The organism is Mesorhizobium opportunistum WSM2075 (assembly GCF_000176035.2).
Lineage (GTDB): Bacteria > Pseudomonadota > Alphaproteobacteria > Rhizobiales > Rhizobiaceae > Mesorhizobium > Mesorhizobium opportunistum.
In genome coordinates this window covers 1,635,404-1,727,500 of record NC_015675.1, presented here as the reverse complement: position 1 = coordinate 1,727,500, position 92,097 = coordinate 1,635,404, and the positions used below count along the sequence as shown (strand labels likewise).

At 64.2% G+C, this 92,097-nt stretch carries 88 protein-coding genes, 1 tRNA gene and 1 riboswitch (1 of these 90 running past the window's edge); of the genes, 42 read left to right on the top strand and 47 right to left on the bottom strand.

Going from position 1 to position 92,097, the window contains the following annotated elements; genetic code table 11:
- The first annotated feature begins 120 nt into the window (after nt 1-120).
- The gene (locus tag MESOP_RS08245) at nt 121-2,091 is read left to right on the top strand and encodes a M23 family metallopeptidase (protein ID WP_041164571.1); all 1,971 of its coding nucleotides are present in this window, start codon (nt 121-123) and stop codon (nt 2,089-2,091) included.
- An 11-nt stretch (nt 2,092-2,102) separates the two neighbouring features.
- Here the strand turns inward: MESOP_RS08245 and MESOP_RS08240 are convergent, their stop codons facing one another.
- Nucleotides 2,103-3,680 (bottom strand): MFS transporter, encoded by a 1,578-nt coding sequence (locus tag MESOP_RS08240; RefSeq protein WP_013892878.1) that lies wholly within the window; start codon nt 3,678-3,680, stop codon nt 2,103-2,105.
- Nucleotides 3,681-3,834: 154 nt separating this feature from the next.
- Here MESOP_RS08240 and MESOP_RS08235 point away from each other — a divergent pair, with 154 nt between their 5' ends.
- Nucleotides 3,835-4,467 (top strand): TMEM175 family protein, encoded by a 633-nt coding sequence (locus MESOP_RS08235; RefSeq protein WP_013892877.1) that lies wholly within the window; start codon nt 3,835-3,837, stop codon nt 4,465-4,467.
- On the opposite strand, the gene MESOP_RS08230 is transcribed toward MESOP_RS08235, so the two are convergent.
- The 8 genes from MESOP_RS08230 to MESOP_RS08195 form a co-directional block, all read right to left on the bottom strand.
- Nucleotides 4,441-5,958, bottom strand: a complete 1,518-nt coding sequence (locus MESOP_RS08230) for a L,D-transpeptidase family protein (RefSeq protein WP_013892876.1) — start codon at nt 5,956-5,958, stop codon at nt 4,441-4,443. The two genes, MESOP_RS08235 and MESOP_RS08230, sit on opposite strands and share 27 nt — an antisense overlap.
- A gap of 207 nt (nt 5,959-6,165) precedes the next feature.
- Nucleotides 6,166-6,531 (bottom strand): MmcQ/YjbR family DNA-binding protein, encoded by a 366-nt coding sequence (locus MESOP_RS08225; protein WP_013892875.1) that lies wholly within the window; start codon nt 6,529-6,531, stop codon nt 6,166-6,168.
- A 69-nt stretch (nt 6,532-6,600) separates the two neighbouring features.
- Nucleotides 6,601-9,207, bottom strand: a complete 2,607-nt coding sequence (clpB, locus tag MESOP_RS08220; RefSeq protein WP_013892874.1) for an ATP-dependent chaperone ClpB — start codon at nt 9,205-9,207, stop codon at nt 6,601-6,603.
- 220 nt (nt 9,208-9,427) lie between these two features.
- Entirely contained in the window at nt 9,428-10,381 is a 954-nt protein-coding gene (locus MESOP_RS08215) for a DUF4167 domain-containing protein (RefSeq protein WP_013892873.1), read from the bottom strand.
- A 302-nt stretch (nt 10,382-10,683) separates the two neighbouring features.
- A complete protein-coding gene (gene prmC / locus MESOP_RS08210) occupies nt 10,684-11,562 on the bottom strand; it encodes a peptide chain release factor N(5)-glutamine methyltransferase (RefSeq protein ID WP_013892872.1) in 879 nt (292 codons plus the stop codon).
- A complete protein-coding gene (gene prfA / locus MESOP_RS08205; RefSeq protein ID WP_013892871.1) occupies nt 11,555-12,634 on the bottom strand; it encodes a peptide chain release factor 1 in 1,080 nt (359 codons plus the stop codon). Before prfA ends, prmC begins: the two co-directional genes overlap by 8 nt.
- Before the next feature lie 10 nt (nt 12,635-12,644).
- Nucleotides 12,645-14,915 (bottom strand): phosphoenolpyruvate--protein phosphotransferase, encoded by a 2,271-nt coding sequence (gene ptsP, locus MESOP_RS08200; protein WP_013892870.1) that lies wholly within the window; start codon nt 14,913-14,915, stop codon nt 12,645-12,647.
- 81 nt (nt 14,916-14,996) lie between these two features.
- Nucleotides 14,997-16,250: an aspartate kinase gene (locus tag MESOP_RS08195; RefSeq protein ID WP_013892869.1), complete on the bottom strand. Its 1,254-nt coding sequence runs from the start codon at nt 16,248-16,250 to the stop codon at nt 14,997-14,999.
- A 259-nt stretch (nt 16,251-16,509) separates the two neighbouring features.
- Here MESOP_RS08195 and MESOP_RS08190 point away from each other — a divergent pair, with 259 nt between their 5' ends.
- Nucleotides 16,510-18,348 (top strand): CHASE3 domain-containing protein, encoded by a 1,839-nt coding sequence (locus MESOP_RS08190; protein ID WP_013892868.1) that lies wholly within the window; start codon nt 16,510-16,512, stop codon nt 18,346-18,348.
- Nucleotides 18,349-18,374: 26 nt separating this feature from the next.
- Here MESOP_RS08190 and MESOP_RS08185 read toward each other — a convergent pair whose 3' ends face one another.
- Nucleotides 18,375-18,944, bottom strand: a complete 570-nt coding sequence (locus MESOP_RS08185) for a putative glycolipid-binding domain-containing protein (protein WP_013892867.1) — start codon at nt 18,942-18,944, stop codon at nt 18,375-18,377.
- 289 nt (nt 18,945-19,233) lie between these two features.
- On the opposite strand from MESOP_RS08185, the gene ubiG reads away from it, so the two are divergent.
- Complete coding sequence (gene ubiG / locus MESOP_RS08180) at nt 19,234-19,983, top strand: bifunctional 2-polyprenyl-6-hydroxyphenol methylase/3-demethylubiquinol 3-O-methyltransferase UbiG (RefSeq protein ID WP_013892866.1); 750 nt, start codon at nt 19,234-19,236, stop codon at nt 19,981-19,983.
- Nucleotides 19,984-20,062: 79 nt separating this feature from the next.
- Here the strand turns inward: ubiG and MESOP_RS08175 are convergent, their stop codons facing one another.
- Complete coding sequence (locus MESOP_RS08175; protein ID WP_013892865.1) at nt 20,063-20,953, bottom strand: DMT family transporter; 891 nt, start codon at nt 20,951-20,953, stop codon at nt 20,063-20,065.
- A gap of 96 nt (nt 20,954-21,049) precedes the next feature.
- Here MESOP_RS08175 and MESOP_RS08170 point away from each other — a divergent pair, with 96 nt between their 5' ends.
- Complete coding sequence (locus MESOP_RS08170) at nt 21,050-21,535, top strand: MarR family winged helix-turn-helix transcriptional regulator (protein ID WP_013892864.1); 486 nt, start codon at nt 21,050-21,052, stop codon at nt 21,533-21,535.
- 4 nt (nt 21,536-21,539) lie between these two features.
- On the opposite strand, the gene MESOP_RS08165 is transcribed toward MESOP_RS08170, so the two are convergent.
- Genes MESOP_RS08165 through MESOP_RS08150 form a run of 4 tightly spaced genes read right to left on the bottom strand, consistent with a single transcriptional unit; the run spans nt 21,540 to nt 23,954 of the window.
- Nucleotides 21,540-21,965, bottom strand: a complete 426-nt coding sequence (locus tag MESOP_RS08165; RefSeq protein ID WP_013892863.1) for a DUF1178 family protein — start codon at nt 21,963-21,965, stop codon at nt 21,540-21,542.
- The gene (locus MESOP_RS08160; RefSeq protein ID WP_013892862.1) at nt 21,962-22,828 is read right to left on the bottom strand and encodes a carbon-nitrogen hydrolase family protein; all 867 of its coding nucleotides are present in this window, start codon (nt 22,826-22,828) and stop codon (nt 21,962-21,964) included. The genes MESOP_RS08165 and MESOP_RS08160 overlap by 4 nt, the downstream gene beginning before the upstream one ends.
- A 10-nt stretch (nt 22,829-22,838) precedes the next feature.
- Nucleotides 22,839-23,108, bottom strand: coding sequence for a glutaredoxin 3 (gene grxC, locus MESOP_RS08155; protein WP_013892861.1), 270 nt, complete (start codon nt 23,106-23,108; stop codon nt 22,839-22,841).
- 45 nt (nt 23,109-23,153) lie between these two features.
- Nucleotides 23,154-23,954, bottom strand: coding sequence for a ComF family protein (locus MESOP_RS08150; RefSeq protein ID WP_013892860.1), 801 nt, complete (start codon nt 23,952-23,954; stop codon nt 23,154-23,156).
- A gap of 65 nt (nt 23,955-24,019) precedes the next feature.
- Here MESOP_RS08150 and MESOP_RS08145 point away from each other — a divergent pair, with 65 nt between their 5' ends.
- Nucleotides 24,020-24,892: a methyltransferase domain-containing protein gene (locus MESOP_RS08145; protein ID WP_013892859.1), complete on the top strand. Its 873-nt coding sequence runs from the start codon at nt 24,020-24,022 to the stop codon at nt 24,890-24,892.
- A gap of 44 nt (nt 24,893-24,936) precedes the next feature.
- Here MESOP_RS08145 and MESOP_RS08140 read toward each other — a convergent pair whose 3' ends face one another.
- The 5 genes from MESOP_RS08140 to argJ form a co-directional block, all read right to left on the bottom strand.
- Nucleotides 24,937-25,116, bottom strand: coding sequence for a Flp family type IVb pilin (locus MESOP_RS08140; RefSeq protein ID WP_013892858.1), 180 nt, complete (start codon nt 25,114-25,116; stop codon nt 24,937-24,939).
- Nucleotides 25,117-25,226: 110 nt separating this feature from the next.
- Nucleotides 25,227-25,544, bottom strand: coding sequence for a hypothetical protein (locus MESOP_RS08135; protein WP_013892857.1), 318 nt, complete (start codon nt 25,542-25,544; stop codon nt 25,227-25,229).
- A gap of 144 nt (nt 25,545-25,688) precedes the next feature.
- Complete coding sequence (locus MESOP_RS08130; protein ID WP_013892856.1) at nt 25,689-26,111, bottom strand: (deoxy)nucleoside triphosphate pyrophosphohydrolase; 423 nt, start codon at nt 26,109-26,111, stop codon at nt 25,689-25,691.
- A 28-nt stretch (nt 26,112-26,139) separates the two neighbouring features.
- Complete coding sequence (locus MESOP_RS08125; protein ID WP_031250572.1) at nt 26,140-26,892, bottom strand: GNAT family N-acetyltransferase; 753 nt, start codon at nt 26,890-26,892, stop codon at nt 26,140-26,142.
- A gap of 29 nt (nt 26,893-26,921) precedes the next feature.
- A complete protein-coding gene (gene argJ, locus MESOP_RS08120) occupies nt 26,922-28,163 on the bottom strand; it encodes a bifunctional glutamate N-acetyltransferase/amino-acid acetyltransferase ArgJ (RefSeq protein WP_013892854.1) in 1,242 nt (413 codons plus the stop codon).
- A 168-nt stretch (nt 28,164-28,331) separates the two neighbouring features.
- On the opposite strand from argJ, the gene MESOP_RS08115 reads away from it, so the two are divergent.
- Nucleotides 28,332-29,561 carry a caspase family protein gene (locus tag MESOP_RS08115; protein WP_013892853.1) on the top strand — a complete coding sequence of 410 codons (1,230 nt, stop codon included), beginning with the start codon at nt 28,332-28,334 and terminating at the stop codon, nt 29,559-29,561.
- 112 nt (nt 29,562-29,673) lie between these two features.
- Nucleotides 29,674-30,273: a TetR/AcrR family transcriptional regulator gene (locus tag MESOP_RS08110; protein WP_013892852.1), complete on the top strand. Its 600-nt coding sequence runs from the start codon at nt 29,674-29,676 to the stop codon at nt 30,271-30,273.
- Nucleotides 30,274-30,338: 65 nt separating this feature from the next.
- Here MESOP_RS08110 and MESOP_RS08105 read toward each other — a convergent pair whose 3' ends face one another.
- The gene (locus MESOP_RS08105; RefSeq protein ID WP_013892851.1) at nt 30,339-31,268 is read right to left on the bottom strand and encodes a peptidylprolyl isomerase; all 930 of its coding nucleotides are present in this window, start codon (nt 31,266-31,268) and stop codon (nt 30,339-30,341) included.
- 262 nt (nt 31,269-31,530) lie between these two features.
- On the opposite strand from MESOP_RS08105, the gene secA reads away from it, so the two are divergent.
- From secA to MESOP_RS08090, 3 genes are all read left to right on the top strand, one after another.
- Nucleotides 31,531-34,263: a preprotein translocase subunit SecA gene (gene secA, locus MESOP_RS08100; RefSeq protein ID WP_013892850.1), complete on the top strand. Its 2,733-nt coding sequence runs from the start codon at nt 31,531-31,533 to the stop codon at nt 34,261-34,263.
- A 278-nt stretch (nt 34,264-34,541) separates the two neighbouring features.
- Nucleotides 34,542-35,942: a lipopolysaccharide biosynthesis protein gene (locus tag MESOP_RS08095; protein WP_013892849.1), complete on the top strand. Its 1,401-nt coding sequence runs from the start codon at nt 34,542-34,544 to the stop codon at nt 35,940-35,942.
- Entirely contained in the window at nt 35,942-37,222 is a 1,281-nt protein-coding gene (locus MESOP_RS08090; protein ID WP_013892848.1) for a GNAT family N-acetyltransferase, read from the top strand. The genes MESOP_RS08095 and MESOP_RS08090 overlap by 1 nt, the downstream gene beginning before the upstream one ends.
- A gap of 97 nt (nt 37,223-37,319) precedes the next feature.
- Here the strand turns inward: MESOP_RS08090 and MESOP_RS08085 are convergent.
- Nucleotides 37,320-37,404 (bottom strand) — tRNA-Leu (locus MESOP_RS08085).
- 268 nt (nt 37,405-37,672) lie between these two features.
- On the opposite strand from MESOP_RS08085, the gene MESOP_RS08080 reads away from it, so the two are divergent.
- From MESOP_RS08080 to MESOP_RS08070, 3 genes are all read left to right on the top strand, one after another.
- A complete protein-coding gene (locus tag MESOP_RS08080) occupies nt 37,673-38,257 on the top strand; it encodes a YqaA family protein (RefSeq protein WP_013892847.1) in 585 nt (194 codons plus the stop codon).
- 87 nt (nt 38,258-38,344) lie between these two features.
- Complete coding sequence (locus tag MESOP_RS08075) at nt 38,345-38,863, top strand: disulfide bond formation protein B (RefSeq protein ID WP_013892846.1); 519 nt, start codon at nt 38,345-38,347, stop codon at nt 38,861-38,863.
- Nucleotides 38,864-39,181: 318 nt separating this feature from the next.
- Complete coding sequence (locus tag MESOP_RS08070; RefSeq protein WP_013892107.1) at nt 39,182-40,120, top strand: IS110 family RNA-guided transposase; 939 nt, start codon at nt 39,182-39,184, stop codon at nt 40,118-40,120.
- A 190-nt stretch (nt 40,121-40,310) separates the two neighbouring features.
- Here the strand turns inward: MESOP_RS08070 and MESOP_RS08065 are convergent, their stop codons facing one another.
- Nucleotides 40,311-40,868, bottom strand: coding sequence for an HNH endonuclease (locus tag MESOP_RS08065; protein ID WP_013892845.1), 558 nt, complete (start codon nt 40,866-40,868; stop codon nt 40,311-40,313).
- A 128-nt stretch (nt 40,869-40,996) separates the two neighbouring features.
- Nucleotides 40,997-41,638 (bottom strand): DNA-3-methyladenine glycosylase family protein, encoded by a 642-nt coding sequence (locus MESOP_RS08060; RefSeq protein ID WP_013892844.1) that lies wholly within the window; start codon nt 41,636-41,638, stop codon nt 40,997-40,999.
- A gap of 75 nt (nt 41,639-41,713) precedes the next feature.
- On the opposite strand from MESOP_RS08060, the gene gluQRS reads away from it, so the two are divergent.
- Together gluQRS and MESOP_RS08050 are read left to right on the top strand one after the other, a co-directional pair.
- Nucleotides 41,714-42,589: a tRNA glutamyl-Q(34) synthetase GluQRS gene (gene gluQRS, locus MESOP_RS08055; protein ID WP_013892843.1), complete on the top strand. Its 876-nt coding sequence runs from the start codon at nt 41,714-41,716 to the stop codon at nt 42,587-42,589.
- Nucleotides 42,590-42,728: 139 nt separating this feature from the next.
- Nucleotides 42,729-43,625 (top strand): DMT family transporter, encoded by an 897-nt coding sequence (locus MESOP_RS08050; RefSeq protein ID WP_041164033.1) that lies wholly within the window; start codon nt 42,729-42,731, stop codon nt 43,623-43,625.
- 132 nt (nt 43,626-43,757) lie between these two features.
- Here the strand turns inward: MESOP_RS08050 and MESOP_RS08045 are convergent, their stop codons facing one another.
- Complete coding sequence (locus MESOP_RS08045) at nt 43,758-44,609, bottom strand: YihY/virulence factor BrkB family protein (RefSeq protein WP_013892841.1); 852 nt, start codon at nt 44,607-44,609, stop codon at nt 43,758-43,760.
- A gap of 58 nt (nt 44,610-44,667) precedes the next feature.
- Between MESOP_RS08045 and MESOP_RS08040 the strand changes: the two genes are divergently transcribed.
- From MESOP_RS08040 to MESOP_RS08010, 7 genes are all read left to right on the top strand, one after another.
- Nucleotides 44,668-45,534 carry an SDR family oxidoreductase gene (locus MESOP_RS08040; protein ID WP_083833224.1) on the top strand — a complete coding sequence of 289 codons (867 nt, stop codon included), beginning with the start codon at nt 44,668-44,670 and terminating at the stop codon, nt 45,532-45,534.
- Nucleotides 45,535-45,556: 22 nt separating this feature from the next.
- Nucleotides 45,557-45,748 (top strand): twin transmembrane helix small protein, encoded by a 192-nt coding sequence (locus MESOP_RS08035; RefSeq protein WP_013892839.1) that lies wholly within the window; start codon nt 45,557-45,559, stop codon nt 45,746-45,748.
- Between the two features lie 18 nt (nt 45,749-45,766).
- Nucleotides 45,767-46,348 carry a cob(I)yrinic acid a,c-diamide adenosyltransferase gene (locus MESOP_RS08030; protein ID WP_013892838.1) on the top strand — a complete coding sequence of 194 codons (582 nt, stop codon included), beginning with the start codon at nt 45,767-45,769 and terminating at the stop codon, nt 46,346-46,348.
- A gap of 33 nt (nt 46,349-46,381) precedes the next feature.
- Complete coding sequence (locus MESOP_RS08025) at nt 46,382-47,182, top strand: rhomboid family intramembrane serine protease (RefSeq protein ID WP_013892837.1); 801 nt, start codon at nt 46,382-46,384, stop codon at nt 47,180-47,182.
- A gap of 234 nt (nt 47,183-47,416) precedes the next feature.
- Nucleotides 47,417-48,166, top strand: coding sequence for an electron transfer flavoprotein subunit beta/FixA family protein (locus MESOP_RS08020; RefSeq protein WP_013892836.1), 750 nt, complete (start codon nt 47,417-47,419; stop codon nt 48,164-48,166).
- A gap of 20 nt (nt 48,167-48,186) precedes the next feature.
- Complete coding sequence (locus tag MESOP_RS08015; RefSeq protein ID WP_013892835.1) at nt 48,187-49,116, top strand: electron transfer flavoprotein subunit alpha/FixB family protein; 930 nt, start codon at nt 48,187-48,189, stop codon at nt 49,114-49,116.
- A 116-nt stretch (nt 49,117-49,232) separates the two neighbouring features.
- Nucleotides 49,233-50,111 (top strand): 3-hydroxybutyryl-CoA dehydrogenase, encoded by an 879-nt coding sequence (locus MESOP_RS08010; protein WP_013892834.1) that lies wholly within the window; start codon nt 49,233-49,235, stop codon nt 50,109-50,111.
- Nucleotides 50,112-50,146: 35 nt separating this feature from the next.
- On the opposite strand, the gene MESOP_RS08005 is transcribed toward MESOP_RS08010, so the two are convergent.
- The 3 genes from MESOP_RS08005 to MESOP_RS07995 form a co-directional block, all read right to left on the bottom strand.
- Nucleotides 50,147-52,126, bottom strand: a complete 1,980-nt coding sequence (locus tag MESOP_RS08005) for a PAS domain S-box protein (RefSeq protein WP_041164031.1) — start codon at nt 52,124-52,126, stop codon at nt 50,147-50,149.
- Between the two features lie 162 nt (nt 52,127-52,288).
- Nucleotides 52,289-52,927 (bottom strand): NrsF family protein, encoded by a 639-nt coding sequence (locus MESOP_RS08000; protein WP_013892832.1) that lies wholly within the window; start codon nt 52,925-52,927, stop codon nt 52,289-52,291.
- A gap of 1 nt (nt 52,928) precedes the next feature.
- Nucleotides 52,929-53,480, bottom strand: a complete 552-nt coding sequence (locus MESOP_RS07995; protein ID WP_013892831.1) for a sigma-70 family RNA polymerase sigma factor — start codon at nt 53,478-53,480, stop codon at nt 52,929-52,931.
- Nucleotides 53,481-53,798: 318 nt separating this feature from the next.
- On the opposite strand from MESOP_RS07995, the gene MESOP_RS07990 reads away from it, so the two are divergent.
- The 3 genes from MESOP_RS07990 to MESOP_RS07980 all read left to right on the top strand — a co-directional run bounded on the left by MESOP_RS07990 (nt 53,799) and on the right by MESOP_RS07980 (nt 57,638).
- Nucleotides 53,799-54,806 carry an iron ABC transporter substrate-binding protein gene (locus MESOP_RS07990; RefSeq protein WP_041164568.1) on the top strand — a complete coding sequence of 336 codons (1,008 nt, stop codon included), beginning with the start codon at nt 53,799-53,801 and terminating at the stop codon, nt 54,804-54,806.
- 172 nt (nt 54,807-54,978) lie between these two features.
- Nucleotides 54,979-56,559 (top strand): ABC transporter permease, encoded by a 1,581-nt coding sequence (locus MESOP_RS07985; RefSeq protein WP_013892829.1) that lies wholly within the window; start codon nt 54,979-54,981, stop codon nt 56,557-56,559.
- A complete protein-coding gene (locus tag MESOP_RS07980) occupies nt 56,556-57,638 on the top strand; it encodes an ABC transporter ATP-binding protein (RefSeq protein ID WP_013892828.1) in 1,083 nt (360 codons plus the stop codon). Before MESOP_RS07985 ends, MESOP_RS07980 begins: the two co-directional genes overlap by 4 nt.
- A 29-nt stretch (nt 57,639-57,667) precedes the next feature.
- Here the strand turns inward: MESOP_RS07980 and MESOP_RS07975 are convergent, their stop codons facing one another.
- From MESOP_RS07975 to MESOP_RS07955, 5 genes are all read right to left on the bottom strand, one after another.
- Nucleotides 57,668-58,498: a phosphodiesterase gene (locus MESOP_RS07975; protein WP_013892827.1), complete on the bottom strand. Its 831-nt coding sequence runs from the start codon at nt 58,496-58,498 to the stop codon at nt 57,668-57,670.
- 62 nt (nt 58,499-58,560) lie between these two features.
- Nucleotides 58,561-59,661 (bottom strand): sn-glycerol-3-phosphate ABC transporter ATP-binding protein UgpC, encoded by a 1,101-nt coding sequence (gene ugpC / locus MESOP_RS07970; RefSeq protein ID WP_013892826.1) that lies wholly within the window; start codon nt 59,659-59,661, stop codon nt 58,561-58,563.
- 32 nt (nt 59,662-59,693) lie between these two features.
- On the bottom strand, nt 59,694-60,608 hold the full coding sequence (locus MESOP_RS07965; RefSeq protein ID WP_013892825.1) for an ABC transporter permease subunit: 915 nt from the start codon (nt 60,606-60,608) through the stop codon (nt 59,694-59,696).
- Nucleotides 60,609-60,615: 7 nt separating this feature from the next.
- On the bottom strand, nt 60,616-61,500 hold the full coding sequence (locus tag MESOP_RS07960) for a carbohydrate ABC transporter permease (RefSeq protein WP_013892824.1): 885 nt from the start codon (nt 61,498-61,500) through the stop codon (nt 60,616-60,618).
- 141 nt (nt 61,501-61,641) lie between these two features.
- Nucleotides 61,642-62,994: an extracellular solute-binding protein gene (locus MESOP_RS07955; RefSeq protein ID WP_013892823.1), complete on the bottom strand. Its 1,353-nt coding sequence runs from the start codon at nt 62,992-62,994 to the stop codon at nt 61,642-61,644.
- Between the two features lie 246 nt (nt 62,995-63,240).
- Here MESOP_RS07955 and MESOP_RS07950 point away from each other — a divergent pair, with 246 nt between their 5' ends.
- Both MESOP_RS07950 and MESOP_RS07945 read left to right on the top strand, forming a co-directional pair.
- The gene (locus tag MESOP_RS07950) at nt 63,241-64,275 is read left to right on the top strand and encodes an endonuclease/exonuclease/phosphatase family protein (protein WP_013892822.1); all 1,035 of its coding nucleotides are present in this window, start codon (nt 63,241-63,243) and stop codon (nt 64,273-64,275) included.
- Nucleotides 64,276-64,423: 148 nt separating this feature from the next.
- Nucleotides 64,424-66,874, top strand: coding sequence for a bifunctional diguanylate cyclase/phosphodiesterase (locus MESOP_RS07945; RefSeq protein WP_013892821.1), 2,451 nt, complete (start codon nt 64,424-64,426; stop codon nt 66,872-66,874).
- Between the two features lie 31 nt (nt 66,875-66,905).
- Here MESOP_RS07945 and tlpA read toward each other — a convergent pair whose 3' ends face one another.
- A complete protein-coding gene (gene tlpA / locus MESOP_RS07940; RefSeq protein ID WP_013892820.1) occupies nt 66,906-67,586 on the bottom strand; it encodes a thiol:disulfide interchange protein TlpA in 681 nt (226 codons plus the stop codon).
- 37 nt (nt 67,587-67,623) lie between these two features.
- On the opposite strand from tlpA, the gene argH reads away from it, so the two are divergent.
- The 3 genes from argH to lysA all read left to right on the top strand — a co-directional run bounded on the left by argH (nt 67,624) and on the right by lysA (nt 70,707).
- Nucleotides 67,624-69,024 carry an argininosuccinate lyase gene (gene argH, locus MESOP_RS07935; protein ID WP_013892819.1) on the top strand — a complete coding sequence of 467 codons (1,401 nt, stop codon included), beginning with the start codon at nt 67,624-67,626 and terminating at the stop codon, nt 69,022-69,024.
- 140 nt (nt 69,025-69,164) lie between these two features.
- The gene (locus MESOP_RS07930; protein WP_013892818.1) at nt 69,165-69,371 is read left to right on the top strand and encodes a hypothetical protein; all 207 of its coding nucleotides are present in this window, start codon (nt 69,165-69,167) and stop codon (nt 69,369-69,371) included.
- Nucleotides 69,372-69,438: 67 nt separating this feature from the next.
- A complete protein-coding gene (gene lysA / locus MESOP_RS07925) occupies nt 69,439-70,707 on the top strand; it encodes a diaminopimelate decarboxylase (RefSeq protein WP_013892817.1) in 1,269 nt (422 codons plus the stop codon).
- A gap of 20 nt (nt 70,708-70,727) precedes the next feature.
- On the opposite strand, the gene MESOP_RS07920 is transcribed toward lysA, so the two are convergent.
- A complete protein-coding gene (locus MESOP_RS07920; RefSeq protein ID WP_013892816.1) occupies nt 70,728-71,030 on the bottom strand; it encodes an ArsR/SmtB family transcription factor in 303 nt (100 codons plus the stop codon).
- 50 nt (nt 71,031-71,080) lie between these two features.
- Between MESOP_RS07920 and MESOP_RS07915 the strand changes: the two genes are divergently transcribed.
- Together MESOP_RS07915 and MESOP_RS07910 are read left to right on the top strand one after the other, a co-directional pair.
- On the top strand, nt 71,081-72,022 hold the full coding sequence (locus tag MESOP_RS07915) for a threonine/serine dehydratase (protein ID WP_013892815.1): 942 nt from the start codon (nt 71,081-71,083) through the stop codon (nt 72,020-72,022).
- A 116-nt stretch (nt 72,023-72,138) separates the two neighbouring features.
- On the top strand, nt 72,139-74,742 hold the full coding sequence (locus tag MESOP_RS07910) for a TIGR02302 family protein (RefSeq protein WP_041164567.1): 2,604 nt from the start codon (nt 72,139-72,141) through the stop codon (nt 74,740-74,742).
- A gap of 24 nt (nt 74,743-74,766) precedes the next feature.
- On the opposite strand, the gene MESOP_RS07905 is transcribed toward MESOP_RS07910, so the two are convergent.
- Nucleotides 74,767-75,645 carry a LysR family transcriptional regulator gene (locus tag MESOP_RS07905; protein ID WP_013892813.1) on the bottom strand — a complete coding sequence of 293 codons (879 nt, stop codon included), beginning with the start codon at nt 75,643-75,645 and terminating at the stop codon, nt 74,767-74,769.
- A gap of 222 nt (nt 75,646-75,867) precedes the next feature.
- On the opposite strand from MESOP_RS07905, the gene MESOP_RS07900 reads away from it, so the two are divergent.
- A complete protein-coding gene (locus MESOP_RS07900) occupies nt 75,868-76,815 on the top strand; it encodes a DMT family transporter (protein ID WP_013892812.1) in 948 nt (315 codons plus the stop codon).
- On the opposite strand, the gene MESOP_RS07895 is transcribed toward MESOP_RS07900, so the two are convergent.
- From MESOP_RS07895 to MESOP_RS07885, 3 genes are all read right to left on the bottom strand, one after another.
- Nucleotides 76,816-77,187 (bottom strand): response regulator, encoded by a 372-nt coding sequence (locus MESOP_RS07895; RefSeq protein ID WP_023763880.1) that lies wholly within the window; start codon nt 77,185-77,187, stop codon nt 76,816-76,818.
- Between the two features lie 119 nt (nt 77,188-77,306).
- Nucleotides 77,307-77,849, bottom strand: coding sequence for a hypoxanthine phosphoribosyltransferase (gene hpt / locus MESOP_RS07890; RefSeq protein WP_013892810.1), 543 nt, complete (start codon nt 77,847-77,849; stop codon nt 77,307-77,309).
- A gap of 23 nt (nt 77,850-77,872) precedes the next feature.
- Nucleotides 77,873-78,511, bottom strand: coding sequence for a hypothetical protein (locus tag MESOP_RS07885; protein WP_013892809.1), 639 nt, complete (start codon nt 78,509-78,511; stop codon nt 77,873-77,875).
- A gap of 192 nt (nt 78,512-78,703) precedes the next feature.
- On the opposite strand from MESOP_RS07885, the gene ftsE reads away from it, so the two are divergent.
- From ftsE to MESOP_RS07870, 3 genes are all read left to right on the top strand, one after another.
- On the top strand, nt 78,704-79,363 hold the full coding sequence (gene ftsE / locus MESOP_RS07880) for a cell division ATP-binding protein FtsE (RefSeq protein WP_010911739.1): 660 nt from the start codon (nt 78,704-78,706) through the stop codon (nt 79,361-79,363).
- Nucleotides 79,356-80,348, top strand: a complete 993-nt coding sequence (locus MESOP_RS07875) for a cell division protein FtsX (RefSeq protein ID WP_013892808.1) — start codon at nt 79,356-79,358, stop codon at nt 80,346-80,348. Before ftsE ends, MESOP_RS07875 begins: the two co-directional genes overlap by 8 nt.
- Before the next feature lie 121 nt (nt 80,349-80,469).
- Complete coding sequence (locus tag MESOP_RS07870) at nt 80,470-81,195, top strand: YdcF family protein (protein ID WP_013892807.1); 726 nt, start codon at nt 80,470-80,472, stop codon at nt 81,193-81,195.
- Nucleotides 81,196-81,202: 7 nt separating this feature from the next.
- Here MESOP_RS07870 and MESOP_RS07865 read toward each other — a convergent pair whose 3' ends face one another.
- The 3 genes from MESOP_RS07865 to MESOP_RS07855 are packed head-to-tail and all read right to left on the bottom strand — an operon-like array spanning nt 81,203 to nt 82,962.
- Complete coding sequence (locus MESOP_RS07865) at nt 81,203-81,835, bottom strand: pyridoxamine 5'-phosphate oxidase family protein (protein ID WP_013892806.1); 633 nt, start codon at nt 81,833-81,835, stop codon at nt 81,203-81,205.
- 45 nt (nt 81,836-81,880) lie between these two features.
- Nucleotides 81,881-82,351 (bottom strand): nuclear transport factor 2 family protein, encoded by a 471-nt coding sequence (locus MESOP_RS07860; RefSeq protein ID WP_013892805.1) that lies wholly within the window; start codon nt 82,349-82,351, stop codon nt 81,881-81,883.
- Between the two features lie 59 nt (nt 82,352-82,410).
- Nucleotides 82,411-82,962: a carboxymuconolactone decarboxylase family protein gene (locus MESOP_RS07855; protein WP_013892804.1), complete on the bottom strand. Its 552-nt coding sequence runs from the start codon at nt 82,960-82,962 to the stop codon at nt 82,411-82,413.
- A gap of 98 nt (nt 82,963-83,060) precedes the next feature.
- Here MESOP_RS07855 and MESOP_RS07850 point away from each other — a divergent pair, with 98 nt between their 5' ends.
- Both MESOP_RS07850 and MESOP_RS07845 read left to right on the top strand, forming a co-directional pair.
- Complete coding sequence (locus MESOP_RS07850; protein WP_013892803.1) at nt 83,061-83,966, top strand: LysR family transcriptional regulator; 906 nt, start codon at nt 83,061-83,063, stop codon at nt 83,964-83,966.
- Nucleotides 83,967-84,043: 77 nt separating this feature from the next.
- Entirely contained in the window at nt 84,044-84,832 is a 789-nt protein-coding gene (locus MESOP_RS07845) for a lysophospholipid acyltransferase family protein (RefSeq protein ID WP_013892802.1), read from the top strand.
- A 17-nt stretch (nt 84,833-84,849) separates the two neighbouring features.
- Here the strand turns inward: MESOP_RS07845 and MESOP_RS07840 are convergent, their stop codons facing one another.
- The 3 genes from MESOP_RS07840 to MESOP_RS07830 form a co-directional block, all read right to left on the bottom strand.
- Nucleotides 84,850-85,476: a LysE family translocator gene (locus MESOP_RS07840; RefSeq protein ID WP_013892801.1), complete on the bottom strand. Its 627-nt coding sequence runs from the start codon at nt 85,474-85,476 to the stop codon at nt 84,850-84,852.
- 90 nt (nt 85,477-85,566) lie between these two features.
- Complete coding sequence (locus tag MESOP_RS07835) at nt 85,567-86,514, bottom strand: aldo/keto reductase (RefSeq protein ID WP_013892800.1); 948 nt, start codon at nt 86,512-86,514, stop codon at nt 85,567-85,569.
- Nucleotides 86,515-86,631: 117 nt separating this feature from the next.
- Complete coding sequence (locus tag MESOP_RS07830) at nt 86,632-87,153, bottom strand: gamma-glutamylcyclotransferase (protein WP_013892799.1); 522 nt, start codon at nt 87,151-87,153, stop codon at nt 86,632-86,634.
- A gap of 155 nt (nt 87,154-87,308) precedes the next feature.
- Here MESOP_RS07830 and MESOP_RS07825 point away from each other — a divergent pair, with 155 nt between their 5' ends.
- On the top strand, nt 87,309-88,307 hold the full coding sequence (locus tag MESOP_RS07825) for a DUF2125 domain-containing protein (protein WP_013892798.1): 999 nt from the start codon (nt 87,309-87,311) through the stop codon (nt 88,305-88,307).
- 10 nt (nt 88,308-88,317) lie between these two features.
- Nucleotides 88,318-89,247, top strand: coding sequence for a sugar kinase (locus MESOP_RS07820; RefSeq protein ID WP_013892797.1), 930 nt, complete (start codon nt 88,318-88,320; stop codon nt 89,245-89,247).
- Here the strand turns inward: MESOP_RS07820 and MESOP_RS07815 are convergent.
- A complete protein-coding gene (locus tag MESOP_RS07815; protein ID WP_013892796.1) occupies nt 89,244-90,179 on the bottom strand; it encodes a prephenate/arogenate dehydrogenase family protein in 936 nt (311 codons plus the stop codon). The two genes, MESOP_RS07820 and MESOP_RS07815, sit on opposite strands and share 4 nt — an antisense overlap.
- 55 nt (nt 90,180-90,234) lie before the next feature.
- On the bottom strand, nt 90,235-91,344 hold the full coding sequence (gene hisC / locus MESOP_RS07810; protein ID WP_013892795.1) for a histidinol-phosphate transaminase: 1,110 nt from the start codon (nt 91,342-91,344) through the stop codon (nt 90,235-90,237).
- A gap of 139 nt (nt 91,345-91,483) precedes the next feature.
- Nucleotides 91,484-91,561: riboswitch (SAM riboswitch) on the top strand.
- A 120-nt stretch (nt 91,562-91,681) separates the two neighbouring features.
- On the opposite strand from hisC, the gene metX reads away from it, so the two are divergent.
- Nucleotides 91,682-92,097, top strand: the start of a protein-coding gene (gene metX, locus MESOP_RS07805; protein ID WP_013892794.1) for a homoserine O-acetyltransferase MetX. The gene runs 754 nt beyond the window's last position; only the first 416 of its 1,170 coding nucleotides appear in the window; the start codon lies at nt 91,682-91,684; the stop codon falls past the right edge of the window.

Genomic DNA, 92,097 nt, shown 5'->3' with positions numbered 1-92,097 from the left:
GCGTGGGGAATTCGACCGGGGCCTGAGGCTTCGTTGACTTAACCTGCCATGACAGGCAAATGTCATGGCCACAACAAAAGCGACAAGCCGTTCCGCCCGGGGAAGAAGCAGCCTTTCTGGATGCCAGACACGGAAGATGTCATAGCCGAACTCGGCAATGAGCCGCCGCTTATCGCGGACGGCCGCAGCGGCCCGCCCGATCGGCGCGAGGTTTCTGCGCGCTGGCTGTCGGGAACATTCCTGACCGGCGTGACCTCGAGCGTGTTGATGGGCGTGGCGCTGTTCGCCGCGCTTGACGGACGCCAGCAACTGGCGACGCCACCCGAGATCGCCGAGCTGATCGGCCTGGCCAGCAATGGCGATTCCGGCGAGGTGGCCAAGACGACCAGGCTGGTGGCGCCGCGCCAGATCGCCAAGGCCAAGGACCGCCGCCGCATGGAAGTGTCGATGGTCACCAAGGTCGGCGACCGCGATGTCATCCACACCATGCCGTTCGTGCAGATCAAGATGGCGCTCGCCGCCGGTCACACCACCAGCCGGGCCTACCCGCCCTTCGACCCGATGCAGGTGTTCGGCGACGACGGCGACGACGCATCGGCGCAGCCGGCGACGGCGTCAGCCGCAGCCGGCCAGATCTATGGCGCCAAGGTCGAAAGCGAGATGAGCCTGAAAACCGTCGATTTCCCCATCGCGACGGCCTCCTTCGACGAAAAGAGCGACCTGTCCGCCGATGAGGTGGAAAAGGTGGTGCGCGAAGCCGGCACCGACCTCAGCGACGGCGCCGTGCAAGTCGCTTCACTTCACTATGTCGACCCGCAGCGATTCGGCGAAGCCTTTGCCGAAAGCATGGCCGGTTCCTATGACGTGAAGATCGTGCCGGAAAACGTCTCGGTGGCGCCGCGCGCCAATGTCGACGACCAGTCGCCGGCTTTCGCCGAGGAAATCATCCCCTTCACCAAGGATACCGATCTTACCGAGGCCTTCGCCGATTCGGGCTATACCGGCGAAGACGCCACCGGCATGGCCGAAGCAATCGCCAAGCTCTTGAACGCCCCGGCACTCAAGGCGGGAACGGTGCTGCGTGTCGGTCTCGAGGTTCGTGGCGATGCCGCCAAGGTCGTACGCACCAGCGTCTACGACAAGACCACGCATATCGTCACCATCGCGCTCGACGACCGCGGCCAGTATGTGCCTGCGCAGGAGCCGGATCCGAATCCCGAATTGTTGACTGCGTTCGACGATTCGTCGGCGCCAGTGGTGGTGCGTGGCAATCTGCCCAATGTCTATGACGGCATCTACCGCACCGCTTATTCCTACGGCATGTCGAAGAAGATGACCCAGCGGCTGATCAAGCTGCTGGCGTCTGGCGTCGACTTCCAGTCGCGACTCAATCCGTCGGATCGCCTCGAAGTGCTGTTCTCGCAGCCAGACGGGGACGACCAGACTTCCGACGATTCGGAGCTCCTCTATGTCTCGGCGACATTTGGCGGCACGACGCGCAACTTCTATCGCTTCCAGATGCAGGACGGCAGCACCGATTATTTCGACCAGGATGGATCGAGCGCCGAGCAGTTTCTGCTGCGCAACCCACTGCCCAACGGCAGGTTCACCTCCGGCTTTGGTGCACGCAAGCATCCTATTCTGGGCTATGTCCGCATGCACACAGGCACCGATTGGGCAGCTCCCATCGGATCGCCGATCATTGCCGCCGGCAACGGCGTGGTCGAGAAAGCGGGCTGGGCCGGTGGCTATGGCAAGCAGATCATCCTGCGCCATGCTAACGGGTACGAGACCTCTTATAATCACCAGAGCGCCTTCGCCAAAGGCATCGCGCCTGGCGTTCGTGTCCGGCAAGGCCAGGTCATCGGCTACCTCGGTCAGACCGGCCTCTCCACCGGTCCACACCTCCACTACGAACTGATCGTCAATGGCACCAAGGTTGATTCGATGCGCGTCCGACTGCCGGTCGGCAAGGTGCTGAAAGGCGACGATCTCGTCGCCTTCAAGCGCGAGCGCGAGCGCATCGACGATCTCCTGAAGCAGGAAGACGGCAATTCGCTGAAGGTCGCCAGCGCCAAGATCGAAGGCTGAGCCTTCGCGTTTCAGTCCTGCTGGGTTTTGGCTTGCGGCGACGTTTTGGCTTGCCGCGACCAGGGCAATGGCTCACCGGAAATGGTCATCCAGGCAATCACTGCCGAAAGCAGGCATAGCAGCGCCGTCACCAAGGAGATGGCGGCAAACGCCGCATCGCTGGCCGCGAGCCTTGCCGCATCGAGTGCCGGCGCAAGTCCTGGCGGCGCCGGTTCGCCGAAGCCAGGCACGCCGGGCGCTGCACTCCCGTCCAGCGCGTTGGCGTAGATCCAGGCGGCCAGCGACCCCATCGCCGCCACGGCGATCAGGCCGCCGATGCGCGAGACGGCATTGTTGATGCCGGAGGCGGCGCCCGTATCCTTGTCTTCCACCGCTGTCATGATCGCGGTCGACAAAGGTGAGACGACCAGCGCCATGCCAAGTCCCATCAGCGCCATCAGCGGAAATATCCCCGCCCAGAATTGATGGAAGCCGGCATGGGCGAGCAAGGCAAGCCCGGCGAAGGCGACCGCCACGATCAGGCTGCCGCAGGCGATCGGGAAACGCGGTCCGATCCGGTCCGACAATTGGCCGACCGGTCCCGACAGAAGCGCGATCGATGCCGACAGCGGCAGGAAGATGAAGCCGACTTCGGCCGTGCTCAACCGCCAGCCGGCGATCAGCAACATGGGTAGGTAGAAAAGATTGGCCGACAACGCGAAATAGAGGAAGAAGGTCGCCACATTGGCGCCGGCGAAAGCGCCGATGCGAAACAGGCTGAGGTCGATCATCGGCTCACGCTGCCGCTGCTCGAACAGGATGAAGACGACCAGCAGCACGGCACCGGCGGCAATGCTGGGCCCAGCCATATGGCCCTCGCCGCTGGAGCTCATCGATGTCAGTCCATAAGCGAGCGCGCCGAAGGCCAATGTCGCGAGCGCGCCGCCACCAAGATCGAGGCTGCGCTTCTCCGTCGGTGCATCGGCCGGGATCTTGACGAGCAGCAGATAGATCGAGATCAGGCCGAGCGGTAGGTTGACGGCGAAGATCGCCCGCCAGATGCCGTCGCCGAAAGCAGAAAGCACCAGGCCGCCGAGCACGGGACCAAGCGCGGTGGTCAAGGCCGAGGCCGCCGCCCAGATGCCGATCGCTCGGCCGCGCTCCTTTTTCGGGTAGGCCTTGGCGATGATGGCGAGGCTGCCGGGCACCATGATCGCGGCACCGATGCCCTGGAGGGCGCGAAACGCGATTAGCACGACAGCGTTCGGCGCCAGCGCACAGGCGAGCGATGTGGCGACGAAAAGCGCAATGCCGGCCACGAAGGCGCGGCGCAGCCCGAACCGATCGCCGGCGGCACCCCCGGCAAGGATCAGCGCCGACAGCGTCAGCGCATAGGCATTGGAAATCCACTGCGCCTCGGCGAGGCTGGCGCCGAGATCGACGCGGATCGCCGGCATGGCGATGGCCAGGATCGAGCCATCGATGAATCCGAGCGCCGAAGCAAGGATCGCTGCGATCAACACGTACCGCCGCTGCGATTGCGGACAGAAGGTTCCGTTGGTGACCGGGCTGGTCAGCGGGACGGCGGCTGCTTTGCTTGGTGAATGCATGGAACCCTGCTTAGACCGCCATTGTGTTTGCAACAACCGGCCAGCACCTTGCTGTCCTTGAAACCAGCCAGTTGGCCAGGATGACGCCCTATCCGGATGCAAACGGCCGCAGTCATGCTAGGTTCCGGCGCGAGCAACAGGCCGGGAGAAATCGATGAAGCGCCCACTTGAGGCATCGGCGGAGGGACGTGGCCGCATCGTCGGGATCACCGACGGCGTGTTCGCCATCGCGCTGACCCTGATCGTGCTCGAGATCAGGGTGCCGGCGCATGAGGCTGTTCATTCCGAGCATGATCTGCTTGCCGCCATCGCGGCACTGGCGCCACGCTTCCTGACCTACGCCTTGAGTTTCCTGACGCTGACCATCTTCTGGTTCGGCCAGCAGGCGCAACATGGGCTGATCGCCAAATCCGACCGGCGGCTCGCCACGCTGAACCTCTGCTTTCTCGCCTTCATCGCCCTGCTGCCGTTCTCGACCGACCTTCTGGCCGACTTCCTCGAATTCAGGACCGCGGTTCTTGTCTATTGGCTCAATCTGCTGATGCTCGGCGTCACGCTGTTCGCCAGCTGGCGCTACGCCGAGAAGAACGGTTTTGTGGCCGAAGATGTCGACGCGCAAACGAAACGCACGGTCTATCTGCGCATCGTCAGGGCACAGATTCTATGGGCGATCGGCGCCGCACTTTGCCTGGTCACCCCACTGCTCAGCGTCGGCTTCATTCTGGTGGTGCAGCTGATCTATGCCGCCGCGCTGCGTGGCTCATTGCTGCGCAAAGTCATCGGCTGAAGGTCCGCCGACGAACTCCACGGTGACGCCTGGCGACACCAGCTTGGCAAGCTCGCGCGCGTCCCAATTGGTCAGGCGCACGCAGCCATGGCTTTCGGTCTTGCCGATCTTCGACGGCTCCGGCGTGCCATGGATGCCGTAGGTCGGCTTGTCCAGCGCGATCCACACCGAACCAACCGGACCGTTGGGCCCAGGTGGGATGGTCAGGATCTTGTCGTTCTGGCCCTGCTTGAAATTGATGTTGGGGTTGTAGGTGTAGTTCGGGTCTAGCGCGATGCGCGACACCGTGTGGATACCGGTGGGCGACGGCGTGTCGGCCGAGCCGATGGTCGCGGGATAGGCTGCGACCAGCTTGCCGCCCGCATCGTAGGCATAGACTTCCTTCTTGCCCTTGTCGGCGACGATGCGCGCGACCGGCGTCGAGACCAGCTTGCCGAAATTGGCAACTTTGATGATCGTCCCGGGGCGATTGAAGTCGAGACCCTTGTTGATCGACTTCAGATAGTTCTCGTCCATGTGGAAACGCTCCGCCAGCGCTTCGGGCACCGACGTGTAGCCCATGCGGTCGAGCTGCGCCTTCTGGCTGTAGTCTTCCGGGATCGAGGCGACGTAGGGGCCGGCCGCATCCTCTGGCGTGATCGTGTAGTTGGCAAAGGCGTCGCCGCCCGATTGCGCAAGAGCGGCCTGGATGCCGACCGCATCGGTCGACTTCAAATTGCTGCCGCTGATCTCGTTGTATGCGGCGAGCGCCTTGTCGACGTTCGAGCCGAAGCGCCCGTCGATGACGCCAGGCGAAGCACCGCCGCGGTCGAGCAGCACCTGCAGGGCGGCGACATCCTGGCGCGCTCCCAGCGACAGCGATGGGTCGACCGCTGTGTTGCCGTCAGCCTTCGGCGGCAGCGCCGCCTGATCGGCGGGCGCGTCCTGATCCTCGGGCGCTGCCGGCTGGAGAGGATCTATCGAGGCTTCATCGAGCGGCTGGCGCTTGATGGTATGCGGCTTTGCCGGCTGCGGCGCGTCGGGGTAATTGTTGTCGTAGCTGCCGTCGTCCTGTGGCGCCGGCGGATAGGTTTCCACCGAATTGCCGCCGTCATATTCGTCCGCCGGCGGCGGGATGACCCGGCCTTCCTCTTCCAACTGCCTGCGGCGAAAGCGTGCCATGTCTTCCGGATCGTCGAGATAGTAGCGGTCATCGTCCGCCGGGCCGCGGCCCAGCTCGCGCAGCCGCATCTCGCGGCGCAGCGCGCGCCGGTCGAGCCGTGTCTGCGGTGGCTGGATGGCGATGACCTTGCCGGTATCGGCATCGACGATGACGCGATTGCCCCTGGCGTCGTAGTAGATATCGAGATTGCCGTCCTGCGCGACAAGGATGCCGCCTGGATCGGCGGCACGGGCAACCCTTGGTGCATCGTCCTGCGTCGGCGCGGCAAACGCGCCGGAAGACACAAGCCCGGCGGCGAGCGCCGAAAGGGCAAAGATCGTGCGGAACATGGTGGCCAAACTCTCCGGTCCGTAAATTGCCGCCGCCCGGCATTATTCTTTTAGAATGCCACATCGTGCCTTCCGAAAATCGAAACGATTTTCGGGGCCGATGCGGTAAGCGAACCCCTTCGCCAGCAAACCAGTTAACCCACCGTATGATTCCAACATGAACCGGGCATGAAGATGGCGGTTTTTCGGCCTCTCGCTGGATATTAGCTAGCTTGCGCCAAGCCCCAGTTGCTTGCGCGCCTGCTTCGTCAGCTTCAGGGCGACCAGACGATGGCTCTCGCGCAGATAGTCCTTCAGCGCTGCATCATCCACGCTCTGGCTTGTCTGACGCTGGATCCATTTCATGCCGCGCGATGCGAGATAGGGCGCGGGCCGACAGCCAGGCTGTTCCTTGAGCACGTCATAGGCAATGTCGGAGCATTTGAAGGTGACGAAGAGTTGCTTTCCTTCGTCCCAGCCGCCGATTGCGAAGACCTTGGTCCCGACCTTCCAGACATGGGCGCCGCCCCACTGGACGACATGGTTTGTCGCCGGCAGCGAGGCGCAGAAGCTGTTGTAGTCGTCCAGCGTCATCCGGGCCTCGCTGTTTGTAGGATGCCTATAAGAAAATGCCGCGCATCCGACCGGATGCGCGGCATTGGATCAGGCCGCCGCCTCGGCCGCGACAATCGTCGGTTTCGAGCGGAAATTCAACCGGTCGGATCCCGCCGTCACCTTGACGGTCGAACCGTCGAGAATCTCGCCGAGCAGGATCTTCTCCGCCAACGGATCCTGCAGGTCCTTCTGCATCACCCGCTTCAACGGCCGCGCACCATAGGCCGGATCGTAACCCTTGGCCGCCAGCCATTCGATTGCCTCGTGATCCAGCGCCAGCGTGATCTTGCGATCGACAAGCAGGCTCTCCAGCCGCTTGAGCTGGATTTCGACGATGCGATCCATGTCTTTGCGGCGCAACCGGTGGAACAGGATCACCTCGTCGACGCGATTGAGGAACTCCGGCCGGAACGATGCCCTGACGACGCCCATCACCTCGTCGCGTACCGCGTCGACATCCTGGTCCTCGCCGAGATTGACGAGATATTCGGCGCCGAGGTTCGACGTCATGATGATCAGCGTGTTGCGGAAATCGACGGTACGACCCTGGCCATCGGTCAGGCGGCCGTCATCGAGAACCTGCAGCAAGACGTTGAAGACATCCGGATGCGCCTTCTCGATCTCGTCGAACAGCACGACCTGATAGGGCCGGCGCCGCACGGCTTCGGTCAGCGCACCGCCCTCCTCATAGCCGACATAGCCGGGAGGCGCGCCGATCAGCCGGGCGACCGAGTGCTTTTCCATGAACTCCGACATGTCGATGCGCACCATGGCGCTGTCGTCGTCGAACAGGAAGCTGGCGAGCGCCTTGGTCAGTTCGGTCTTGCCGACACCCGTCGGCCCGAGGAAGATGAATGAGCCGATCGGCCGGTTCGGATCCTGCAGGCCGGCACGGGCCCGACGCACGGCTTTCGAAACAGCCTGCACCGCCTCGCCCTGGCCGACAACACGCTTGCCGATCTCGTCTTCCATGCGCAACAGCTTGTCGCGCTCGCCCTGCAGCATCTTGTCGACCGGAATGCCGGTCCAGCGCGAGACGATGTGAGCAACGTGATCGGGGTTGACCACCTCTTCGACCATCCCCGCCTTGCCGTCCTGGGCTTCGGCCTCCTTCAGCTTCTTTTCCAGCTCCGGGATCTTGCCATAGGCAAGCTCGCCGGCGCGCTGGAATTCACCCTTGCGCTGGGCAATGGCCAGATCGTTGCGCGCCTCGTCGAGCTGCTTCTTCAGGTCGGCGGCGAGGCCAAGCTTCTGCTTCTCGGCCTGCCACTTGGCGGTGATCTCGGTCGATTCCTCCTCGAGGCCGACCAGCTCCTTTTCCAGGCGGGCGAGCCGGTCTTTCGAGGCATCGTCCGTCTCGACCTTCAGTGCCTCGCGCTCGATCTTGAGCTGCATGATGCGGCGATCGATTTCGTCCAGCGCCTCGGGCTTCGAATCGACCTGCATCCTGAGCCGCGACGCGGCTTCATCGACAAGGTCGATCGCCTTGTCGGGCAGGAAACGGTCGGCGATATAGCGGTTGGACAGCGTCGCCGCCGCCACCAGCGCCGAGTCCGAGATGCGCACCTTGTGGTGCTGCTCGTACTTCTCCTTCAGGCCGCGCAGGATCGAGACGGTGTCCTCCACCGTCGGCTCGTCGACGAAGACCGGCTGGAAGCGGCGGGCAAGGGCCGGATCCTTCTCGACATGCTTGCGGTATTCATCGAGCGTGGTCGCGCCGACGCAGTGCAGTTCGCCGCGCGCCAGCGCCGGCTTCAGAAGGTTCGACGCATCCATGGCGCCGTCCGCCTTGCCGGCGCCGACCAGCGTGTGCATCTCGTCGATGAACAGGATGATGCTGCCGTTGGCCGAGGTGACTTCTGAAAGCACGGCCTTCAGCCGCTCCTCGAACTCGCCGCGATACTTGGCGCCGGCAATCAGCGCGCCCATGTCGAGCGCCATCAGCTGCTTGTCCTTCAGCGATTCCGGCACGTCGCCATTGACGATGCGCAGCGCCAGGCCTTCGGCGATCGCGGTCTTGCCGACGCCCGGCTCGCCGATCAGCACCGGGTTGTTCTTGGTGCGGCGCGACAGCACCTGGATGGTGCGGCGGATCTCGTCGTCACGACCAATCACGGGGTCCAGCTTGCCGGCGCGGGCATCCGCCGTCAGGTCGCGCGCGTATTTCTTCAGCGCGTCATAGCCCTGTTCGGCACTCGCCGAATCGGCGGTGCGGCCCTTGCGGACATCGTTGATGACCTGGTTCAGCGCCTGCGCGGTGACGCCGGCCTTGGCCAGGATGTCGGCGGTCTTGGCCGATTTCTCCATGGTGAGCGCCTGCAGCAGCCGCTCGACGGTGACGAAGCTGTCACCGGCCTTCTTGGCCAGTTCCTCGGCGGTCGAGAACACCTTGGCCAGAGGCTGCGCCAGATAGAGCTGGCCGTTGCCGCCTTCCACCTTGGGCATCGCCTCGAGCGCCGTCTCGACGCCGAGCTTGACGTCGCGGACATTGCCGCCGGCGCGCTCGATCAGCGACGCGGCCAGGCCTTCGTCGTCGTCGACGAGGACTTTCAGGATATGTTCGGGGGTGAATTGCTGGTGATTGCGTGAGAGCGCCATGGTCTGCGCGGACTGGATGAAGCCGCGCACGCGCTCGGAATATTTCTCAAGGTTCATATCTGTCTCCTTCCGTCACCGGCCCGCTTTGCGGCACCGGATCAGATTACGGTGACGGACCCGCCCATTCGAGCCGGATCCAGTTCAGCCGAGATATGGTGCATAGGCTATGCCGTCTCAAGACGCCTTGATATCGGTCAATGCATAATATTCCACGTCAGCCCAAACGAAAACGGCGGAGATTTCTCTCCGCCGTTCAACGTCTTGAAATACTGTCCGATCAGTTGTCGATGTCGGTGGTGGCCGGCTCGGCATTGCCGCTGTCGGCGGGGGCCGTGGTCATCTCACCCGTATCGGCGTTGCCGCCACCGGCGTCGACCTGGTCGGCATTGGCGCGAGGACGGCGCGGACGCCGCGGGCGGCGGGCGGCACCGCTCTCGGCGGCTGCCTCGTTGAGTTCGGCCTGGGCCGCCAGACCGGCGGGCGAAAAATTCTCGAATGACGGAGCCGGCTCGGCTGCGGCAACGCTCTCGGCCGGCGACGTGGCTTCTTCCGCCTGGACCGGGGCCTCGTTGCGCTGCTGCTGGCCGCCTTGCTCTGCGGAAGCATAATCGCGCTGGCCGTTCTGGCCATAGCCGCCAGTGGGGCGGCGATCACGGTGGCGTCCGCCATTGTCGCGGCCGCCATTGTTGCGCCCGCTATTATCACGGCCGCCATCACGATTATCGCGGCCGCTTTCCCGGTTCAGCGCCACCTCGGCTGGCATGCCTTCGATCACCGGCTGCGGCCCGGCGCCATGGTTGATCACCGGAACCTGCGGTTCGGAACCAACGTTGCCGCCGTTTCCTGCCCCATTGCCGGACCCGGCATTGTCGAACTCGTCGCGATCCTCGTCGCCGTCATCATCGAAATCGTCGCGATTCTGCTGGACGTTCTGGATCGGCATCTGCGCCTGGGCGGCGGCAATGATGCGATTGTAATGTTCTGCGTGCTGGAGATAGTTCTCCGCCATGACTCGGTCGCCGGAGCTTTGCGCGTCACGTGCCAGGGTGGCGTATTTTTCGGCGATCTGCTGAGCCGATCCACGAATCTTTACGTCCGGACCGTTGCTCTCGTAATTGCGCGTCAGGGGATTCGGCCCCTTGCGGTTGTTGTTGTTGTTATTGTTATTGCCGCCGCCGCCGCCATTGTTGTTGCGACCGCGCATGCGCCTGTTCTGCTGTTGTGGCCTCATTCGACTCTCTTCATTTTGAAATTTTTGAAAACTCGTAACGAACGGTGGCGCTCATGCAGCCAGCCGTTCGGTTTCTTCACCGGCGTTCGCCCGCATCAATTGCGTTGGCGCCACGTGCCATCCTGTTCCGGTTACATCACTTGCCGGACGATTCCCGCACGAAGCTTGGGCGTCGTTTGCGCAAGAAGGCAGCTATTTCCAAGGAAACCGAATCGCTAAGAGCACTGCCTGCTTCGTCTCATCCGGTTAAGGCGACCCTAGCCGCATTCCCCGGCATTGCCAAGCGCTTTTTTCGCACTGCGTCAAGGCTTTCCCCGTTGAAAGACAAGAACCCTGTCGTTTCCACCAAGGTCGCGGAAAGCACCGACCAGTCCATAACCCGCAGACCTGAATATATCCGTAACTTCGTCCTGCTGCGTGCGGCCGATCTCGACCGCAACCCTGCCTTCGGCTTCCAGAAACCTTGCCGCCTCGGCGGCGATGATCCTGTAGGGGTTCAGCCCATCCACGCCGCCATCGAGGGCTAGGCGCGGGTCGAAATCGCGGACTTCGTCCTGCAGATTTCCAATGTCTTGGGAAGGTATATAGGGAGGGTTTGCGGCAATTACATGGTATCGGCCTGAAACTTTTTCGAACCAGTCCGACTGCAGCGCCGTGAACCGGCCGCCGAGCCCGAGTTGCCCGGCATTGCCGGTCGCCGTCGCCAGCGCACCGGGGGCGATATCGACGCCGGTGGCGGTCGCGGCCGGCTCGGCGCTGAGCAACGCCAGGGCGATGGCGCCCGTCCCTGTGCCGAGATCGAGGATGCGGCATGCGCCCTCGCGCGCCGCGATTGCCTTGACGAAGGGCAAGATCGCCTCGACCAGCGTTTCGGTGTCCGGCCGCGGCTCCAGCGTTTCCGGCGACAGCGACAGCCGCAAACCGTAGAATTCCCGATAGCCGAGGATGCGATGCACCGGTTCGCCGCCGGCCCGTCGTCTCAAGGCGGCGTCGATCGTCTCGATGGCGCGCCCGTGAACCTTGAACTCCGGATCGGCAATCGCTTGGGTGCGCGTGGTACCGGAAAAGTGTTCGACGATCAGCCTGGCATCGAGCGTCGGATCATCGACAGCTGCGGCCACGAGCCGAGCCCGCGCTTCCCGCAACAGCGGCCCCAGCGCCTCTGGCAGGCTGTCAGCCATCAAGGCCGATATCGGCGAGCAGCTTCGACTGGTGATCGGCGATCAGCGCGTCGATGACTTCGTCGAGCTCGCCCATCATCACCCGGTCGAGCTTGTAGAGCGTCAGGTTGATGCGATGGTCGGTGACGCGGCCCTGCGGGAAATTGTAGGTGCGGATGCGCTCCGAACGGTCGCCGGAGCCGACCTGCGACTTGCGTGCCTCCGAGCGTTCCTCGTCCGCCTTGCTGCGCTCCATGTCGTAGAGCCGGGCGCGCAGGATCTGCATGGCCTTCGCCCGATTCTGATGCTGCGACTTTTCCGCCTGCACCACCATGATGCCGGTCGGCAAATGGGTGATGCGGACCGCCGAATCGGTGGTGTTGACGTGCTGGCCGCCGGAGCCCGAGGCCCGCATCGTGTCGATGCGGATATCTTCGGCGCGGATGTCGATATCGACCTCTTCGGCTTCCGGCAGCACGGCGACGGTGGCGGCGGACGTGTGGATGCGGCCGCTGGCCTCGGTCGCCGGCACGCGCTGCACGCGATGCACGCCGGATTCGAATTTCAAATGGGCAAAGACGCCCCTGCCGGAAATGGTGGCGATGATTTCCTTGAAGCCGCCGGCATCGCCGTCGCTGGCCGACACCGTCTCGAAACGCCAGCCATGTTCGGCGGCATAGCGCTCGTACATGCGAAACAGGTCGCCGGCGAAAAGGGCGGCCTCATCGCCGCCGGTGCCGGCACGGATTTCGAGGATGGCGTTCTTGTCGTCGGCGGCGTCCCTGGGCAGCAGCAGGAGCTGGATATCCTTCTGCAGCGCCTCGATGCGCTCCTCGACACCGGGCAGATCCGCCTCGGCCAGCGCCCGCATCTCGGCATCGGTGCCCTTGTCGGCGAGCATCGCCTCAAGATCGGCCTGCTCATGCTCGGCCGAGCGCAGCGCCCGAACCTTGGCCACCATCTCCTGCAGCTCTGCATATTCCGATGCCATCTTCACATAGGCATCCGGCGCCGGCCCAGCCGACATCTGCGCTTCGAGCATCTCGAAACGCTTGACGACTTGATCCATACGATCGCGTGGCAGGTTGACCATGATGAGGCTGCTACAATGGGATCGAGCGGTCGTCGGCAAAGGCCTGCAGCAGCGCCCGCATGGGCAACCCCTGCGCCGGCGCCATCAGATTGTCGTCGAAGAACGCCTTCAATTCCTCCAGCGGCAGCTCCGTCAGCATCGCCTTGACCGGGCCGATCGAGGCCGGCGACATCGAGATCGAACGGAAACCGAGGCCGATCAGCGCCATTGCTGAAATGGGTTTTCCGGCGAGTTCGCCGCACAGCGTCACTGGCGTGTGATTGCGTATACCGGCATCGGCGATCTGCTTGAGCACGCGCAGGAACGGCGCCGACAGCGTGTCGAAGCGGTTGGCCAGCTGCGTGTTGCCGCGGTCGACCGCCATGACGAACTGGAACAGGTCATTCGACCCGACCGATACGAAGTCGACGGCCTTCATCAATTCGTCGAGCTGGAACAGCAGCGAGGGCACTTCCAGCATGGCGCCAAGCTTGAGGCTGGTCGGCAGATGATGAGCGAAGCGCGACAGATGCCGCACCTCGCGGTCGATGATCTCGCGCGCCTGGGCGATCTCGCCGAGCTCGGTCACCATCGGCAGCATCAGCTTGAGCTCGCGCCCGCCGCTGGCCTTCAGCAGGGCGCGGATCTGGGTGCGCAACAGTCCGGGACGGTCGAGCGTCAGGCGGATCGCTCGCCAGCCGAGCGCTGGGTTCTCTTCCTGGATGGCGCCCTTGAAGTAGGGCAGCACCTTGTCGCCGCCGATATCGATGGTGCGGAAGGTGACCGGCTTGCCGCGTGCCGCCTCGAGCACGTCGCGGTAAAGTTTCTCCTGGGCCTCGGCACGGGGAAAGGTCGAGGCGACCATGAACTGCAATTCGGTGCGGAACAGGCCGATGCCGGCCGCGCCGGCCTCGGCCAGTTGCGGCAGGTCGACCGCCAGCCCGGCATTCATCAAGAGATCGACCTGGACGCCGTCCTTGGTCGTCGACGGCTTCTTGCGCAGCTCGCGATAGACCTCTTGCCGGCGCGCCCTGAAACGCACCTTTTCGGCATAGGCGGCTTCGAGATCGGACTGCGGCCGCAGATGGATCGCGCCTTCCTCGCCGTCGACGATGATGGCATCGCCGTTTTCCGCCATGGAGACGGCGCCCTTCATCTGGCCGGCGACCGGAATGCCCATGGCGCGCGCGACGATGACGACATGACTGGTGGCCGCGCCATCCTCGAGCACCAGCCCGCGCAATTTGTCGCGGGGATAGTCGAGCAGCTCGGCCGCGCCCATCGAACGGGCGACGATGATGGCATCCTTCGGCAGCGAGGCGGCGACATCCTCCGGCCCACGCCCCATAAGCTGGCGCAGCAGCCGGTTGGCGAGATCGTCGAAATCGCTCATCCGCTCGCGCAGATAGGGATCGGTCATGTGCAGCATGCGCGCACGCATGTCGCTCTGCACCTTTTCGACCGCCGCCTCGGCCGTCAGGCCGTTGCGGATCGCCTCTTCCAGCCGGCGCACCCAGCCGCGGTCATTGGCGAACATGCGGTAGGCTTCCAGCACCTGGCGATGCTCGCCCTCGAAGGCGACGTCGCGGCGTTCCAGCATGTCGTCGATCGACAGCCGCAGCGACCCGAGCGAGGCTTCGAGCCGCCGGACCTCCTCCTCGCTGTCTTCGTTGAACAGATTGGTGACGACGATCCGCGGCTCGTGCAGCACGACGTGGCCAAGTCCGACGCCATCGTTGAACGACAGGCCGGTGAAGCTGACCGGGCGGCGCAAATCGAGTTCGAGGCCAGGCCGGGTCAGCCGCGCCAGATCGCCGGTGGCGATCATCTCGGCGATGACCATCGCGGTGGTTTCCAGCGCCTCGACCTCGTCGTCGCGGTAGTGGCGCATGGTCTTGTTCTGGACGACCAGGACACCCAGCGTGCGCCCTGCCCGCAGCACCGGCACGCCGAGGAAGGAATTGTAGATCTCCTCGCCGGTCTCCGGCAGGTAGGCGAAGGCCGGGTGTTCCTGTGCGTTGGACAGGTTGAGCGGCCGCGCGCTCGCCGCGATCGTGCCGACCAGGCCTTGTCCCAGCCTGAGCTGCGCCAGGTGGACGGCGTTCGGGTTCAGGCCTTCGGTGGCGTAGAGTTCGAGCACCGAATCGGCGCGCAGCACATAAAGCGAGCACACTTCGGCGACCATGTTGGAGGCGATGTCGCGCACGATCCGGTCAAGCCGCTCCTGCGGCTCCAGCGGCTCCTGCATGAGCTCGCGGAGCCGTTTGAGCAAAACGCGCGGGCCACTGGCCTGATCACGCATCGCGGCTTGTTCTCCAATGGGCTTCTTGCCGGCGCAGTTTCCGCCGCGGCCGGCACTCACGCAACAACTGATTCAGTCTTGCTACTGCTTATCGAGACCGTAGACGGAATGCAAAGTACGAACCGCGAGTTCAGTGTATGGACCGTCGATCAGTATCGAAATCTTGATCTCGGAGGTCGTGATCGCGCGGATATTGATCGAACGGTCGGCCAGCGCCTTGAACGCGGTGGCGGCGACGCCGGCATGGCTTCTCATGCCGATGCCGATGACCGAAACTTTCGACATGCCGGCTTCAGACTGCACGACGTCGTAGCCGACCTCGGCTTTCAGCCGGTCGAGCACGGCAAGCGCCTTGTCGAGGTCGCCCGACGGCACGGTAAAGGTCATGTCGGTGAACTTGCCGTCCTCGGAGATGTTCTGGACGATCATGTCGACATTGATGTTGGCCTCGGCCAGCGGCCCGAAGATGCCGGCGGCGACGCCTGGCCGGTCGCCGACGCGGCGCAGCGAAATCTGGGCCTCGTCCTTGGCGTAGGCAATTCCGGTGACGACCTGCTGTTCCACGATCTCTTCCTCGTCGCAAATGAGCGTTCCCGGAGGATTGAGCAAATCCCCCATTCCGGGCGCATCGGGATCGTCGAAGGACGACCGCACGAAGGTACGCACCCTGTGCACCATGGCAAGCTCGACCGAACGCACCTGCAGAACCTTGGCGCCGAGCGAAGCCATTTCAAGCATTTCCTCGAACGAAATCTTGGCCAGCCGCCGCGCCTTCGGCTCGATGCGCGGATCGGTGGTGTAAACCCCGTCGACGTCGGTGTAGATGTCGCAGCGGTCGGCCTTGACCGCTGCAGCGATGGCCACCGCACTGGTGTCGGAGCCGCCACGGCCGAGCGTGGCGATGCGATTGTCGGGCCCAATGCCCTGGAATCCGGCGATCACCGCCACCTGGCCTTCGCCGAAGCGCTTGACCAGGAAGGCCCCGTCGATGTCGAGGATACGCGCCGCGCCATGCGCATTGTCGGTCTTGATCGGGATCTGCCAGCCCTGCCAGGAGCGCGCATGCACGCCCATGTTCTGCAAGGTGATCGCCAGCAGGCCCGCAGTGACCTGCTCACCCGAGGCGACGACCGCGTCATATTCGCGTGCGTCATGCATCGGCGAGGCTTCGCGCGTCCACTGCACCAATTCATTGGTCTTGCCGGCCATCGCCGAGACCACGACAGCCACCTCATGGCCGGCATCGACCTCGCGTTTGACGTGACGCGCCACATTGCGGATACGGGCGATGTCGGCGACGGAGGTTCCGCCGAATTTCATCACGATACGCGCCATGGAAGCGAAATGCCTTTGACTGAAGCCGGCCTGGGAGCCGAAAGCGGGAGAAAGCGCCCGGCTGACGCTGGCCGCTGAATGCGCGGCCTCCTTAACCAAATGATGACGGTTTCGCAAGACTGGCGACAGGCTGGCGGCCGATCGCAGCGTTCAAGAAGGCGGCATATTGCCTTCCAAGCTTGCGCCGCTTACCAAATATTGCCCACGAGAAATTCCTTTTGGTTCGGCAAAATAGATGATTGCCCGTCTTCGGCGTGCCATGCGATGGCAGTCGGTACCACTCGTCACCGGCTTCGCTGTATTGGCGATGATCGTCGGCACCCGTGCCGTGCTCGTCGAAAACCAACGAGCCAATCGCGCCGCCGCTCGCGAGACAATCGAGTATCAGGAATTGCTGTCGGGGTTGCTTTCGATGGCGCAGGACGCCGAGAGCGGCCAGCGCGGCTATCTCTTGACCGGTGAGAAATCCTATCTCGAACCTTACCGGAAGGCCGTCGATGCCATTCCGGGACAGCTCTCCCGCATCGACGCCATGACGGCTTCGGACGACCAAATCGTCCAGCAGATCAATCATATCAAGGACGCGCTTTCGCAAAAGCAGGCTGAACAGGCCCGGACGATTGCCCTCTATGACAAGGGCGATGCCGCCGCAGCGCTGCAACTGGTCCGCAGCGGCCAGGGCAAGGCCGCCATGGACGAAATCCGCGCCAGCATGGATACGATCCGCCGCATCAGCGCCGCCGATATCGCCGCACGCGACGAACACACGGACCGGGTTGAAGCCTGGCTGCGCATCGGCTCGCTGGCGGCCCTGCTGGCGATCTTCGTGCTCGGCGTCTACACCATCCGTGAATCCCGCCGCCGCTTCCGCGACGTTGTGGTCGGCCAGGAAGAGCTGATGCGCAAGAACATCGAACTCGGCAACGAAATCCAGACACGTGAAAAAGCCGAGTCCCAGATACGCCAGATGCAGAAGATGGAGGCGGTCGGCCAACTGACAGGCGGTATCGCTCACGATTTCAACAACATGCTTGCGGTGATCATCAGCGCCATGAACCTTGCCCAGCGCAAGCTGAAGCGCGGCGAGCACGACTTGGAAAAGCTCATCGAGGCCGCGACCGACGCGGCCAGCCGCGCCGCCAAGCTGACCTCGCGGCTGCTTGCCTTCTCGCGCCAGCAGCCGCTGGCGCCTCAAATTGTCGACGCCAACAGGCTGGTGACCGGCATGTCGGACCTTCTGCGTCGTGCTCTGGGTGAAGGCATCGTCATCGAAACGGTGCTGGCGGGCGGCCTGTGGAAAACCCATGCGGATCCAAGCCAGATCGAGAACGCGATCCTCAACCTGGCCGTCAATGCCCGTGACGCGATGAGCGAAGACGGCAAGCTGACCATCGAGACCGCCAACAGCCATCTCGACGACGGCTACGCCGCCACCCATGCCGACGTGATCCCCGGCCAGTATGTGATGATCGCCGTCAGCGATACCGGCGAGGGCATGTCGGCGGATGTGATGGCGAGGGCATTCGAGCCTTTTTTCACGACCAAGCCGGTCAACAAGGGCACGGGACTTGGGCTGAGCCAGGTGTTCGGCTTCGTCAAGCAATCGGGGGGCCACGTCAAGATCTACTCCGAACGGGACCAGGGCACGACGGTCAGGATCTACCTGCCGCGCTTTTTCGGACCGGAGGAGCCGGCAATACCGGCCGAGCGCGGCGACAGCACCGCCAAGGTCACCGAGACGATCCTCGTGGTCGAGGATGATGCCCAAGTGCGGGCGGCCACGACGGACGCCATGCGCGAACTCGGCTATGAGGTCATCGACGTTGGAAGCGGTCAGGAGGCGCTTGAGAAGCTGGCCGCCACACCTGGCATTGCCCTTCTCTTCACCGACATCGTCATGCCGGTGATGAACGGCCGCAAGCTCGCTGAGGAGGCGGTGGCGCGCCAACCCGGCCTGAAAGTCATCTTCACCACTGGTTTCACCAGGAATGCCGTCGTCCACAACGGCGTGCTCGACCATGACGTGAACTTCTTGGCCAAGCCGTTCACCATCGAGCAACTGGCCGCGAAGCTGCGCGAGGTGCTGGACACGAAATAATGCAGGTTGGCCGCCAGAACTCCGCCTCAGTCCGAGACAGCCACGCCTGTCCATAAGCCGGGATAGTCGACGACGAAGCCAAGCGGCGAAACATCGAGGACCTCCTCGTAACCGAACATCGGCGCCGCGTAGGCATAGCGGGTCTCGTCAAGGCGACGGTAGCTCTGTTCGAGGCGTACCAGTTCCAGCGCAGGGAAGGTCAGGTAGGCAGCCGGAGCGGGCGTCGCCTCGCCGATGCCGAGAGCGAACCGGCGGATCGCCACCAGGTTCGACGCCGGCGTGAAACCGAGATCGATATCGACGAGGCCGGTAGCAGCGTGCTGCGGTTCGCCGTTCAGCATCCACCGACCGTCGGAATCGCGTTCGATCTCATAGTGCAGGCTCCGCACGCCGAGAACGCCCTCGACCCGTGCTGAACGCGTGCGCCAGCTGGCATCGCAAATCGCCTCATAGGCAAGGCAGCATGGCGTGCCGTCCTGGACGAAAATGGCCTGTCCCTTGAGACGGAACCCGTCGTCGGTGCGCGAAAGCAGGCAAGCGTCGTGTCCTTCCACATCCAGCCGGCGCCAAAGGATCGAAGCCATCTTCCGTGTCATCGTCGTCTCCTCTATTCAAAGCCTATCCTCTCTTCGCCCGCCAGGCCGATTGCGTTTCGCCCCAATGCCCGGCAGGTGACATGTCCTGACAAGGCGGGTCCCGACAGGGCGGGTTGCTCTGCCAGTGGAGGAAAAATGCTGCCTTGACATTCGCGGCCTCACGCCCGACTTCCTAACGCATGACCCCGAAATCGAGATCGATTTCGGGGTCATGCGCAGATTCAAAGTGCTACAGCGTCCTTTGCGCGTCCAGGGACGTGCGGCGCTGCAGTGCCGAGGAGACCAACCGATGCCCGAGCCCCGACGATCGACGATCGATGCCGGAGAGGTGGAACGTTTTTCCGCCCTTGCCGCGGAGTGGTGGAACCCGAACGGCAAGTTTCGTCCGTTGCACAAATTCAATCCGGTCCGGCTTTCCTACATCCGCGACCAGATAGCGGTGCGCTTCGGCCGTGACCCGCGCGCGGCGCGGCCTTTCGAAGGCCTGCGCATCCTCGATATCGGCTGCGGCGGCGGCCTCCTGTGCGAGCCGATGGCCCGGCTTGGCGCCGAGGTGGTGGGCGCCGACGCTTCGGCGACCAACATCGAAGTGGCGAAGCTGCACGCGGCCGAGGCCAATGTGAGCGTCGACTATCGCGCCACGACCGCCGAGGACCTTGCCGACGCCGGCGAGACATTCGACGTCATCCTCAACATGGAAGTGGTCGAGCATGTCGCCGACATCGACCTGTTCGTCGCCAAATGCGGGCAGATGGTCCGCCCCGGCGGCATCATGTTCGTGGCCACCATCAACCGCACGCTGAAGGCGCTGGGTCTCGCCATCATCGGCGCCGAATATGTTCTGCGCTGGCTGCCGCGCGGCACCCACCAGTTCGGCAAGCTGGTGCGCCCGGAAGAGCTGGAAAAGGCACTCGGCGGCGCCGGCCTGACCGTCATCGATCGCACCGGCGTCACCTACAATCCGCTTGCCGATCGCTGGTCACGGTCGAAGGACATGGACGTCAACTACATGGTGCTGGCCGAAAAAGGATCGGTCTGACCAACCACACTCCCTGGAGAAATGACCGACATCCAAGGCCGGAGCCCGGCGGCGGAGGCGCCGACTAGATCCAGAATCGCTACGCCTTCTGGCTCTGCGCCCTGGTGGTGATGACGACGCCAATGGTGATGATGACCGCACCGGCCCAGGTCAGCAGCCGATAGTGCTCGCCAAGAAAAATCGTGCCCGCAAACAGCCCGACGGCGGCCGCCACATAGCCGATCTGGCTGAGATAGACCGGGCCGCCGACCGCCTGCAGCCGGAAGAAGAAGGCGAACATCGCCGACGCCGACGCAACCTGCCCGACGACGACCAGCGGCACGCCGCCAAGCGGCGCGAAAGCCCCGACGCCGAACAACGCAAGTATGCCGGCGAGCAGCAGCGTCGCCGCTGCCAGATGGCTGCCGACGGCCAGTTCGATCGGTCCGGTATCCTGCGGCCAGTCGACGGTGCGGTAGATGTTGCCGGCGGCAAGGCTGACCGGGATCAGCAGGCCCATCACCACCCAGAACAGATCGGCAGGCTGGCCGGCCTCGCCGCGTGTCACCGCCACCATGACGGCACCGACGAAGCCGACGGCGATGCCGATGATGCCGAGAAGGTTGGGGCGCCGGACGCGCAGCAGGATCGAAAACACCAGCGTGATGACGGGCGACAGCGTGAACATGATGCCGGTGTAGCCGGCCCCCAGATGCGGTATGGCCGAGAACATCAAGAGATTGGGGACGGCGTAGGATACCGCCGCGGTGACGAAGAAATAGCGCAGTTTGTGGGGGGTGAGCCGAATGCGCTGGCCGCGTGCCAAGAGCGCGCACAGCAGCAGGATGCCGGCGCCGAACGAGATGACGAAGGCCCAGACCATGGCCAGCACCCCGGCTGTTGTGGCAAGCTTGCCGAAAGGCAGCGTCAGGCCGAGCAAGCCACCGGTGACGATGAGCAGGCCGAGCGCCGAATCCCAGAGAAATTTCATTTGATCGAGCCCTGTCGTGCGGCCCTTGGCCGGCATTGAATCTTGAGGTAAGATAATGCAAAGATTCTTAACGTCAAGATATATAGTGGTGAGACAGTGGACAGGGCAGCGCGAGCGATCGAGCAGTGGAAGCGGGAGCGGCCGGACCTGGATGTCTCGCCGATGGGCGTGCTCGGACGGCTGAACGAGGCATCGTCCCTGATTGCCCGCGATCGCCTCGCGCCGCTGTTTGCCCGTTACGGTTTACAGTCCGGGGAGTTCGATGTGCTGGCGACGCTGCGCCGCTCCGGATCACCCTACGCGCTGACGCCGACCGCGCTCTACGAAGCGACGATGGTGACGTCGGGCGCCATGACCAACCGGCTCGACCGTCTGGAAACATCCGGATTGATCTCGCGCGGACCGCACCCCAACGACCGGCGCGGCATTGTGGTGCGGTTGACCGAAAAGGGCCTTGCGCTCATCGACGAGGCTGTTACCGCGCACGTCGGCAACGAACACGAGATCCTCGCGGGCCTGACGCAGGCCGAACGGGAAACGCTCTCGCGCCTGCTTGGGAAATTGATCGGTAGTATAGGCTAACCGCTCAGTTGCGGTCGTCCGGGAACACCGGGATCGGCATGAAGTCGACGCCGTCCTCGGCGAGGCTCTTGGCCTCGTCCAGCGTCGCCTCGCCATAGATGCCCCGCGCATCGGTTTCGCCGAAGTGGATTTTTCGGGCTTCCTCGGCGAACTTGTCGCCGACATAGTCGGCATTCTCGCGCACCTTCTCGGCCATCGCCTTCAACTGCGCCAGAGCCTGCTTCTGCGCCTCGCCCATGGCGAGCGCTATGGTTTCCTGCTTGCGGGCCGTGGAAACGGCGGGCGCCATCAAGGCCTTCTGCACCTTGTGCGAGCCGCAGCTCGGGCAATCGACAAAGCCGCGCTTCTTCTGGGTGTCGAAATCGTCATTGCTGCGAAACCAGCCCTCGAACTCGTGCTCGTTCTCGCAGATCAGGGAAAAGCGGATCAAGAGGCAGCACCCCTGAGAAGCGGCGCCTCCGCTGAACCGGCATTGACGGCGAAATCCCGCGCATTTTTCAGGTTGGGGATCTTCTTGCGCGCGGCGAGCGACTGCGCCGGGTCGATCTCGGCGACGATCACACCGGGCTCGTCATGCGCAGCCTCGGCGATGATGCGGCCCCACGGATCGACGATCAGCGAATGCCCAAAAGTCTCGCGGCCATCCTCATGCAAGCCGCCTTGCGCGGCGGCAACGACATAGGCGCCATTTTCGATGGCGCGGGCTCTCAGCAGCACATGCCAGTGCGCCTCGCCCGTCTGGCGGGTGAAGGCGGCGGGTACGGTCAAAACATCCGCGCCGGCCATCGCCTCGGCGCGGAACAGTTGCGGGAAACGCAGATCATAGCAGACCGCGAAGCCAAGCCTGGCGCCCGCGATCTCGGTCACGACGGCCTCGGTGCCCGGTTCGTAGGCGGCGGATTCGCGCCAGCTCTCGCCATTGTCGAGATCGACGTCGAACATGTGGATCTTGTCGTAGGTGGCGAGCGTGGCGCCGTCGGGTCCGAACAGCAGCGCCCGGTTGGCGAGCTTGCCGTCGGCACGCAGGATCGCGGTCGAGCCTATATGCAGGAAAACGCCGAGTTCGCGCGCCAGTCTGCAAGCGGTCGCGACAACGATGTCCTTGTCTTCGGAGGTGAAGGAAGCGGCACGCGCTTCCTTGTCCCGGATCAGCGCTCCGGTCATTTCCGGTGTCTGGATGTAGGTCGCGCCTTGCGCCGCGGCCTCGCGCACCAGCCGTTCGACATCGACCGCATTGCGCTCGGGGCTCTCGCCTGAACGCATCTGGATCGCAGCAGCCTTGAAAACACCCATCGTCACACCCTCAAATCGTCGCGCCGTTGGCGAGCAGCCTGTCCAGCCGGCCTTCGGCCTCCAGTTCATGGAGGTCGTCGCAGCCGCCGACATGTGTGTCGCCGATGAAAATCTGCGGAAAGGTCGTGCGACCATGAGCACGCGAAATCATCTCCTGCCGCAGTTCCGGCGAAAACGAGGCGTCATGCTCGGTATAGGCGACACCCTTGCGCTCCAGCAGCCGCTTGGCTGCCGTGCAGTAGCCGCACATCATGCGCGTATAGATCGTAACATCGGCCATGACGAATTCCGTAGTCTCTTCCAAGCTCATACGTCCATTGCCGACTTATATAGTCGCGGACTCGTCCGCCCGAAAGTCCCCCGGCAATACACGGGCAAACGTCAACACGTCGACTGCGGCAGCACCTCCCTTTTTCAGCGCCTTGGTGGCGGAACGCACGGTGGCGCCGGTGGTGTAGACATCGTCGACCAGAAGCACCCTGCGGCCGGCAATCTCGATCTCGGCTTCCGCCGGCACCCGGAAAGCGGCGCGCACATTGTCCTCGCGTTCCTGCCGCTCCAGCCCGACCTGCTGCCGGGTGAGCTTGACACGCCGCATCGCCGAAGGTGCGAAAGACAGGCCGCTGAGCTCGCAAACCCCGCGCGCCAGTTCCGCCGACTGGTTGAACCGCCGCCTGAAGAAACGCCGCCAATGCAGCGGCACCGGCACCACCACATCGGCCTCGGCGATGAGATCGGCGCCGGCGCGCACCATCCAGCGCGCCATCCATGGCGCGAGGTCCGTACGATCCTGATATTTCAGCCCCTGCACCATCTGGCGGGCAACGCCGGAATAGGCAACGGCCGCCCGCGCCCGGTCGAAGGGCGGCGGATCGGCGATCGCCTCGGCCGACAGAAAGCCCTCGCCCATTTGGTGCGTGAACGGCGTGCCCATCACCGGACACCAGGGCCGTTCCAGAAGCCGCAGCTTCGGCCAGCAGGCGCCGCACAGCACGCCGGGCTGCGAGACATGCCGGCGGCAGCCGGCGCAAACCGGCGGAAACAGGATGCGCGCCGGCCAGCCGAGGGCCGATCGGGCCAGGCTTCCGATCTCGATGGACTTGATCTTGGACCTCGGATCGGCCACGTGGTTGGTTCTCCGTACCGGCTATACCAGGTATATCAGGGAGCGGACAAACAAGGATCCGCCCGTTGCAGCCGATAATGGATACCTCTCTGTGGCTGGCGCACAAGCGGCGCGCGCTTCACGCTCCGGTTGACGGTGCCGATTTCCTCATGAACCGCACCGCCGAGGATCTTGCCGACCGGCTGGGTGCCGTCGAACGCAGGTTCGGCAAGGCCGCGGTGCTGTTTTGCCAGACGCCAGCCGCGGCCAACGTCCTGGCCGCGAGCGGCAAGGTGACGGAGATCGTCCGCGTCGAGACGGACGCGGCTTTCCTGGACGGTGCCGCAGGCATGATCGCACCGCTGGAAACCGTGCCGTTCGAGCCGGAAAGCCTGGATCTGGCGGTGTCGCTTCTGTCGCTGCAGGCGATGAACGACATTCCAGGCATGCTGATCCAGATCCGCCGCGCGCTGCGGCCGGACGGGCTTTTCCTCGGCGCCTTCGCGGGCGCCGGCACGCTCGGCGAATTGCGCGAAAGCCTGCTTGCGGCCGAGACCGAGCTTTACGGCGGCGCCAGCCCGCGCGTCATCCCGTTCACCGACGTGCGCGATGCCGGCGCGCTTTTGCAGCGGGCCGGTCTCGCCCTGCCGGTCGCCGATGTCGAAACCGTGACGGTGCGCTATGCCAACCTGTTTGCCCTGATGGCCGATTTGCGCGCCATGGGCGAAACCAGCGCGCTTGCCGACCGCACCCGGCGGCCGGGTTCACGCAAGCTGTTCGCGCGTGCCGCCGAAATCTACGCCGAGCGGTTTTCCGACCCTGATGGCCGGGTAAGGGCAAGCTTCTCGATCGTCTGGATGTCCGGCTGGGCGCCCGATGCGTCGCAGCAAAAACCGCTGAAGCCAGGTTCGGCAAAGGTATCGCTGAAGACTGTTCTGGAGGGGCCTGAAAAGCATTGAGCTGTACGCGGACGCGGACAAGCCAGGATCAATGCGCGCCAAGGTCAATGCGCGAAAGCGTTGGCAAGCCTGCTGCCGTTGTCGCTGAACAGCCAGGTGATCGAGTTGAAGACCTGGCTGATGCCGCCAATGATGGTCAGCGACAGCACGCAGACAATCAAGGCGTATTCGACGGCAGTGGCGCCGGTCTCATCCGTCAGAAAACGCAGCAGCACTGTTTTCATCGCCTCGATCCCCGTTGCCGGAACCCTACCGCCGATCTGTTAAGAAAGGTTAACGGCAAAGGCTTAACGGGCGGTGAAATCACCGCCCTCTGGAAAATCTCTTAACCATATCAGCAGTCGCCGCTGCTCCTGCCGTCGGACTGGATGATGCAGACTGAACTTGGCTGAGCCTGCAGCACGCTGCGACGCACCGTATAGATGCTGCGATGACTGACCGAACCCGTGGCCGCCATGTCGAGGCCACCGGAAAAATCGTCACGAACCGATTGCGAGCGCGTCCGGCTGTCGAGGAAAGGTGTCGCGATCAGCGCCAGTGCCACCGCGGCCGAGCCGAACAGCAGGGTGATGCGCAGCACCCCCATGCCGGCGTCGGCGACACGAAAGCTGCGGTCGGGCCGGATCGAGTCCCAATCCCTGTCTAGGCTCATGCTGTCGCTCCCCAGCGAATCGGCGGCACGGCCGCGACAACACGGCCATGCATCAATTTTTCATGATGAGATAAATCTTCCATTAACGCTGGCTGATACGACCCGATACCGTGGATCCGGCTCGGCCACCGGCGGCAGCCCCGCTCACAGGAGATCGATGAGGAACGGGATCAGCGGAGCATCGGCCGGAGGCATCGGGTAGTCGCGCATCTGCTTGGGCCGCACCCATTTCAGCGCCTGCCCTTCCCTGGGCTGGGCAATGCCGCGGAAACGGCGGCAGATGAACAGCGGCATCAGAAGATGGAAGTCGTCATAGGAATGGCTGGCGAAGGTGAGTGGCGCCAGACATGGGATCTCGGTCTCGATGCCGATCTCCTCCTGCAGTTCGCGGATGAGGCATTGTTCCGGCGTCTCGCCGGGCTCGACCTTGCCGCCGGGGAATTCCCACAGGCCGGCAAGCTGCTTGCCTGGCGGTCGCTGCGCCAGCAGCACGCGGCCGTCGGCATCGACCAGCGCGCAGGCCGCGACCAGCAGCAGGCGCTTGCCCGTACTTGCTAGATCATTCATGTATTCACCAGCTCATTCATGCCCGACGTCACTCATGACCGGGCGGCCGGCGGTAGTGGTAGCGATAGACTTCCTCGAAGCCGAGCGAATGGTAGAGCGCCAGCGCCGGCACGTTGCCGGCCTCGACCTGCAGCCATGCCTCCCGCGCGCCGCGCAGCCGTGCCCATTTCAGCGCCGACAAGATCAGGTTGCGGCCATGGCCCTTGTTGCGCGCCGACCTGTCGGTCGCCACCTCGAACAGCCCGGCAAGATCGCCGTCATGCACGCAGATCAGCGTCGCCAGCGGTTCTGCCCCGTCTTCGAGCGCGAACAGCCCGGCTTCGGGCTGGATGGCGCCGATGATCTCCGACAGGCCGGGCCGCAACGAAACATCCGAACCGCTGACCTTGAGCGAGGCGCCTATGAAGCGGCTGATGTCCTTGAGCGGTATCTGGTCCATGGCGGTGTCGAGCTGCGCGGCCGCCAGCGGCAGCCGCATGACCAGGGATTCGTCGAACCGGTTCCAGCCCTCCTTGTCGAGATGACTGGCCAGATCAGGCCCCGACAACGGCGACATGCGGAAGGTCAGCGGCCGGCCATAGGCGTCGAAACGGCGGCTGGCGCGGCCGATGCGGTCGGCCATGTGCTGCGTGTCGCCGGGATCGAGCGGATTGACCGAATTCAGGCGCTTGGCCGGATGGCCGGCGGTCAGCCGCACCACCCAGGTGCCGTCATAATGGACCGCGGCCGCCGGCCAGGCGCGAAAGCCGGCCGCCTCGTAGCGGCGCACGGTTGCGAGCATGCTTGCCGGATGGCGCGAAACCAAGGCGATCAGCTCCTGTAATCGCCGTTGATGGCGACATATTCCTTGGTGAGATCGCAGGTCCACACCGTCGCCTTGCCGCGGCCGATGCCGATATCGGCGCGGATGCGGATGTCGTCGCGCTTCATGTAGGCCGAAGTCTTCTCTTCCGAATAGGCCGCATCGCGTTCGCCCTCATATGCCAGCCGGTTGTCGCCGAACCAGATCGACAGCCTGTCGCGATCGGCTGGCTCGCCGGCCTTGCCGACGGCCATGACGACGCGGCCCCAATTGGCGTCCTCGCCGGCAACCGCCGTCTTGACCAGCGGCGAATTGGCGATCGACAGTGCGATGCGCTTGGCCGAGCGGGCCGATTTCGCGCCGGTGACGGTGACCTCGACCTGCTTGCGGGCGCCCTCGCCGTCACGCACCACCTGCAGCGCCAGCGACTTCAGCACCTTGCCGAGCGCCCGGCGGAACGCGCCGAGACGGGCATCCCTGGGATCGGTGATTTCGGGCGCACCGCGTTGGGCAGCCTTGCCGGTGGCAAAGATCAGCAGCGTGTCGCTGGTCGAGGTGTCGCTGTCGACGGTGACGGCGTTGAAGGTCTTGGCGGTGCCGCGCGACAAAAGATCCTGCAGCACCGGAGCCGCGATCGGCGCATCGGTGGCGACGAAGGACAGCATCGTCGCCATGTCCGGCGCGATCATGCCGGCGCCCTTGGAAATGCCGTTGATGGTGACATCGATGTCGCCGAGCTTGACGGTCTGCGTCGCCACTTTCGGATAGGTGTCCGTGGTCATGATGGCCTTGGCCGCCTCGGTCCACAGATCCGGCTTGCCGTTGCTGACCAGGCCGGCCAGCAGATGGCTGAATTTCGTGGTGTCGAGCGGTTCGCCGATGACACCGGTCGACGCCAGGAAGACCTCTCCCGCCGTGCAGCCGGCCGCCTTGGCCGCCGCCTCCCCCGTCAGCGTGGTGGACTCGCGGCCCTTCTTGCCGGTGAAGGCATTGGCGTTGCCGGAATTGACGACCAGCACCCGGGCCTTGCCGGCGCCAAGGTTCTGCCGGCAGAAATCGACCGGCGCCGAGGGGCACTTCGACTTCGTGAACACGCCCGCGACCGTGGTGCCCGCGTCGAAGACCATGGCCAGGAGGTCGGTGCGGTTCTTGTACTTTATCCCCGCTTCGGCGGTGGCGATGCGCACGCCTTCGATAACAGGCATCTTGGGGTATTTCTTCGGCGCGAGCGGCGAAATCGTCGTGGACATGGGGACCTCGGGCGGGAAAATCGCAAGGGGAAGGCCGGTTTGCCCGATACGGAGCCCCTGCGCAAGGGCGTTTTCGCCGCGTCTGCCGGGCGCGAAACCACCGTGGATCAAGCTTGCGTTTCAAATCTGTTGGCATCGCCGGGGACTGTGGCGCTATCATCGCTTCCCATGGGCAGGCTTGCGATCCTCGCTTGGGCGTTTCTGGGACTTTTGCTGCTGAGCGCCGACGCTGAGCCGCAACGGCGCGTCGCGCTCGTCATCGGCAACGGCACCTATGCCGAAGCCGGCACGCTCGCCAATCCGGTGAACGACGCACTCGATATCGCCGATAAGCTGCGCTCGATCGGCTTCGAGGTCATCGAAGGCAACGATCTCGGCAAGCGCGAGCTCGAACGCAAGATCGGCGAGTTCTCGGATGCCCTGCAGGGCGCCGGCGCCGGGCTTTTCTACTATGCCGGCCATGGCCTGCAGGTCGACGGCCGCAATTACGTGGTGCCGGTCGACGCCAGGCTCGACATGCCGGTGAAGCTCCAGCTCGAAGCGGTGCCGATCGACGAAGTCCTCGACATCATGGAACAGCAGACCAAGGTCAGCCTGGTGTTTCTCGATGCCTGCCGCAACAATCCGTTTGCCCGCAGCCTGAGCCGCAGCGCCACAACCCGCTCGGCGACCGCGCTGGCAGGGCTGGCGCAATTCGATTCGACGCGCGGCTCCTTCATCGCCTTCTCGACGGCGCCGGGTGCGGTCGCCATGGACGGTACCGGGCGCAACTCGCCCTTCGCCGCCGCCTTGCTGCGGCACATCGCCGAGCCCGGCCAGAGCATCAACGACATGATGATCGCGGTGCGCCGCGACGTGGTCTCGCAAACGCGCGAGGCCCAGCGACCATGGGAACAGGGTTCGCTGCTCGAACGCTTCGAGTTCGTGCCGGGCGGCGGGCCGGTGCTGTCGCCCAAGGTGGCGGCGGCGCCCGCGCCAGCCCCGCAGGTCGCTGCACTCGAGCGCTCCGTGGGCGACGACAAAGCCTCGATCGAAAAATTCCTGCGCCAGGATTATCTGGCGCCGGACACCAGGGCGATGGCCGACACCGTCCGGCGGCTCTACGGTTCGTCCGCCTCCATTTTCGGCACACGCTACGACGCCGCCGCCATCCTCAAGATGAAGGCCGACTGGTTTGCGCAATGGGCTTCGTGGTCGCTTGGCCTGGAATCCGGCAGCCTGGAGATCACGCCGCATGGGGAGGATCGCGCCGATGCCGCTTTCGCCATGCGCTACGACTATGTGCCGAAGGACAAGTCGGCGGCACGGCTGACCGGCAAGGCGCGCATCACGCTCGGGCTGGTCAAGGCCGAGGACGGGTGGCGCATCGAGTCGGAAACCTCTCAAGCGGTGCAATGAACGGCGGGACGATCGCCCTGCGGCTTCGCCTGATTCGTTGAAAAACGGCCCGTTTCGTTTCATCGCGTGCTCACCTATGATTGCCGCGAAAGTGTTGGCGAGGACGACGGGAATGGCCGAGGACGCGGATCCGGCACGCAAATCGATTGGCGCCAGGCGCAATCCCGACAGCGCCGAAGCCATTCTGGAAGCCGCCGAAGCCGTGCTGGTCGAGGCCGGCTATGCCGGTTTCTCGATCGAAGCCGTGGCGCGCCGCGCCCGTGCCGGCAAGCCGACCATCTACCGCTGGTGGCCGAGCAAGGCGGCATTGCTGCTCGAAGTCTACCAGCGCCAGAAACGCGTCGATGTGCCCGATACCGGAAAACTGGAGGAGGATCTTGTCGGCTTCCTGGAGAACCTCTTCGCCCATTGGCGCGAGACATCGTCGGGCAGCGTGTTCAGGTCGCTGATCGCCGAGGCGCAGACGGACGAAACCGCGGCGACAGCCCTTGCCAGCTATGCCAGCGGACGCCGCGCCCATACCGCGCAGATCATCGAGCGCGCCAAGGCCAGGGCGGAGGTCGCGGCCGATATCGATCCGGGCGTGGTCGCCGACCTCGTCGCTTCCTATGCCTGGCGGCATCTCCTGACCAACCAGCTCGATGAGCCCGAGGCGACGATACGCAAGGTGGTCCACTATCTCCTGCAAGGCATAGCGGCATCAGGCAGATAGCGGCGGCTAGAAAAAGGGCGCGGCAACCCTTGGCTGCCGCGCCCCTTTGAAAACCTCGTTCAGGCTTACTTGCCGGCTTCCATCGTATCGACGGCCTGCTTCAGCTTGACATCGGGGATCTCGACCTTGGCTCCGGCGCGCAGCGACTTGACCAGGGCGAAATACTTGTCGCGGATGACCGCCTGCTTGGCCTGGTCCTTGACGTCGTCGAAGGCCGGCGGCTGCTTGGTGCGCTTGTCTTCGAGCTTGATGACGTGCCAGCCGAACTGCGACTGCACCGGCTGTTCGGTGTATTTGCCGACCTCGAGCGCGAAGGCAGCCTTGTCGAATTCCGGCACCATCTGGCCAGGTCCGAACCAGCCGAGGTCGCCGCCGCTGGTCTTGCCCGAGGGATCGCTGGTGTGCTCGTTGGCGAGCTTCTGGAAGTCGGCGCCGCCATCGAGCTGCTTGATGATCGCCTCTGCCTCTTCCTTCGTCTTCACGAGGATGTGACGGGCATGCACCTCGTTGACCGGCGGCGTGTTGGCGATCTCCTGGTCGTAGCGGGCGCGGACTTCGGCATCGGTGACCTTGGCAACGACGCCCTTCTCGACCATCTCGCCATGCAGCGCGCGCTGCTGCAGGAAGGCCATGCGGCGCTGGAAGTCGGGATCCTTGTCGAGACCGGTGGTGACGGCCTGGGCGGCCATGACGCGGATCTCGATGGCCGCCGAAAGTGCCGCGGCGCGGCGCTGTTCGGGCGGCAGCTGCGCGAACTGCTGCGACAGCTCGCCTTCGGCAAGCATGAGGTCGGCTTCGGTCAAAGGCTGGCCGTTGACGGTGGCGACCACGGCATTCGGGTCGACCGGCGCCGCCGCGGGTGTTGGAGCTGCCGCATCGGCCGGCGCGGGAGCCGGAGCGGTCTCCTGCGCCATCAGCGGCGACAGGCTAAGAGCCGACAGCCCGAAAGCCAGACCAAGGCTGGCAAGCGACGCACGGCGGAACAACAAGGACATAAGGATGACTCCGGTGGAGGATTGTAAGGAGGGACGGCTTCCAGATCAGCCAGATTGTGGCGGAATTTGGCGCGACCGGCAGGGCCAGCGCGGCGTTGACATCAGTTGAGCCCCCTCTTATCTGTCCAACGACTTGGCGTCCAGAACCGTTTTCCGGGCGCTTTTTGTGTTTGCCCGCATTCAAGCGGTGCGTTCACGCGGATTTGATGGGGCCGACCGGCGCCTGTCTCAAGATTGAGAATTCTATCGAAAGGACCATTGGATGGTCAGTCTCGGCGGTCTCGCCCGTAAGGTTTTCGGTTCCTCCAACGACCGTCGGGTCAAATCGACCCGGCCCCGCGTCGAGGCGATCAACGCCATGGAAAACGAGATGCGGGCTCTTTCCGACGCCGAGCTTGCCGGCCGCACGGCAAAGTTCCGCCAGGATATCGCCAATGGCGCCAGCCTTGACGACCTTCTGGTCCCGGCCTTCGCCACCGCCCGCGAAGCGGCGCGCCGCGTGCTCGGCATGCGCCCTTTCGACGTCCAGCTGATCGGCGGCATGGTGCTGCACAATGGCGGCATCGCCGAGATGCGCACCGGCGAGGGCAAGACGCTGGTCGCGACGCTGCCGGTCTACCTCAACGCACTCGCCGGCAATGGCGTCCATGTCGTTACCGTCAACGACTATCTCGCCACCCGTGACTCCGAATGGATGGGCCGGGTCTACAAATTCCTCGGCCTCTCGGTCGGCGTCATCGTCCACGGCCTGTCGGACGAAGAGCGCCGCGTCGCCTACGCGTCCGACGTCACCTATGCCACCAACAACGAACTCGGCTTCGACTATCTGCGCGACAACATGAAATACGAGCGCGCCCAGATGGTGCAGCGCGGTCACAATTACGCGATCGTCGACGAAGTCGATTCGATCCTGGTCGACGAGGCGCGCACGCCGCTGATCATTTCCGGTCCGCTCGAGGACCGTTCGGAAATGTACAACACCATCGACACCTTCATCATCCAGCTGCAGCCGCAGGATTATGAGATCGACGAGAAGCAGAAGACCTCGATCTTCACCGAGGAAGGCACCGAGAAGCTGGAGAACCTGCTGCGCGACGCCGACCTTTTGAAGGGCGAGTCGCTCTACGACGTCGAGAACGTCGCCATCGTCCACCACGTCAACAACGCGCTGAAGGCGCACCGCCTGTTCCAGCGTGACAAGGACTACATCGTGCGCAACGGCGAGATCGTCATCATCGACGAGTTCACCGGCCGCATGATGCCCGGCCGCCGCTATTCGGAAGGCCTGCACCAGGCGCTGGAAGCCAAGGAGCATGTGGCGATCCAGCCGGAGAACCAGACGCTGGCCTCAGTCACCTTCCAGAACTACTTCCGCCTCTACAAGAAGCTTTCCGGCATGACCGGCACGGCGCTGACCGAGGCCGAGGAATTCGGCAACATCTACGGCCTCGAAGTCACCGAGATCCCGACCAACCTGCCGGTCATCCGCATAGACGAGGACGACGAGGTCTACCGGACGGTCGAGGAGAAGTACAAGGCGATCGTCAAGGAGATCCGCGAGGCCAGTGCCAAGGGCCAGCCGACGCTGGTCGGCACGACCTCGATCGAGAAGTCCGAGCAGCTGGCCGAGCGCCTGCGCAAGGAAGGCTTCAAGGACTTCGAGGTGCTGAACGCCCGCCACCATGAGCGCGAGGCGGCCATCGTTGCCCAGGCCGGCAAGCCCGGCGCCATCACCATCGCCACCAACATGGCCGGCCGCGGCACCGACATCAAGCTCGGTGGCAATGCCGAGATGCGCATCGCCGAGGAACTGGGCGACATGCCTGAAGGCCCCGAGCGCGAGGCGCGGGAAAAAGAGATCAACGCCGATGTCGAGCGGCTGAAGGAGAAGGCGCTGGCCGCCGGCGGCCTTTACGTGCTGGCCACCGAACGCCATGAATCGCGCCGCATCGACAACCAGCTTCGTGGCCGCTCAGGCCGCCAGGGCGACCCCGGCCGCTCGAAATTCTTCCTGTCGCTGCAGGACGACCTGATGCGCATCTTCGGCTCCGAGCGCATGGATGGCATGCTGCAGAAGCTCGGCCTCAAGGAAGACGAGGCGATCATCCATCCCTGGATCAACAAGGCGCTGGAAAAGGCGCAGAAGAAGGTCGAGGCGCGCAACTTCGACATCCGCAAGAACTTGTTGAAGTATGACGACGTCTCCAACGACCAGCGCAAGGTCGTGTTCGAGCAGCGCATCGAATTGATGGACGGCGAAGGCCTCTCCGAAACCATCGCCGAGATGCGCGAAGGCGTCATCGACGAAATCGTCGCCAAGGCCATCCCCGAAAACGCCTATGCCGAGCAGTGGGATGTCGCCGGCCTGAAGGCAGAGGTCGCCGAATTCCTCAATCTCGACCTGCCGATCGAGGACTGGGCCAAGGAAGAAGGCATCGCCGAGGACGACATCCGCGAGCGCATCACCCAGGCCGCCGAGGCCGCCGCCAAGGAACGCGCCGAACGCTTCGGCCCGGAGGTGATGAACTATGTCGAGCGTTCGGTCGTGCTGCAGACGCTCGACCATCTGTGGCGCGAGCACATCGTCAACCTCGACCACCTTCGCTCCGTCGTCGGCTTCCGAGGCTACGCCCAGCGCGATCCGCTGCAGGAGTACAAGAGCGAGGCCTTCGAGCTGTTCCAGGCGATGCTGGGCAATCTGCGCCAGGCCGTCACCGCGCAGCTGATGCGCGTCGAACTGGTCCGCCAGGCCGCCGAAGCACCGCCTCCGGAAGCCCCCGACATGTTCGGCAGCCATATCGACGGCACCACCGGCGAGAATGATTTCGGCGACGGCGAGACCGCCCTCCTGGTGCGCCAGGAGCAAAACGCCATCGTCGCCCCCGAGGACCGTGACCCGAACAACCAGGCCACCTGGGGCAAGGTCGGCCGCAACGAAGCCTGCCCCTGCGGCTCGGGGAAGAAGTACAAGCATTGTCATGGAGCGTTTGTCTAAGGCTGCGCTTTCCTTCTCCCCGTTCCACGGGGAGAAGGTGCCCGAAGGGCGGATGAGGGGCAGCGCCACACGCAGTCCCCGTGAAGCCATTTCGTCCGGGGATAATTTCCCTCACCCTGCCCACATCAGCCCGATTCTGCGAAAGCTGGCGCTGCCCATCCGCCTGCCGGCACCTTCTCCTCACGAACGAGCGAAGGAAGCTCCCCGCCCACGTTTTCTTAATGTGTCTCCGCTACACCCAACCCTGAAAAAGAGGCGGAAAACGGAGAAAATTCGGGGTGCGCTTTTCCGCGGCCACGACTGCCGGGCGGTTCTTGCCGCAGCGCTTGGCGCTGCGCATGGGGCCGTTGCTCGACCGCATCGATGCCGTGCTGTTCACCGCCGACGAGCGCGGCGAAGCCGGCCGCATGTCGGTTATCGCCTTCTCCATTCGCATCGTCAGCGCCGTCATCGCCTTCGTCAGCCAGGTGCTGATGGCGCGCTGGATGGGCTCGTTCGAATACGGCATCTTCGTCCTCGTCTGGGTGACGATGGTCATCGTCGGCAACCTCGCCTGCCTCGGCTTCCACACCTCGGTCATCCGCTTCATCCCCGAATACCGCGAGCGCGGCCTGATGGATGAGCTGCGCGGCATCGTCGTCGCCAGCCGCCTGTTCGTGCTGATCGCCTCGACGATCATCGCCGGGCTCGGCGCGCTGGGCGTCTGGCTGGCCGCACCATGGATCGAGAACTACTACGTGATACCGTTCGTCCTGGGCGTCATCTGCCTGCCGATGATCGCGCTGTCGGACCTGCTGCAAGGGCTGGCGCGGGCCAATTCATGGGCGCTGTTCGCCCTGTCGCCGACCTACCTGATACGCCCCGTGCTGATCCTGCTGTTCATGGCGCTGATGCTTTTCGCCGGCTACGCGCCCGACGCCAAGACAGCGATCTTCGCCTCGATCGCCGCCACCTATGTCACCACGCTCGCCCAACTCATCGGCGTCACCCAGCGCATGGAGCGGAAGATCCCCGCTGGGCCGATGAAGGTGCATTTCGCGCAATGGTTCGTCGTCTCGCTGCCGATCTTCCTGGTCGAGAGCTTCTTCTTCCTGCTCACCAACGCCGATGTGCTGATGGTCGGCGCCTATATGGATCCCAATGACGTCGCCGTCTATTTCGCCACGGTCAAGACGCTGGCGCTGGTGCATTTCGTCTATTTCGCGGTCAAGGCCGGCGTCGCCCAGCGCTACGCGCAGTTCACCCATGGCGAGCCCGAAAAGCTTGCAGCCTTCGCCCGCGAGACGGTGTCGTGGACCTTCTGGCCCTCGCTGCTGATGGCGCTGCTGGTGCTGGCGCTGGGCGAACCGATGCTGGTGCTGTTCGGTCCCGAATTCACATCGGGCTATCCGCTCTTGTTCCTGCTCGTCTTCGGCGTCGTGGCGCGCGCCGCCGTCGGGCCTTGCGAGAGCCTGCTCACCATGAGCGGCAACCAGAACATCTGTGCCGCCGTCTATGCCATGACATTGGCCTTCAACATCGGCCTCAACGTCGTGCTCATCCCGCTCTTCGGCCTGTGGGGCGCGGCGATGGCCACCGCCTTCGCCATGATCTTCGAGGCCGGCGCGCTGTCTTTCACGGTCTGGCGCAAGCTCGGCATCGTCATGGCGATCTTCGTGCCAGTCAAAGGAGCCGCGTGATGGCCGCAGTCCCCCTGCTCGAGGAAACCAGTGGCGGTACGGCCGGCGCCATGGTGTCCGGCCTTGCCGGGCTGGCGCGCGACGCCGACCCTGCCCATATCGAAATCCTCGCCAACAACCGGCCCGAGCGCAAGCTCGCCATCTATCCGGCATCGGCCGGCTTCGACCTGGTCGAGGAACTGGATTATCTCTGCGCCCGCACGATCGAGCCGAACGTTTTCTTCAACCCGCGTTTCCTGGCTCCGGCCATGCCCCGGCTGGAGGATCGCGAGGTGCGGCTGGCGGTGATCCGCGACGGCGACGAATACCGCAACCGGCTGCGCCTCCTGGTGCCGTTCTCGGTGGAACGCCCGGTGGTGCCGCTTGGCGTTCCGGTCATGCGCACCTGGTCGAGCCCGTTCGGTCCGCTCGGCACGCCGCTGATCGACCGCGACGATCCGGTCGGCGTGGTCGAGGATTTCTTCGCGATGCTGTCGCGCCCGCACCTGAAGCTGCCGAAGGTCTTCGTCCTGCCCGACATCAGGCTCGACGGTCCGGTGGCGAGCCTGCTTGGCACCGTGGCCGAGACACGCGGCCTGATGCTGGTCACCACCGGCCAGACGCAGCGCCCCGCGCTGGAGAGCGAACTCGACGGCGACGACTATCTGAAGGCCTCGCTGCGCGCGCACCATTACCGCGAATTCCGCCGCCTGAAGCGGCGCCTCGGCGACCTCGGCAAGCTGGAGCATGTGGTGGCGCGCGGCCCCGAAGAGATCCGCCACGCCATCGAAAGCTTCCTGACGCTGGAAGCGTCCGGCTGGAAGGGCCGCGAGCGCACCGCCATGGCGATCGACCGTTTCCGCGCCGCCTTCGCGCGCGAGGCCGTGCATCGGCTCGCCGAGCAGGACATGTGCCGCATCCATTCGCTGACGCTCGACGGCCGCACCATCGCCTGCCTGATCGTCTTCGTCGAAGCCGGCGTCGCCTATACCTGGAAGACGGCCTATGACGAGACGTTGGCCGCCTATTCGCCGGGCACGCTGTTGATGATCGAAGTGACGAAGCAGCACCTCGACGATCCCAACATCATGATGACCGATTCCTGCGCCGTGCCGGACCATCCGGTGATGAGCCGGCTGTGGACCGAGCGCAAGCCGATCGGCACGCTGGTGATCGGACTGACGCCGGACGCCGACCGCCTGGCGCGCCAGGCCGCCTCGCAGCTGCATCTCTACCGTGAAACCCGCAACATGGCCCGCCTGCTGCGCAACCGCATGAAGAGCCTGCTGCGGCGTCGGTGATCCTCCTTCGCCAAGGCTACGGAGGACATCCCCGCGTCCATCGAGCTTCGAAGCTCCAAGAGGGTGGCTTGCCACCCGAAGCTCAAAGAGCGAAGGGTGGTGCCCCTAGCCGGGATCGAACCAGCACTCCTTGCGGAACTCGATTTTGAGTCGAGCGCGTCTACCAATTCCGCCATAGGGGCTCAGGCCGGACGGCCTGGATGGGCGCGGACTATACGGTCGGAGGCCTGTTCGTCAACTGGCCAAATCTCGGGATCGCCTGGATGCGACCAAACTGCGCCTTCCGATTTCGTGGGTGTGCTGCCATTGTGCAGCGCGGAAAATCTTTCTAGACAGGCGGCGTGTCAAAGCGATGCCCATCTGAACACGGATGGATGCCCTGCGCTTTGGGTCCTTGTTCTGTCCCGAAACCGATACGCACCTTGCGGGCGACATGCATTAGGAGTGCCGATGCTTCGTGGACTGTACGAATGGACCTTGTCCCTGGCGGCCCGCAAATCCGCCGAATGGTGGCTGGCCTTCATCGCTTTCGTCGAAAGTTCGGTGTTCTTCATCCCGGCGGACGTACTGTTCCTGCCCATGGCGTTGGCGCGGCCGGAACGCGCCTATCGCTATGCGCTGACCGCCACTGCCGCGTCCGTGCTGGGCGGCATCGCCGGCTGGCTGATCGGCTACTATGCCTACGACACGATAGCACGGCCGATCCTGGAGCACTTCGGCGGCATTGCCACGTTCGAGAAGTGGCAGTCGTCCGGGTACGGGCTGATGCTCGTGCTGCTCGTCACGTCCGGTGTTGCGCACCTGCCGCCGATCAAGGTGGTCACCATTCTGGCCGGGGCGCTTCACATCAATCTTGTGGTCTTCATCGTCTCGGCCATCTTGGCGCGAGGCGCTCGTTTCCTGCTGCTTGCCTGGCTGCTGCGCCGCTATGGCGAGCCGATCAGGGAGTTCATCGAGAAGCGCCTGGGATTGATCGTTGGCGCCGGCGCGGCTGCCCTGATTTTGCTCTATATATTGGTCAAATACGCGTTCTGATCCATGTCGCCCAAAACTGTGTAGTGGCTTTGGGACAACGGCACGGACAAGGAAATAGCCGGACGAATTCAGCGGACGAAAGACCCAATGACAGCCATCATGAATGCCGATACCGGACGCCAGCGGACGCGAACCGCCCTGTTTCTCGCTGTCGCCATGGCCGCCACCGTCGGCTCGGCGCTCGCCTTCCAGTACATCGGCGGCTACATCCCCTGCCATCTCTGCCTGGAGCAGCGCACCCCCTACTATATCGGCGTGCCGTTGATGGTGTTGGCGGTGATTGCATCGATGCTGCGCGCACCCGCATGGCTGACGCGCGGCCTGCTGGGCATCGGCGGCCTGCTGATGCTCTACGGCCTCTATCTCGGCGTCTACCACTCCGGCGTCGAATGGCAGTGGTGGGCGGGCCCGACCGACTGCACGGCGGGCGCTGGACCGGTCGACACCGGCGGCAAGGGCGTGCTCGACGCGCTCGACAAATTCGTGCCGCCCTCCTGCGACAAGGCCGCGCTGCGCATCCTGGGCCTGTCGCTGGCCGGCTGGAACGCCATCGCCAGCCTCGTCCTCGCGGCCGTCGCCTTCCGCGGCGCACTTTCCCGCGACTGAGCCTATTCGCGTGAGTGGCGCGACGCAGAGTTAGAGCGAAGATTCAGCAGGCTGAATTGCATGGCTCGGCTTTCGACGTCCGAGCAGGTCGACCCCCGCTCCGTCGCTGCTTCGCAGCGCCACCTTGTATCTACACGAGAGCGATTTCGTGGGATTGAAGCGATTGAGCCAAGGTCCGGGCGGCCGCCCGGACCTTGGCTTGGCGAAGTCGCCCGTACCACCTGAGGTTACAGCCGCGGGAGAGCTTGGGATCTTCGCCTTCGTCACGCACGACCGAACAGTCGCTTGGTTCCAACCGTACGCACAAGGCAGGTTACCGTGAACAAGATCATTTGTGGAGTTGATGTTTCGAAGGATTGGCTGGACGCGCATGTCTGGCCAGGCGGTGCGGCAGAGCGTTTCGCCAATGACGCGACGGGCATCGCAGCTCTTTGGCTGTTCTGCCGTGGCCACGGCGCAGCAATGGCGGTGATGGAGGCGTCGGGCGGCTATGAGAGGCTGGGGTTCATGCTTTTGTGGGCGCATGGCATGCCGTGCGGCGTGGTCAATGCCAAGAGCGTGCGTCGCTTCGCCGAGGCGATGGGTTATCTGGAAAAGACCGACCGGATCGACGCTGCTGTCATCGCCCATTACAGCGAAGTCAAGAAGACGGTCCCCACGCCACCGCCGAGCGCTGCCCAGCAGCGGCTCGCCGCACTGGTTGCGCGGCTTTGCCAGGTTGTCGGCGATGCGACCATCAACAAGCAGCGCAGAAGTGCCGCACGCGACGCCGAGACATGCGCCAGCATCGAGGCCATGCTGGCCTTCCTCAAGCGCGAGCAACGACGGCTGGAAGGCGAGATTGCCTCGATGATCGACGACGATCCGCTGTGGGCCAGGCTGGAGCGGGCCTTCCGTTCGCTCAAGGGGGTGGCCGGGCGCACCGTCGCCCGCCTGATGGCCGAACTGCCTGAGATCGGCCTCATCTCCAACAAAGCCATCGCTAAGCTGGCAGGCCTCGCCCCCATCGCAGATGACAGCGGCAGGCGGGCCGGCAACAGGCATGTGCGCGGCGGACGCGCCGGGCCGCGAGGCATCCTCTTCATCGTCGCGGCCATCGTGGCCAAGTTCGATCCCCATCTCAAAGCGTTCGCTCAGCGGTTGCAACAGGCCGGAAAGTCCAAAATGCTCATCCGCATCGCACTCGCCCGAAAACTCCTCGTCATCCTCAATGCAAAAGCACGCGATGCGCGAGCCGAGTTCGCAAATGCAACTTGACACCCCAGACAGTCGCTCTCCCCCGATCGACGGGGTAGAGGAAGGGCGCAAGCTTGTGTGCCGGGAGGCTCCCTTCCTCTCCCTCCGGAGGGGGAGAGGTGGCGCTGCGAAGCGACGGAGTGGGGAAGCCGGTCCTCAAACGCGACCCGCTGATAAGTGAGCGGCCAGCCTCCCGAATTCTCGAACGATCTCAGGGTTCCAATTCGACGTCCCAGTATAGATAATCCATCCAGCTTTCATGCAGATGGTTGGGCGGGAACAGGCGGCCGTTGTTGTGCAGATCATGCACCGTCGGCTGATAGGGCTTCTGCAGCGGCCACATCTTGGCCTGCGCCGGCATCATGCCGCCCTTCCTCAAATTGCAGGGCGAACAGGCGGCGACCACATTCTCCCATGTCGTCGCCCCGCCGCGATGGCGCGGGATGACGTGGTCGAAGGTCAGGTCGTCGGGCGTGCCGCAATATTGGCACTGGAAGCGGTCGCGCAGGAAGACGTTGAAGCGCGTGAACGCCGGATGCCTGGACGGCTTCACATAGGCCTTCAGGCTGACCACGCTCGGCAGCTTCATCGAGAAGGTCGGCGACGACACCGCGTGCTCGTATTCGGCAACGATGTTCACCCGGTCGAGGAACACCGCCTTGATGGCGTCCTGCCAGGACCAGAGCGACAATGGGTAATAGCTGAGCGGACGGTAATCCGCATTCAGCACCAGTGCTGGAAGCCCATCCGGAGATACGGCAACCGTCACGTGTTTACCTCCTTGGTTCTAGACCCGAACGGCGGGGATACTGTAAGCCTGACATGACAGGGATGTGAAGCGGATTGTCGCGTTGCCGAAGCGTCAAAAACGCATGATTTTTATGCTTTTTTGCAGATTCAGGCCGGCGGCGCGGCGTCCCGCCCCCTGGTTTCGCGATAATAGGACCAGAAAAGCCGCGATGCGACACCTCGCCACGGGCTCCATGATTCGGCCAATGCGATCAGTGCTTTCTCGGGTGGACGCGGGTCGATGCCGAGCGCATGACCGACCGCCGTTTGGAGCGCGACGTCACGCGCGGGGAAGATATCGGGGTGACCCGCGGCAAACAACAGATAGACTTCCGCCGTCCAGGGACCAATGCCGGGCACCGCCGTCATCGCCGTGATGGCCTCGACCGCGTCGAGCGAACAGAGGTGATGAAGGTCGAGGCCGTCGGCCACGGCCTGGGCAACCGCGATCAGGCCGCGCTGCTTGGGCCGTGACAAGCCGGCTTCGCGGAACATGTCCTCGCCGGCGGCCAAGATCGCCTGTGGCGTCAGCGGGTCGACAAGCCTGGTCAGCCGGCCGAAGATCGCGTCTGCACTGGCGCGCGACACCTGCTGCGAGACGATGATCGAGGCCAGGCTCCTGAAGCCAGGTTCGGAAAGCCTGAGCGGCACCTCGCCCGCCATGCCGCGCACCTTGTCCAGGCGCGGGTCGATCTCGCAAAGCGCATCGAGCCCGCGGGCGATGTCGTCGAGTGTGGCGATGCGTTGCATGGTATCCTTGTCCGCGAATGTGCCGCAAGGTAGCAACTGCCAAAACCGCCGCACAACCCGATTGCCGCTCGAGACATGACGCTCCTGACATTCCGCTTCGCGCCCAGCCCCAACGGCGAACTGCACCTTGGTCATGCCTATTCGGCGCTGCTCAACCAGAAGCTGGCAAAGGCGAATGACGGTCGCCTGCTGCTGCGCATCGAAGACATCGACACGACGCGTTGCACGCCGCAATTCGAGGCGGGCGTGCTGGCCGATCTGAAATGGCTGGGTCTCGGCTGGGAGGAGCCGGTGCGCCGCCAGTCCGGGCATTTTGCCGAGTACCGGACGATGCTCGACCGGCTGATGAGCGAGGAACTCGTCTATCCGGCTTTCATGAGCCGTGGCGAGATCCGCGCCTTCATCACCGACAGCGAAAAGCGCGGGCGCGACTGGCCGCGCGACCCTGACGGCGTGCCACTCTACCCCCCGGCCGACAAGGCGCTGCCGGCCAGGGAACGCAAGCGGCGGATCGCCGAAAATGCGCCCTTCGCCTGGCGGCTCGATGTCGACGCGGCCATGGCGCGTGTCGGCAGGGATCTCGCATGGACCGAATTCACCGACGAGACGCTGTCGGCGACGCGCGCGGTCGCCGCCCGCCCGCGGGACTGGGGCGATGTGATCGTGGGGCGCCGCGACATCCCCACCAGCTATCATCTTGCCGTCGTCATGGACGATGCCCTGCAAGGCGTCAGCCATGTCGTGCGCGGCCAGGACCTGTTTTCCGCGACAGGCGTGCAGCGCCTGCTCCAGGAGCTTCTTGGGCTACCGCAGCCCACCTATTTCCACCACCGGCTCATCCTCGGGCCGGATGGGCGAAAACTGTCGAAGAGCCTTGGAGACACTGGCCTTGCCAAGCTGCGCGATGCGGGCGCATCGCCTGATGATATCAGGCGAATGGTGGGGCTTTGACCTCTGGCTGGTTCGGAAAATCGCAATGCCCTTGAATTCCCGTGATGCATGGATCAATCGTTTCGTTTTGCGCGCCGGCTTGAACGGGATTAGAGCAGCGCCACGGTCAATTCTCACCAGCGTGGCGGTCTCCGGAAAAATGCACAGCATCAAGCGGTTCATCCCCGCCACCTTCGTCGTCTTGTGGGCGACCGGCTTCATCGGCGCCCGCTACGCCATGCCATGGGCCGAACCGTTCACCTTCCTTGCCGCACGGTTCGTGATAGCCGCGATCCTGCTGGCCATCCTGACGCTTGTGCTGGGCTCGAAACGAGCCACCCGCAAGCAGGCATTGCACGCCACCGGCGCCGGCGTGCTGATGCATGGCGTCTACCTCGGCGCCGTCTTCTGGGCCATCCACAGGGGCATGCCGGCCGGCTTTTCAGCCTTGATCGTCGGCCTGCAGCCGCTGATCACGGCCGTGCTTGCCGGCAAGTTCCTCGGCGAGGCCATCCTGCCGCGCCACTGGCTTGGCCTTGGCATCGGCTTGATCGGCATCGTTATCGTGCTGTGGCCCAAGCTCGGCGCGCTTGGTGGCGGGGTGACGGCGGCGACATTGATCGCCTCGCTGGTCTCGGTGCTCGGCATGAGCGCCGGCACCATCTGGCAGAAGCGTTTCGCTTCCGGCGGCGACCTTGTCGCAGCCACCATGTGGCAATATGTCGGCGGTGCTTGCCTGATGATCCTGGCCGCGCTCGCCTTCGAAACCCATACCGTTATCATCAATGGCGAACTGATCTTCGCCATGGCCTGGCTGGTGCTGGTGCTGTCGCTCGGCGCTATCTTTCTGCTGATGGTGATGATCCGCGACGGCGAGATGTCGAAAGTCGCCTCGCTGTTCTACCTGGTGCCGGCGGTGACGGCGATCATCGCCTGGGCACTTTTCGACGAGCAGCTCAACGCCCTGCAGATCGTCGGCATGGCGATCACGACCTTCGGCGTCGGCCTGGCAACGGCTCGGCAGGCGAAGGGAAGAACTGTGGAATTGAGGAATTGAGGAATTGAGGAATTGAGGAATTGAGGAATTGAGGAATTGAGGAATTGAGGAAAAATCGGCCATATCTGGCGCTGTCTACTTCTTCTCCAATTCTTCAGTTCCTCAATTCTCCAGTTCTTCCAATTCGGCCCCTCATCCCACCCGCGCACGTGCCTCCAGATAGCGGCTGATCGCGGCATTGAGCTCGCCACCGAGGATGAAGATCGCCGAGACGATGTAGAGGAAAACCACCGCGATCATGATCGAGGCGAGACCGGCATAGGTCGTCACATAGGACGAGAAATGGTCGAGATAGGTGGCGAATATGGTCGAGCCGATAAGCCATGCCGCGAGTGTGAAGATGATGCCGGGCACCAGCGAGACGAAGCGGCGCTTGCCGGCCGGCAGCCAGTAGTGGACGGCAAACAAGCCGCCGATGATGACGGCTGAGGCGATGACGTAGCGCCACAGCGTGATCGTGCCGGTATAGGGCTTGATCCACTCGAAATGGGCTTCCGCCAGCCGCGCCAGCAGCGGCGCGAACACCAGGAGCACGCTGATCGCCAGGAACCCGGCGGTGGCGATCAGCACGAAGAAGATGCTCTGCACCCGGCGATAGATGATGCCGCGCGTCTCCGTGACGCGGTAGGCCCGGTTGAGCGACGTGCGCAGCGCCTCGATGCCGTTCGACGCGAAATACGCCGCCAGCAGCACGCCGTAGGTCAACAGGTCGGTGCGCCTGACGGTCAGCACGTTCAGCACCTCATGCGCGATCGGCTTGGCGATCTGATCCGGCCAGGTGTCGAAGACCAGATGCACGGCCGTGTCGGCAAAGGCCTGGGCGCCGAGAAAGCTGCCCAGCGTGGTGGCGAAGATCAGGAACGGAAACAGCGCCATCAGCGAGGTGATCGCCAGATGGCTGGCCATCGCCCAGCCGTCATCGGTGTTGAAATGGCCGATCGCGTCGTAGAGCACGCGGCGCAGGGCGACAATATTCCGCAGCAAGAACGCGCGCTCCCTTCGATTGTCTCGACGCCGCGAATATGGGAAGTGAATGCGGCAAATGGCAACCCTTCGTCAAACCACGAATTCGCCCGCAACAGAGTTGCGCACCATCATCGTCACTGGTGCGTCGTCCGGCATAGGCGCTCATTGCGCACGCGCATTGAAGACCGAGGGCTGGCGGGTGTTCGCGACGGCGCGAAAACCCGAAGACATCGCCGCTCTCGAAACCGACGGCATCGAGGCCTTCCATCTCGACTACAGCGAACCGGACTCGATCGCCGCCCTGGTGACTTCAGTGCTCGAACGCACCGGCGGAAGGCTGGACGCGCTCTTCAACAACGGCGCCTACGCGCAGGCCGGCGCCGTCGAGGATCTGTCGGTGGCGGCCCTCAAGCAGCAGTTCGAGGTCAACTTCTTCGGCTGGCATGATCTGACCCGCCGTCTGGTACCGGTGATGCGCCGCCAGGGCCACGGCCGCATCGTCCATTGCTCGTCGATCCTTGGCCTGGTGCCGGTGCGCTTTCGCGGCGCCTATTCGGCATCGAAGCATGCGCTCGAGGCCCTGATGCTCTGCCAGGGCCAGGAACTGGAAGGCAGCGGCGTCCATGTTTCGCTGATCGAGCCGGGGCCGGTGAAATCGAAGATCGCCAGCAACGGGCTGCCCTGGTTCCTGAAAAACATCGACCTCGAGAATTCCGTGCATCGCGTGGACTACGCGGCACAGTTGGAGCGGCTGCGCGCCGGCGGCAGCCAGTCGGCGCTGAAACCCGGGCCGGAAGTGGTCTACAAGGTTCTACGCCATGCACTTCTGTCGCGGCGCCCGCGTCCGCACTATGTGGTAACAGTGCCGGCCAGGATCGGCGCGGCGCTCAAGCGCTTGCTGCCGGCATCGATGCTCTACCGCCTGATGGCCAAACGCGCCTAACCCGAAACAACTGGAACGCAATATGGCAACCGTCTTCAACATCCTCGCCATTCTGGTCATGGTCGCCGTGGCAATCGTGCTGGTTCGCGGCCTCATCAACATGATGCGCGGCGGTTCCGGCGTCACATCGAACAAGCTGATGCAGGCGCGCGTCATGCTGCAGGCCGTGGCGCTGTTGCTGATCCTGCTGGCGGTGTATTTCACCCGTAAATGACGTCGTTCGGGAGGCGATGTGGTCAAGCTCAACAAGATCTACACCCGCACCGGCGATGACGGCACAACGGGCCTCGGCACCGGCGAAAGGCGGCTGAAATCCGATCTGCGGGTGGATGCCTACGGCACGGTCGACGAAGCCAATGCCTGCATTGGCATGGCGCGCGTGCACACGGCGCGGACCCACCCGGCGATCGATGCCATGCTTTCGCGCATCCAGAACGACTTCTTCGACCTCGGCGCCGACCTGGCGGTGCCCGACGACGGCAAGCCGCTCGGCTATGAGCCCTTGCGGATCACCGCCGCGCAGACCGACCGTGTCGAGAAGGATATCGACCTCCTCAACAAGGACCTGCAGCCGCTCAAATCCTTCGTGCTGAACGGCGGCACGCCGGCGGCGGCGGCCCTGCATCTCGCCCGTACGGTGGCGCGGCGGGCCGAGCGGCTGATGGTGGCGCTCGCCCAGGATCCGGCGGAACACGTCAATGGCGACGGGCTGAAATACATCAATCGCGTCTCGGATTTCCTGTTTGTCGCCGCCCGCGCGGTCAATGACAACGGAAATGCCGACGTGCTATGGGTTCCCGGCAAGAACCGCTGAACCGATCGAAAAGCGGAAGGGGACCAGACACGCATGTTCATCCCGCTTTACGACACCAACAGGCTGCGCCACATCCGGCTGCAATATGTGACGATCGGCCTGATCGTGGCCAACGCGCTGGTTTATTGCGCCACCGCACTCGGCGGCGAGAACTTCACCAACGCCGCCGTGCTCGGCCTCGGCTTCATCCCGTCCGTCGTCCACAACACGGCGGAACTCGATCCCCGCTTCATCGTCATCCCTGAAAGCCTGAGCTATCTCACCTACTCCTTCCTGCACGCCGACATCTTCCACCTCGGCGGCAACATGCTGTTCCTGTGGGTGTTCGGCGACAATGTCGAGGACGCGCTCGGCCATATCCGCTACCTGATCTTCTATCTCCTGTGCGCCATCGCAGGGGCCGCCTTCCAGGGGCTGGTCGCATGGGACTCCCAAGTGCCGCTGATCGGCGCGTCCGGCGCCATCGCCGGCGTGGTCGTCGCCTATCTCATCCTTTATCCCAGGGTGAAGGTCTGGGTGCTGGCCTTTGCCCGTATTCCCTTGCGTATTCCGGCCTTCATCCCGCTTGTCCTGTGGGTGCTATTCCAGATCGTCATGTTCGCCGCCGGTGGCGAGGACCAGGTTTCCTGGGCCTGCCACATCGGCGGCATCATCGCCGGAGCCGTGCTGGTGCTTGTCCTGCGCAGCCGTGGCGTGCCGCTGTTTGCAGGCGCCGACGAGGATATCCCGGCCGCCGCTCCCGAGCCGCCGCCGCTTGCGGCCCAGCCGGCAACGCCCGAGCCGCCCGCCGCGACGACGCGCTGGGGCCGGGGAAACCCTTCCGGCCCGAACTGAACCGATTTGAGCCGCTTGAGGCGTATTGACGTCAAGGATTGCCGCAACTACGGAAACGTCTCCGCCGCAGCCCAAGGCGGCTGAGGAGCAGCCTAGGGCGGGCAAAGAACAGAATTTCCATCCGGCCAGAATTCCGTCTGGCCGGAATTCAGTCAGGAATGTCGGCTTTCGACAACTCAGAAGGGGCGCAGGCTGTTATAGCGCGCCCAACTAGCGTGAAGAGGTGACAGGCAAATGAAGATCCTTGTGCCCGTGAAGCGGGTTGTGGATGCGAATGTGAAGGTTCGCGTGAAGGCTGACGGTTCGGCGGTCGAACTCGCCAACGTCAAGATGGCGATGAACCCGTTCGACGAGATCGCGGTCGAAGAGGCGATCCGGCTGAAGGAAGCCGGCAAGGCCGAAGAGATCATCGTCGTTTCTATCGGACCGCAGCAGGCGCAGGAAACCTTGCGCACCGCGCTCGCCATGGGCGCCGACCGCGCCATCCTGGTCAAGACCGACGAACAGACCGAGCCGCTCGGTGTCGCCAAGGTGCTGAAGGGCGTGGTCGAGGCCGAGCAGCCCGGACTGGTCATTCTCGGCAAGCAGGCGATCGACGACGACAGCAATCAGACCGGCCAGATGCTGGCCGCACTTCTGGGGTGGGCGCAGGGCACCTTCGCCTCCAAGGTCGTGCTCGACGGCGACAAGGCCAAGGTGACGCGCGAGGTCGACGGCGGCCTGCAGACGGTGGAACTGAAGATGCCGGCGATCGTCACCGCCGATCTTCGCCTCAACCAGCCGCGCTATGCTTCGCTGCCCAACATCATGAAGGCCAAGAAGAAGCCGCTCGACGAGAAGAGCCCGGCCGATTACGGCGCCGACGTCAAGCCGCGCCTCAAGGTCATCAAGACCGAGGAGCCCAGCGGCCGCAAGGCGGGCGTCAAGGTCAAGAGCGTCGCCGAACTGGTCGACAAGCTGAAGAACGAAGCCGGCGTGCTCTGAGATCGGAAGGAACAGATAATATGACCATTCTCCTCATCGCCGAACACGACAACGCCACCCTTTCCGACCAGACCGCCAAGGCCCTTTCGGCGGCCCTGCAGATCGGCTCGGACGTGCATGTGCTGGTGGCCGGCAAGGGCGCCAAGGGCGCCGCTGACGCCGCCGCCAAGCTCAAGGGCGTGAGCAAGGTGCTGCTCGCCGAGGCCGACGAACTCGCCGAGCGCCTCGCCGAGCCGACGGCGGCACTGGTCGTGTCGCTGGCTGGCAGCTACGACACCATCATCGCGCCGGCGACCTCGTCGGGCAAGAACGTCGCGCCGCGCGTGGCGGCGCTGCTCGATGTCGCGCAAGTGTCCGAGATCATCGAAGTGGTTTCGCCTGATACCTTCAAGCGCCCGATCTATGCCGGCAACGCCATCCAGACGGTGCAGTCGACCGACGCCAAGAAGGTCATCACCGTGCGCACGGCCTCCTTCCAGGCGGCGCCCGAAGGCGGCTCGGCAGCGGTCGAGACGGTGAAGGCCGCGGCCAACCCCGGTCTGTCCTCCTTTGTCGAAAACAAGCTGTCGGAGACCGACCGCCCGGAACTGACCTCGGCCAAGATCATCATCTCGGGGGGCCGTGCGCTCGGCTCCTCGGAGAAGTTCCAGGAGGTCATCCTGCCGGTCGCCGACAAGCTCGGTGCCGCCGTCGGTGCGTCCCGCGCCGCCGTCGACGCCGGCTATGCGCCGAACGACTGGCAGGTCGGCCAGACCGGCAAGGTCGTCGCCCCCGATCTCTATATCGCGGTCGGCATTTCCGGCGCCATCCAGCACCTTGCCGGCATGAAGGATTCCAAGGTCATCGTCGCCATCAACAAGGACGAGGAGGCGCCGATCTTCCAGGTTGCCGACTACGGTCTCGTCGGCGATCTCTTCGTCGTGCTGCCGGAGTTGCAGAAGGCGCTTTGACGCTCTCTGGCAAAGCGTATTAAATACCAGGGGTGGGGTAGACGAAGTCGCCCCGCCCTTTTAGTTTGCACCGCACAAAAAGCAGGCCACAAAGGCCTTTGGACGGGATCGGTGTAATGAGCAAGATCGAGACGATCGGCATCATCGGCGCAGGCCAGATGGGCGGCGGCATCGCCCATGTCTCCGCGCTGTCGGGCTATAAGGTGCTGATCTACGATATTTCGCCCGACCGCATCGAGAAGGGCATCGCCACCATCAGCGGCAACATGGCCCGCCAGGTGGGGTCCGGCAAGCTCGACGAGAAGCTGCGCAACCAGGCGATGGCGCGCATTGCGTCCGCACCGGCGATGGCCGATCTGGCCGGCGCCGACCTGGTGATCGAGGCGGCCACAGAGGACGAGACGGTCAAGCGCAAGATCTACGCCCAGCTCTGCCCGCAGCTCAATCCCGAAGCCATCCTGGCGACCAACACCTCGTCGATCTCGATCACGCGGCTCGCCGCGCAGACCGACAGGCCGGAACGCTTCATCGGCATACATTTCATGAATCCGGTCCCGCTGATGAAGCTGGTCGAACTGGTGCGCGGCATCGCCACCGAGGACCAGACGTTCGAGGCGGCGAAGACCTATGTGAAGCAGCTCGACAAGACGATCACAGTCTCGGAGGATTTCCCGGCCTTCATCGTCAACCGTATCCTGCTGCCGATGATCAATGAGGCCATCTACACGCTCTATGAAGGTGTCGGCTCGGTCGATGCCATCGACACCGCCATGCGGCTCGGCGCCAACCACCCGATGGGACCGCTGCAGCTGGCCGATTTCATTGGTCTCGACACCTGCCTGTCGATCATGCAGGTGCTGCATGACGGCCTGTCGGACTCGAAATATCGCCCCTGCCCGCTGCTGGTCAAATATGTCGAGGCCGGCTGGCTCGGCCGCAAGACCGGACGCGGCTTCTATGACTATCGCGGCGAGCACCCCGTTCCGACGCGCTGACGCAATTCCAGGAAAAAGTGTGACGCGTCAGCCGTTCAGGATGCCGCGGCGAGCGGCTTGGATGGTTCCGACCTGTCGTCGGTGATCTTGTCGTCCAGCGCCACGGAAACACATCCGCGACCGGCCGCCTTGGCCGCATAGCAAGCGGCGTCGGCCCTTGCGATGATCTCGTCGACTTCGCCGCAATCGGCGCAGATCGCGGTAAGCCCGATGCTTGCGCCGATCGCGTGCGGCCGATCATCCCAAGTGAAATCCAGGCCGGCTATCGCATCGATGATCGAGCGCGCCGCGATCCCGGCGCCAGCGGTCGAAGCCGATTTCAGGATGACGGCGAATTCGTCGCCACCCAGCCGCGCCACGATATCTTCGGGACCGAGCACGCCGCGAACGGCCTCGGCGACCCGCTTCAGCAAGGCGTCTCCGGCGGCGTGACCGCCGGTGTCGTTGACCAGTTTGAAGTGGTCCAGGTCGATGAACATGAACTGATGCCTGCCGCCTCCAGCCGCCGCGGTGTCCTTGCGGGCCTGATCGACAAGTTCCTCCATGGTGCGGATGAAGCTCGAACGATTAGCAAGGCCGGTCAGCGCGTCATGCGCGGCGGCATGGGCAAGCTGCCGCTGCAGGGCGCGCGCATCCGTGAAATCCTGGAAGACGATGACCAGCCCGCAGAATTCGCTGCGCTCGTTGATGATCGGCGACACCACCTGGCGGATGCTGCAGCGCGTGTCGTCGCGCCGGATGAGCACGGCCCGGCTGTTCTGGTCGGAGGGCGCTGCTCCGATCGCGGGCCGGGCCACGCCGATCCTCTGCCCCGTCTCCTCGTCGACCGCCCAATAGACATGGCCGAGCGTCTTGCCGAGCGCCTCGTCGCCGGAAACGCCGGTCAGCTTCTCGGCGACCGGGTTCATGAAGGTGACGCGATTTGCGGCATCGGTGCAGATGACCGCATCGCCGATGGACTGCAGCGTCACCCTGAGCCGTTCCTTCTCGTCGGCCAGCATTGCCGCCGACACCGTCAGGCGCTCTTCGGCCTCCTTGCGCCGGGTGATGTCGGTCAAGCTGCCGATGGCCCTGGTCAAACGCCCGGCCGCGTCGCGTTCGATGGCTTTGCCGCGGTCGAGGATCCACACCCAGTGGCCGTCCTTGTGACGCATCCTGAACTCGGCTTCGAAGAATTCCGTGTTGCCGTCGAGATGCGCCCGATCCGCCGTGGCAACGGCCTCGCGATCGTCGGGATGGATCATCGTCAGCCAATGGTCGGGGTCGCCATCGAGTTCGCCGTCGGCATAGCCGAGCATCTTGACCCAGGTCGAGGAGTAGGTCGTGCCGCCCTTGCGCGTGTCGAGGTCCCAGACACCTTGACCGGCGCCGGCCAGCGCGAAATTCCAGCGCGTTTCGGCCTCGGCAATGTGCGCCTCGGCCTGCTTGCGCGCGTCGATGTCCTCGATCTGCGAGACGAGATAGAGCGGCCGCCCGCTTGTCTCGTCGCGAATGACGGAGCCGGCAAGATGAGCCCAGATGGGTGTGCCGTCCTTCTTGAGGTAGCGCTTCTCGAACTGGAAGGCATGGACGGTGCCCGCCTTCAGTCCGTCCATCGTTTCGCGCCCGATCTGCAGGTCGTCGGGATGCGTGATCTGGAAGAAGGTCAGCGCCTCGATCTCCTCGCGGCTGTAGCCAAGCATGGCCGCGAAAGCCGGATTGGCCTCGATAATGCGCCCGTCCAACCCGACGACCGCGATGCCGATCGCCGAATCCTCCATGGCCCGGCGGAACCGCTGCTCGCTCTCCGCGATCTGCCGCCGGTCGTCGGAGATGCGGCGGATGAACAGGCCGGCGAGGAAAAGCGCGCCGACCGCCACCGCCACCGATACTTGCAGGGAGAGCTTGAGCGCCTCCGCATCGAGGCTCAGCCTCGCGAGCACGATCGAGGCCGCCACCATGGCAACGCCGGCCACAAGCAGCGCCAGCGCTGCCTGCTTGTAGTATCCCGACCCGATGGTTCCTCGCAATGTCACGTCCGTGCCACCCCCGTGGGCAATCGCTTTTTTCCCATGAAAACCTTGAAGGATCGATTTTAAGGAAAGGTTGCGTCTGGGGTACTGTCGGCATGGGAAACCGGCAAACAATTGCCGGCATGATTAAGGATCGGTATGCATCGGCCGGGACGCGGTATCGTGTTACCAGCGCACGAAAAACCGTCCGCCGAGCGCGCCAAGCAAGGCGAGCGCCGCGATCGCGATCGTATACCAGGTGGCAACGAAAAGCGGCGAATCGTCGAAACAGTGCGCGGCATAGAAGGTCGCGGCCAGCCCCCCGGCGAGCAGGCCCGCGACCGTGCCGGCAAGCACGGGCCGCGTCGGCGCGCCGTAACGCAGCATCCATAGGAAGATCGCTAGCGGGCCGATCCCGATCAGCGGAATGAAGCCCATGCAGATCATCATGTTGGAACCGACCATGCGCGTGCCCCACAGCGCCTCTGGCACCATGAAGAGCTCCAGGCCCACCGCCACGGCCACCAGCAGCGGCGCGGCAATCATCCCGGCCATGGCCCGGCCTGTTGCGGCACCCGGCGTCGACAGGGCGCGGATCAGGGCAAAGGCGCTGATGGCCAGCACGATGGTGAAAACGAATTTGGACAAAAAGCGCACCGTGTGCGCGGCCGCCATGAAGTCGGGACGCGGACCGATCGTGAGCAGGAAAACGACTGCCGCGATGACAATGGCCGCACCGGCGGCCAGCCACCACGCCGAGCGCAACGGCATCGCCTTGCTGCCAGCATCGGCGTCCAGCGCCTTGATGAGATCGTCAGTCCTCATGTCATTCCCGCCCGAACCGCCCCTGCCCAAATCTCTTGGCTATCGCGGCAAGCCCTCGATGCAGCGACACGCGCACCGCCGTCTCGCTGATGCCGAACTTCGCCGCCGTCTCACCGATCGAGCGGCCCTCCACGGATATGGCCGAGACCACGGAACGCTGTGCCGGCGGCAGTCCGCCCAAGGCCCGGTTGATGTCGCGTTCGCTGACGGTCTCGGTTTCCGGCTCGGCGAATGTCTCGGCGATGTCGTCGACATCGATCTCGATGCGCCGTCCGCGCCGCCGGAATGCATCGATCAGCTTGAAGCGGGCGATCGCATAGACCCAAGGCAATACCGGCGCGTCCTGGCGCCAGGTATGCCTTTTCACATGAATGGCCAGCAAGGTTTCCTGCACGACATCCTCAGGATCGACCCCGCCCTGCACGATCTTGCGCCTGACAAAACCGCGCACCAGCGCGGCGATCCGGTGCAGAAAGTCGGCGTAGGCCCTTTCATCTCCCGCGATCGCGGCCCGCAACAGCCGGGAAAGCTCGGCCTCGTCCTTGCCGCTCACAAGAGTTCACTCCCCGATTTTCGCGCTTCGGCACTGATTTGTTACGTGGCCGGCGAAATAATGTCCAAGCCAAACTACGGGCAAGTCACGAAAGTTTGCGGGTCCTGAGGTCCGGCCGCGCAGCGGGTCGCCTTACAGGCTTGTGAATACATCTCGGGAAAAAAGGGCCGACCCGGCCCTCCATCACGTGGAATTGTCCCTTTCGGAACCAGCCTTCGCGGCTCAGCGACCGATTGAAGCAGATCGACAATGTTGACTACCGATGTCAGGTATAGGTAGGTGCAGCGTGCCAAGACCAACGAGATCGAGGATGACGCCATGAAATACACCCTTTGCGCGCTTGCCGGTGCCACCGCGCTTGCAATCGGCCTGGCCGCCGGTCCGGCGATGGCCGAAGATGCCGGCATCATCGTCTACAACGCCCAGCACGAAAGCCTGGCCAAGGAATGGGCCGCAGGGTTCACCAAGGAGACCGGCATCAAGGTCACCTTGCGCAATGGCGGCGACAGCGATTTCTCCAACCAGATCGTCGCCGAAGGCACCGCCTCGCCCGCCGACGTGTTCCTGACGGAGAATTCGCCGGCCATGGTGCTGGTCGAGAATGCCGGCCTGTTCGCGCCAGTCGACGCCGACACGCTGGCCCAGGTCCCGCAGGACTATCAGGCGGCCAGCGGCAAATGGGTGGGTGTAGCCGCGCGCAGCACCGTGTTTGCCTACAACACCACCAAGCTCAAGGCCGACCAGTTGCCCAAATCGCTGCTCGACCTTGCCGACCCGAGCTGGAAGGGCCGTTGGGCGGCGTCGCCCTCGGGCGCCGATTTCCAGGCCATCGTCAGCGCATTGCTGCAGCTCAAGGGCGAGGCCGCCACGGCGGACTGGCTGAAGGCGATGAAGGCGAACTTCACCGCCTATAAGGGCAACAGCACCGTGATGAAGGCGGTCAACGCCGGCGAGATCGAAGGCGGCGTGATCTACCACTATTACTATTTCGGCGATCAGGCCAAGACCGGCGAGAACAGCAAGAACGTCGCGCTGCACTATTTCAAGAACCAGGATCCGGGCGCTTTCGTCTCGGTCTCGGGTGGCGGCGTGCTCGCCTCGAGCAAGCATCCGAAGGAAGCCCAGGCTTTCCTGAAATGGGTGACCGGCAAGGGCGGCCAGGACGTGCTGAAGAACGGAACCTCCTTCGAATACGCGGTCGGCAAGGGCGCGGAGTCCAATCCCAAGCTGGTGCCGCTGGTTGACCTGCAGGCGCCGAAGGTCGACGCCGCGACGCTGAACTCCAAGAAGGTCACCGACCTGATGACGGCAGCCGGCTTGCTTTAGTTGTCGTTCGTCCTAATAAGGGCAACCGACCGTGCTCCCGCGGGACTTTGCCTTCCGCGGGAGCGTTTTGTTTTCGAGATGCATTCGTCCATGACGACACGCTGCGTTCCTGACCGCGACCATGGTCCCATGATTGCCGCCGCCGCGCCGCAACCGAACGGCGCCTGAGCCGATGCAGTCGGCAGTCGATTTCGCGCGCCCGGGCCTGCCGCCGAAGGTGCGCCGAAAGGCGCGGCGACGCGCGGCGCGCTGGCTCGTTGCCGCCGCCATCTTCGTCTCCCTGCTGGCGCTGCTGCCGCTCGCCTTCATCATATGGACCGCGGTGCAAACGGGCTGGGAGACCGTCTCGGCGCTGGTCTTCCGGCCGCGTGTCGGCGAGCTGCTTGTCAACACCGGCCTGCTGGTGCTGTTGGCCGTGCCGATCGCCATCGTCCTGTCGGTGGCGCTCGCCTGGCTGACCGAGCGCAGCGACCTGCCCGGCGCCCGGTTCTGGGCCTGGCTGTGCGTGGCGCCGCTCGCCATTCCCGCTTTCGTGCACAGCTACGCCTGGATCACCATGGTGCCCGGTCTGCACGGCCTTTGGGCCGGCGTGCTGGTGTCCGTGATCGCCTATTTCCCGTTCCTCTATCTGCCGGTGTCGGCGGCGCTGCGCCGGCTCGATCCCGCCCTCGAGGACGCGGCTGCGGCACTTGGCCTTGGACCCTTGCGCGTCTTCCGGCGCGTGGTGTTGCCGCAGCTCAGGCTCGCCATCTGCGGCGGCTCGCTGCTGGTTGGGCTGCATCTGCTGGCCGAATACGGCCTTTATGTCTTCATCCGCTTCGATACCTTCACCACCGCGATCGTCGATCAGTTCCAGTCGACCTTCAATGGGCCGGCCGCCAACATGCTGGCCGGTGTCCTGGTGACATGCTGTTTCGTGCTTCTGGGCCTCGAAGTGCTGGTGCGCGGCGAGGAGCGCTATGCCCGTGTCGGGTCCGGCGCGGCGCGGCATCAGCAACGGACGCGCCTTGGCCATGCCACCATCCCCAGCCTGGCCTTGCTTGCGGTCGTCACGCTGCTGGCGCTCGGCGTGCCGTTCGTGACCATCGGCCGCTGGCTGCTCGCCGGCGGCACCGATGTCTGGCGGCTCGACGAGATCGGATTGGCTCTCGGCCAGACGCTGTTCCTGTCGCTTGCCGGCGCTGTGCTTGCCACCGTCGCCGCCATGCCGATGGCCTGGATATCGATCCGCGCGCCGGGGCCATTGCAGCGCCTGCTCGAAGGTTGCAACTACATCGTCGGCTCGCTGCCGGGTGTGGTCATTGCATTGGCTCTGGTCACCATAACCGTGCGTATCGCCCTGCCGCTCTATCAAACCCTGTTCACCATCCTGGTCGCCTATGCCCTGATGTTCCTGCCACGTGCCCTGGTCAGCCTGCGGGCGTCGATCGCCCAGGCACCGGTCGAGCTCGAGCGCGCCGCGTCCAGCCTCGGCCGGCGTCCACTCAACGCGCTGTGGTCGACGACGATCCGCCTGTCGGCGCCGGGTGCGGCGGCCGGCATGGCCCTTGTGGCGCTCGGCATCATGAACGAACTGACCGCGACCCAGATGCTGGCGCCGAACGGCACCCGCACGCTCGCGATGGCGTTCTGGTCCTACAGCGGCGAGATCGATTATGCCTCGGCCGCCCCCTACGCCTTCATCATGGTGGCGATGTCGTTGCCGCTGACCTGGCTGCTCTATGTCCAGTCGAAACGGATGGCCGGACGATGAGCTTTCTTGAACTCCGCGATCTGCACAAGCATTACGGCCCGGTCGCCGCGCTGGCCGGCGTCGACCTCAGCGTCGCCAGTGGCAGCCGCACGGCGATCGTCGGACCCTCGGGTTGCGGCAAGACGACATTGCTGCGGCTGATCGCCGGCTTCGAGGCGCCCGACCAGGGCCGCATCGTGCTCGACGGCGAGGTGCTGGCCAATGGCGGCGTTGCCGTTCCGGCACATCGCCGCGGCATCGGCGTGGTGGCGCAGGACGGCGCCCTGTTTCCACATCTGAGCATATCCGACAATATCGGTTTCGGCATGGGCCGTAGCGAGGACAAGCGCGCCGAGCGCATCGTCGAGCTCGCCTATATCGTCGGGCTGGACAAGGCGATCCTCAAGCGCCGCCCTCACGAGCTTTCCGGCGGCCAGCAGCAGCGCGTGGCGCTCGCCCGCGCCATGGCGATGAAGCCCAGGCTGATGCTGCTCGACGAGCCGTTCTCGGCGCTCGACACCGGCCTGCGCGCCTCGATGCGCAAGGCGGTGGCCGAACTGCTGGAGGCCGCCGGCATCACCACCATCCTGGTGACGCACGACCAGGCCGAGGCGCTGTCCTTCGCTGCCCAGGTGGCGGTTATGCGCGACGGAAAATTCTCGCAGGTCGGCACGCCGCGCGAACTGTATCTCCGGCCGAAGGACAGGATGATCGCCGAGTTCCTCGGCGACGCCATCATCCTGCCGGCCAGGATATCGGGTGGCTTCGCCAGCTCGCCGCTGGGCCGCATCGCGGTCGACTCGCCGGACAGCCGCGATGTCGCCCGCATCATGCTGCGGCCGGAGCAGATCGCGCTGAAACGGACATCGCGCGAGGGCATGTCGGGCACCCCTGACATGCTGTTCGGCGAGGTGACGGAATCCGAATTCGCCGGCTCGACATGCACGATCGCGGTGCGGCTCCTCAACAATTTCGATCCGCCGGACGCCGCCGCCATCGGCAACACGCCGCTGATCCTGCGCAAATCCGGCATGGACGCACCGGCGGTCGGCGAGATCGTGCGGCTCACCGTGTCGGGCAAGGCGCACGTGTTCGCCTGACCGGCGCCAACACGGATCAAGATGCGGCCTCAGTCCATCTCCGGTGCAATGCCCGGCAAGACGAGCGCGCCGGTCTCGGCTGAATAGATCGGCCACCGCTCGAGAAAATCGCAGCCATGCACGACCACGCGCTGGTTGGCGCTGTCGATGAGGATGACCGCATAGGAGGGCGGCGCCTGCTCGACGGTCTCGCTCGATCGGTCAAGCGCAAGCTCGAACCGGGCGTGCAGGCCGCGCTGCGCCGAGAACGGAATGCCAGCGACCGTGCCGGCGATGTCGCGATGGACATGGCCGAAGAAGATGTGGCGGACATTGCCATGGTCCCGCAGCAGTCCCAGCAGCCGCCCGGGTTGTTCGAGCGCCAGCGGGTCGAGCTGCGGCAGGCCGAGCGCGACCGGCGGATGGTGCAGGAAAATGTAAGCGGGCCTGCCTGCCGATTGTTCGAGCCGGGCTTCCAGCCAGGCAAGCCGCGTTCCGCATAGTTCGCCTTCGACGCGCCCTTCCGCCAGGCAGTCGAGGAACAGCAAGACTTCCTCCCCGCTGTCATGGACCGACTGCACGAAGCCGTTCTCGTCGACCGGAATTTCCGGAAACGCCGCGACGAGATTGACCCTTCTGTCATGGTTGCCCGGCAGCAGCCGCCAGGGCACCGACAGCGTGCTCAGGGCGGTCCTGAGATCGGCATAGCTTTCCGGCGCGCCGGTCTCGGTCAGGTCGCCGGTAAAGACGCAAAGTGCCGCATCGGCGTGATGCGCATTGATGTGCGCGATGCATGAGGCCAGCCGCTGATGCAGGTCCGCGCCGAAGCGGCGCTCGCCTTGCCGGCCAAGATGCACATCCGTGACCTGAATGATTTTCATGATGCTTTCCTGGAGGTGCCGAAGGCCGAGGTCTGTCTCCGGCGATGATAGAGGCTTCGGGATCAGAGCGCCGGTTCGGGAACGGAAGCCTTGAAGACATCGAGGCGGGTTCCCGTCCCCGACGAGAAGAAATGCATGTCATTGGGCGAAAGCATCAGGCCGACGGCACTGCCGGGCTCGGGGTGCACGGCCTCCGACGTCATCACCGAAAACGGCGCGCCGTCGAGATCGACATAGATGACACGCCCGGCGCCCAGCTCCTCGACCAGGTCGACTGTGGCCTTGAGGGAACTCGCCGTGCCCGGCGCCACCAGCCGGACGGCTTCCGGCCGGATGCCCATCGCCACCTTGGTGCCGACCGGCAGGCCGGCGCGGGCCATGGTCAGGCGCCGGCTGCCGTCGAGCAGCGACAACCCGTCGAGTTCGACCGTGCCTTCGAGCATATTCATTGCCGGCGCGCCGACGAAGGTGGCGACGAAGCGGCTGGCTGGACGGGTGTAGATCTCGCCTGGGGTGCCGACCTGCTCGACCCGTCCGCCATTCATCACCACCAGCCGGTCGGCGAGCGTCATCGCCTCGACCTGGTCATGGGTGACGAAAACGGAGGTCGCGTTCAGCCGGCGGTGCAGCTTGCGGATTTCCGAGCGCATCTGCACGCGCAGCTTGGCATCGAGATTGGATAACGGTTCGTCGAACAGGAACACTTTCGGTTCGCGGATCATGGCGCGCCCCATGGCGACGCGCTGCCGCTGGCCGCCGGAAAGCGCCATCGGCTTGCGGTCGAGCAGCTGTTCGAGTTCCAGCGTGCGCGCGACCGCCTGGATGCGCTGGGTACGCTCGGCGGCGGGAACGCCGGCGACCTTGAGCGAATAGCCGATGTTCTGCGCCACGCTCATATGCGGATAGAGCGCGTAGTTCTGAAACACCATGGCGCAGCCGCGCTCGCGCGGCTCCAGTCTGTTGACCACCGTGCCGTCGATCGCGATCTCGCCAGCGGAGATATCCTCCAGCCCGGCGATCATGCGCAGCAGTGTGGACTTGCCGCAGCCCGACGGCCCGAGGATGACGACGAATTCGCCCGACCTGATGTCGAGGTCGACGCCATGCACGACCTGCATCTTGGCGTAGCTCTTTTTCACGTCGCGAATGGTGATGGAGGCCATTGGCTGTCCTTTCCAGGTCACTTTCGTCCAGGTCACTTTTCGGTGGCGATCAGGCCGCGCACGAACCAGCGCTGCATGAGCACCACGACGACCAGCGGCGGCAGCATGATGATCAGCGTTCCAGCCATGGCGATATGCCATTCCGGGGCGCCGCCGACATTGGGGATGAGCTGCTTGAGCTCGGTCACCGCCATTGCATGCGACTGGTCGGTGGTGATGAGCAACGGCCACAGATACTGGTTCCACGCCCACAGGAACATGATGGTGCCAAGTGCGGCCATGTTGTTGCGCGACAGCGGCAGCAGGATATCGATGAAGAAACGCAGCGCCCCGGCGCCGTCCATGCGCGCGGCCTCGGTCAATTCATCCGGCACGGTGAGGAAGAACTGCCGGTAGAGGAATGTGCCGGTGGCGGTGGCGACCAGCGGCAGGATCAGGCCGGGATACGTATTGAGCAGCCCGAAGTTGAGCGAGACCTGCACGCCCGACACCTTCTCGATCAGCCAGCTAATACCGGTTACGTCAAGAATAGCCTGATAGGGCGACAGCACATTGGCGACGACCGCGTATGTCGGCACGATGCGCACCTCCAGCGGCAGCATCAGTGTCACGAAGATCAGCCAGAAGATGAAGGTGCGCCCTGGATAGCGGAAATAGACGATCGAGAAGGCGGTGAGTGCCGAGATGATCACTTTGCCTGATGCCACGCCGGCTGCGACGATGAAGCTGTTCAGAAGTTTAGGGCCGAGATCCGCCGTCGTCCACGCCGTCTTGATGTTAACCCAGATGTCGCTGCCCGGCAGCAGCGACATCGGGACGTCGTTGACGTCCTTGAGGTTGTGCGACGCAGCGATGGCCACGATCACGAACGGCGCGACACAAAAGACGAAGCCGACGAACAGGATCAAGTGCGTGAAGAAATTGAGGATCGGGGTGCGCTCGACCATCGCTATATCACCTGTAATGCACGCGCCGCTCGATGAAGCGGAACTGGAAGATGGTGAGCACGATGATGAGCAGCATCAGGATGATGCTCTGCGCGGCGGCGCCTGAAAAATCGAGGCCTTTGAAGCCGTCGGAATAGATCTTGTAGACCATCAGATTGGTGGCGTTCGCCGGTCCGCCCGACGTCATGATGTCGACAATGCCGAAGGAATCCTGGAAGCTTTCGGTGATGTTGATGACCAGCAGGAAGAAGATCGTCGGCGTGATCAGCGGGAACTGGATATCCCAGAACCGCCTGATGACACCGGAGCCGTCCATCGCCGCCGCCTCGATCAGCGAACGCGGGATGGCCTGGAACGCGGCCAGGAAGAAAATGAAGTTGTAGCCGACATATTTCCAGGAGAAGGCGACGATGATCGACGCCATGGCATCGGCACCATCGAGACCGGGATCCCAGAAGCCGGGCCAGACCCGGTTGACGACGGCCATGAAGCCGGCTTCCGGCGCCAGGATGAAGCGGAACGCCAGCGCCAGCGCCGGTGCGGCGATACCATAGGGCCAGATCAGCACCACGCGGTAGAGACGCGAGCCGGCGAGCTGCCGGTCGGTCAAGGCAGCGAGCACCAGCGCGATGAACATCGCCAGACCGGTGCTGATCCCGGCAAAGACCAGGCTGGCGGTGATCGAGTTCCAATAGTCGGCGTTGGACAGGATCGAGCGGAAATTGTCGAGCCCAACCCAGATATTGCCGCCGCCCCAGGGCTGCTGCAGCGTCAGCGACCAGTATACGGCCTGGCCTGCCGGCCAGTAGAAGAACGTGAAGATCAGCAGAAGTTGCGGCACCGCGAAAAGGATGCCGATTGTCCACCTGCTGAAGGTAACGCGTTTTTCCATCGGTCCGCCGGCGCCGCTTGACAGCTAGCTCTAAGCAAAGGTGAGATTAATAACGAAATGGCCGCCCGTCGACCCAGGCATGATCTCGAAACGGGAGATCATGCCTGGAAGCGTCCGCGGGCGGCCATGAGTCTGTCGTGATCAGGGCAAGGTCTTGCCCGGATAGGTCTGCTGGAAGCGGTCGAGGATGGCGTCGCCATTCTTGACCAGCGTGTCGAGACCTTCCTGGACACTGACCTTGTTGGCGAAGATCGCTTGCATCTGCGTGCCGAACTCGGCGCGGATCTGGGTGAAGTTGCCCAATCGCACACCGCGGGTGATCTCGGTCGGCTCAGAGGCGGTCAGGCTGGCGATCGCGACTTCACGGCCTTTGTAGGGCGCCTTGTCGTAGAACCCCTGGCCCTTCATGTAATCGAAGCCCGACTTGGTCACCGGGATGTAGCCGGTGTTGGTCGACCAGAACAAAGCCGTCTTGGGATCGTGGATGAAGTTGAGGAACGCCGCCGCGCCCTTGTATTCCGCATCCGACTTGCCGGAGAGAACCCACAGCGAAGCGCCGCCGACGAGCGAATTCTTGCGCTCGGTGCCGGCATAGACCGGCAGTTCGGCGACATCCCAGTTCATACCTTCCTTCTGGGTCCTGCCGACGGTGCCGTGGTCGCCGACCGAGGTCAGGATGACCTGGCAGGTGCCGGAAGCGAAGGCCTGGACCATGTCCTGCCCAAGGTCCTTGGACTTGATCTTGATCAGGCCGGCATCATACCACTTCTTGAGATCGGTGACATATTGGACGAACTTGGTCTTGTTGACTTCGAGACGGGCGTCGAGGCCGTCATAGCCGTTGTTCTTGGTGGCGATCGGCTGGTTATGGATCGCCGAGAACTGCTCCATCAACTGCCAGCTTTCGTTGGCCGAGATGTTGATCGCCATCGGGCATTCATAGCCGGCGTCCTTCATGGCCTGAAGGTCGGCACCGACGTCTTCCCAGGTCTTCGGCGCTTCGGTCTTGCCGATCTTGGCGAAGGCGTCCTTGTTCCAGTACATCAGCGCGGTCGAGGAATTGAACGGGAAGGACAGCATCTCGCCCTTCGACGTTGCGTAGTAGCGCGCGATGCCGGGGAAATAGTCCGCGTAGTCGATCTTGTAGCCATTCTCTTCCATCAGCTTGTCGGCGGGCTTGTAGGCGCCCGACAGCATCATGGTGGCGGTGCCGACATCATAGACCTGGACGACGGTGGGCTGTTTGCCGGCGCGGAAGGCGGCGATGGTGTTCTGCAGCGTGGCGTCGTAATTGCCCTGGCTGGTGCAGACGACTTCATAGTCCTTCTGCGATTCGTTGAAGTTCTTGCACATCGTATCGACGACGCGGGCGAGGTCGCCCGAAAGGCCGAACCAGAAGTCGAACTTCACCGGCTCCGCGAAGGCAGGAACCGCCAGCGCGCTGCCGAGCGCGCCAGCGGCAAGGGCAGCGAGGCCCCGCTTGATGATGGTCATGATTTCTTCCCTCTTGAATGGCTGTTGACAAGGGTCTTGCGCAAATCCTTGCCCGCTCTCTTAGAGAAGGTATGTGACAGTTCTGTTGTGGCCCCTCGGGCCTGTGGACAGCCAGTCTTTCCTCCCCCTCGGCGGTTGCCCCGGCATGAAAACGTCACACCGGCGCCCTAGGTAGCTAGGGCGGCTGTCGAGGACGTAAAGACCATCAAAGGCCGTCATGATTAACCGGCTAAAGGGATGATGAAAATGGTGGTGCGGAAGCTGACGCATGTACCCGTCGCCGACAGGCTGGCTATGCGCGACGGCCCCCGCGACAGCGCCACGCATTTGCGGCATGCCGCCGCCATTCCCGCCCTCGGCCAGATCGAGATTGGCGGCACTGCGTCGCGCGGGGACTCCGGCGATGCCTTGAAGGTGGTGGCCTGGAACGTCGAGCGGCTCCGTCATGTCGATGCCATCGCCGCAACGCTCGCCGGACAGGCTCCGGACGTCGTGCTGCTGTCCGAGGTCGACAACGGCATGGCGCGCTCCGGCAATGGCCATCCTCTTGGCGTCCTTGCGGAGCGGCTCGGGCATGCCTTCGCCTTCGGCGTCGAGTTCGTCGAGCTTGGCGGCGGCAACGAGGGCGAGCGTGCGGCAACCGGCGAGGTCGCCAATGCCGAAGGCTTTCATGGCAATGCCGTAACCAGCGCGTTTCCGCTGCTGCGCCCCTTCCTGGTGCGCCTCGACGCCGCCGGCGGCTGGTTCCGGCCCGAGCACGACCAGCCGCGCATCGGCGGGCGCATGGCGATCGGTGGCCAGGTGCGGATCGGCAACCGCAAGGTGACGGTCGTCTCGGTGCATCTGGAAAACCGCACCGATCCCGCCGGCAGGGCCATCCAGACGCGCCATCTCCTCGACGCTATCGACAAATATGATCCGGAAGCGCCGGTGCTGCTCGGCGGCGACTTCAACACACTGACCGCTAGCCATGAGGAACGCCATGACGACCCGCGAGCGTGGATGGCGCGGCTCGCGGCCGAACCCGGGCGCCTTATCCATGTCGAGCGTCACGAACCGCTGTTCGCGGTCCTTGCCGGGCGCGGCTATGATTGGCAGGCCGCCAACAATCTCGACCTGCCGACCCAGCGACGGGAGGCCGGGACGCCGGTCGGCCGCATCGACTGGTTCTTCACGCGCGGCCTCGAGGCCAGCGCCCCTGCCGTTCTCCCCGCGGTGCTGCCGGGCGGCGGCCCGAGCTCGGATCATGAAGCCCTGGCGGTGACCGTTCGCCTGAAATAGCTGGCTTCGGCCAGAATATCCCGTTGCCGCGGCGCGGCTACGCCAAAGAGGCACGCTGTGGTTGCAGGCGTCTTCATAGATCCTTCAACGGCCAAGCATTAATCACTCATATCTCCGGTTTTATTTCCAAGGGGTTGGGGGAAATAAGATGTTGACGGTCTATAATTGTATCGTGAACCAGCACGATCTGAGACTGGTCGCACTCGCCGCGCTGATCTGCGGTATTTCCTGTTTCTCCGCCGTCAACCTGCTTCACCACATCAGCCGCTCGACCGACCGGAACCGCCTGGTCTGGCTGATGATCGCGGCGACCTCGACCGGCTTCGGCATCTGGGCAACGCATTTCATCGCCATGCTTGCCTTCACGCCGGGCATACCGAGTGCCTACGATCCGGAGCTCTCCGTGCTCTCGCTCGCTGCCTCGGTCGCACTGACGGCGGCCGGCATGTGGATCGCCACCTTGCGGGACGAGTTCGACCATCATCTCGTCGGCGGCGCCATCCTGGGCGGCGGCATTGCAGCCATGCATTACATCGGCATGGCGGCATTCGAGGTCCAGGGCCGGATAGAATGGAACCTGTTGCTTGTCGCCGCTTCCCTGCTCTCCGGCGTGGCGCTCGCGGCGCTGGCGCTGCGTACCGTTCTGCGCCGCCCCTCTCTGTTGGCGACATCGGTCGGCGCGCTGCTGCTGACGCTGGCGATCTGCATCTTGCATTTCATCGGCATGGGCGCCGTCTCGATCTTTCCCGATTCCTCGATCGTCATATCCGAATACACGATCGAGCCGACCTCGCAGGCTTTCGCGGCCGCCGCCGCCACGCTGGTGATCCTGGTGTTGTCGGCATCGGCGCTGTGGATCGATCTGCGCTTTCGCCGCCAGAAGCTCGAGGTCGATCGCATGCACGGCCTGGCCAACGCCGCCGTGGAGGGCCTGATCGTCTGCGACGGCAACCGCATCGTCAGCGCCAATGACAGCATGGGCAAGCTGACCGGCACGGTGGCCGCAATGCTGAACGGCACGGAGCTGGACGGTCTCTTTGACGAACACGCCGTATCCGGCACGGCCAGCCTGGAGGGTCAGCCGCGGGAGGCGGAGTTGAAAAGCCGCGACGGAACGCGAATTCCCGTCGAGCTGATCGCCCGCAGCATCGATTATTGCGGCAAGCCCCACAATGTCATTGCCGTCCGCGACATCCGCGAACGCAAGAAGGCGGAGCAGGAGATCCTTCGCCTCGCCCATTTCGACCCCTTGACGGGACTTGCCAATCGCCGCTCCTTTTCCGGCCGTCTCGACGCGGAAATCGCGTCTATGAACCGCATCGGGAACACCGGCGCAGGCGTCAAGGGCAGGCATCTTGCGCTCCTGCTGCTCGACCTCGACCGCTTCAAGGAGGTGAACGACCTTTATGGACACGGCGCCGGCGATGCGATGCTGCAGAGGGTGGCAAGCTGCGCTGCCGGCGTTCTGCGTCACGGGCAAATGCTGGCGCGCCTCGGCGGCGACGAATTCGCCATCATCGCCCCCAACCTGCCCGACCCGCAGGCGGCGGGTCGCATCGCGGGCGCAGTGCTCGCCGCCATGCGCGAGGAAAACCGGGCAGCCGTCGGCGGCGGTCTGGTCTCGGCCAGCATCGGCATAGCGATCTATCCACTCGATGCCGATGACCAGACCAGCCTGATCAGCCATGCCGACACGGCACTCTATCGCGCCAAGACCGAAGGCAGGGACACCTATCGCTATTTCGAGGCGTCGATGGGTGCCGAGGCCCGCGACAAGCGTGTGATGGAGCACGAATTGCGCCAGGCCGTGGCGCGTGGCGAATTCTATCTCGTCTATCAGCCGCAGAAGGAGATCAGCAGCGGCAGGATGGTTGGCTTCGAAGCCCTGATCCGCTGGCGCCATCCCGAGCGTGGCGAGGTCTCACCCGCCATATTCATCCCGGTGGCCGAGGACAGCGGCGCCATCGGGCAGATCGGCGACTGGGTGCTCGAGGCTGCCTGCGAGGAGGCCGTCCGCTGGGAAAACCCGCTCATGGTCGCCGTCAACGTCTCCGCCGTACAGCTCCACAATCCCAATTTCAGCCGCAAGGTCCATGAGACCTTGCTGAAGACAGGTCTTGCAGCGACAAGGCTGGAACTCGAGATCACCGAAACCGCACTGGTGAAGGACATGCCGCGCGCCCTGGCAACCCTGCGGCAGGTCAAGGCGCTTGGCGTGCGCGTGGCCATGGACGATTTCGGAACCGGCTATTCCTCCCTCTCCAACCTGCGCGCCTTCCCCTTCGACAAGATCAAGATCGATTCTTCCTTCATCAAGGCGGTGGACACCAACGGCCAGGTCGCGGCGATCGTGCGCGCCGTGCTGGGACTGGGGCGCGGCCTTGGCCTGCCGGTTCTGGCGGAGGGCGTCGAGACGCTTGGCGAGTTGAAGTTCCTGGACGCCGAGGCCTGCGAGATCGGCCAGGGCTATTATCTCGGCAAACCGGCGCCGATCGAGGCATTCGACGACCTGACCGGCCTCGGCAAGCGCGCGTCGCTGCGCGCCGACCACCAGGGTGGCAGCCTCCTGTTGCTCAAGCCAAGCGTGCGTTCGGCGTAAAGCGCTCGCTTGAAGCCGAATTCTGTTGGAGTTACGATCCGAGTGCCGTCTCGACCAGCCGCTTGGCATCAGAACCCGACCATTCGGCCGGCCCGTTCATATGGGCGATCAGGCAGCCTTCGCCGTCGATCAGCATGGTGACGGGAAGGCCTAGCGCCAGGCCGCGCGTCTTGAGGTCGTTGAACAGCGCCATCGTCGAATCGCGATAGTAGCCGAGCGTCTCGACACCTGTGTCCTTGAGGAATTTCTTCGGCTTCACATCGTCGCCGGCATCGACATTGACGGCGACCACCTGAAAGGCATCGCTGCCTTTTTCCTTCTGCAGGGCATCGAGCGCCGGCATTTCGGCACGGCAAGGCGCGCACCATGTCGCCCACAGATTGAGCAGCACCGTCTTGCCGGCATGGTCGGCGATCGTCATCGGCTTGCCGTCCGGCCCGTTGAAGGCGAGGCGCTTCATGGATTGCGGCGGATCGGCCGGCAACAGTGCCGCAACCTCGCCGGTGGCAGCGGCGGCGATCTTCTTGGCGCGGTCGCTCTTGGCGGCGCAGGCGACGTCGTCCTTGCCGTCGTCGACGGCCACTTGCGGTCCGGCGTTGTTGCCAGACCGGCTCTCGCTGACATATACCGCGACCGCGCCGGCCAGCACTCCCGCCACCAGGGCGGCGAGGATCAGGCGCGGGGCCGGGAAAAATCTGTTTCCGTCTGCCATTTTCTCAAAACTGCTCCGAAGCACGGGTTTTATAGCGATGAGCGACAAGAAGACCAGCAACCAGATGTGGGGCGGACGATTTGCCTCGGGTCCGGCCGCGATCATGGAAGCGATCAACGCGTCGATCTCGTTCGACCGCAAACTCTATGCGCAGGACATCAGAGGCTCGATCGCCCATAGCGAGATGCTGGCGCAAACGGGCATTATTTCGGCGGCCGATCAAGAAAAAATCGCTCACGGCCTGAACACGATCCTGAAAGAGATCGAGGCCGGCAGCTTCGAGTTTTCGACCCGGTTGGAAGACATCCACATGAATATCGAGGCTCGCCTCGCCGACCTCATCGGTTCGGCGGCTGGCCGGCTGCACACCGCCCGCTCGCGCAACGACCAGGTGGCGGTCGACCTGCGGCTCTGGGTCAAGGACGAGTGCTTTCGCGTCGCCGAAGCATTGAAGGGCCTGATCCGGGCGCTGCTGGAACGGGCCGAGGAACACGCGGCGACCGTGATGCCGGGCTTTACCCATATGCAGGCGGCACAGCCGGTGACCTTCGGTCACCACTGCATGGCCTATGTCGAGATGTTCGGGCGCGATCTGTCGCGCGTGCGCGACGCCATCGAACGGATGGACGAGAGCCCGCTGGGTGCTGCTGCCCTTGCCGGCACCAGCTTCCCGATCGACCGCCTCCAGACCGCCAGGGCGCTCGGCTTTCGCGAGCCGATGCGCAATTCGCTGGACAGCGTTTCAGACCGCGATTTCGCGCTGGAGTTCCTGGCTGTGGCGGCGATCTGCGCCACGCATCTGTCGCGGCTCGCCGAGGAGATCATCCTTTGGTCGACGCCGCAGTTCGGCTTCGTCAGGCTGTCGGACTCGTTTTCCACCGGCTCCTCGATCATGCCGCAGAAGAAGAACCCCGACGCCGCCGAACTGGTGCGCGGCAAGACAGGCCGCGTAAACGGCCATCTGGTCGGCCTGCTGACGGTGATGAAAGGCATGCCTTTGACCTATGGCAAGGACATGCAGGAAGACAAGGAATCGGTCTTCGATGCCGCTGAGACGCTCGACCTGATGCTGGCCGCGATGACCGGCATGGTCTCCGACATGACAGTCAACGCCGTGGCGATGAAGAAGGCCGCCGGCTCCGGCCACGCCACCGCCACCGACCTTGCCGACTGGCTGGTGCGCACACTCGGCCTGCCGTTCCGCGAGGCGCATCACGTCACCGGCCGCGCAGTGGCACTGGCAGAGGAGAAGAGGGTCGGGCTGGAGAAGCTTTCGCTGGAGGATCTGCAGTCGATCAACCCCGGCATCACCTCGGATATTTTCTCCGTGCTGGCGGTGCAGAACTCGGTCAAGAGCCGCACCAGTTTCGGCGGCACGGCGCCGTCGGAGGTGAGGAAGCAGATCCGCGCCTGGAAAAAGCGCATCGCAAAGGCGTAATACCCGGATATTGCGACCAGCAATATGCCGACATTGCGGCCAGCAATATCCGGATATTGCGAACAACAATATCCGGGGTGCAATGCGCCGAGAACTCGGCTAAAAGCGGCGGCTGGCAAACGTTTCGGACGGATGGATCGATGACCGGAAGCAGGATTTTGGTGACGCTGACGCTTCTGGTGGCGGTCGCCGCGGTGACGGCCTGCGGCCGCAGGGCTGGTCTCGATACGCCCTACGAGGCGGCCGTGCAGGCTCGCAAGGATGCCGAGAAGGCCAAGCAGCCTGTGCCGCCGGAGCCGGAAAAACCGGTCAAGGACAAGAAGTTCTTCCTCGACCCGCTGATCTAGAGCCGATGAGAGCGGGTTTGGGTCCAAACCTGATCTCACTGTGCCCCAACTTTCCGGAAACACTCTCGTGAACCATTTCGACTACCGCGACGGCGTGCTGCATGCCGAGGACGTGGCGATACCAGATATCGCCGCACAGGTCGGCACGCCGTTCTATTGCTATTCGACGGCCACGCTGACCAGGCACTACCGCGTGTTCGCCCAGGCCTTTGCCGGGCTCGACGCGCTGGTCTGCTATGCCATGAAGGCGAATTCCAACCAGGCGGTGCTGCGGACGCTGGCCAGGCTCGGCGCCGGCGCCGACGTGGTGTCGGAAGGCGAGTTGCGACGGGCACTGGCCGCTGGCATCCCGGCCGGCAAGATCCTGTTCTCCGGCGTCGGCAAGACGGCGCGCGAAATTGATTTTGCGCTCACCGCCGGCATCCTTTGCTTCAACGTCGAATCCGAGCCGGAACTCGAACTCCTGTCCTCCCGCGCCGTGGCTCTCGGCAAGGTGGCGCCGATCTCGTTGCGCATCAATCCCGATGTCGACGCCAGGACCCACAAGAAGATCTCCACCGGCAAGGCCGAGAACAAGTTCGGCATCCCGTGGCAGCGGGCGCGTCAGGTCTATGCCCGCGCGGCCGAACTGCCGGGCATCAAGGTTACCGGCATCGACACCCACATCGGCAGCCAGATCACCGAATTGCAGCCCTTCGACGACGCTTTCGCGCTGCTTGTCGATCTGGTCGGGGCACTGCGCGCCGACGGTCACGCCATCGAGCATATCGATGTCGGTGGCGGCCTCGGCATTCCCTACCGTGTCGATAACAACCCGCCTCCGCTGCCCGATGCCTATGCCCAGATCGTCAGGAAGTATGTCACCAAGCTTGGACTCAAGGTGATGTTCGAACCGGGCCGGCTGATCGTCGGGAATGCCGGCATCCTCGTCTCGGAGGTGATCTTCGTGAAGGAAGGCGACGCCAAGAATTTTCTGGTCGTCGATGCCGCCATGAACGACCTGATCCGGCCGACGCTCTACGATGCCTTCCACGACGTCAGGCCGGTCGTCCAGCCGCCGGCCGACACGCCACGCATGATGGTCGATGTGGTCGGGCCGGTCTGCGAGACCGGCGATTATATCGGCCTCGACCGCGACCTGCCCAGGCTGAAGGCCGGCGATCTGGTGGCGGTTTCCACGGCCGGCGCCTATGGCGCGGTGCAGGCCGGCACCTACAACACGCGTCTTCTGGTGCCTGAGGTGCTGGTCGACGGCGACCGTTTCCACGTCGTGCGTCCGCGCCTGACCTATGACGACCTGATCGGGCTGGATTCGGTGCCCGATTGGCTGGCATAGAAGCCGCACAACCGGTTGAGCTATAGCCGGTTCTGGATGAGCGCCCTTGTGTCGGCGATCCTGTCCTCGTCACGCCGATAAAACGTCCATTGCTTGATGCGCTTGGTGCGCAGCAGGCCGGCATGGGTAAGCACGCGCATATGCTCGGAGAGCGTCGCTTGCGTAATGCCGAGCTTCTCCGCGATCAGCAGCGCGCAAACGCCGTCCTCGACAAGGTCGCCGTCTGCCTGGGCCGGGAAATGCGCGCGCGGATCCTTCAACCAGTCGAGGATTTGCAGCCTGCGCTCGTTGGCAATCGCCTTAAAGATATCAATCTCTTGCATTTAGCTATTTTGCCAAGTTACTAATTACAGTCAATCCCGAGGAGATCGCCATGCCGCAAGGCAACACCGTCACACGCGAACGCATTGCCGCGATGGAGCCGCGCATTCGCCCTTATATCAGGCGCACGCCGGTGCTGCGCGTCGACATGGCCGACTTCGACCGGCCGCCGCTGACGGTCGACCTCAAGCTCGAATGCCTGCAGCATTCCGGCTCGTTCAAGGTGCGCGGCGCCTTCACCAATCTCTTGGAGCGGCGGGTTCCCGAGGCCGGCGTCGTCGCCGCGTCGGGCGGCAATCATGGCGCCGCCGTCGCCTACGCAGCCATGCGGCTTGGGCACAAGGCGACCATCTTCGTTCCCGAAGTCAGCCCACAGGCCAAGCTGGAGCGTATTCGCTCCTATGGCGCCGAACTGGTCGTCGGCGGCGCCCGTTATGCCGAAGCGCTGGCCGCCAGCGAACGTTTCGCCGAGGAAACCGGCGCTCTGCAGATCCACGCCTTCAATGAGGAGGAGACGCTGGTCGGCCAGGGCACGCTCGGGCTGGAGATCGAGAGCGACCTGCCCGAGATCGACACGCTGCTGGTCGCGGTCGGCGGCGGCGGCCTGATCGGCGGCATCGCCGCCTGGTATGCAGGCCGCATCCGCATCGTCGCCGTCGAACCGGAAGGCGCGCCGACGCTTCACCGCGCCTTCGAGGCGGGTCACCCCGTCGACGCGCCGGCGGAAGGCATAGCCGCCGATTCGCTGGCGCCAAAGCGCGTCGGCGAAATGATGTTCCCGATCGCCGAAGCCTTCGTCGAACGCTCCATTCTGGTCAGCGACGACGACATCATCACCGCGCAGAAAGCGCTGTGGAACAGCGTTCGCATCATCTCCGAGCCGGGAGGTGCCGCCGCTTTCGCCGCGATGCTGTCCGGCCGCTACGCGCCGGCGTCGGGAGAACGCGTCGCCGTGCTGGTCTGTGGTGCCAACGCGAACCCCGCCAATTTTTGATTGCAACCATTTCGGCCGACTTCACGTTTTTTCAAACTGCCTCGCCTTTGCCGTGTTTGCTGGTATTCTTGGAGTCGTGAGGCTTGGGCTATTTTGCCCGTCCCATGGAAGGGCCGATGACGCAACGACCCACCTTCAGCAACGACCGCGGCCTGGCCGGGCGCCTCGCCTTGAGCCGGCTGGCGACACGGGTCTCGATGATGGTCGAGCGTGGCTGGCCGCTGCTGCTCCCGCTCGTCATCGTCGCCATCCTGTTCCTCAGCGCCTCCTGGTTCGGCATTTTCTCCCGGCTGCCGGATATGATGCGCATCGGCCTTGTCGCCGCATTCGGAGTCGCCGGGCTCGCCGCCCTCTATCCGCTCCGCTTCTTCCGCGTGCCAGGTGCTGCCGAGGTCGATCGCCGTATCGAGGCAGCCAACAGCCTGCTGCACAGCCCCGTGCTGACGCAGGCCGACCGGCCAAGCGGGCGGGAAAGCAGCTTCTCCCAGGCGCTCTGGCGCGAGCATCAGAAGCGCATGGCCGCAAAGCTCGACAGCCTCGGCGCCGATTTGCCGCGCACGCGCGTGCCGGAGCGCGATCCCTGGGGGCTGCGCGCTGTAGCGGCACTTCTGCTCGTCACCGCCTTTGCCTTCTCCTTCGGGCCGACGGGCGGCCGGCTAAGCGATGGGTTCATGGCCCATGGCACATACGACATCGTGCCGCCGCGCATCGACGCATGGGTGACGCCGCCGGCCTATACCGGCAAGCCGCCGATCTTCCTGACCGCCGACGCCAACCAGGCGACGCCGACGTTTCATGTCCCCGAAGGTAGCGAGGTCTCCTTGCGCGTCACCGGAGGCTCGGGCGAGGAAACGCTCGCCTATGCCGACAAGGACGGCAATGCCCGCGCCATCGACCCGGCCAGCCAGCAGGCTGCCTCGGCCAAGCCGGCAGCAAGCCCGGCGCCATCCTCCTCGCCGTCGAAGATACGCCAGTTCATCGGCAAGCTGACCGGCGACGGCACGCTGACGCTGAAGTCGGGTGAGGATCAGCTCGGCCGCTGGGCCTTCGCCGTCGTGCCCGACAAGCCGCCGCAGATCCGCTTCGTCGGCGAGCCCAAGCGCGCCGCCAACGGCGCCTTCGAGCTCAACTACCAGATCGACGACGACTACGGTGCCGCCAATGCCAAGGCGGTGTTCACGCTGGCCGACCCGCAGGCGCCGGGTGCACGCCCACTCTACGGCCCACCCGAGATGCCGCTGACGCTGCCGCGCCGCGGCGGCAAGTCGAATGCGGCCAAGACCTCGAAGGACCTGACAGAGCACGTCTGGGCCGGCAGCAGCATCAAGCTGACGCTCGTCGCCACCGACGACGCCGGGCACACCGCGTCGAGCGAGACCAAGACGCTGGTGATGCCCGAACGGCCATTCGCCAACCCGCTGGCCCGGGCGGTGATCGAACAGCGCCGCCTGCTGGCGCTCGACGCCAATGCCAAGCCGCGCGTGCTCGACCTGATGGACGCCGTCACGCTGCGGCCGGAAGACACGTTCGACAACATGTCCCACTACCTCGCCATCATGAGCGCGCGCAGCCGGCTGAAGCTGGCCGAAAGCGACGATCAGCTGCGCAGCGAGGTCGCCTATCTCTGGGAAATCGCGCTCGGCATCGAGGAGGGCAACCTCTCTGCCGCCGAAAAGCGGCTGCGCCAGGCGCAGCAGGCGTTGCAGGATGCCATCAAGAACGGCGCCAGCGACCAGGAAATCGAAAAGGCGATGAAGGAACTGCGCGAGGCGATGAACCAGTTCCTGCAGGAATTCGCCGAACGCGCCAAGCAGAACCCGAACGCGCCGCAGATGCAGCAGAATGGCCAGGAACTGCGCCAGAGCGACATCGACCGCATGATGGACCAGATCGAGAACCTGGCGAAGTCGGGCGACCGCGACAAGGCGCAGCAATTGCTGTCGCAACTGCAGGATATGATGAACAACCTCCAGGCCGGCCGTCAGCAGCAGGGCGGCCAGCAGGACAGCGAGATGCGCCAGCAGATGGACAAGCTCGGCGAAATCCTGCGGCGTCAGCAGGAGATGATGAACGACACCTTCCGCATGGATCAGATGCAGCGCGGCGAGCGCCAGCGCGGACAGAACCGCGACGAGCAGCTTGGCCAGGGCGGCGGCGAGGACCAGGACAAGCCGGGCGTCGGCCAGGATCGCGATCCGCTCGCCAGGCAGAAGCCGATGACGCCACAGGAATTCGCCGATGCGCTGAAGCAGTTGCAGGAAGGCCAGGGCCAGCTGAAAAGCGATCTCGACAAGCTGAAGAAGGGCCTCGAAGGCATGGGCATGGAGCCCAATGAAGGATTTGGCGAGGCCGGCAAGTCCATGGGCAGCGCCGAGCAGGCGCTCGGCGAGGGCCAGGGCGACGAAGCCGTCGGCCATCAGGGCCGGGCGCTGGAGGCGCTGCGCAAGGGCGCCAAGGACATGATGAAACAGATGCAGGCCATGCAGGGCGACCAGGGCGGCAGCGAGCAAGGCGGACGCCAGCAGAATGCCGACCGCGACCCGCTCGGCCGGCCACGCGCCAGCAAGGGGCCGGATTTCGGCGATTCGGTGAAAGTGCCCGACGAGATCGATGTCCAGCGCGCGCGCCAGATCCTCGAAGCGATCCGCAAGCGGCTCGGCAATGCACTCAGTCCCGATGTCGAGCGCAGCTATCTCGAACGGCTGCTGGAGCTGAAATAGGACGGCCGGAGCAACCGGCTGCTTTTATGCAACGGCAGGGTGGGCTTGCCTGTTGACGAACGCTTCCCGGATCGCCTCTTGCATGCCGTCGATCGCCTCGCCCGACGCGTTCGGGTTGCGATGCATCACCACATTGGAGGAATCGATGTCGCCGAACCCGTCGGCCGACGTCAGCTCACGGCAGCCGTCCGGAATGTTGCTGCGCGAAATCGGCGCAATCGCCAGCCCCGAGGTGACGGCAAGCTTCAGGCCGCCATTGGTGTCACTGGTATAGGCGACGCGATAGGCAAGGCCACGCTGCTCCAGCGATTTGATGGCGAAATCCTTGCACCAGCCGGCCCGGTTGTAGAGCGCGATCGGCACCGGACGCTCCTCATGCATGTGATGCAGGGTCGATGTCACCCACACGGTCGGATCGTGCATCAGCACTTCGCCGCCGGAAGCATCCTGCCATTCGAACACCACGCATAGATCGAGTTCGCCGGCGGCGAGCGACGCCATCTGCGCCCAGGAATGGGCATAGCGCACGGTGACCTCAACCTGTGCGTGGCGCTTCGAAAACGCGCCGAGCGCCCGCGACAGGATAGCGTGGCCATACTCCTCCGGAATGCCGATGCGCACCGGCCCGCCGAGCGGCGCGGCCGCCATCGACGCTGCCGTTTCGTCGAGCAGCGAGACGATGCGGCGGGCATTCACGATGAGTTCGCCGCCGCGCCGCGTCAGTGCGACGCCGCGTGAACCGCGCTCGAACAGGCTGTCGCCGACCAGGCTTTCGAGCTTCTTCATCTGCATCGACACGGCCGACTGGGTGCGGCCGGCCAGTTCCGCCGCCTTGGTGAAATTGCCGGCATCGGCAATGGCCACGAAGGTGCGCAGGAGATCGCTGTCGAGGGTCGGCCGCATGGAATCCGCCATAAGAAAATTTGATTGCTGGTATCATTCCAATTCGTTTGCAACATGTCAAACGTCGGACGATAGTCGCCTCACCCATTGGATATGCGGCTGCCGAATCGGCTGCGGACCAATCGAGAGTCCTCACTCGTGCCCGCTGCCCGAAACGGTGGCGGGTTCTTTTTGATCTGCAGGCGGGGGCCTCCGGTCATACGCGCGGGAGCCTGAACGCGGATGCAAAATAGGATGGTGCGCGGCATCCTGAGCCTGTGCCTCGGTGTGCTGGTCTTCTCGCTGCAGGATCCGCTGGTCAAGGCCGTGTCGAGCGGCTACCCGGTGACCGAGGTGATGGCGATCCGTTCGATCGTCGCCTTGCCGATCCTGATCCTTCTTGTCCACGCCGATGTCGGCCTGCCGGCAATCCTGTCGCGACGGTTCGGCCTGCTGACGATACGCGCCTTCATCCAGTTCACCTCCTACACGATGTACTATCTGGCCATCGCCGCCCTGCCGCTGGCCGATGCCGTGGCGCTCTACTTCATGGCGCCGCTGTTCATCATGGCACTGGCCGGGCCGTATCTTGGCGAGCGCGTCTCCTGGCGCACGCTGGCGACCGTGCTGATCGGGCTGCTCGGCGTCGTCGTGATGGTGCGTCCGGGCGCCGGCCTGTTCGACTGGGCGGCACTGCTATCGCTGGGTTCGGCGGCGCTCTACGGCTTCTCGCAGTTGATGGCCCGCAAGATCGGCGATACCGAATCGTCCACCGTCATGGCTTTCTATCAGAACGGCGCCTACCTCATCGGTGCTGCCATGGTCGCCGGCAGTTTTCACCTTGCCGGCATCACCCACGCCGTCCATCCGAGCCTGGAGTTCCTGGTGCGGCCATGGATATGGCCGACGCTGCCGGATTTCCTCAAGATGGCGGCCTGCGGTTTCGTCGCTTCGGCCGGCATGATCCTGTTGTCCCAGGGCTATCGGCTGGCGCCGGCCAACCGCGTCGCCACCTTCGAATACACCGGCATCCTGTGGTCGCCGCTGTGGGGTTTTCTGTTCTTCGCCGAAGTGCCGCGGTCGACGACCGTCATCGGTGCGGCCCTGATCATTGGCGCGGGCCTGTTGGCGCTCAACAGCGGATTGCGCAAGAGCCCGGCAACGGTGTTGGCTGCCACCGACCCAGCCTGATCAGGCGAAGCAGATCAGCGCCCGTTCGACCCGCGAGCGGATTTCAGCCAGCGTGAAGGGCTTTTGCACGACATCGAGGATGATGCCGTTCAACTCCTCGGCGCGCTCGCGCTGGTCGGCATAACCGGTCATCAGCAGGATCTTCATCGCCGGGAAAAGCGCGGCCGCCGCGATCGCCATCTCGATGCCGTCCATCTCCGGCATGCGGATATCGGAGACCACGAGGTCGTAGCCGCCATTCGCGGCGCGGATCAGCGAAAGCCCTTGCGCGCCATCGGCGGCGATATCGATTGTATGGCCGGCGCGTTCGAGCGCGCGGGCGGCGAGGGTGCGGACGGACTCATCGTCCTCGACGATCAGAAGCTTTGCCATGGCCGGCATATTTGGCGGCCAAACGTTGACTTTTCCTGAAAGCCCCGGCTGGCTGGCGGGCTAATTTTCTTGGACGCCGTTAAGGCCTTTTTCAGAATCGCCAGGACGAGGCAAAGGCTTTACGCGTCGCCTTTCACAACACCCACGAACGGCAATTCGCGGAAAGCATGTGCAACGTCCATGCCATAGCCGACGACGAAATAATCCGGGCAGTCGAAGCCGACATAGTCGGCGTTTAGCGCGGTCTGACGGCGCATGCGCTTGTCGAGCAGCACGGCGATGGAACAGCTTTTCGCGCCACGCGACAGCATCAGGTCACGGGTGAAGCTCAGCGTCTTGCCTGATTCGAGGATGTCGTCGATCAACAGCACGTCGCGGCCGGTGACCTCATTGTCGATGTCGCGCAGCACCCTTACCTCGCCGCTGCTGGTGCCGGCGCCATAGCTGGAGATGAAGATGAACTCGACCTCGGGCGACAGGCCGACATCGTGCATGGCGCGGATCAGATCGGCGGCGAAGATGAACGAGCCCTTCAGCACCGAGATCACCAGGAGATCGTGATAGTCGTGCTCGGCGATCTCCTTGGCCAGCTCAAGATTGCGCCGCGCGATCGCCGACGCCGAAAATAGGACCTCGATGTCCTTGTCGCGTACGATGGGCATTGCTCGTCTTCCTCGGTGATCGCCTACTGCGCAAAAGTGACCAAAACGGTCCTTACGCCGTTCTTAGGCACGTCGAGCCGGCTGGCAAAGCCAAATCTTTCTCCCGACGCCAGCGAATGGCCGGATGTCCCCAACGTATAGCGGGTTGTGCGCCCGTCATTGCCGGTCACCCGGATCTCGAGCGGCGGCAGCTGTGCCGGCTTCGCGCCGTCATTGGCGGCCTCCCCATCGACGAACAGCACGGGATTGGGTCCGGAGGCGTCGACGCGAGAGGTGACGCCCGAAATCGTCAGCGCCGATGTTTGCCCACCGGAGAGAACCGGCGCCTGGCGCACCAGCGCGTGCCCGCCGGAGACCCAGAAGGCGGCAAGGGCAGCGGCGATGCCGGCGATCCAGAAGATCGGCCCGCCGCGCGAGGCCGGCGGCCGCTCCGCCGGCGCCTCGGGCTTGCGCAGCATGTCCATGCCCTCGATGGGCGGCGTGACGATCGCACGCGGCGGCGGTGAAACGTTTTCGACCGGGGGCCGCGACATCACCACATAGTCGGCATCGACGATCTCGGCCGCAGGACCGCGCATGAACCGGTCCGCCACGGCAACTGCCGGGGGATCGGTCATGATTTCGCCGGAAACCGGGCGCGCGGTTCGTTCGTCAGCCATCATGGCCCCAGCGTTGCAGCACGTGTTCGCTTTTCGTTTCTTTTGCGTAAACAAAAATGGTTAACGCTTCCCCACCGGAGCCCTTGTGACGAGCCGAAAGAACCCAGAAATTAACCGCCGGTTAACCATGCCGGCCGATGGTCTTTTCGCAGAACAGGCAGGTTCTGCGCTGCCCGGAAATTCAGGTCGTCGAAATTGATTCGCTTCGAAAATGTCGGCCTCCGCTATGGCATGGGTCCGGAAATCCTCCGCGACATTTCCCTGCATATACCGGAGCGCTCGTTCCAGTTCCTGAGCGGGCCGTCGGGCGCCGGGAAGACGACCTTGCTGCGCCTTCTGTTCATGTCGCTGAAGCCGACGCGCGGGTTGATCACCATCTTCGGCAAGGACCGCTCGCGCATCTCGCGCACCGAACTGCCGCATTTGCGGCGCCGTATCGGCGTGGTTTTCCAGGATTTTCGCCTGCTCGACCACATGACCACCTACGAGAACGTCGCGCTGCCGCTGCGCGTGCGCGGGCGCGAGGAAGCAAGCTACCGTACCGATGTCACCGAGCTGTTGAAATGGGTGGGGCTGGGCGAGCGCATGCATGTGCTGCCGCCGGTCCTGTCGGGCGGCGAGAAGCAGCGCGCCGCGATTGCGCGCGCGCTGATCGAACAGCCGGAGATCCTGCTCGCCGACGAGCCGACCGGCAATGTCGATCCGCCGCTGGCGCGGCGTCTGCTGCGGCTGTTCATCGAACTCAATCGGCTGGGCACCGCCGTGGTGATCGCGACCCACGATCTCGGCCTGATGGAACAGGTCGATGCACGCCGCATGATCCTGGCCGGCGGAAGGCTGGACATCTATGACTGATTTGTCCGTCGAACATCTCCACGAGCACGAGCAGGAAGCCGAAACGGCCGAGGCAAGGCCACGCGCCCAGCGCAAGATGGCGCCGATCGTGCCGGCGCAGAACATCGCCGGCCGCGCCCTGGTGCTGGTCATCGCCATCATGACCTTCCTGTCCTGCCTGACCTTCGGCGCGGTGACGCTGGTGCGTGATACGGCCTCGGTCTGGGAGAACCAGATCTCGCGTGAGGCGACGATCCAGGTCAAGCCGGCCGACGGCCTCGACATGGAGGCAGCGCTCACCCAGGCCTCGCAGATCGCCGGCGAGTTCCCCGGCGTGAAGTCGACGCGGATCATCGACCGCGAGGCGACCGCCAGGCTGCTGGAACCGTGGCTTGGTTCGGGCCTCAACATCGACGACCTTCCGGTACCGCGCCTGATCATCGTCACCATCGACGAGAACAACCCGCCCGATTTCGCCGCCATGCGCGCCGCGATCACGCCGAAGCTGCCGAGCGCCTCGCTCGACGATCACCGCACCTGGGTCGACCGGCTGGTGGCCATGGCCCGCACCACGGTGACGATCGGCATCGCCGTCTTGGCGCTGATGCTGTCGGCGACGGTGCTGACGGTCGTGTTCGCGACCCGCGGCGCCATGGCCGGCAACGGTCACATCATCGAGGTGCTGCATTTCGTCGGCGCCGAGGCGGCCTTCATCGCGCGCGAGTTCCGTCGGCATTTCCTGGTCACCGGCATGAAGGGCGCGGCCGCCGGCGGGGCGGCCGCGGTGCTCGTCTTCATCGTCTTTTCCTGGTGGTCGTCGCGCAACATGGCGACGCCGCAGGCCGACCAGGCCACTGCCCTGTTCGGCAATTTCGCCATCGGCTCGGCCGGCTATTTCGGCGTCGTGCTGATGGTGCTGGTGATCGGCGCACTGACGGCGGCAACCTCCCATGCCACCGTCGTCGCCTATCTCAGCGACATCGACGTCCGCCAACCCGACGCATGAAAAGGGAGCGTGTCTTTGGTTCGAGGGCGCGGGTGGAAACGAGGCGGATCACGGATGGAGAAACCGCGTAACGCAAAGTGCGTCTTTTACCTACCAAAGGCCGCATTTCGGGATTAACGATATGGCCATGGACGTGCGGGATTCGACCGGGACGGCTGGGCAGATGCCAGTGGTGGTTGCTCGTTCGCGCGACCACGGCAAGGTCAGCCGTTTAAAGGCCGCAATTCGGATCTCCGCGCTCTCCCTCCTCGTCCTCGCGACCTTGTTTGCCGGCGGCTTCGGCTGGTTCGCCAACAAGGTCAGCCATCTGACCACGCCTGCCAATCCGACCAAGGCCGATGCCATCATCGTTCTGACCGGTGGCCAGTCGCGCCTCGACGCGGCGATGGAATTGCTGGCATCCGGCAAGGGCGAGCGGCTGCTGATCAGCGGTGTGCATCCTTCCGCCAGCCGACGCCAGCTCCAGGCCGCTACCGGCGGTGACAAGAAGCTGTTTTCCTGCTGCGTCGACATCGACCGCGCCGCGCTCGACACGATCGGCAACGCCGAGCAAAGCGCCAAATGGGTGACAAACCATGCCTATGGCACGGTGATCCTGGTCACCAACAACTATCACATGCCGCGCAGCCTGCTGGAAATGGGCCGGCTGCTGCATGGCGCAAGGCTCGAGCCCTATCCGGTGGTCAATTCCAATCTCGACAATGGCGGCTGGCTGACCAAGCCGCGGGCGTTGCGGGTGCTGTTTACCGAATACACCAAATATCTGCTGGCGCTGGCGCGCGGCATCGTGCCGGTGAAGCCGACCCCAGACGGCATAGCGCTGGCCGAAACCGCGGCTGGCGGCTGAACCGGTATCAGCCCTCGGCGGCAGCCCCTGAAATTTCCTTGAGACGCGCGATCTCCTGTTCGAGCTGTTGAATGCGCCGGTCCCGCTCTCCAAGCGCTGCCGCGACATCGGCCGCCTCGAAGCGCTGCGGAATGTGCTGCGGGCAATTGGCGTCCCAGGCCGAAACGGTGAACAGGATGACTTGCTCGGGCCGCGCCTTGTAGTCGTGCGGCATCAGCCTCGCCATCAGCTCGGCATCGTTTTCGACGACGCGCGCCGTGCCCCAGATCTTGATGCGCTGGCGCAACATATAGTCGATCAGGAACAGGAAGGCCCTCGGATTGTCGGCAAGATTGCCCTGGGTGATGAATTGCCTGTTGCCGGAGAAATCCGCGAAGCCGATCGTCTTTTCGTCCAGCACCTTGAGAAAGCCGGCAGGCCCACCCCGGTGCTGGATATAGGGCTGGCCCTCGCCATTGGCCGTCGACAGGAAGACGCTGGTCTGCATCTCGATAAATGCGGCAAGGTCAGGCGTGATGACGCCCTGCCAACCGCCACGCTCCTCGACCCGCGCATAGGACTGGCGCGAGCCCTTGCGGGCCTGGATCGCCTTGACGGTCGGCGTGAAGGCGACATCGCTGGTGAAAGCATGTGCGTTCATCGAAACCTCCTTGATGTCTCCGGTCCAAGCACTTGAGAGACGGTGCTAAAGCCCGAGCTCCGACAATGTCGGGTGGTCGTCCGGACGGCGGCCGAGCGGCCAATGGTATTTGCGGTCGGCCTCGTCGATCGGCAGGTCGTTGATGCTGGCGATGCGCAGGCGCATCAGCCCATGTTCGTCGAACTCCCAATTCTCGTTGCCGTAGCTGCGGAACCACGAACCTGAGTCATCGTGCCATTCATAGGCGAAGCGCACGGCGATGCGGTTGCCGTGGAAGGCCCAAACCTCCTTGATCAGCCGGTAGTCGAGTTCGCGGCTCCATTTGCGGGTCAGGAAAGCCTGGATGGCATCGCGACCATGCAGGAATTCGGCGCGGTTGCGCCAGCGGCTGTCGGTCGTATAGGCGAGCGCGACCCGTGCCGGATCGCGGGAGTTCCACGCATCCTCGGCCATGCGCGCCTTCTGCGCTGCGGTCTCGGCGGTGAAGGGCGGAAGCGGCGGGCGGCTTTCAGACATGGGATTCCTCTGCGTCATGAAGAACGGGGCCCGGCTGACACCGCCGGCCCTGCCCTCATTCAGGCAGCATCGCGGGCGGAAACAACCGGAAAATCGATCGCGGTGCGGGCAACTTCGTTGATATAGTTGGTCCAGACGTTCAGGGCGACATGCTGAACAATCTCGATGATCTGCCCATCATCGTAGCCCGCCAGCCTTACAGCGGCGAGGTCTTCATCGCCGACATGTCCGCGGCTTTGCGCAACCTTGGCGGCAAAACGCACCGCCGCGGCCGCCTTGGGATCCGTGGAACCGCCATGGCGGTTGGCGATCATCTCGGCGTCGTCGAGCTTGGCGAGGTTCTTGCCGAGATAGCTGTGCGCGGACAGACAATAACTGCAGCCATTGATCTCGGCGACCGCCAGCGCGATGCGCTCACGCGTCGGCGCCGGCAGCCGGCCCTTGGCCAGCGCACCCGACATGCCGAGATAGCCTTCAAGCGCGGCTGGACTGTTGGCGACCATCCGAAACAGGTTCGGCACGACACCGAGCTGTTTTTCCACCGCCTGCAGCATGGGCTGCGCGGCTGCGGGAGCGGTGGCGATGGACGAAGGCGTGGCGATGCGGGGCATGGGAATTCCTCTGGATTTGCCCCTCCCATATGCATCCTTCCATCTTTCGGGTGTAGATGCCATAATTGCAATCCATCCTTCCAATTTCTGGAAAAACTATGGATCGCCTCGAAGCCATGTCCCTTTTCGTCGCAGCGGCCGAGTCCGGCAGCCTTTCCGCCGCGGCGCGTCATCTGGGCACTCCTCTGGCAACCGTCAGCCGCAAGGTCTCCGAACTGGAACGGCATCTCAAGACACGCTTGTTGAACCGGTCTACACGGCGGCTGACGCTGACCGATGCGGGCCATGCCTATCTTGCCGCCTGCCGTCGTATCCTGGAAGACGTCGGAGACGCCGAGCGTACCGCTGGTGGCGAGTACAGCGCACCGACAGGTGAGCTGATCATCACCGCGTCGATCGTTTTCGGCCGCCTCCATGTCCTGCCCGTCGTCACCGCGTTCCTCGCCGCTTACCCGCAGGTGGATATCCGCCTGACGCTCGGCGACAGAATAGCCCAATTGGCCGAGGACCATATCGACCTCGCCATCCGCATCGGCCGGCTGCCGGACTCGCGCATGGTCGCGACCAGGGTCGGTTCGATCCGGCATGTCGCCTGCGCAAGTCCGGCGTATCTGGCCGAGCACGGGGCGCCGAAAACCCCGAAAGACCTTGAAACGCATAGCTGCATCACCTTCGAGGGCCTAGGCTCACTCGCCACATGGACCTTTGCGGTGGACAAGTCTGATGTTCCTGTCCCTGTCCGTTCCAGGCTCCGCGTCAACACCGCCGAGGCGGCGATCGATGCGGCGACCGCGGGGGTCGGGATGACGCGTGTGCTCTCCTACCAGATCGTCGCCGCTGTACGCTCAGGGGCACTGCAGCCCGTACTCGAGGATTTCGAACCTGAGCCGTGGCCGGTAAACCTGGTGCACGCCGGCCAGGGCCGACTGCCGGTGAAACTGCGCGCCTTCCTGGACTTTGCCGGCCCGCGCCTCAGGGAACGTCTGGCGCAGGCGACCTGGTAGAATGAGCCGTATCGTACCGTTTCCTTTTTGCGCCTGCTTGGTGTAACCAACGCACACTTCCTCACCGGACCTCCCCCATGCTCTATGTCAGATCGCTGGCGTTCAACTTCGTCTTCTACGTCAATCTGATCGTCCAGATGATCCTCTGGACCCCCTACTATTTCCTGTCGCCCCGTCACCGCGCCTGGTTCGTGCCGAAATTCTGGTCGCGCACCTGCATGTGGCTCTACGACAAGATCGCCGGAACGAAGAACGACATCACCGGGCTGGAAAACCTGCCCGAGGGTTCCTTTATCCTGGCACCCAAGCACCAGTCGTTCTGGGACGCGATCGCCTTCTTCCCATTCCTCCAGGATCCGCTTTACATCCTCAAGCGCGAGCTGACCTGGATCCCTTTCTTCGGCTGGTACATCCTGAAGATGCGCATGATCCCGGTCGACCGCGGCAGCCGCTCCAAGGCCCTGAAGGCGGTGGTCGCGGCGACCAGGGAGGAACTGGCGCGCAACCCGCGCCAGCTGATCATCTATCCCGAAGGCACGCGCCGCGCGCCGGGCGACGAGCCGGCCTACAAATACGGCATCGTCGAAATCTATGCGCAGCTTGGCGTTCCGGTGGTACCGGTTGCCCATGTCGCTGGCCTCTATTGGCCGCGCCGCAAGTTCCTGCGCTATCCCGGCACCATCAAGGCGCGCTTCCTGCCGCCAATCCCGCCTGGCCTGGGCAAGGACGAATTCATGGCGCGGCTGATCGGCGACACGGAAGCCGCCTGCGACCAGCTCCTCATCGAAGCCTCCCAAGCGCCGAATCCGCCGGCCTTGCCGCCGACAGCGGTGAAGCGGCTGCGGGAGCTCGGCGCGAAATCCTGAGCTTTGCTGCCAGGCAATCAGCCGAACACAGCCAGCACCGTGGTCAGCACCAGCGTCGCGGCGAAGACCAGATTGATGACCCGGGATGCCACCGGCCGGCGCAGAAAGCGCGCGAATGCCGCGCCCGCGAGCAGCCACACGGCATGGATGACAATGATCATCGCCGCCAGGACCGTCAGCTTCAACGATAGGCCAAGCTCAGCGGCGCCTTGCTTTGGAGCGGCGCCGGCAAACACGGCCGCGATCGCCACATAGGCTTTTGGATTGGCTATCGCCAGGAGAAACCCGGCCAGCCATGCCGGGCGCGACGTCTCGGCGGCATGGGCCGCCAGCGGCGGGGCGGTGGCGATCCTGAACGCGAGATAGAGGATATAGGCGGCGGACGCGACCGCCAGCACCGGCGCCAACCTTGGCATCGAGGTCAGCGCCGCCATCACCCCGGTCGCCACGACCAGCAGCACGGCGACGGTGCCAAGCACGATCCCGCAGGTGTAGCGCAGCGAGTGGCGCAGGCCGAAGGCGGCACCGACGGCGGTGACGCTTATCGTCGCCGGCCCCGGGCTGCCCATGACGACAGTGGCGGCAAGCACCAGCGCGAGCAGCTGAGGCCAAAGCTCCGGCTGCGAAACAAGTGGTCCGGCCATCCGATCCTCTATCCTGCCCCGTGCGAAGGACGGTATGGCGGGCGATGCGGATCGTCTTGGACGTTCGTGCGCCGGTGGTTGCCGGAAGCTTCAGCCGCTCGCTTTGTCGAGTTCGGCCATGTCGTCCGCCGTCAGTTTCAGCGATACTGCCCTGATCAGGCTATCCATCTGGTCAGGCTTGGTCGCACTGGCGATCGGTGCGGTGATACCGGGCCGCGCGATCACCCAGGCAAGCGCCACTTCCGCCTGCTTGGCGGAATGCCTTGATGACACCGCGTCGAGTGCCGCAAGGATGCGCATGCCTCGCGCATTCAAATAGCTGCCGACATCCTCGCCGCGCTCGCTTTGGCCAAGATCTGCCTCACTGCGGTATTTGCCGCTCAGAAAACCCTTGGCCAGGCTGAAATAGGTGATGACGCCGATATCCTCGGCCACGCAGAGATCGTGCAGCGGGCCGTCGAAGGACGAGCGATCGTAGAGATTGTATTCCGGCTGCAGCACTTCGTAGCGCGGCAGGCTGCGCAGGCTCGCCACGTCGAGAGCGGCACGCAACTGGCCGGCGTCGAGGTTCGAGCAGCCGACATGACGGACCTTGCCTTTGGCGAGCAGCTTTTCGTAGGCGCCAAGTGTTTCCTCATAAGGCGTGGCCGGATCCGGCCAGTGCGACAGATAAAGGTCGATGACTTCGGTCTGCAGGCGCTTCAGCGACGCATCGACGGCCTTCTCGATATAGGCGGCGGAAAGATCCTTGTGACCCTGCCCCATATCCGAGCCGACCTTGGTCACCACGATCACCTTGTCGCGATTGCCGCGGTCTTTCATCCATTTGCCGATGATGGTTTCCGATTCGCCGCCCTTGTGACCGGGCACCCAGCGCGAATAGGCGTCCGCCGTATCGATCGCGTTCAGGCCAGCGCCGACGAAGCGGTCGAGCAGGTCGAACGAAGTCTTTTCGTCCGCGGTCCAGCCGAAGACATTGCCACCCAGAACCAGCGGCGCGATGGAAAGGTCGGTGCGACCGAGACGGCGTTTCTGCAAGACGGATCTCCGTGATTGGCAGGGCGGATGCCGCCCGTTGGCTGGGTTCGCAGCCTAACCTAGGTCTCGCGGCTTCGGGGTCAAAGGCCTGGCCGCCTTTTCCGCAGAGCCAACGCTTCACAAAGGCGCTATCTCCCGCGCCACCTCTTCCAGCCAGTGATCGCGAATGCCGAGTGCTTCCAGGTGCTTCAGCGTGCTGAGGACATAATCCTCGTTGTCGCCGGACTGGCCGGCCGCGCCCCGCACCACCGCTGCCGCATCCGCCGCGTCGAGCGCGCCGGCATATTGCTCATGCTTGCGGTCGACGACATAGGCCACCGCTTCGACTGTCCCGCCACCATCGAGGCGAACCTTCAGCGTCCGCTCGAGATAGACGCTGGTGACGAGCTCCCGCTCGCGCAGATAGGCAATGACCTCGTCGCGCAGTTCGCCAGGGACGCGGAACGCCAGGCCGACGCAGGAACCGCCATGGTCGAGGCCGAGCACCAGTCCGGGCCGCTGGCGCGTGCCGCGATGCACGAAGGAATAGACACAAAGCGAGCGCCGGTAGCCGTGCAGGTGGGCCCGTCGTGTCTCGACATGCGCGAAACCGGGCCGCCAGATCAGCGAACCATAGCCAAACACCCAAAAATCGCCCATATCGCCGCGCCTGATTGTAAAAAGAATGACAATGCCGCACCGGAAACCGGTGTTTTTTCCGTCCGTCCCCGTCTACCTATTCGTCAATATCTACCTGGTGTTGTCGGAATCGAAGGTCCGTCCACGATACCCATTGCGTTAATGAGAGCCAAAGCATGACGTCAAGTGACGAACGCCAACCAAAATCCCGCCGCGGCCTGTTCTGGCTTGTGGCGTTTATCGTTGTGCTGTTCGCCATCTACAGCGCCGGCTGGTTCTATCTGGCCAACAGGGTCAGGACCGAGGCCGACAAGGCGGTTGCCACGCTCAACAAGAGCGGCATCGAGGCCGGTTGCGCCAATCTCCAGGTCAGCGGCTATCCCCTGAACTTCACGGTCTCCTGCGACAATCTCGCCTACGAGGACGATGCCAAGAACATTGCCGCCTCCGCCGGCTCCTTCAATGCCGTCGCCCAGATCGTCCAGCCCTTGTCGCCGGTCGCCAGTCTACGCGGTCCGCTCAGGACTTCCGTCCCGGGCATGATGCCGCTGTGGATCGACTGGGACAACCTGCAGGCCAATGTCAAATTGTGGTATCCGCTGCCGCACCGCATATCGCTGCAGGCCGAAGGCCTGTCGGGCCAGACCGATCCGGCCGACGACACCGATCCTGTCGAACTGTTCAGCGCCGGCAAGGCATCGGGCCAATTGCAGCCGAATGGCGGGGATCTCGACTATGCCGGCAGTTTTGGCGATCTGGAGATCGACGCCGACGCGATCGGTGGCCGCGTGCTGCCGGCGCTCGATGCAAGCGGCGACGTCACGCTGAACAACGGCGTTGCGCTGGTCGGCACGCAGGTGAAAAGCCTGCGCGGCCAGAGCATCGAGATCCGCAACCTCGATTTGTCGTCGGGGACAGCGCGCGTCACCCTTTCCGGGCCGCTGTCGGTCGATGCCGAAGGCCTGGTCAATGCCGATCTGATGATCAGGATCAAGGACCCCAAGGCCGTGGCAACCATTCTGGCCGGCGCCATACCCGAGCAGAAGAACGCGATCGAACAGGGTTTCGCAGCACTCGCCATGCTCGGCAGCGAACCGTCGATGCCGCTGAAGGTCGTCAAGGGCAAGGCCTCGCTCGGCTTCATTCCGCTGGGCAAGCTCAAGCCTGTCAATTAAGCATTCCGGCATGGACCAACCGGCAAAGCTTCTGAGCGTCGGCGCGCTGACGCTCGATACCATTCTTCGGGTCGACACCCTCCCCGCGCATCAGGGAAAATTCATCGCCTCCGACGGCGTCCAGATCGCCTCCGGCATGGCCACGAGCGCTGCCTGCGCCGCGCATCGCCTCGGCGCGGAAGTGTCGCTGTGGGCGAGCGCCGGCGATGATCCGGTCGGCGATCAGCTGATTGCCGGGATCGAGGCCGAGGGCGTCGATTGCACCCATGTCCGCCGCGTCAGCGGCGCGCGGTCGGCGCTGGCTTCGATCCTGGTCGACGCACATGGCGAACGCATCATCGTGCCGTTCTACGACAGCAAGGCCCAGGCCGATCCCGATGCGTTGCCGGTCGCCGACCTCTCCGCGTTCGATGCCGTGCTGGCCGACGTGCGCTGGCCGGGCGCGGCGGCACTTGCCCTGAAGGCCGCCCGCGCCGCCGGCCGTCCGGCCATCCTCGATGCCGACACAGCGCCGCTGGCGGTGCTGGAGCAGCTGTTGCCGCTGGCCTCGCACATCGTCGCCTCCGAGCCGGCGGTCCGCATCATTTGCGGCCAGGCGCTGGATCTGGAGACCGCTTGCGCCGATCTTGCCTCCCGCACCGATGCCTTTGTCGCGGTGACCGCCGGTGCGTCCGGAACATGGTGGTCCGATCGTGCGAGCAGAGGCATCCGCCATGTCGAGACGCCGAGAATAAAGGCGGTCGACACGCTGGCCGCCGGCGATGTCTTTCACGGCGCCTTTGCCGTCGGGCTGGCGGAAGCCATGCCAGCCGAGCAGGCCTTGCGCTTTGCCAGTGCCGCCGCCGCGCTCAAATGCCTGCGCTTCGGCGGCAGGCTCGGCGCGCCAAACCGGGCCGAGACACTGGCGATGGTCGCCGCGACCTGGCCTGAACAGGCTTAGCTTTTTGCGGGATGCTCGACCGCCTGGCGGCCGAAATCGGGCGCGTCGATATCCTGGCCGGCCTCGATGATCGAGCGGCGCACGGCGCGCGTGCGGGTGAACAGGTCGAAGAGCTTGTCGCCGTCGCCCCAGCGGATCGCCCGCTGCAGGAACGCCAAATCTTCCGAGAACCGCGCCAGCATTTCGAGAATGGCGTCCTTGTTGTGCAGGCAGACGTCCCGCCACATGGTCGGGTCGGAGGCGGCGAGGCGCGTGAAGTCGCGAAAACCGGAGGCGGAATATTTGATTACTTCCGTCTTGGTCACCGATTCCAGATCGTCGGCGGTACCGACGATGTTGTAGGCGATGATGTGCGGCAAATGCGAGACGATGGCCAGCGTCATGTCGTGATGCTGGGGGTCCATCGTGTCGATGTTGGCGCCGCAGCGGCGCCAGAATTCCGACAGCTTCTCCATTGCGTCCGGATCGGTATCCGGCAGCGGCGTGAAAATGCACCAGCGATTGTCGAACAGGTCGGCAAACCCGGCGTCCGGCCCCGATTTTTCGGTACCGGCCAGCGGGTGTCCGGGAATGAAGTGGACGCCATCAGGCACATGCGGCTGCATCTGCGCGATGACAGAGGCCTTGGTCGAGCCGACATCGGTGAGGATCGCGCCCTTTTTCAGCGCCGGCGCGATTTCCTCGGCGACCGCGCCCGATGAGCCGACGGGTACCGAGACGATGACCAGATCGGCGTCGCGAACAGCTTCTTTCGCATCCGTGGTGTAGGAGGAGCCGAGCCCAAGCTCTTCAGCTCGCGCCAGTGTCGCGGCGCTGCGGGTCGAGATGGCGACATGGCTGGCAAGACCCTCGCGGCGAATGACGCGGGCCAGCGACGAGCCGATCAGGCCGATGCCGACCAGCGCGATCTTTTCAAACATCGGTGATGTCATGGTGTTTCCAGCTCTGGGCGTTCCAGCTTTTCAGGCGTTCTGGCTTTTCGGCGTTCTAGCTTTTCAGGAATGTCGTGAGCGCGGCGACAACGCCGCGATTGGCCTCTTCGGTGCCGACGGTCATGCGCAGCGCGTTGGGAAAGCCGTAGCCGGAAACGCGCCGCAAAATATAGCCGCGCGCCGTCAGGTAGTCGTCGGCCGCCGCCGCGGAATGCTTCTGGTCGTCGGGAAAATGGATGAGGATGAAATTGCCGACGCTGGGCGTCACCCGCAGCCCAAGTCCGGTCATCTCCTGGCTCAGCCAGGCGAGCCAGGTCTCGTTATGCGCCACGCTGCGCTCGACATGGGCACGGTCTCGGATCGCCGCGATGCCGGCCTCGATCGCAGTCGCATTGACGTTGAAAGGGCCGCGCACGCGGTTGATCGCATCGACGATATGCATCGGCCCGTACATCCAGCCGAGCCGCGCCCCGCCGAGGCCGATCTTGGAGAAGGTGCGCGTCATCACCACGTTCTCGGTGCTGCCGACCAGCTCGATGCCCGCCTCGTAGTCGTTGCGCCGGACATATTCGGCATAGGCCGCGTCGAGCACCAGAAGCACATTGCGCGGCAGGCCGGCATGCAGCCGGCGCACCTCCTGGAACGGCACATAGGTGCCGGTCGGATTGTTCGGATTGGCGAGGAACACGATCTTCGTGCGCGGCGTAATTGCGGCCAGTATCGCATCGATGTCGGCGCGCTCGTCGGTCTCCTTGACCGCGATCGGCACGGCACCTGCCGACTGGATGTAGATCTTGTAGACCATGAAGGCGTGTTCGGTGAACACGGCCTCATCGCCCGGCGCGAGGTAGGTCTGCGCCAGCAGGCCAAGGATCTCGTCGGAACCGTTGGAGCAGATGATGTTCTGCGGGTTGAGGCCATGCACCTCGGCGATCGCCTCGCGCAGCCGCCTCGCCGTGCCATCGGGGTAGACGTCGAGCTTTCCCGCAACCTCCCGCGCGGCCTCGATCGCCTTCGGCGACGGACCGAGCGGGTTCTCGTTCGACGACAGCTTGTAGATCTTGGCGACCCCGGCTGGCGCCGTGCTCTTGCCGGGCACGTAGGCGTTTATGTCCATAATGCCCGCGCGCGGCGTTGGACGTGCCCGATCCGGTGTCTGGTTCATTTTTTGCAAAATCCGTCGAAATCGCCTCCACCTGGAGGCCGCTGCGGAAATACAAGCCATGGCCCGCAATGTCGAGAGGTGCCGGCGGCCGGCCCGGGACCGGCATTGACGGCGAGCCAGCCGAGTTCTAGAAGGACAGCGACAGTTCCGTGGTGATTTGGCCGGTCGGCTTGCAGCCACGTTAAACAATTCGCTAAAGGGCCGTTTGCGTGACGTAACCGGCTTTGCGAAGGCAATGCCGGTTTTTTGTTGTCCGCTGCCGGCCGGACGAACGCATCGGCGACGCGGAGATCGGCAGCGATTTCCGAGAAAAGCACGGTGCAACAAGAGAGAATTGATGGCCGCTCTGCGCGCAGGAAAGACCAACAGCGAGTTCGACAATCCGTCGAGCCCGGTGTTGCGTTTCGGGTCCGACAAGCCGCTCAAGCTCGACGCCGGCACGCTGCTGTCGCCGTTCCAGATCGCTTACCAGACCTATGGCACGCTGAATGATGCCCGCTCCAACGCCATCCTCGTCTGCCATGCGCTGACCGGCGACCAGCATGTCGCCAGCACCAATCCGGTGACCGGCAAGCCGGGCTGGTGGGAAGTCCTGATCGGCCCGGGCCGGATCATCGACACCAACCGTTTCTTCGTCATCTGCTCCAACGTCATCGGCGGCTGCCTGGGTTCGACCGGCCCGGCATCGACCAACCCAGCCACCGGCAAGCCCTACGGGCTCGATCTGCCGATCATCACCATCCGCGATATGGT

Coding starts and splice junctions, on each gene's coding strand:
- prmC (WP_013892872.1), bottom strand. CDS start 11,562: ATGGCTGACAGCCTGCCAGAGGCGCTGGGGCCGCTGTTGCGGGAAGCG.
- MESOP_RS07860 (WP_013892805.1), bottom strand. CDS start 82,351: ATGTCTGAAAGCCGCCCGCCGCTTCCGCCCTTCACCGCCGAGACCGCA.
- MESOP_RS08105 (WP_013892851.1), bottom strand. CDS start 31,268: ATGTCCTTGTTGTTCCGCCGTGCGTCGCTTGCCAGCCTTGGTCTGGCT.
- MESOP_RS07820 (WP_013892797.1), top strand. CDS start 88,318: ATGGACCAACCGGCAAAGCTTCTGAGCGTCGGCGCGCTGACGCTCGAT.
- MESOP_RS07825 (WP_013892798.1), top strand. CDS start 87,309: ATGACGTCAAGTGACGAACGCCAACCAAAATCCCGCCGCGGCCTGTTC.
- MESOP_RS08135 (WP_013892857.1), bottom strand. CDS start 25,544: ATGAGCCTAGACAGGGATTGGGACTCGATCCGGCCCGACCGCAGCTTT.
- MESOP_RS07875 (WP_013892808.1), top strand. CDS start 79,356: ATGACTGATTTGTCCGTCGAACATCTCCACGAGCACGAGCAGGAAGCC.
- gluQRS (WP_013892843.1), top strand. CDS start 41,714: ATGACGCTCCTGACATTCCGCTTCGCGCCCAGCCCCAACGGCGAACTG.
- MESOP_RS08040 (WP_083833224.1), top strand. CDS start 44,668: ATGGCAACCCTTCGTCAAACCACGAATTCGCCCGCAACAGAGTTGCGC.
- MESOP_RS07895 (WP_023763880.1), bottom strand. CDS start 77,187: ATGGCAAAGCTTCTGATCGTCGAGGACGATGAGTCCGTCCGCACCCTC.
- hisC (WP_013892795.1), bottom strand. CDS start 91,344: ATGAACCAGACACCGGATCGGGCACGTCCAACGCCGCGCGCGGGCATT.
- MESOP_RS08035 (WP_013892839.1), top strand. CDS start 45,557: ATGGCAACCGTCTTCAACATCCTCGCCATTCTGGTCATGGTCGCCGTG.
- MESOP_RS08240 (WP_013892878.1), bottom strand. CDS start 3,680: ATGCATTCACCAAGCAAAGCAGCCGCCGTCCCGCTGACCAGCCCGGTC.
- MESOP_RS08225 (WP_013892875.1), bottom strand. CDS start 6,531: ATGACGCTGGACGACTACAACAGCTTCTGCGCCTCGCTGCCGGCGACA.
- MESOP_RS07815 (WP_013892796.1), bottom strand. CDS start 90,179: ATGACATCACCGATGTTTGAAAAGATCGCGCTGGTCGGCATCGGCCTG.
- grxC (WP_013892861.1), bottom strand. CDS start 23,108: ATGGCCGATGTTACGATCTATACGCGCATGATGTGCGGCTACTGCACG.
- MESOP_RS07980 (WP_013892828.1), top strand. CDS start 56,556: ATGAGCTTTCTTGAACTCCGCGATCTGCACAAGCATTACGGCCCGGTC.
- argH (WP_013892819.1), top strand. CDS start 67,624: ATGAGCGACAAGAAGACCAGCAACCAGATGTGGGGCGGACGATTTGCC.
- argJ (WP_013892854.1), bottom strand. CDS start 28,163: ATGTCCACGACGATTTCGCCGCTCGCGCCGAAGAAATACCCCAAGATG.
- MESOP_RS08160 (WP_013892862.1), bottom strand. CDS start 22,828: ATGGGTGTTTTCAAGGCTGCTGCGATCCAGATGCGTTCAGGCGAGAGC.
- MESOP_RS07950 (WP_013892822.1), top strand. CDS start 63,241: ATGGTGGTGCGGAAGCTGACGCATGTACCCGTCGCCGACAGGCTGGCT.
- MESOP_RS07900 (WP_013892812.1), top strand. CDS start 75,868: ATGCAAAATAGGATGGTGCGCGGCATCCTGAGCCTGTGCCTCGGTGTG.
- MESOP_RS08010 (WP_013892834.1), top strand. CDS start 49,233: ATGAGCAAGATCGAGACGATCGGCATCATCGGCGCAGGCCAGATGGGC.
- MESOP_RS07955 (WP_013892823.1), bottom strand. CDS start 62,994: ATGACCATCATCAAGCGGGGCCTCGCTGCCCTTGCCGCTGGCGCGCTC.
- MESOP_RS08140 (WP_013892858.1), bottom strand. CDS start 25,116: ATGAAAACAGTGCTGCTGCGTTTTCTGACGGATGAGACCGGCGCCACT.
- MESOP_RS08245 (WP_041164571.1), top strand. CDS start 121: ATGCCAGACACGGAAGATGTCATAGCCGAACTCGGCAATGAGCCGCCG.
- MESOP_RS07945 (WP_013892821.1), top strand. CDS start 64,424: ATGTTGACGGTCTATAATTGTATCGTGAACCAGCACGATCTGAGACTG.
- MESOP_RS08020 (WP_013892836.1), top strand. CDS start 47,417: ATGAAGATCCTTGTGCCCGTGAAGCGGGTTGTGGATGCGAATGTGAAG.
- MESOP_RS07990 (WP_041164568.1), top strand. CDS start 53,799: ATGAAATACACCCTTTGCGCGCTTGCCGGTGCCACCGCGCTTGCAATC.
- MESOP_RS07865 (WP_013892806.1), bottom strand. CDS start 81,835: ATGAACGCACATGCTTTCACCAGCGATGTCGCCTTCACGCCGACCGTC.
- MESOP_RS08025 (WP_013892837.1), top strand. CDS start 46,382: ATGTTCATCCCGCTTTACGACACCAACAGGCTGCGCCACATCCGGCTG.
- MESOP_RS08115 (WP_013892853.1), top strand. CDS start 28,332: ATGGGCAGGCTTGCGATCCTCGCTTGGGCGTTTCTGGGACTTTTGCTG.
- MESOP_RS07915 (WP_013892815.1), top strand. CDS start 71,081: ATGCCGCAAGGCAACACCGTCACACGCGAACGCATTGCCGCGATGGAG.
- MESOP_RS08185 (WP_013892867.1), bottom strand. CDS start 18,944: ATGACACGGAAGATGGCTTCGATCCTTTGGCGCCGGCTGGATGTGGAA.
- ubiG (WP_013892866.1), top strand. CDS start 19,234: ATGCCCGAGCCCCGACGATCGACGATCGATGCCGGAGAGGTGGAACGT.
- MESOP_RS07920 (WP_013892816.1), bottom strand. CDS start 71,030: ATGCAAGAGATTGATATCTTTAAGGCGATTGCCAACGAGCGCAGGCTG.
- MESOP_RS08215 (WP_013892873.1), bottom strand. CDS start 10,381: ATGAGGCCACAACAGCAGAACAGGCGCATGCGCGGTCGCAACAACAAT.
- MESOP_RS08190 (WP_013892868.1), top strand. CDS start 16,510: ATGCGATGGCAGTCGGTACCACTCGTCACCGGCTTCGCTGTATTGGCG.
- MESOP_RS07840 (WP_013892801.1), bottom strand. CDS start 85,476: ATGGCCGGACCACTTGTTTCGCAGCCGGAGCTTTGGCCTCAGCTGCTC.
- MESOP_RS07870 (WP_013892807.1), top strand. CDS start 80,470: ATGGCCATGGACGTGCGGGATTCGACCGGGACGGCTGGGCAGATGCCA.
- clpB (WP_013892874.1), bottom strand. CDS start 9,207: ATGAACCTTGAGAAATATTCCGAGCGCGTGCGCGGCTTCATCCAGTCC.
- MESOP_RS08060 (WP_013892844.1), bottom strand. CDS start 41,638: ATGCAACGCATCGCCACACTCGACGACATCGCCCGCGGGCTCGATGCG.
- MESOP_RS08230 (WP_013892876.1), bottom strand. CDS start 5,958: ATGTTCCGCACGATCTTTGCCCTTTCGGCGCTCGCCGCCGGGCTTGTG.
- MESOP_RS07885 (WP_013892809.1), bottom strand. CDS start 78,511: ATGATGGCTGACGAACGAACCGCGCGCCCGGTTTCCGGCGAAATCATG.
- MESOP_RS08235 (WP_013892877.1), top strand. CDS start 3,835: ATGAAGCGCCCACTTGAGGCATCGGCGGAGGGACGTGGCCGCATCGTC.
- prfA (WP_013892871.1), bottom strand. CDS start 12,634: ATGGTCAACCTGCCACGCGATCGTATGGATCAAGTCGTCAAGCGTTTC.
- MESOP_RS08015 (WP_013892835.1), top strand. CDS start 48,187: ATGACCATTCTCCTCATCGCCGAACACGACAACGCCACCCTTTCCGAC.
- MESOP_RS08075 (WP_013892846.1), top strand. CDS start 38,345: ATGACAGCCATCATGAATGCCGATACCGGACGCCAGCGGACGCGAACC.
- MESOP_RS08195 (WP_013892869.1), bottom strand. CDS start 16,250: ATGGCGCGTATCGTGATGAAATTCGGCGGAACCTCCGTCGCCGACATC.
- MESOP_RS08080 (WP_013892847.1), top strand. CDS start 37,673: ATGCTTCGTGGACTGTACGAATGGACCTTGTCCCTGGCGGCCCGCAAA.
- MESOP_RS07930 (WP_013892818.1), top strand. CDS start 69,165: ATGACCGGAAGCAGGATTTTGGTGACGCTGACGCTTCTGGTGGCGGTC.
- ptsP (WP_013892870.1), bottom strand. CDS start 14,915: ATGCGTGATCAGGCCAGTGGCCCGCGCGTTTTGCTCAAACGGCTCCGC.
- hpt (WP_013892810.1), bottom strand. CDS start 77,849: ATGCCCATCGTACGCGACAAGGACATCGAGGTCCTATTTTCGGCGTCG.
- MESOP_RS07985 (WP_013892829.1), top strand. CDS start 54,979: ATGCAGTCGGCAGTCGATTTCGCGCGCCCGGGCCTGCCGCCGAAGGTG.
- ugpC (WP_013892826.1), bottom strand. CDS start 59,661: ATGGCCTCCATCACCATTCGCGACGTGAAAAAGAGCTACGCCAAGATG.
- MESOP_RS07975 (WP_013892827.1), bottom strand. CDS start 58,498: ATGAAAATCATTCAGGTCACGGATGTGCATCTTGGCCGGCAAGGCGAG.
- MESOP_RS08090 (WP_013892848.1), top strand. CDS start 35,942: ATGGCCGCAGTCCCCCTGCTCGAGGAAACCAGTGGCGGTACGGCCGGC.
- secA (WP_013892850.1), top strand. CDS start 31,531: ATGGTCAGTCTCGGCGGTCTCGCCCGTAAGGTTTTCGGTTCCTCCAAC.
- MESOP_RS07855 (WP_013892804.1), bottom strand. CDS start 82,962: ATGCCCCGCATCGCCACGCCTTCGTCCATCGCCACCGCTCCCGCAGCC.
- tlpA (WP_013892820.1), bottom strand. CDS start 67,586: ATGGCAGACGGAAACAGATTTTTCCCGGCCCCGCGCCTGATCCTCGCC.
- MESOP_RS08050 (WP_041164033.1), top strand. CDS start 42,729: ATGCACAGCATCAAGCGGTTCATCCCCGCCACCTTCGTCGTCTTGTGG.
- MESOP_RS08000 (WP_013892832.1), bottom strand. CDS start 52,927: ATGAGGACTGACGATCTCATCAAGGCGCTGGACGCCGATGCTGGCAGC.
- MESOP_RS07830 (WP_013892799.1), bottom strand. CDS start 87,153: ATGGGCGATTTTTGGGTGTTTGGCTATGGTTCGCTGATCTGGCGGCCC.
- MESOP_RS08130 (WP_013892856.1), bottom strand. CDS start 26,111: ATGAATGATCTAGCAAGTACGGGCAAGCGCCTGCTGCTGGTCGCGGCC.
- MESOP_RS07910 (WP_041164567.1), top strand. CDS start 72,139: ATGACGCAACGACCCACCTTCAGCAACGACCGCGGCCTGGCCGGGCGC.
- MESOP_RS08125 (WP_031250572.1), bottom strand. CDS start 26,892: ATGCTCGCAACCGTGCGCCGCTACGAGGCGGCCGGCTTTCGCGCCTGG.
- MESOP_RS07960 (WP_013892824.1), bottom strand. CDS start 61,500: ATGGAAAAACGCGTTACCTTCAGCAGGTGGACAATCGGCATCCTTTTC.
- MESOP_RS07905 (WP_013892813.1), bottom strand. CDS start 75,645: ATGCGGCCGACCCTCGACAGCGATCTCCTGCGCACCTTCGTGGCCATT.
- MESOP_RS08175 (WP_013892865.1), bottom strand. CDS start 20,953: ATGAAATTTCTCTGGGATTCGGCGCTCGGCCTGCTCATCGTCACCGGT.
- MESOP_RS08110 (WP_013892852.1), top strand. CDS start 29,674: ATGGCCGAGGACGCGGATCCGGCACGCAAATCGATTGGCGCCAGGCGC.
- MESOP_RS07850 (WP_013892803.1), top strand. CDS start 83,061: ATGGATCGCCTCGAAGCCATGTCCCTTTTCGTCGCAGCGGCCGAGTCC.
- MESOP_RS07965 (WP_013892825.1), bottom strand. CDS start 60,608: ATGGTCGAGCGCACCCCGATCCTCAATTTCTTCACGCACTTGATCCTG.
- MESOP_RS07845 (WP_013892802.1), top strand. CDS start 84,044: ATGCTCTATGTCAGATCGCTGGCGTTCAACTTCGTCTTCTACGTCAAT.